98 protein-coding genes and 3 tRNA genes (2 of these 101 cut by a window edge) are annotated in these 115343 nt (G+C 34.4%); 43 read left to right on the top strand and 58 right to left on the bottom strand.

What is annotated here, in order from left to right; all coding sequences use genetic code 11:
* Window positions 1-1081: the 3' portion of a family 78 glycoside hydrolase catalytic domain gene (locus HMPREF9456_RS10885; RefSeq protein WP_006843581.1), read on the top strand. The gene continues 1583 nt to the left of window position 1, outside the view; 1081 of the gene's 2664 nt are visible here — the last part of the coding sequence; its start codon lies beyond the left edge, outside the window; it ends in the stop codon at window positions 1079-1081.
* Window positions 1082-1222: 141 nt separating this feature from the next.
* Here the strand turns inward: HMPREF9456_RS10885 and HMPREF9456_RS10880 are convergent, their stop codons facing one another.
* Both HMPREF9456_RS10880 and HMPREF9456_RS10875 read right to left on the bottom strand, forming a co-directional pair.
* A complete protein-coding gene (locus HMPREF9456_RS10880; protein WP_006843580.1) occupies window positions 1223-1711 on the bottom strand; it encodes a DUF4625 domain-containing protein in 489 nt (162 codons plus the stop codon).
* A complete protein-coding gene (locus HMPREF9456_RS10875) occupies window positions 1708-3867 on the bottom strand; it encodes a TonB-dependent receptor (RefSeq protein WP_006843579.1) in 2160 nt (719 codons plus the stop codon). The genes HMPREF9456_RS10880 and HMPREF9456_RS10875 overlap by 4 nt, the downstream gene beginning before the upstream one ends.
* 542 nt (window positions 3868-4409) lie before the next feature.
* Here HMPREF9456_RS10875 and HMPREF9456_RS10870 point away from each other — a divergent pair.
* Window positions 4410-4820: a Fur family transcriptional regulator gene (locus HMPREF9456_RS10870; RefSeq protein WP_006843578.1), complete on the top strand. Its 411-nt coding sequence runs from the start codon at window positions 4410-4412 to the stop codon at window positions 4818-4820.
* 34 nt (window positions 4821-4854) lie between these two features.
* Here HMPREF9456_RS10870 and HMPREF9456_RS10865 read toward each other — a convergent pair whose 3' ends face one another.
* From HMPREF9456_RS10865 to HMPREF9456_RS10800, 14 genes are all read right to left on the bottom strand, one after another.
* Window positions 4855-6051, bottom strand: coding sequence for a glycosyltransferase family 2 protein (locus HMPREF9456_RS10865; RefSeq protein ID WP_006843577.1), 1197 nt, complete (start codon window positions 6049-6051; stop codon window positions 4855-4857).
* Window positions 6052-6072: 21 nt separating this feature from the next.
* On the bottom strand, window positions 6073-7191 hold the full coding sequence (locus HMPREF9456_RS10860) for a glycosyltransferase (RefSeq protein ID WP_006843576.1): 1119 nt from the start codon (window positions 7189-7191) through the stop codon (window positions 6073-6075).
* Window positions 7188-8633, bottom strand: a complete 1446-nt coding sequence (locus HMPREF9456_RS10855; RefSeq protein WP_185091204.1) for a lipopolysaccharide biosynthesis protein — start codon at window positions 8631-8633, stop codon at window positions 7188-7190. The genes HMPREF9456_RS10860 and HMPREF9456_RS10855 overlap by 4 nt, the downstream gene beginning before the upstream one ends.
* A gap of 6 nt (window positions 8634-8639) precedes the next feature.
* Window positions 8640-9596, bottom strand: a complete 957-nt coding sequence (locus HMPREF9456_RS10850) for a glycosyltransferase (protein ID WP_006843574.1) — start codon at window positions 9594-9596, stop codon at window positions 8640-8642.
* Window positions 9581-10207 (bottom strand): acyltransferase, encoded by a 627-nt coding sequence (locus tag HMPREF9456_RS10845; protein ID WP_006843573.1) that lies wholly within the window; start codon window positions 10205-10207, stop codon window positions 9581-9583. The genes HMPREF9456_RS10850 and HMPREF9456_RS10845 overlap by 16 nt, the downstream gene beginning before the upstream one ends.
* Before the next feature lie 2 nt (window positions 10208-10209).
* Window positions 10210-11319, bottom strand: coding sequence for a glycosyltransferase family 4 protein (locus HMPREF9456_RS10840; RefSeq protein ID WP_006843572.1), 1110 nt, complete (start codon window positions 11317-11319; stop codon window positions 10210-10212).
* 15 nt (window positions 11320-11334) lie between these two features.
* Complete coding sequence (locus tag HMPREF9456_RS10835; RefSeq protein ID WP_006843571.1) at window positions 11335-12486, bottom strand: glycosyltransferase family 2 protein; 1152 nt, start codon at window positions 12484-12486, stop codon at window positions 11335-11337.
* A complete protein-coding gene (locus HMPREF9456_RS10830) occupies window positions 12483-13373 on the bottom strand; it encodes a glycosyltransferase family 2 protein (RefSeq protein ID WP_006843570.1) in 891 nt (296 codons plus the stop codon). Before HMPREF9456_RS10830 ends, HMPREF9456_RS10835 begins: the two co-directional genes overlap by 4 nt.
* A gap of 20 nt (window positions 13374-13393) precedes the next feature.
* Window positions 13394-14686 carry an O-antigen ligase family protein gene (locus tag HMPREF9456_RS10825; protein WP_157181996.1) on the bottom strand — a complete coding sequence of 431 codons (1293 nt, stop codon included), beginning with the start codon at window positions 14684-14686 and terminating at the stop codon, window positions 13394-13396.
* A gap of 206 nt (window positions 14687-14892) precedes the next feature.
* On the bottom strand, window positions 14893-17016 hold the full coding sequence (locus tag HMPREF9456_RS10820; protein WP_006843568.1) for a GumC family protein: 2124 nt from the start codon (window positions 17014-17016) through the stop codon (window positions 14893-14895).
* Between the two features lie 6 nt (window positions 17017-17022).
* Window positions 17023-17754, bottom strand: a complete 732-nt coding sequence (locus HMPREF9456_RS10815) for a TolC family protein (RefSeq protein ID WP_006843567.1) — start codon at window positions 17752-17754, stop codon at window positions 17023-17025.
* 32 nt (window positions 17755-17786) lie between these two features.
* Window positions 17787-18938 carry a sugar transferase gene (locus tag HMPREF9456_RS10810; RefSeq protein WP_006843566.1) on the bottom strand — a complete coding sequence of 384 codons (1152 nt, stop codon included), beginning with the start codon at window positions 18936-18938 and terminating at the stop codon, window positions 17787-17789.
* On the bottom strand, window positions 18935-19300 hold the full coding sequence (locus HMPREF9456_RS10805; RefSeq protein ID WP_026177100.1) for a response regulator: 366 nt from the start codon (window positions 19298-19300) through the stop codon (window positions 18935-18937). Before HMPREF9456_RS10805 ends, HMPREF9456_RS10810 begins: the two co-directional genes overlap by 4 nt.
* Window positions 19301-19418: 118 nt before the next feature.
* Window positions 19419-21758 carry an LruC domain-containing protein gene (locus HMPREF9456_RS10800; protein ID WP_006843564.1) on the bottom strand — a complete coding sequence of 780 codons (2340 nt, stop codon included), beginning with the start codon at window positions 21756-21758 and terminating at the stop codon, window positions 19419-19421.
* Between the two features lie 371 nt (window positions 21759-22129).
* On the opposite strand from HMPREF9456_RS10800, the gene HMPREF9456_RS10795 reads away from it, so the two are divergent.
* Complete coding sequence (locus HMPREF9456_RS10795; protein WP_006843562.1) at window positions 22130-23263, top strand: hybrid sensor histidine kinase/response regulator; 1134 nt, start codon at window positions 22130-22132, stop codon at window positions 23261-23263.
* Here the strand turns inward: HMPREF9456_RS10795 and HMPREF9456_RS10790 are convergent.
* The 5 genes from HMPREF9456_RS10790 to pepT form a co-directional block, all read right to left on the bottom strand.
* Window positions 23257-24312, bottom strand: coding sequence for an endonuclease/exonuclease/phosphatase family protein (locus HMPREF9456_RS10790; protein ID WP_006843561.1), 1056 nt, complete (start codon window positions 24310-24312; stop codon window positions 23257-23259). The two genes, HMPREF9456_RS10795 and HMPREF9456_RS10790, sit on opposite strands and share 7 nt — an antisense overlap.
* 16 nt (window positions 24313-24328) lie before the next feature.
* On the bottom strand, window positions 24329-27073 hold the full coding sequence (locus tag HMPREF9456_RS10785) for a PAS domain-containing hybrid sensor histidine kinase/response regulator (protein ID WP_245531017.1): 2745 nt from the start codon (window positions 27071-27073) through the stop codon (window positions 24329-24331).
* Window positions 27074-27430: 357 nt separating this feature from the next.
* The gene (locus HMPREF9456_RS10780; RefSeq protein ID WP_006843559.1) at window positions 27431-28108 is read right to left on the bottom strand and encodes a neutral zinc metallopeptidase; all 678 of its coding nucleotides are present in this window, start codon (window positions 28106-28108) and stop codon (window positions 27431-27433) included.
* A gap of 132 nt (window positions 28109-28240) precedes the next feature.
* The gene (gcvT, locus tag HMPREF9456_RS10775; RefSeq protein ID WP_006843558.1) at window positions 28241-29338 is read right to left on the bottom strand and encodes a glycine cleavage system aminomethyltransferase GcvT; all 1098 of its coding nucleotides are present in this window, start codon (window positions 29336-29338) and stop codon (window positions 28241-28243) included.
* Window positions 29339-29510: 172 nt separating this feature from the next.
* Entirely contained in the window at window positions 29511-30731 is a 1221-nt protein-coding gene (gene pepT / locus HMPREF9456_RS10770) for a peptidase T (RefSeq protein WP_006843557.1), read from the bottom strand.
* A 273-nt stretch (window positions 30732-31004) separates the two neighbouring features.
* Between pepT and HMPREF9456_RS10765 the strand changes: the two genes are divergently transcribed.
* A tRNA-Thr gene (locus HMPREF9456_RS10765) sits at window positions 31005-31078 on the top strand.
* Between the two features lie 150 nt (window positions 31079-31228).
* On the opposite strand, the gene metQ is transcribed toward HMPREF9456_RS10765, so the two are convergent.
* The gene (gene metQ, locus HMPREF9456_RS10760; protein ID WP_006843556.1) at window positions 31229-32032 is read right to left on the bottom strand and encodes a methionine ABC transporter substrate-binding lipoprotein MetQ; all 804 of its coding nucleotides are present in this window, start codon (window positions 32030-32032) and stop codon (window positions 31229-31231) included.
* Window positions 32033-32361: 329 nt separating this feature from the next.
* Here metQ and metN point away from each other — a divergent pair, with 329 nt between their 5' ends.
* The 5 genes from metN to HMPREF9456_RS10735 all read left to right on the top strand — a co-directional run bounded on the left by metN (window position 32362) and on the right by HMPREF9456_RS10735 (window position 34729).
* The gene (gene metN / locus HMPREF9456_RS10755) at window positions 32362-33393 is read left to right on the top strand and encodes a methionine ABC transporter ATP-binding protein MetN (RefSeq protein ID WP_006843555.1); all 1032 of its coding nucleotides are present in this window, start codon (window positions 32362-32364) and stop codon (window positions 33391-33393) included.
* Complete coding sequence (metI, locus tag HMPREF9456_RS10750; protein ID WP_006843554.1) at window positions 33386-34039, top strand: methionine ABC transporter permease MetI; 654 nt, start codon at window positions 33386-33388, stop codon at window positions 34037-34039. The genes metN and metI overlap by 8 nt, the downstream gene beginning before the upstream one ends.
* A 52-nt stretch (window positions 34040-34091) precedes the next feature.
* Window positions 34092-34460 (top strand): rhodanese-like domain-containing protein, encoded by a 369-nt coding sequence (locus HMPREF9456_RS10745; RefSeq protein ID WP_006843553.1) that lies wholly within the window; start codon window positions 34092-34094, stop codon window positions 34458-34460.
* A 104-nt stretch (window positions 34461-34564) separates the two neighbouring features.
* Window positions 34565-34637, top strand: a tRNA-Gly gene (locus HMPREF9456_RS10740).
* A 10-nt stretch (window positions 34638-34647) separates the two neighbouring features.
* Window positions 34648-34729: transfer RNA gene (locus HMPREF9456_RS10735), tRNA-Leu, on the top strand.
* A 62-nt stretch (window positions 34730-34791) separates the two neighbouring features.
* Here the strand turns inward: HMPREF9456_RS10735 and HMPREF9456_RS10730 are convergent.
* A complete protein-coding gene (locus tag HMPREF9456_RS10730) occupies window positions 34792-35856 on the bottom strand; it encodes a type I restriction endonuclease (protein WP_006843552.1) in 1065 nt (354 codons plus the stop codon).
* Between the two features lie 733 nt (window positions 35857-36589).
* Here HMPREF9456_RS10730 and HMPREF9456_RS10725 point away from each other — a divergent pair.
* Window positions 36590-37411 carry a hypothetical protein gene (locus HMPREF9456_RS10725; RefSeq protein WP_006843550.1) on the top strand — a complete coding sequence of 274 codons (822 nt, stop codon included), beginning with the start codon at window positions 36590-36592 and terminating at the stop codon, window positions 37409-37411.
* 100 nt (window positions 37412-37511) lie between these two features.
* Here HMPREF9456_RS10725 and HMPREF9456_RS10720 read toward each other — a convergent pair whose 3' ends face one another.
* The 6 genes from HMPREF9456_RS10720 to HMPREF9456_RS10695 form a co-directional block, all read right to left on the bottom strand.
* Window positions 37512-37820: a hypothetical protein gene (locus HMPREF9456_RS10720; protein WP_006843549.1), complete on the bottom strand. Its 309-nt coding sequence runs from the start codon at window positions 37818-37820 to the stop codon at window positions 37512-37514.
* A 180-nt stretch (window positions 37821-38000) separates the two neighbouring features.
* A complete protein-coding gene (locus HMPREF9456_RS10715) occupies window positions 38001-39035 on the bottom strand; it encodes a 2-oxoacid:ferredoxin oxidoreductase subunit beta (protein WP_006843548.1) in 1035 nt (344 codons plus the stop codon).
* A gap of 4 nt (window positions 39036-39039) precedes the next feature.
* Window positions 39040-40887, bottom strand: coding sequence for a 2-oxoacid:acceptor oxidoreductase subunit alpha (locus HMPREF9456_RS10710; RefSeq protein ID WP_006843547.1), 1848 nt, complete (start codon window positions 40885-40887; stop codon window positions 39040-39042).
* A gap of 227 nt (window positions 40888-41114) precedes the next feature.
* Window positions 41115-41783, bottom strand: coding sequence for a hypothetical protein (locus tag HMPREF9456_RS10705; protein WP_006843546.1), 669 nt, complete (start codon window positions 41781-41783; stop codon window positions 41115-41117).
* Window positions 41784-41900: 117 nt separating this feature from the next.
* Window positions 41901-42203 (bottom strand): thiosulfate sulfurtransferase GlpE, encoded by a 303-nt coding sequence (gene glpE, locus HMPREF9456_RS10700; RefSeq protein ID WP_006843545.1) that lies wholly within the window; start codon window positions 42201-42203, stop codon window positions 41901-41903.
* 44 nt (window positions 42204-42247) lie between these two features.
* A complete protein-coding gene (locus HMPREF9456_RS10695) occupies window positions 42248-43702 on the bottom strand; it encodes a sodium:solute symporter (protein ID WP_006843544.1) in 1455 nt (484 codons plus the stop codon).
* Between the two features lie 564 nt (window positions 43703-44266).
* On the opposite strand from HMPREF9456_RS10695, the gene HMPREF9456_RS10690 reads away from it, so the two are divergent.
* On the top strand, window positions 44267-45778 hold the full coding sequence (locus HMPREF9456_RS10690) for a Do family serine endopeptidase (protein ID WP_006843543.1): 1512 nt from the start codon (window positions 44267-44269) through the stop codon (window positions 45776-45778).
* 226 nt (window positions 45779-46004) lie between these two features.
* Window positions 46005-46865, top strand: coding sequence for a sigma-70 family RNA polymerase sigma factor (locus HMPREF9456_RS10685; RefSeq protein ID WP_006843542.1), 861 nt, complete (start codon window positions 46005-46007; stop codon window positions 46863-46865).
* A 91-nt stretch (window positions 46866-46956) separates the two neighbouring features.
* Here HMPREF9456_RS10685 and rbr read toward each other — a convergent pair whose 3' ends face one another.
* Complete coding sequence (gene rbr / locus HMPREF9456_RS10680; protein ID WP_006843541.1) at window positions 46957-47535, bottom strand: rubrerythrin; 579 nt, start codon at window positions 47533-47535, stop codon at window positions 46957-46959.
* A 239-nt stretch (window positions 47536-47774) separates the two neighbouring features.
* Between rbr and HMPREF9456_RS10675 the strand changes: the two genes are divergently transcribed.
* Together HMPREF9456_RS10675 and HMPREF9456_RS10670 are read left to right on the top strand one after the other, a co-directional pair.
* On the top strand, window positions 47775-49475 hold the full coding sequence (locus HMPREF9456_RS10675) for a SulP family inorganic anion transporter (RefSeq protein ID WP_006843540.1): 1701 nt from the start codon (window positions 47775-47777) through the stop codon (window positions 49473-49475).
* Between the two features lie 106 nt (window positions 49476-49581).
* Entirely contained in the window at window positions 49582-51267 is a 1686-nt protein-coding gene (locus HMPREF9456_RS10670; protein WP_006843539.1) for a B12-binding domain-containing radical SAM protein, read from the top strand.
* Between the two features lie 152 nt (window positions 51268-51419).
* On the opposite strand, the gene HMPREF9456_RS10665 is transcribed toward HMPREF9456_RS10670, so the two are convergent.
* Together HMPREF9456_RS10665 and HMPREF9456_RS10660 are read right to left on the bottom strand one after the other, a co-directional pair.
* Complete coding sequence (locus HMPREF9456_RS10665) at window positions 51420-52124, bottom strand: SAM-dependent methyltransferase (protein WP_006843538.1); 705 nt, start codon at window positions 52122-52124, stop codon at window positions 51420-51422.
* Between the two features lie 6 nt (window positions 52125-52130).
* Window positions 52131-53639, bottom strand: a complete 1509-nt coding sequence (locus HMPREF9456_RS10660) for a glycosyltransferase family 39 protein (RefSeq protein WP_006843537.1) — start codon at window positions 53637-53639, stop codon at window positions 52131-52133.
* 131 nt (window positions 53640-53770) lie between these two features.
* Here HMPREF9456_RS10660 and HMPREF9456_RS10655 point away from each other — a divergent pair, with 131 nt between their 5' ends.
* Window positions 53771-55138, top strand: coding sequence for a methyltransferase RsmF C-terminal domain-like protein (locus HMPREF9456_RS10655; protein WP_006843536.1), 1368 nt, complete (start codon window positions 53771-53773; stop codon window positions 55136-55138).
* Here the strand turns inward: HMPREF9456_RS10655 and HMPREF9456_RS10650 are convergent.
* The 19 genes from HMPREF9456_RS10650 to HMPREF9456_RS10560 all read right to left on the bottom strand — a co-directional run bounded on the left by HMPREF9456_RS10650 (window position 55135) and on the right by HMPREF9456_RS10560 (window position 72644).
* Window positions 55135-55956 (bottom strand): glycosyltransferase family 2 protein, encoded by an 822-nt coding sequence (locus tag HMPREF9456_RS10650; protein WP_006843535.1) that lies wholly within the window; start codon window positions 55954-55956, stop codon window positions 55135-55137. The two genes, HMPREF9456_RS10655 and HMPREF9456_RS10650, sit on opposite strands and share 4 nt — an antisense overlap.
* Window positions 55957-55959: 3 nt before the next feature.
* Window positions 55960-56841 (bottom strand): glycosyltransferase, encoded by an 882-nt coding sequence (locus HMPREF9456_RS10645; RefSeq protein ID WP_018074989.1) that lies wholly within the window; start codon window positions 56839-56841, stop codon window positions 55960-55962.
* A 79-nt stretch (window positions 56842-56920) separates the two neighbouring features.
* Complete coding sequence (locus HMPREF9456_RS10640) at window positions 56921-57874, bottom strand: aspartate aminotransferase family protein (protein ID WP_006843533.1); 954 nt, start codon at window positions 57872-57874, stop codon at window positions 56921-56923.
* Between the two features lie 63 nt (window positions 57875-57937).
* On the bottom strand, window positions 57938-58633 hold the full coding sequence (locus tag HMPREF9456_RS10635; protein ID WP_006843532.1) for a WbqC family protein: 696 nt from the start codon (window positions 58631-58633) through the stop codon (window positions 57938-57940).
* Window positions 58630-59751 (bottom strand): DegT/DnrJ/EryC1/StrS family aminotransferase, encoded by a 1122-nt coding sequence (locus HMPREF9456_RS10630; RefSeq protein ID WP_006843531.1) that lies wholly within the window; start codon window positions 59749-59751, stop codon window positions 58630-58632. The genes HMPREF9456_RS10635 and HMPREF9456_RS10630 overlap by 4 nt, the downstream gene beginning before the upstream one ends.
* Before the next feature lie 6 nt (window positions 59752-59757).
* Window positions 59758-60612, bottom strand: a complete 855-nt coding sequence (locus tag HMPREF9456_RS10625; RefSeq protein WP_006843530.1) for a glycosyltransferase — start codon at window positions 60610-60612, stop codon at window positions 59758-59760.
* 65 nt (window positions 60613-60677) lie between these two features.
* The gene (locus tag HMPREF9456_RS10620; protein WP_006843529.1) at window positions 60678-61523 is read right to left on the bottom strand and encodes a glycosyltransferase family 2 protein; all 846 of its coding nucleotides are present in this window, start codon (window positions 61521-61523) and stop codon (window positions 60678-60680) included.
* A 10-nt stretch (window positions 61524-61533) separates the two neighbouring features.
* Window positions 61534-62322 carry a glycosyltransferase family 2 protein gene (locus tag HMPREF9456_RS10615; RefSeq protein WP_006843528.1) on the bottom strand — a complete coding sequence of 263 codons (789 nt, stop codon included), beginning with the start codon at window positions 62320-62322 and terminating at the stop codon, window positions 61534-61536.
* Window positions 62319-63224: a glycosyltransferase family 2 protein gene (locus HMPREF9456_RS10610; RefSeq protein WP_006843527.1), complete on the bottom strand. Its 906-nt coding sequence runs from the start codon at window positions 63222-63224 to the stop codon at window positions 62319-62321. The genes HMPREF9456_RS10615 and HMPREF9456_RS10610 overlap by 4 nt, the downstream gene beginning before the upstream one ends.
* 2 nt (window positions 63225-63226) lie before the next feature.
* On the bottom strand, window positions 63227-64084 hold the full coding sequence (locus tag HMPREF9456_RS10605) for a glycosyltransferase family A protein (protein WP_006843526.1): 858 nt from the start codon (window positions 64082-64084) through the stop codon (window positions 63227-63229).
* Window positions 64081-65028, bottom strand: a complete 948-nt coding sequence (locus HMPREF9456_RS10600) for a glycosyltransferase family 2 protein (RefSeq protein ID WP_006843525.1) — start codon at window positions 65026-65028, stop codon at window positions 64081-64083. Before HMPREF9456_RS10600 ends, HMPREF9456_RS10605 begins: the two co-directional genes overlap by 4 nt.
* A gap of 1 nt (window position 65029) precedes the next feature.
* Window positions 65030-65908: an alpha-1,2-fucosyltransferase gene (locus HMPREF9456_RS10595; protein ID WP_006843524.1), complete on the bottom strand. Its 879-nt coding sequence runs from the start codon at window positions 65906-65908 to the stop codon at window positions 65030-65032.
* Window positions 65905-66648: a DUF268 domain-containing protein gene (locus HMPREF9456_RS10590; RefSeq protein WP_245531016.1), complete on the bottom strand. Its 744-nt coding sequence runs from the start codon at window positions 66646-66648 to the stop codon at window positions 65905-65907. The genes HMPREF9456_RS10595 and HMPREF9456_RS10590 overlap by 4 nt, the downstream gene beginning before the upstream one ends.
* 4 nt (window positions 66649-66652) lie before the next feature.
* A complete protein-coding gene (locus HMPREF9456_RS10585; RefSeq protein ID WP_006843522.1) occupies window positions 66653-67918 on the bottom strand; it encodes an ABC transporter ATP-binding protein in 1266 nt (421 codons plus the stop codon).
* A gap of 12 nt (window positions 67919-67930) precedes the next feature.
* Window positions 67931-68725 (bottom strand): glycosyltransferase, encoded by a 795-nt coding sequence (locus tag HMPREF9456_RS10580; protein ID WP_006843521.1) that lies wholly within the window; start codon window positions 68723-68725, stop codon window positions 67931-67933.
* 10 nt (window positions 68726-68735) lie between these two features.
* Window positions 68736-69542, bottom strand: coding sequence for a hypothetical protein (locus HMPREF9456_RS10575; RefSeq protein WP_006843520.1), 807 nt, complete (start codon window positions 69540-69542; stop codon window positions 68736-68738).
* A 13-nt stretch (window positions 69543-69555) separates the two neighbouring features.
* A complete protein-coding gene (locus tag HMPREF9456_RS10570) occupies window positions 69556-70416 on the bottom strand; it encodes an ABC transporter permease (RefSeq protein WP_006843519.1) in 861 nt (286 codons plus the stop codon).
* Between the two features lie 161 nt (window positions 70417-70577).
* Window positions 70578-70799 (bottom strand): hypothetical protein, encoded by a 222-nt coding sequence (locus HMPREF9456_RS10565; protein ID WP_006843518.1) that lies wholly within the window; start codon window positions 70797-70799, stop codon window positions 70578-70580.
* A gap of 177 nt (window positions 70800-70976) precedes the next feature.
* The gene (locus HMPREF9456_RS10560; protein WP_006843517.1) at window positions 70977-72644 is read right to left on the bottom strand and encodes an AMP-binding protein; all 1668 of its coding nucleotides are present in this window, start codon (window positions 72642-72644) and stop codon (window positions 70977-70979) included.
* 190 nt (window positions 72645-72834) lie between these two features.
* Here HMPREF9456_RS10560 and mtaB point away from each other — a divergent pair, with 190 nt between their 5' ends.
* The 4 genes from mtaB to HMPREF9456_RS10540 all read left to right on the top strand — a co-directional run bounded on the left by mtaB (window position 72835) and on the right by HMPREF9456_RS10540 (window position 76799).
* The gene (gene mtaB / locus HMPREF9456_RS10555) at window positions 72835-74145 is read left to right on the top strand and encodes a tRNA (N(6)-L-threonylcarbamoyladenosine(37)-C(2))-methylthiotransferase MtaB (protein WP_006843516.1); all 1311 of its coding nucleotides are present in this window, start codon (window positions 72835-72837) and stop codon (window positions 74143-74145) included.
* A 2-nt stretch (window positions 74146-74147) separates the two neighbouring features.
* Window positions 74148-75062, top strand: a complete 915-nt coding sequence (locus HMPREF9456_RS10550) for a lysophospholipid acyltransferase family protein (protein WP_006843515.1) — start codon at window positions 74148-74150, stop codon at window positions 75060-75062.
* The gene (locus HMPREF9456_RS10545) at window positions 75059-76087 is read left to right on the top strand and encodes a glycosyltransferase family 2 protein (RefSeq protein WP_026177098.1); all 1029 of its coding nucleotides are present in this window, start codon (window positions 75059-75061) and stop codon (window positions 76085-76087) included. Before HMPREF9456_RS10550 ends, HMPREF9456_RS10545 begins: the two co-directional genes overlap by 4 nt.
* 88 nt (window positions 76088-76175) lie before the next feature.
* Window positions 76176-76799, top strand: coding sequence for a DUF4294 domain-containing protein (locus HMPREF9456_RS10540; RefSeq protein ID WP_006843513.1), 624 nt, complete (start codon window positions 76176-76178; stop codon window positions 76797-76799).
* A gap of 79 nt (window positions 76800-76878) precedes the next feature.
* On the opposite strand, the gene HMPREF9456_RS10535 is transcribed toward HMPREF9456_RS10540, so the two are convergent.
* A complete protein-coding gene (locus HMPREF9456_RS10535; protein ID WP_018074983.1) occupies window positions 76879-78528 on the bottom strand; it encodes an alkaline phosphatase in 1650 nt (549 codons plus the stop codon).
* Between the two features lie 519 nt (window positions 78529-79047).
* Here HMPREF9456_RS10535 and surE point away from each other — a divergent pair.
* Together surE and lpxB are read left to right on the top strand one after the other, a co-directional pair.
* Window positions 79048-79821 (top strand): 5'/3'-nucleotidase SurE, encoded by a 774-nt coding sequence (gene surE / locus HMPREF9456_RS10530; protein WP_006843511.1) that lies wholly within the window; start codon window positions 79048-79050, stop codon window positions 79819-79821.
* Between the two features lie 25 nt (window positions 79822-79846).
* Entirely contained in the window at window positions 79847-80989 is a 1143-nt protein-coding gene (gene lpxB / locus HMPREF9456_RS10525) for a lipid-A-disaccharide synthase (RefSeq protein WP_006843510.1), read from the top strand.
* Between the two features lie 17 nt (window positions 80990-81006).
* Here the strand turns inward: lpxB and HMPREF9456_RS10520 are convergent, their stop codons facing one another.
* Genes HMPREF9456_RS10520 through HMPREF9456_RS10510 form a run of 3 tightly spaced genes read right to left on the bottom strand, consistent with a single transcriptional unit; the run spans window position 81007 to window position 82855 of the window.
* Window positions 81007-81969 (bottom strand): alpha/beta hydrolase, encoded by a 963-nt coding sequence (locus tag HMPREF9456_RS10520; protein ID WP_006843509.1) that lies wholly within the window; start codon window positions 81967-81969, stop codon window positions 81007-81009.
* Between the two features lie 12 nt (window positions 81970-81981).
* Window positions 81982-82602 (bottom strand): hypothetical protein, encoded by a 621-nt coding sequence (locus tag HMPREF9456_RS10515; protein ID WP_006843508.1) that lies wholly within the window; start codon window positions 82600-82602, stop codon window positions 81982-81984.
* The gene (locus HMPREF9456_RS10510) at window positions 82592-82855 is read right to left on the bottom strand and encodes a DUF2089 family protein (protein WP_006843507.1); all 264 of its coding nucleotides are present in this window, start codon (window positions 82853-82855) and stop codon (window positions 82592-82594) included. The genes HMPREF9456_RS10515 and HMPREF9456_RS10510 overlap by 11 nt, the downstream gene beginning before the upstream one ends.
* A gap of 181 nt (window positions 82856-83036) precedes the next feature.
* Between HMPREF9456_RS10510 and HMPREF9456_RS10505 the strand changes: the two genes are divergently transcribed.
* The 19 genes from HMPREF9456_RS10505 to HMPREF9456_RS10415 all read left to right on the top strand — a co-directional run bounded on the left by HMPREF9456_RS10505 (window position 83037) and on the right by HMPREF9456_RS10415 (window position 105948).
* Window positions 83037-84110, top strand: a complete 1074-nt coding sequence (locus HMPREF9456_RS10505; protein ID WP_006843506.1) for a glycosyltransferase family 4 protein — start codon at window positions 83037-83039, stop codon at window positions 84108-84110.
* 391 nt (window positions 84111-84501) lie between these two features.
* On the top strand, window positions 84502-85332 hold the full coding sequence (locus HMPREF9456_RS10500; protein ID WP_006843505.1) for a polysaccharide biosynthesis/export family protein: 831 nt from the start codon (window positions 84502-84504) through the stop codon (window positions 85330-85332).
* Between the two features lie 5 nt (window positions 85333-85337).
* Entirely contained in the window at window positions 85338-87680 is a 2343-nt protein-coding gene (locus HMPREF9456_RS10495) for a GumC family protein (protein WP_006843504.1), read from the top strand.
* Entirely contained in the window at window positions 87637-88647 is a 1011-nt protein-coding gene (locus HMPREF9456_RS10490; RefSeq protein ID WP_018074982.1) for an SDR family oxidoreductase, read from the top strand. The genes HMPREF9456_RS10495 and HMPREF9456_RS10490 overlap by 44 nt, the downstream gene beginning before the upstream one ends.
* 5 nt (window positions 88648-88652) lie before the next feature.
* Window positions 88653-89918, top strand: a complete 1266-nt coding sequence (locus HMPREF9456_RS10485) for a nucleotide sugar dehydrogenase (RefSeq protein ID WP_006843502.1) — start codon at window positions 88653-88655, stop codon at window positions 89916-89918.
* Window positions 89915-90967, top strand: coding sequence for an ATP-grasp domain-containing protein (locus HMPREF9456_RS10480; RefSeq protein WP_006843501.1), 1053 nt, complete (start codon window positions 89915-89917; stop codon window positions 90965-90967). The genes HMPREF9456_RS10485 and HMPREF9456_RS10480 overlap by 4 nt, the downstream gene beginning before the upstream one ends.
* 1 nt (window position 90968) lies before the next feature.
* The gene (locus HMPREF9456_RS10475; protein WP_018074981.1) at window positions 90969-92045 is read left to right on the top strand and encodes a CapA family protein; all 1077 of its coding nucleotides are present in this window, start codon (window positions 90969-90971) and stop codon (window positions 92043-92045) included.
* 5 nt (window positions 92046-92050) lie between these two features.
* On the top strand, window positions 92051-93274 hold the full coding sequence (locus HMPREF9456_RS10470; protein WP_245531015.1) for a glycosyltransferase family 4 protein: 1224 nt from the start codon (window positions 92051-92053) through the stop codon (window positions 93272-93274).
* 24 nt (window positions 93275-93298) lie between these two features.
* Window positions 93299-94651, top strand: a complete 1353-nt coding sequence (locus HMPREF9456_RS10465) for a lipopolysaccharide biosynthesis protein (RefSeq protein ID WP_006843498.1) — start codon at window positions 93299-93301, stop codon at window positions 94649-94651.
* Between the two features lie 32 nt (window positions 94652-94683).
* Entirely contained in the window at window positions 94684-95856 is a 1173-nt protein-coding gene (locus HMPREF9456_RS10460; protein ID WP_006843497.1) for an O-antigen ligase family protein, read from the top strand.
* A 17-nt stretch (window positions 95857-95873) separates the two neighbouring features.
* Window positions 95874-97070 carry a glycosyltransferase gene (locus HMPREF9456_RS10455; RefSeq protein WP_006843496.1) on the top strand — a complete coding sequence of 399 codons (1197 nt, stop codon included), beginning with the start codon at window positions 95874-95876 and terminating at the stop codon, window positions 97068-97070.
* A 6-nt stretch (window positions 97071-97076) separates the two neighbouring features.
* On the top strand, window positions 97077-98093 hold the full coding sequence (locus HMPREF9456_RS10450; RefSeq protein ID WP_006843495.1) for a nucleoside-diphosphate sugar epimerase/dehydratase: 1017 nt from the start codon (window positions 97077-97079) through the stop codon (window positions 98091-98093).
* Entirely contained in the window at window positions 98090-99208 is a 1119-nt protein-coding gene (locus tag HMPREF9456_RS10445; RefSeq protein ID WP_006843494.1) for a capsular polysaccharide biosynthesis protein CapF, read from the top strand. Before HMPREF9456_RS10450 ends, HMPREF9456_RS10445 begins: the two co-directional genes overlap by 4 nt.
* A 29-nt stretch (window positions 99209-99237) precedes the next feature.
* The gene (gene wecB, locus HMPREF9456_RS10440) at window positions 99238-100371 is read left to right on the top strand and encodes a non-hydrolyzing UDP-N-acetylglucosamine 2-epimerase (RefSeq protein WP_006843493.1); all 1134 of its coding nucleotides are present in this window, start codon (window positions 99238-99240) and stop codon (window positions 100369-100371) included.
* 164 nt (window positions 100372-100535) lie between these two features.
* Window positions 100536-101660: a glycosyltransferase family 4 protein gene (locus HMPREF9456_RS10435; RefSeq protein ID WP_006843492.1), complete on the top strand. Its 1125-nt coding sequence runs from the start codon at window positions 100536-100538 to the stop codon at window positions 101658-101660.
* Entirely contained in the window at window positions 101657-102607 is a 951-nt protein-coding gene (locus HMPREF9456_RS10430; RefSeq protein ID WP_006843491.1) for an NAD-dependent epimerase/dehydratase family protein, read from the top strand. The genes HMPREF9456_RS10435 and HMPREF9456_RS10430 overlap by 4 nt, the downstream gene beginning before the upstream one ends.
* A 3-nt stretch (window positions 102608-102610) precedes the next feature.
* Complete coding sequence (locus HMPREF9456_RS10425; RefSeq protein ID WP_006843490.1) at window positions 102611-103570, top strand: MraY family glycosyltransferase; 960 nt, start codon at window positions 102611-102613, stop codon at window positions 103568-103570.
* Window positions 103555-103977 (top strand): cupin domain-containing protein, encoded by a 423-nt coding sequence (locus HMPREF9456_RS10420; protein WP_006843489.1) that lies wholly within the window; start codon window positions 103555-103557, stop codon window positions 103975-103977. Before HMPREF9456_RS10425 ends, HMPREF9456_RS10420 begins: the two co-directional genes overlap by 16 nt.
* A gap of 15 nt (window positions 103978-103992) precedes the next feature.
* Complete coding sequence (locus tag HMPREF9456_RS10415; RefSeq protein WP_006843488.1) at window positions 103993-105948, top strand: polysaccharide biosynthesis protein; 1956 nt, start codon at window positions 103993-103995, stop codon at window positions 105946-105948.
* A gap of 60 nt (window positions 105949-106008) precedes the next feature.
* Here the strand turns inward: HMPREF9456_RS10415 and HMPREF9456_RS10410 are convergent, their stop codons facing one another.
* The 3 genes from HMPREF9456_RS10410 to HMPREF9456_RS10400 all read right to left on the bottom strand — a co-directional run bounded on the left by HMPREF9456_RS10410 (window position 106009) and on the right by HMPREF9456_RS10400 (window position 111643).
* Window positions 106009-107328: a TolC family protein gene (locus HMPREF9456_RS10410; protein ID WP_026177096.1), complete on the bottom strand. Its 1320-nt coding sequence runs from the start codon at window positions 107326-107328 to the stop codon at window positions 106009-106011.
* A 114-nt stretch (window positions 107329-107442) separates the two neighbouring features.
* A complete protein-coding gene (locus HMPREF9456_RS10405; protein WP_006843486.1) occupies window positions 107443-110478 on the bottom strand; it encodes an efflux RND transporter permease subunit in 3036 nt (1011 codons plus the stop codon).
* A gap of 67 nt (window positions 110479-110545) precedes the next feature.
* The gene (locus HMPREF9456_RS10400) at window positions 110546-111643 is read right to left on the bottom strand and encodes an efflux RND transporter periplasmic adaptor subunit (RefSeq protein WP_006843485.1); all 1098 of its coding nucleotides are present in this window, start codon (window positions 111641-111643) and stop codon (window positions 110546-110548) included.
* Between the two features lie 384 nt (window positions 111644-112027).
* Between HMPREF9456_RS10400 and HMPREF9456_RS10395 the strand changes: the two genes are divergently transcribed.
* The 3 genes from HMPREF9456_RS10395 to nadB form a co-directional block, all read left to right on the top strand.
* Window positions 112028-113236, top strand: a complete 1209-nt coding sequence (locus HMPREF9456_RS10395; protein ID WP_006843484.1) for a hexokinase family protein — start codon at window positions 112028-112030, stop codon at window positions 113234-113236.
* Between the two features lie 141 nt (window positions 113237-113377).
* Window positions 113378-114382, top strand: a complete 1005-nt coding sequence (nadA, locus tag HMPREF9456_RS10390) for a quinolinate synthase NadA (protein WP_006843483.1) — start codon at window positions 113378-113380, stop codon at window positions 114380-114382.
* An 85-nt stretch (window positions 114383-114467) separates the two neighbouring features.
* Window positions 114468-115343: the 5' portion of an L-aspartate oxidase gene (gene nadB, locus HMPREF9456_RS10385; protein WP_006843482.1), read on the top strand. Its footprint extends 708 nt past the window's final position; only the first 876 of its 1584 coding nucleotides appear in the window; the start codon lies at window positions 114468-114470; its stop codon lies off the right edge, out of view.

Raw genomic sequence — 115343 nt, 5'->3', positions numbered from 1 at the left:
TCTGCCCCATGTTGCCCCTAATCCCGGAGCGGGTGGAGGTGGCCCGTATTGGTGTGGATTTTTTATCGTTGCGCCGTGGAGAATTTACGTCAACTATAATGATTCCAGACTGATAGAGCAATATTACCCTGCGATGAAGGAATGGTTGAAATATGTAGAAAAATATACAGTAGATGGTCTATTGAAGCGTTGGCCGGATACACCTTACCGCGATTGGTTTTTAGGCGATTGGCTAGCTCCGATAGGTGTCGATTCGGGGTCGGAATTATCTATAAATCTCGTGAACAACTGTTTTGTAAGTGATTGCTTCGGTATAATGGAAAAAATAGCCACAGTGCTGAATAAACCTGATGAAGCAAAAGATTTTGCTCAGCGAAAAGTCATTTTGGATCAGCTACTGCATAAAACGTTTTTTGATGCTGATAAGAACATGTACTCTACAGGTTCACAGCTTGATATGTCGTATCCAATGCTTGTAGGAGTAACGCCTTCGGACGTTTATGATAAAGTGAAAGATCAACTGTTCAGAGAAACAAAAGAGAAATACAATGATCATATAGCAGTAGGATTGGTGGGCGTTTCTATTCTGACCAGATGGGCTATAGAAAACAAATCGGCAGACTTTATATATTCCATGCTGAAAAAACGTGACTACCCAGGCTATCTGCATATGATAGATAATGGAGCTTCTACCACATGGGAATACTGGAGCGGTGAGAGAAGCCGTATTCATAATTGTTATAACGCTATAGGTTCTTGGTTCTATCAGGCATTGGGCGGTATTCGTACTGATGAGAAAAATCCCGGCTACAAGCATGTATATATTGAACCTCAGATTCCAGAAGGTGTTACGTGGGCAAAAACATCGGTAGACTCACCGTATGGAAAAGTATCGGTTGATTGGTCGCTCGAAGATACTGTGATGAAAATGAATGTTACACTTCCTGTGGGATGCAGCGCAACGGTTATCGTACCAGCTAATGCTCACAAGAGTAAAGTGAATGGGCTTGATTTGGATAAAACAAAATCTTCTATTGAGATTGGAAATGGCGTGTCTGAACTAACCTTTTCTTTGATTTAGAATCTGAATTACAAATAAAATACTTGTTAAGTTATTGTATAAGAGTTTATTTTGCTGTAAATAAAATTGTTGAGTTCAGAAGAAAACCTCAGTATACTTTATTGAGCTATACTGAGGTTTTACTTATAAAGGGGCTTTTATCTAGTGATCATGATCATGGTCATCATCTTCTCCGTCGTGACTTAATACAATATTACGTGCAACATACGATTCGTTCCCGGCGGCGTCTGTACAATATACCATCAAGTGATAATTACCAGGGGTTGCATTTTCCGGTATGATTATTTCATGATGATGTATTTTTGCTGTTTTTTGTCCGGCTACACTCCATGTTTTCTGAAAAGCAAATGCGGTAGTACCATCTTCGGCTTTTAACGATTTTGTATGGTTATGACCATCGAAGTTGTTATGTATCTCTACTTTATAGGAAGATAACATTTCATTGTCGGATAATTCCATGTCGAAATGAATATCTGATCCAATCTTTAATACAGCACCTTCTGCCGGAGCAGTTAGATTGATCGCAGGTGGAGTTGTATCTCCATCGTTATCATTACTACAAGAAGTAAATGATATAGATGTTATTATACTAATAATTGATAGGAATAGGATTTTAATAATTGTTCTCATTTTAATTTATTTTTAAAAGGTATTTTAATTGATAATTGAAAGTTGCGACCCGGTTCTGGAATCTCGACTTTTCTGTAAAAACTTAAGTGGTTATAATATTTAGTATTCAATAGATTTCGCAGTGATAAACTGATATCTATCATTGTGTTATATATCGGTATGTTTATATTTCCTCCGAGATTAATTAAATTGGTCCCTGATGTTGTACTTTCGTTCTTTGACACTCTATTTTGACTGGCAATGCTATACAATTCAGCATGTATTTGGAATTGATTCTTTTTCCATGTAATTGTATTTCGCATAGATGCCGGCGGCGAGAAACTTAAAGGAGTATTCTCATCAAGGTTGTAAGTATATACATACTCACCTGTGAAGGAATATTTCAGATGTGGGAACAAGTCTATACTGAAAGACATCTCAGTTCCTGCAAAAATAGCTTCAGCACCCGTATATCGATATATCTGTCCCGCATGAGGGAGTACAGACCATTCGCCTGTTGGTTTCAGAAAAATGTAATTACTAAACCAGCTAAAGAATGGAGTGATGGAAAAAGAAATGCTCTTGTTTTCATACAAGTAAGATGCATCTAGCTGCCATCCTCTTTCCGAATTAAGAGATGGGTCTCCTTGTTCGTGCCTGAACGTACCATGATGTACTCCATTTGCTGCTAACTCATTCGCCCCGGGAAGCCGAAAACTGTGTCCTATATTCGCCTTTATAAGATGATAGATATTCGGATTCCATATAATACCGAGCGATCCCGAAAAGTCTCCAAAGTTGCGATTTACTGCATAGCTACGCCACTTATATTGCTTTATCAGTTCGTTGTCATATCCCATTTCTTGCAGATATGTTTCTAGGTAAGGATCACTATATGCTGATATGTCTATATTTCCATGATCGTAGCGAATACCTCCACTAAAGCTAAGCTGCTCTGATGGCCTCCATGTAGCAATACCAAATACTCCACCTGTAAATCTATTGTATCTGGGTAAGAGAAATGAATATCCAGATATACGATTTTGTTGATATTGAATATCAAGCCCGGCATTATATTCCCATGTGGCTGAGGCTATTGTTTTCAGCTTAATAGAAGAACTATATGTGTCGAGAGTGAAAGCCAACTCTTTATCCGAATCTTTGTCGGGAGGTGCTTGTGTTCCATAATGAGTATGGAACTTACTCCACTCTTCTCTGTGATTCTTCTGATATCCAACGTCCCAATATCCAATGAGTTTATCCCATATATATTGCTGGCGTGATGTTATTTTCAAATGATTCACTTTGCTATATGGCAATTCAATATTACGGTCATCTCCATCGTCCTGTACACGAGATATGTCAGGTATGCCATGTGCTCCGGGAAAAAATCCTGTTTTTTGATAAGCATTACTTATTGAATAATTTGAATAATACTTTCCGCTACGGTATTCGGTGTATGAACTTATATTACGCTCAATACCGGCTGTATTCTTCAACTTCCGATTATATATTGGAATTTTCTGTGTAAGATAGACAATGGTATCTGTAGGTATGCGATAATCTCCAAAACGCTGTTCGGAATATCGAAACTTTGTATACCATGCACTTTTTTTCAGACCTAATAATACAGAACCGCCGAATGTTTCATTTACACTTTTGCCTAGTACCATAGCTTCACCAAAAATCTGATTGTCGAAGGGTGGGGGAGCTTGAGTTATTTCCACTACGCCACCCATCGCATCGCTTCCATAGAGGAGTGAGGATGGCCCTTTGCGGACAGTGACTCGTTCGATGTTAAATGCGTCAATCTCTAATCCGTGATCGCTACCCCATTGTTGGCCTTCCTGTTTGATTCCGTTTTCGTTTACAGAAATACGATTGAATCCCATTCCCCGTATCATGGGCTTGGAAAATCCGGAGCCGATATCCATAGAACGCACTCCCGGTATATGCTCAAGTGCTTGTATAAGATTGCCTGTAAAGTGATTTCTTAAAAAATCCTTGTCTGCTACTTCTATCGACAGAGCTGAGTTAAGTTTACTCGATGTCTTATAAGATGTTGCAGTTATAGTAATACTTTCTAACTCTATCTGTTTGATAGAGTCAGTTTGTTGACTATACAAGGGCAATACAAATAGAAGTAAGAGCATAATCCGAATTATTCGGATATACATATAAATATTTGTTTTTATTAAAAATAATTTACGAATAAAGTTGGGATAGAATTATCCCGGAGGAAAATGTGTTTTTAATAGAGGGAGGTGCTCGTAGATAATTGAGTTGAGGTATAGAATTATATCCATTTTCCAGATATAAGTAGTATATCCGGTTAGTATATACTACTTGTATTGTATCTGAAATACAAAAGCTAGCTTCAGTAAATAAAGATAAAGTCTGCTTACAAACCTGACATGTATTGTTATTATGTTGCGGTTTATGTTTATCGTTAGCGTGTGAACAATGCTTTTCATAGCACTCATCTTTATAAATATGAATACCCTTAACTATAAGCGGAGTTATGAATATAGCCGCTAATAGCCATGCCAAGATAATTTTGTTTGCTTTATATTGTCTCACACCGAATCTGAATTTTGACTAGGAGATTGCAAATATATAAATTTTATTTAAATGCAACATTGTTTCAATATTTATATTTTATCAATTTGTGTGATCTTTGTTTTTGTGGTATTTTTGTTTAGCCATAAAGATTGATATTATGAATGCAATAGATTTACTCAGGAATAAGGGGTTAAAGAAAACAGCTCAGCGAGTTATGCTGATTAATATTTTGCAAAAGAAAAGTATTTCTTTAACCGAGGGTGATATAAAGCTGGAGATGGGAGATCTTTACGACCGTATAACTTTTTATCGCACAGTCCAAACATTATTGGAAACTGAAATCATACATAAAATTACAGTTGATAACATAACAAAATATGTACTGAATGATGTTCATCTTTCAGTCAATAAAAAAGATCATGCTCATTTCTATTGTAAAAGGTGTCTTTCAATAACTTGTCTCGATAATATATCTTTAAAAAAGTATAACTTACCGGAAGGATTTAAATCTGATGAATGTGAGATATTAATAAAAGGGAGTTGTAATAAATGTAGTGAGCCTCTATAATTAGGTTCTTTCTTGGTATCTTGATTTCTCCAATTTAACTATTTTGAGTAGATTTTCTTTTAACCTTCTCCCATATTCCGCTATTACTTCTTTTCTTTAAATAAGAATATGCCTTTATGACATTTAAGTTCATAAAAATAAAATAATATGGAATAAACAGCACCTTATTTTTTATCTCCTTTTTAGCAAGTGTATATCCGATAAAACCTAATGAGTAGAAAATAACTTGTAATATTAATAATATAGCAGGCAATGTACAAGTCGGGTAGGTTTGTATGCAAAGTAATACATTAAGAGGTAATAGAGCAAAAAGAGCCAAAGGTGTTATGGTCCATCTCAACACGCGATGGGATATGTACTGAAAACTTAAAACTCCATACTTGAATATATTAAGTAGAGTACGTAATCTCCATACAGCTTGTAGTCCTCCTGCTGCAATTCTTACTTTTCTTTTTTCTTCTTCTATCATCGAATCGGAGCTATATTCTATTGCATATGCTTCGGAACAATACGCTATGCGATAACCTTTTTCTGCTGTTTTTAGAGACAAGACGAAATCATCAAGAATTGTATCATTTGGAATATATTCAAACAAATCACGTCTTATCGCAAATAACTCGCCTGCAGCACCAACTACAGAGTATAAACGAGAGTCTAAACTTTTTAATACAGATTCGTAACGCCAATAAAATCCTTCGCCACTAGACGAAGCGTTATCTTTTGATTCTATGTTTACTCTTTTTTCTCCTGTTACACAACCTACTTTACTGTCTGCAAATAAGGATACTATCCCTTTTATACTTTGAGTGTTTAGTATAGCATTTGCATCTGTAAATATAACAATAGGAGTATCTATGTAAGACATGCTTCTGTTTATGGCAGCAGTTTTTCCTTCACGTTCAGGTTTATGCAAGATTTTTATATTAGGATACGACTTTAGCATTTCTACTGTACTGTCTGTGCTACCATCAGTAACCCAGACAACGTGGAGCTTTTCCTTTGGATAATCCAATGACTCTATATTGACCATTTTTTCGACCACAACATTTTCTTCGTTATAAGCTGCAATCAGCAAGGTTATATCGAGTAACTCTACATCTTGCAATTTATTCTTGCTTTGTGGTTTTAAAACTTCTTTGATTTTAACCAGAAACCAAATTAAGATGCCATACCCTAAGTAAGTATAGAAAATAATGAATGCAAATAGGCAGAATACAATAATTAAAATCATAAAAACAATAATTCAAATCGTTTATTTACAAGCTGAAATAACCTTTTCCATCTGATTCCTCCATGAAAGATTACTGATAGAATTACGGATTTCTATAGCAGGTATTGTATTTACCTTTTCATAAAATGCAATCACATCAAGAATATTTATTGGCGATTCGTCAGCACTTACTTTCATAATATAAGGTTTTTCTTCAAAATCATCATCTATCTCGGAGTAGATAAACGGAATGCCTCTTGCTGCGTATTCTCGGTTTTTTAAAGTCTTTATATTGCTGATCCCACTTCGATGACGTCCCAGACTGGCAATACCCAATGATGCCTCATTAAACAAGTTATCTAAGCTTTCTCCATATTGTGGCCCGTGAAAGGTGACATAGTTTTCCAATTTATTCTGGATTATATAATTTTTTAGCTTCGCAATTTCACGTTCATCTCCGTACCCTACAATTTCATACCGAACTTCTATATCTTGTTTTACTTTATAATATTCGGCTAATCCTTTTAGTAAACGGTCGAATCCATGCCAAATATGAATTTCAGCCACACTTATCAGAGTTATTTTATTCGGATTATTTGTCGGCTCTTTTATTTTTATAGCATCGAAGTCTATGCCATTCGATATATTAATTGTTTTTGCTCCAAAGATGTTTTTTTCGTTTGAGAATGTAATAATTCTGAATATATTGCGGGCTAGTTTGCGACGATATAACTTATCTATTTGCAACTTTATGCGAGCTGACAAAGAACTGTTGATGTATTCGTTGTCGTATGGATAGGTTGGAATTTCGAGCAATGTTTTAACCCCTATTTTAGCCGCTTGCTTCACAAAAGAAATTAAAAAAGGATTTGCATTGTGGAATGATCTAATATAAATCAAGCTGATATCATTTTTTTCTAGATAATTTAATATTGTAGAGTAGTCTACTCTTTTTTTTATTTTGGCTTTAATTCCATGTCCAATGTTTTCTAGTACCTGATCATCTATCATTCGTCTCTGATAACCATCATTGTCAATATGAATATAGCATAGACGTGTCTCCACATCACACTTTTTCAAAGCACTAACCTGATAGTGTATTTTTTTACTGATGCCGTTATATGCCTCAAACCCATGAAAAATCAGGTATAATAGTTTCATCTTATTTTATTTTTTAATTTACCACAAATATCAATTTCTTTTGTTAGCTGTATATAAAGGCTGTATATAAGCATAAATATTAAACTTTTAAACAAAGCACTTATAAATATGTTTGATATTGTTATTAACTGAGATATAAATAGTAGAATTGAAAATAGAATGATACTAAGAATTATTGGAGATATGAATTGTTTGACAAAATTAATAATACTTGTCTTTAAAGTGTATCGGTACATGATATAGTAACATTGAATAAAATTCATAGTAAATGTAATTGTAATGCACCATGCAACTGCAATAAGCGAATTAAATATAAATATTCCGATTAATATTCCTGAAACATTTAATATAGAAGATAACAGTCCACTTATGAATAGTAATTTTGTTGCATTAGCTGCTTGAAAAATAGCACCGGATGTAGATAATATAATTTGTATTCCGACAGATAAGGATAGAATCTGAAATACAGGTATAGAGTTTATCCATTGATCGCCAAATACTATTAATACAGCCTCTCTTGCTGTGAACCAAAGTAGTATAGACAAAGGAAACCCAATGAAAGCTAAAAGACGGACAACTTTGAGATAAGAGGATGATAATTTTTTAAGGTCATTCTGAAAGTCTGAAAAAATAGGATGCATAACAGGTGTTATGGCATAGGTTATATTTTGTAATGGTAACATCATTAGACGATATGATTTTTCATAATATCCGAGCAAAGACATTCCCATATATTTCCCGATAAGTAATTTGTCAAGATTCCTACTAAAGTAATTTATTAGATTGAACAGAAACTGATAAGAGGAGTAAGAAAGTATAATCTTCAATGAGGAAATGTTAAATATAATCTTCATCTTTTGAGGATAACGCAATATGTTAACAATAAATAGAGTTGCACTTGAAAAGATCGGATTAATAAGCAAAGCATATAATCCAGCTCCATTTAAGGCCGCAATTATAGATATAAATCCACCTAGAAATTGAACTACAAATGTTCGAAAGGCAATGAATTTAAATTCCTTATTTCTGTACAGTAATGCGCTTGGAACAATATTAACTGTAACAAAGAATAAATTTACAGACAATATCTGACATATGTTGATAAGATCGTTTTTTTCATAATAAGACGCTATAGCCCACGATGAAAAAAAGAACCCAAGAGAAATAATTATCCCCAACCAAACAGTAAAGGAGAAGATATCGGATAAATTTTCTTTAGTTAAACTTTTATTCTGGATTATTGCAGGCGCTAATCCTAAATCGCTAAAAACACTAAAAAAAGTAATGATAACCATAGCTATCGCTATAAGACCAAAATCTTGAGGGGTAATAAGTCTAGCTAATACAGCAGAAACAATTAATGATACAACAATACCACTGTATTTAGATATTGCACTATATGTGACACCTGTAAATAAATCTTTTTTTAACGACACTTGGATTAATTATTATTTTATATATGATTTTAGTTTTATTAGCCAAGGAAAAAGAAGGACGAGCCATGACTTAACTGATATATATTTACGATAGCGAAGAAAGCAAGTCTTGGCAATACTAAAGCGTTCGTACCATCTAAATATATTGGCCATATATATAGCAGGATCAAAAAAGAACCGAATAGTTTTATTTATTGTTTTTTTTATAATTTCATTTTGCCCGGATGCAAATTTTATAAGTTCATCTACGACTATAAAATAGTTTTTAACATTAAAGATCGTATATTGTTTAGTCATAATTGAATCGGGGCGAAATCGTCTGTGAAAGAATGCTTCAGGGATATACGCTACTCTTTGTGCCTGAGTGTACAACTTTGCTGTAAATAGTTGATCCTCATGTATTATTCCTTGTAGAAAATTTAAGGATAAAGAAGTTATATAATTATGTTTTATAAATAGAAGACAAACCGAAGATCTATAGCCTGAAGTCTCGAGCAATGTGTTTAAACTTTGTAATCCGGTTTTAATTTCACTTGTAATCTTCTCTTTTCTATTATAAGATATTGGTGCTTGTATATTGCTATCTGTAAATGTTATTGCATCAAAAAAAACGAAATCAAGTTCTTCTGATACACATCTTTCATAACAGACTTTTAATGCGTTTGTATCCAGTATATCATCACTATCCATAAAATAGATATATTCTCCATTGGCATAATTTAGTCCTTGATTTCGAGCAGATGACAGCCCTTGATTCTCTTGAGAATGAATAAATATACGCTTGTCAATGTCTTGTAATAGAGTTATTACTTGCAAACTGTTATCCGTAGATCCATCATTAATAATTATAATTTCTAATTCAGGTAGCGTTTGATTTATAATTGAACGAACCGATTCTTCTACATATTTTCCTGTATTATAAACAGGTATGATAACACTTACTTTTGGCTTAATTACATCCTTACCCATTCTTTTTTTTGAAAATCAAATTTTTTTATAACTCGTGCGGGATTTCCTACGGCTACACAGTATGACGGTATATCTTTTGTTACAACGCTTCCTGCCCCGATTTGTACACGTATACCAATATGAACTCCAGCTAATATTACAGAATTTGAACCGATATGAGATTCGTCTTCGATAATTACTGTACTCTTAACTAAATCTTGTTCATTAGAGTCTATAGAGGCATCGGCATATCCATGATTAAATCCGGCAATAAAAACATGTTGTCCCAATCCGACTTTATTTCCAAGAGTTACAGGTCCAATGATTACAGAACCAATTCCTATACGCGAGTTATTACCTATTATTACATCTCCAGCTCCATTATTAATGGTTGTGAAGTCTTCGATTAACACATTGTCGCCTACATTGAATTTATTCCAAGGGAATACATCTATTCTAGACCTCCTTTGTCTTATTTTACACCCCTTACCTTTTTTGTGAACCCATGGGTTTACTAATAAACGAACCCATAATCGAGGTCTGGGATTCAATGATGGAGATATTAATTTTATAATAAAACTCTTGATCGTTCTATTTTTTTTAAATTTTTCTTTTAAAAGAGATATATTCATTCTTATGATTTATATTCATTTAATAATTCTCTTGCTGTATTTTCCCACGAAAACGAATTAACTCTCACTCTTCCGTATTCAACTAATTTTTGATACATTTCTTTATCATTCTCGATAAGTAGCAGCTTATTAGCAATATCTTGTTCGTTATATGGATCTGTGTATAAAGCTCCCTCACCTGCTACTTCGGGGATAGCCGAGGTATTGGATACAATAACAGGGGTTCCGCAGCCCATCGACTCCAGTATTGGTAGTCCAAAACTTTCTCTCAATGATGGGTAAATGAAAACAAATGCTCCATTGTATATATATGGTAGATCTGAATTATTTATATACCCTGGACAGTGTACAAAAGGTTTTATGTGCTCTATATTTTCCTTCTTGAGAATTTCTTCAATAATAGATTTATTAATATCTAAAATCAATAAAGGTCTTTTATAATCGGATTTCTCGAGATATAGAGCATAAGCTTTTATTGTTCGCAAAGTATTTTTTTTAGGATCTGTATTCCCAAAGAATAAAATATAGTTGTCATCTTCTATATATTTGTTTGTAACATTATGATAGTTTGGTATATAATGAAATCGCTTATTATATCCATTGTGAATAGTGACTACCTTAGATGATGGCGTATTTGTCTTTTTACAAATATTTTCGCGTTCAAAATCTGATACGGTGATGATTTTCTTGCTTTTAGATAATATTCGAGGTACAATAAGTTTTCTATATATGCGCCCTAAATTTTGGTATAGAGACTTATTCGAGCTTTGTTTCTTTTCTAAAAATATTATATCATGTAATGTTACTATCAACGGTACATTTACAAACAGAGGTGCAGTATTACTTGTACAGTGCAGCACATCGGGTTTTATTTTAGATATAGAACGAGGCAGTCCTATTTGCTCCCATAATATATAGGACGGACATTTTACTTCTATTATATGAAAATTTGCGGTTTTTTCTAAACACTTGTCAGGCCCCGGTGCTACGAATATATAATACTCATTAGACGTATCTTGTCTTTGTATTTCCTTCAAAGCTTCTAGAATGACAATATCCATTCCATGTTTCTTCTTTCGAAATATACGTTGTGCTTCAATTGCAATCTTCATTTACTATTCTTAATGTCAATGTTCTGTGTGTATAAATTTCTTTTTCGCGCCTTTCATTCTGAATAGATTAATAACCATTAAAATAAAAAGCTTAGGTAATTTTCTGAGTATTTTAATCAAACGCTCATTAACCATTTCATCCGGGATAGCAATGGCTAGAGATAAGCACATAAACATTAGCAATATCCACCATTTTATAGACCAAAATATATTAATAAACAAAAATAGAACCGCAAGAACGAATATTAATCCCAATAAAATCAATCGAGGGAGCATAGCCCATTGTATAAGTTTATTAAATAAATCGATATTTCCTGTTCTCAATGCTTCTGAAATATATTTTATTCCTTTTGCCAAATTTTCGTATTGAGAAGCCATCCATCGTCGTCGTTGATTATAAAAGACTTGTTGATTCTGTACTTTCTGATCATATACAAATACATCTTCCAGATAATCAATATATATACCCTGTCGTAATAATTGTAGCTCCAATTCTTTGTCTTCTCCTACAGAAGATATGTTTTTAATATTCTTTTTAAACCATTTGTATTCGAATGCCATCCCTGATCCACTAAGAGCAGAAGATAAGCCTAACCGTATATGCCCGCTTCTGAAAAAAGAATTGTTTATCTCTTCGCTCGCGGCATCTAAGATGGCCATGTCTGTCTCCGGATTTTTTGCTATGCGGTGAACCTGTAGGGCTCTTATACCAAAGAAAAATGCTTTATTTATTTCATTCAAAAAATTAGTACTTACCGTATTGTCCGCATCTATTATTGCTACAACATCATAATCATCTTTACTTAAATTGTCAAGAGCAAAAATTAAAGCTTTTGCTTTTGTACTGTCTTCGTAATTTGCAATAAGCAGGTTAATAGGCAATTGTGAAAGTTCTTCGTTTGTTTCATCTTTTAGCTGATCCGAGATAACAACAACATCGAAATAACTTTTAGGATAATCTTGCGCAAGGAAGGATTTTACGGATGATATTATAACCTTATCTTCTTTGTATGCCGGAAAAAGAATAACATATTTGAGTTTATTGTCTGTTTCAGGGTAATGTATCTTTTTCTTATTTAGCGAAGCTATTGCAAAAATAAGAAGATACAAAACAGAAAATAACATCAATACAAATAATATTGAATCAACTATATTAACGAGGATCATAAAGTTTTTTTCATATTAGTAAAATTAATCATTCCCCTTATAGAAGCTCTAACTAGATCGAGACGTCCATTCAATGTGTAGGTAAATATACCTTTAGGATTGGCGATAAGAAATTGATATAGTATAGCCACTAATCGAATTATTCCTCTTCTGTTCCTCCATGCATAGAGTAATCTGTTGCGTGTCATATAATAACATCGCAAAGGACTATTTTGTCCTACGCTCCGACTTTCTTTATGAAATACTACAGCCTGAGGATTATACCACAATTCAAATCCATTTTTTTTTATTTGTTCGCACCAGTCTAACTCTTCGTAATATAAAAAATATATTTCCGGCATTAGACCTACTTTTTTTATAATATCTCGCCTAAGCATCATCGCAGCTCCATGAAGGAATGGAGATTTGGCTGGTGTATCATATTGCCCAAGATCAGGCTCACCAAAACCTATAAGGCTATTTCTCAATGTGACTTGAGATAAATCTGTATAGCCTGCAAACTGAATAGTGTTGGAGTCTGCAAATTTTATTTTAGGAGAAACTGCTCCTACTGTTGCGTTTGAATCTAAAAATTCTGCGAGACTTAATAATGAATTATCTTTAATATATGTATCATTATTCAATAATAAGACATATTTTCCTTTAGCCTCGATTATACCCAAATTATTGCCTCCTGCAAAACCTAAGTTTGAATTACTTCTTATACAATGTATGTTTCTATATTTTGCTTGTATCTCAGTAATTTCATCTTTTAAAGAAGCATTATCCACTATAATGATTTCATACGATACTTCAGATAGATATTGCATTAAGCTATCTATCATATGGCATGTATCATTCATCCCATTGTAGTTAACGCTTACTATAGATATATATACATCATTCATATCCTTGTGCTAAACCTTAATTAGATAGAGGTATATTCATTCTTAGAGGACAACTTGTTATTTTCGGCTTCTTTGTTTTCGATCTCTTTATCAAAATACCGTCCCATCATGATGAATGCCATACACATATATAAAATCGGTCCGGTAGGAAACTGTTGTAGAACCTCATTTCCATAAGATGCAATTAAAATCCCTGATAGACCTGCTATTAGAGCACTCATTATGCCTTTAAGTTCTTTATTCTTGATACGAAACAATATATCATATATTCCTCTTGCTAGTACAAATAGAAAAATAGAAATAAAAAGAATGAGGCCAACAATACCTGTTTCTATCCATACATAAATAAGGGAAGAATCTGTAGCTAATCCATACATGTGATCGTTTGAATCCGTGTGTTTCGCTTTTCCTATACCAACTCCAAAAGGATGGTTAGGCATGAACTCTCGCATCTTTTTCTGATTTTCAATCCTTACATTGAAAGACGCATCTTCGGCGCCATGAAAAGCAGTTCTCATACGACGTATATCTGCGTTACTTTGCCCAATGTTGGTGAAATTTAGGAAAATAAATAAAGATAATATAAGAAATGTGCCTCCAATAATAACTTTTCCGAGCTTTGATATTAGAATAAAGGTTGCATATCCCACAAATAATATCGCTAAAACTGTTCTAGTTCCCGATATAAGCATACCATAACCAGCCAAAATAGCTACAATAAAGAAAAACACTTTAAGCTTTTTATTTTTGATATATAATGCACTTATCGAGAATACAACCATGGATAAAGCCATGCTACAACCAAAGTTAGCAGCATCAGTGAAAAATGAAAAATATCGAATACCCGAATAAATAATATGTGTTCTAGCTCCGTCTTCAACATACAGCCAATGGTTTTCAGCCGAATCAAATCCTATAAATTTTTGAATGATAGCTTTTAATACAGCAAAAATTGTAAGTATTCCCCATAGAAGGAGCACCTTTTTCAGATCTTTATAGCGTTTGAATAAAGCCGTGGTAACAACTATAAATAAGAATAAATAAAATCCCAGTCCCCTGACAGAAGTCATCCAGAGCTCAATCGTTGTATATGGGTTTAGAATTTCCATAATACAATAAATAAGCCAAAAAAGAGAGAGATATGTCAATGGATTATTAAATCTTTTCCAATAATCGACAGAAAAGAATACCGTACGGAATAATAGAATAAATAATATGAATGCCAATAAGGCATCTATCACCATTCCTCCGGGAATACTTGGTACGTATCGGCTGATACCCATAATTATGTAATTAACTATGAATAGAATCATCAGAAGCGATTGAGGAAATTTGAAAAAACAGAATAAGACAAGGCATGTTGCTGGTATACAGGCGAATAATATCCCGCTAATAAAGTTCCGTGTATATATAGTTGTTCCTAATATAATCAGTAGTCCAAGAAAGAGCCCTAGATAAAAACATTTATCATAAAATTTGGAATATATGTCTGAGGGTTTGCTCATTTCTGGCTAATGTATTAATTATTGGCTTCGATATCCTTTTTTAGCGGTTTTATTCCTGTTATATTTTCTACTACAGCATGGCTTACATTTGTTAATAGAATCATAATCGGAACATCTTTTGAAAGTCTTGTTATCTCATCAAAAATTAACTGATCGCTACCTTTCCATTGTTTTTTTGCGTCGAGTAATATCAAATTAAAAGAAGCGGTTTGTAATAAGTTTTTAGGTATTGGATTCTCTTTTATTGAAGGATATTCAACAATCACAACGTCATTGTTAATTATATCTATATTGATATCTGATAATTTGTTGATCAACAGATAGCTTTTTGAAGAGTTCGAGAAATCTTTCGTCCAATCAATATTTTTTACAGATAAACCTATGCGTTTCCAATAATCCGATAAAGCATTTGCTATATATGTTTTTTGAACTCCATTTGAAATACTGAAGACGTTTATTATACTAGGTTTTTCAGATGCAAAGTAATTTAATAAGTTATTACCTAATAGTAGTATACAGGTTTCTTCATAAGATTTTCTAAAAATTCTTTTACCCAATTTACCTTCTTCTGGAAATACTCCTAAAACTTTACCTAAAGTAATGTGTTCAGTTCGCATTTTATCTAATAACCTTCTATCAAATAATTCTTTTAATAAGAATAAACCGATTATAAATATAACACTAGCTACATAAGAACCTAAAACTATAGCTTTTCTTTTTGTAGGTTTTGATAATAGTGGAAATGTAGGCTCATTGAGTACTTTCAATGAAGCGGAGTTCATTTCTAAGCTTTTTAATCTTAATCGGGCCGTATTAAGGCTTGATAAAATTGATAAATAAGAACGTTCAAGAAAATCAATACTTCTTTCTTTCCGTTTTATTGTAGAACCTATTGGCGAGAAGTGAAGGTATTCCTGATCCAATTCGGCTCGTCTTCTATCTAAAACAGCAAGTTCTGCAGAAGCTTTTTCATTTTTTAATACTTCATCAAGCCATTGGGATACGAAATTGGATGTCGGGTAACCATCCTTGGTATATTTTTGATTACTCAATGTATTCATAATTACATGAAGATCACCCTCTGCAGTCTTAAGATCGGCTTTATACTTATTAATTTGTCTTTGATTTGCGGGACTAACTAGAGAGTCTTTGTAGAATGGTTCTATCTCGGCAATTTTACTGCGTAATTGAGATATAGTATTGAGTTTGGAAATAAACTCAGAGTTGTTTTTTATTGATGCTAAGTTTTCCGATATCTTACTTTCTAGATGAGTAATTAATGCCTTAGAACTACTATGTCTAAGCAATGCATCCTGATATATCAATTGGACATCCTTATCGTATGCTGCTACCTGTTTTGTTTGTTCGTCGTAGTTGATGACGCGATTTTCAATATTATAGTTTGTTAAAGAATCTTCTCCATTTCTAAGTTCTGAACTCACTTTAGCTAGCTCTTTTTCAAGGTGATGAATGACATTATTGGTTGTTCCGAACTGGATATCTTGATACTTTTTTTCATATGATTGATTGAGTATTACCAAAGTATTGTATGCTATGCCCGGATCATTAGCTGTATATGTTATTTCTAGCATATCACTGTTGCCTAGTTTTTTTACAGAGATTTTGCTTAAGGCCTCATAGCTATAGTGTGGATGATGCCAATTTAATAATCCATATATAAAATTCTTAGGATCGGACTTTTCATAAGCCAGAATATTCTCGAGTGTTTTCTCCTCTGATTTCTTATCTATAAGAGCCTGAACTTCTTTTGGCGTTATATTTAAGAGTTTCCTGTAATTGGATGCTTTGATGTAAATATTATCTTTTTCCGAATCACCATATATCATATCTTGCACATACAGCCGGAGTGCAACATCTTTCAATGTCTCTTTAGAGGTTACAATATTTATAATATTTTCTAAAGTGTTATTTAATATATTCCAGTTTTGGGTCGTCGGCTGTTCGGAATCTAATCCATAGCTGGAGACAACACCAGTGAAAACTGTAGTTTCTACAGTATATTCGAGGTTAAGATGTCTTGTAGATAAGATAACTAAACCTGATATTAGCAACGGTACAATCAATAACCACCATTTTATTTTATTGATAAACGTATATATACACCTTATTTGTTGCATATTATTTTATTTAGATATGATTTGAGTTTTTGCCAATATCTCAAGCTGAAGTAGAGAGGAGTTTAAACTTGCTTTGGTTTCTTCATAGTCGGATACAGCTGTTGTATATACAGATTTTTGTTTCCCGAGTTCTTGGATAGTGATATTACCATTAATAAAGTCTGTTTCGCTTAGATTTAATTGAGCCTCTGCAAAGAGTAAGGCTTCTGATTTAATTTTTATTAATGCTAAGTCTTTCATTGCGAGACTATACATTGCTGCTATACGGATTTTTTGTTCATCATACCATTTCTCTTGTTCAAACTCAGTCGCCTCCATATCCAACCTTTGTTTTCTTACCCTATTCTTTCTATCAAAAATGTCATCTAATGGTATAGATACTGAAGCTCCAAAGTTGTACCAACTCTGTTTATTTCCTGAATATTGATAGAATATTGGGGTGTTTGTATCTGAAAAAGTTGTATTGTTACCTACTACCCCATATTGATAATTAGTGACTAATTTGATGAAACTCAACCATCTTTTTTTCTCGGAATCTATCAAACTTTTATGTCCCTGCTTTTTTTTCTCATAATAGCTGAGAATAGGGCTAGCTTTAGCGTTTTCGTATAGAACAGATATCGGAGGTAACTGAAAGTCTAGATAATCTTTAGGTTTTAACTCTGTTATATCTTGAGCTAACAGATAAATATTACAAGAGGATAGGAAAAACGTAATGATGATTAGTTTTAGTTTCATAAATGTAAAAACTTACAGATGCTTAATACTTGTTAAGCATCTTCTTTTTGTATAAATGAGAAAAATGTTTTAAAAATAATTTTGCAATCAAGCCATATGGAATAATTGTGAGCATAATATATGTCAAGCTGTTTTCTTTCTTCTGCTGACATTTTACCTTCTCCTCCACGTCTTTCAACTTGCCATAGCCCGGTCAATCCTGCCGGAGCTATAAACCGTTCAATATATTCATCTCCAGTCAATAGCTCTGCTTCATAAAGAGGCAAGGGCCTATTACCCACTATTGACATGTCTCCTTTTAATATATTTATTAATTGGGGGATTTCGTCGATACTATATTTTCTCATAAATCTACCCATTTTTGTGACTCTGGGGTCGTGTGCTATTTTAAAAAAAGTTGTATCTTTTTTCTCTTTTTTCTTATTTAGATATTCATGTTCTGATATTTCATAATCGTCTGAAACCAGCACAATGTCATCATTTATAATATCAGCCTTTGCTGTGTTTACTTCTAACGTTTTTTCTTTTGACTCTTTTGTGTATTGATTCATTGATCGATAGCTCGATAGTCGCTCCTCTGCATCTATATACATAGATCGGAATTTCCAGAAATTAAAGATATAAAAGTTGCTCCCAACTCTTTTCGACTTATATAAAATAGGTCCTCTACTTTCAAGCTTAATTAAGACCATTATTAAAATCAAAAACGGAGATAGAGCTATAAGAGCTGAAAGTGAAATAATTATATCAAATATCCGTTTGCCTTTAGGTATTGTAAATACTTCATCAATTTTATTCTGTTCTTTTTTTTCCTTTTTACTTAGAATTTCATTTTTAGATATAAAATTAGTGATTGCTTTAAATACATCAGAATCGGCATCCGGAGAAATAGTATTATTAGCACCAGCTTCTATATATATACTTGTTTCTTCTTTTCCTATTTTTTTGGTAACAAGAATTATATATAGGTTTTTGAATTTCTTTTTCAGGTATGCAATATTAACTTTATCTACATCAGGGTTAATTTTTTCATATAAAAGAGGCTGGATTTTATTTGAGGGTAATTCTTTCAATATAATACCAGCCTCTTCTTTATTTTTGACTATAACTATATTTTCTTGTAATAATTCTTGAAAATGATTGATATATTCTTTATTACTACCTATATATATAATAAAAGTCATTTAAGAATTTTTTTTAGTCTAACTTTTAACTCCATCGGGTTAAAGGGTTTCAAAATAAAATCTTCAGCTCCATTTTCTAATAATCGAATTCGATTTATACTGTTATCCTCACTAGAAAGGATAACTACAGGGATAGACTTAAAAAGTTCATTTTTTTTGATATAAGCTAGGAACTCTTCTCCAGTCATGAAAGGCATTCTTAAATCTAGAATAATCAAATCCGGCATCGAATTTTGCTCCAACCATTGAATTGCTTTTAATGGATTCTCAAAATAAATACATTCATAGTCTTCTCTAAAATAGTTAGCTATAACTTTGGCTATAGCTTCTTTATCATCAATAATTAATATTCTTTGCATTATTTCCTTTTTTTATCTGGGATTCTTAGGATAAACAAATAAATATGAAATAGAAATAGTTTTTTCTAATTTCACGAATATCTCAATTTAATAAAATAATTTGAGATATTCGTAATATTTTCTATTGTTCTAATAAATATACTTTATTTGTTTCGTAAGCTTGATACCAATTAGGATAATTTAGTCCATTTGAGGATACCCATGATTTAAATTGAGGATATGCATCAATTATTCGAACCCACTCTAACGGATATTTAAACGATAGAGGAACTCTTATTCCATATACTAAGTCGGATGTACTATAGTTTCTTCCAGAAGATACATCTGTCGATTTTTTTGTTGCTGCATAATTCCTTAAATGAACTTCTTTTCTATTAGATGTATTATAGCCTCCGTTCACAATGAATACGTTTAGCATATCAATTAAAGAAACAGTAGAAATGTCTATAGGATCGTTGAATAATATGCTGATAGTGATAGCTTTAGCCGGAAGATGGTTTTCTCCTGCTTTCGTATTTATTATTTGAGAAGTGGTAGCCCCAAATAGTGCATGAGCATTATCTGTAAGTGGAATAACTGCATAATCTTGGTCGTTTTCCAAACCATTACTCATAGAGAAAACGTCGCCACTGAAGCTCGTGTTTGAGTTTGTTATACTTTTAATATTACCTTTCAATACGCCGTCTAGCTGAATAGCAGCAGCAAGTCTTTTTGTAGCACCAACAGCTCTTACTTTACTTTGAATGTCTATTTTTGAAACTTTATTAGCTGCAGACAATGTAAATCCTAGATCTATATCCAGTACAAAATCATTCATATCATAGTCCCCTATACTTGGGTAATTATCTTCAAATGCATAAGTATAAGTTGTTCCTAATGTTGCACTTATTGGATATGTTATAATGCCAGGACCACCTCTTTGAACAACATTTCCTCCTTCGTTGCAGCTTGTTGCTTCAATATCAACAGTAGACTCTCCTTTTCTTACAAAGTTAACATATTTTGTATCAGAAGGAACGTCATATCCTGTAGAACCTGAGTTAGCAGGATAGTTCGATGATTCTATTTCTAAATAACCTGTAAATGCAGGGTGTCTCCATTCTGTGATTGAGAATTTTTCTAATTTTACCAACGCTTTATTGCCTGATGCTGGACCATTGATACTGGTTCCTGTATTGCTAAACTTTAGTTCATTTGTAACATTCATTATAGCATGAGACCCAAGGTTTATTTTATTATTACTCTGAAGATCTAAAATGTTACTTATTAACAATGTTTCAGCAGCTGTATTTAATGTCGTGCCCTGGAAAGTTCCTTTATCTGCAATGATAAATTTACATCCATTTTCAATTGTAGCATCATTAACAGTTATATTTTGAGTTGTAAACGCTGCATTATTATTGATTATTGAGTTCTGTAAAAATGTATTACCATTAACCGTAAATTGGTCTTTATTGATAAGATTTGCATTATTGTTTATAGACAAGTTTTGAACTGTCAAAGAACTCTCGTTTACAACCTGTACATTACTTGTATTTGCAGATAATGTACCTGATGAAGACATTGTACCATAATTAAACAAACTTCTTATATTCGAAATATTATTGATGTTGAATACAGTACTGTTGTTTACTATTTGTCCATTTTCATTATTCATATCCACATTAACCTCTTTTTTATCTGGATTGAATTGCCCTGTTGTAGCTACAACTATTTTGGCCGAACCATTCGCTTTTATGTTTGATGAAGTTTGTGTTGGAATATATTTTCCTCCATCTTGAATAATTATTTTTAAATTATTCAGCTCTGTATTAGTTGAAGTATTTTTCCATGTTCCTTCCACATATACGTATGCATCGTACCATGAGCCATTGTTTATTTGACCTTCAAATGTTTGCCCTGCGGGTATCACATATTGATTACTTGAATAGCTGATGTTGTATGATGCCCCCGATATAACGGTTGCATTAGATGGTGTTGTATATGTTCTTGTTGGCGCAGTATAGTTTATATCTAAACTTTTAGTTGAGCCTGATTTTAGTGTTGCTACACTTGCCGATTTTAAAGCATTTGAGGTATAAAGTGCTCTTACTGACATTTTTCCGGTTGGGTCTGTTTCTTGGATATACAAGATGCTATCCGACTTAGCATATGTAACCTTAGCTTTAAACGGTTCGTTTTTTTTCGCTAGGCCTTTTGCCAAAAGGGATGCATTTGGTGAAATGATAGGGTTTTGATTAAAAACTTCTAATTGGTAATAATATAAACCATCGTATTGATCGTTCACATCCAAATTGAGACTAATATTGGAACTTGTAGTCCAGTCAAAACCTGATGGAACGGTTAAGTCTGACAATTCATCCGGTATTACCTGAGAATTAGGGTCATAATAATCTTGTTCGCTGCAACTAGTTAGTAAAGCTATGAACAGCAATGCTGTATACGCAAATTTGATTTTCATAATTAAATAAAAAAGGGGTTTTCTGATTGTCCTCAATATAAACTATATATAGTATAAATGGTTTTCTAAAAAACTGAGTAAAAGTATATATATTTTCTTTATTATTAGTTATTTATTTCCAAAAATATTATTGAAATGTCTTGAAACCATAGCTATAACAAAAATAAATACTCTCAAGTTCATTAATAGAAAAAATTAACACATTATGACTCTTTTAGATAATTTAGCATTTGATGCCTTCCCTCTCTATACTGTGTATATATGTACTTTTTCTTTTAAAAATGCGCTGTTTCGTGAACTTCATAGGCACTTGTTTGTTTTACCTAATATCCAATAATTTTTTTATTAAAACTAACTCCTAATTATTTAAAATGAAAATAAATCATTCCGATTATACAATATTAGTGGTAGATGATGTAATGACAAATGTATTACTTCTTCAAGTGTTATTGGATAAGGAAGGATTCAACGTTGTTACAGCAAATGACGGGCAAGCTGCTATTGAAATAATTAGGAAGGATGTGCCCGATCTTATTCTTTTGGATATCAATATGCCTAATATGGATGGTTTTGAAGTGATAAGAGAGGTTAAAAAATATTCATTATATAGAGAGATTCCTGTCATATTTTTAACGGCGATGAATGATGTTGACAGTATTGTCAAAGGGTTTAGATTAGGAGGAAGTGATTATATAACAAAGCCTTTTAATAAGGAGGAATTAATGGCTCGTATAGTTCATCAACTCTCATTACTTGCTGCTAAACGTATTATTGTAAAACGAACCCATGTGCTTAAGAAGACAATTTTAGATAGGGACAAAATGTATTCGGTAATAGCACATGATCTACGTTCGCCAATGGCATCGATGATGATGATAATGAATTCAATAATGCATGATGTTGACAAAGATAAAGTAGACCCGTCTATATATGAGCTATTGAAACTTGCTAATAAAACAACAGAAGATATATTTTCCTTGCTCGATAATTTACTGAAATGGACCAAGCTGCAGATTGGTAAGCAATTAGCTATTCCTCAAAGCGTAGATCTTGTGCCTATTGTAAAAGGGACTACAGATGTTTTTATGAATGTTGCCAGTATTAAGAATATCAAAGTAGAATTTCATACAGATATTGAATCCGCTAATGTTTTTTCAGATATAGATATGTTGAAAAGTTGTATGCGCAACTTAATCAGCAATGCCATTAAGTTTAGTTATGAAGGAGGATTGATTAAAGTAGAAATAAAAGAGTCTGATGAAGAGTATATTGTCTCTGTCTCTGATAACGGATGTGGTATAAGTGAGGTGAATCAGCAAAAACTATTAAATGTCGGCACTCATTATACAAGTTATGGAACAGCTCAGGAAGAAGGCTCAGGTTTGGGGCTGTTGTTGACAATGGAATTTGTCCAAAAAAACAATGGAAGATTATGGTTTGAATCTAAAGAGGGAGTGGGGTCTATATTTTTCTTTTCTCTTCCCAAAGAAATAACTAATCAATAGTTTAATACTAAATCCATGATAACTGGATTATGGTCACTATATACCTTTTTAGGTGATTCATACTTTATTCCTGAAATTTCTTTTGAATATAAGATATAATCAATTCGTAGGACACTGAATAATCCTTTGTAAGTATGCCCAATACCATTACCACATTCTTCAAATCCATCCTGTAGATCTTTTTTTATAGTTTTGTACGTATAAGAGGTTGGTGTATCATTCATATCTCCACAAAATATAACTGGTGTTGTACTCAAACGAATTTCCTCCCGTATAAGATCAGCCTGAGATGCCCGTATTCTTTGATTTACATTCATTTTGCTAATCGTCTTATAAAGTGAGCTTGGAGTGTTCCATATCGAGCCTATTCTTTTTTGATTGAAGTTTGTTGTTTGCAAATGAGCACAAATAAGCCGTATGGTTTTGTTTTCAATTAACAGGTCTGTTGTAATAGCGCTATTGTAGCTGTTTTTGAACAGCATTTGCTTTATGTTTTGTATTGGGTAACGAGAGAATATTGCCACTTTTAAATAACCTTTTACATTTTCGGGAAAAGTATAATATGGTAGGAAGCTGAGGCATTTTCTCAATGAGTCTCCAACCTCATTGTTGTCCGGGTATTCTTGAATACAAAAAATATCTACATTTTCTGTTTTTGCAAACTCGACTATTGCTTGCAAATCATCATAGTTATTATTGCCAGCATTGTTTTGACTTATATTAAAGGTCATTACCCGTATGTTTTTTCCTACAGAATCTATTGTTTTGGACGATTTGGGCAGTTTGTAGCCCGCTCCTAGAAAGCCTATACAAAATGTAATGGCAATAATAGATGCAACAATAAATCTTTTAGTAACAAGTAAATATATACAACTTACGATGTTGAGAATTAAAATTATCGGTAATATTAGTCCTATAAAAGGAATAATACTATAATCTCTAGGGTCAAAGAATGGAGAGAGGACACCTATAATTGTAGTACCTGCAATTAGTAGACTAAAAATGACAATATAAAAGTTTACTAATTTTATTGCAGCAACTTTTCCCATTAAGTTCAGATTTTTTTTAAATGATATATTTATGAATAGTTTCTATTAATTTATCTTTACAGATTGGTTTGGCTAGGAATTCATTGCAACCAGAATCAATTGCTTTCTTTATGTCTTTTTCATAAGCCTTAGCACTGATCGCAATAATGATAACGTCCGGAGATACTTGACGGATGATTTTCGTTGCTTCAAATCCATCAAGCGTAGGCATATTTAAGTCCATTAATATTATATCAGGATTATACTCTTCAAACATTCTTACAGCCTCCATTCCATTTAGCCCCTGTATCAAAGCATACTCTTCTCCTATCATTGCGTCTATCAGTTGATAACTATTGTCATCATCATCGGCGACTAAAATCGTACAATTCTGCTCGAAAGAATAAGGCTTGATCGAATTTTCGGAGTTGCCTTCCTCTGCTTCCCAATTTCTTATCGGTTCGTATGGCAATGTAAATGTAAAGCAAGATCCTTTTTGCAATTCAGATGTAACGGATATTTCTCCACCAAGACGTTCTACGATGGAACGACAAATAGCTAAACCCAAACCGGTTCCAATAGCATTGCTGTCAACTTGCATAAATCGTTCGAATATTTTATCTAATTGATCCTCGACTATTCCTATTCCGCTATCATTTACATAAACTTTGACGTTATTGTCTATAACCTCAAATCCATATTTTATATATCCTTTTTTTGTAAATTTCTGAGCATTAATAATCAGGTTTGATAGAACTTGATGTATTCTGTTTCTGTCGGATCGTATCCATAGCTCTGCTCCTATATTATTATAGATAAGTTCTGTTTCGGGATGGCATTGGGATGCATATGTTTCATATATTTCCAAGCATAACATCCCAAAATCAAAGTCTTCTGGTTCAAACTCCACAATGCCGGATTCTATTTTCGAAAAGTCAAGAATTTCATTTACTAAACCCAGTAACCGTCCACTGTTGGACTCGACGAAATTAAAATAATAGTTTCGTTTTTCCTGATCATCAGTTTCTGCTATAATGCGAGAAAATCCCAATATTGCATTCAGAGGTGTACGTATTTCATGACTCATATTAGAGAGAAATGCAGATTTTAATTTGTCTAACTGCTCTGCCTTCAACTTTGCTGTTGTAAGCTCTTTTTCTATTTGTTTAAGTTCTGTAATATCCCAGCCTAAACCTATTACTAGAGATGAATTATCAGTTTCACTATTTAATCGTATTTTAAGAATATCTACATATCGGATATTTCCTTCATCATCTACAAATTCTTGAAATACTCTTTGGGGAACACCAGTCTCAAATACTGCTATATCTTCAGCTCGATATCTTTCTGCCACTTCTTTTGGGAAAATGTCAAAGTCCGTTTTATCGGAAAAGTCATCGTTTTGAACAAGATAGAATTGCGTCGATATTTTATTCCAATATATATATTTATAGTCGTTCAATGGGTTTTTAATGAATACAGAAATAGGCATATTATCTAAAACCATATTCATGAGATTGCGAGTATTTTTGCTCTCAATCTCTGCATACTTCTGCTTTGTGGTATTCGACCAGTAACTCCATATAAATTTTGTACCGAAAGTATCTCTTGTTAAATACGAGATGCAATCAAAGTAGGACGTTTTTTCAGTTTCACTATCTGTATAAATTATGTTATACTTATAGCTTTCATTCGATTCTAGTTTTTTTAGAATCAGGTCCCATTGTTCTAAACTAAGCTGCTTCAGTTCTGTTATTTTGTAGTCTGAAATATCCTTGTCTTTCGATATATTGTTGTGAAGTAGAAATTGTTGATTGGCAAAAATTAATTGACCATCTTCCATAAAGACTCCAAAAATATGATCGCTTGTCACATTATTCATGAAGTTTACTGTTTCATATTCCCAACGGTTTTTTATAACATCGTCTATGTTTTGTACATAACCTTCTATGATTGTTTCCCCTTTATATTCGTATACACTGGTGATTTGTGTTCTTATATAAGAAACAATAGAGTAATTGTCTTTCGTGTAAACTCGTCTATAGTCCAGATATTTGCCGTTGTAAATCCTGCCATTCAAATAATCTATAAATGCTTCTTTGTCGGCCGGGTGTATTTTAGAGGAATATTCATCAATAGATATAATTGCTTCTTCTTCCACTATAGAGAATATATTCCCAAATCCGGAATAATACAACATACCTACTAGAGGATTATATTTCCAATGTCCTATTTTTGCTATTTTTTGTGTTTCTTTTAACTTTCGGTTAGCGTTATCTAACCTCTTTTTCATCTGGCTGCGCTGAGTTATATCGCGATATTGACAAAGGACAAACTCCTTGTCGTAAAGTTGTATAATACACTTGAAGTATATAGTATTTCTTTTTAAAGGAAGGTCGTAGTTCTGACTTGAAGTCCCCCCATTTGCAACAACATCATCAAAATGAGCTTTAAAATTTAATGCCGTTTCTTTGGGGAGTATGTCAAAAATATTCTGCCCTACAATTTGTTCAGATTTTAGAAACCAGTGATTTGATTTTATGATACAATCTACGCAAGTACCATCGTAGCGGAATAAAAAAAGCGAATCGCAGGTTTTTAGTAAAATCTCAAAGGCTCTTTCTCTATCATGTAACAGATTAACATTGGTCTCCTCTGTATTACTATACGATACATTTCCTACATATTTGTTTATTAATTCTTTTTGTAATGCAAAATTGTCATATTCCAGATCTTTTATGCGCTGTATCAGTTCATCCTTGGAATATTGTCTATACTTCATATCCATTGTATACAATGTATTAAAAAGAGGAAACTATGTTTATAAATACTATCAAAAAAGATGCTTAAAAGAACACCCATAAGGGTATAATAGTTTAGTGGCATCAAATGTTTTTCCACTATATATTTCCCGAAACAGGCTTTGTAAAATAAAAACATTTATCAAATAACGTGGAATATAGTATGATCGAAACTTTATTTAGCTTTTCTCATATGCTACTGACCTGTATTTGTTTTTTGTAAAAGTATAACAATGAAGTATAAAACTGTCTGTCTCTTTAGGGCAAATCCTAGACTTACTTCATGTTTATAATTATAAAAAAGAAACTAATTACTACGCTTAATCCTCGTCTCTATATTATAACTGTTTATAGGGGAGATCAAAAGTGTTTCGATCTTGTATATCCCCTATTGGGAGTCCTTTCTTCAACCAGCGTATGCGTTGAGCAGACGTTCCGTGATTAAATGTCTCGGGGACCGTGCATAGTTGCAATTGTATTTGCAGATGGTCATCTCCAGTTTTTGAGGCTGCGTTCAGTCCTTTTTCTATATCACCTTCTTCAAACGAATTGAACTTTTCATTATCGTGACAGACCCATACTTCGGCATAAAATTCAGCTTGTAGTTCAAACCTAACGTTAAGCTCGTTACTTTCTTTTTCGGTCAACTGTTGCTTTTGTTGTCCTTTTTGCAACATCCCCGGCAAGTATTGTATGTGATAACCTACTTCGGGAACTATATATTTCAGTCCGTTCTGAGGAAATCTGTCAGCCCATACATCTTCTTTGCCGACAAATATCGTTTTTGCAAAATTAGCAGCAGATTCCTCTTGGGCGGAAGGAATATAAGTTTTCTCTAGAGATATTATATCGGTTGCTTGCTGAGTCATAAATTCCATAGGATTATTACCTCCTACAAGCCAAATAATGAGGCCAATTAAGATTGTTCCGCCAATACTTAAAGAGATCTTACCCGAAGTTTTTTCCCCTCGACGGTCATCTACGTTGTCACTGGTTTTTCTGTCATCCAATCTCATATTTTGTATTCTTAGATGTAACTCGATCTATTGTAAATACAAACATATAAAACAACGAGATTGTTTAAATCATCCTTCACCTCCGTCTTTGCCTTTTGGTCCTGCATCTTTTGAAGAAAAGGTGTAATTGGATTAATCCAATTTCCTGAATGGTGGTTTTACCACCTCTGCTTTCAAATTCTTTTCTCGTACTTTAATAAAAATAGAGGTTCCCAGCTTTGCATACTCTGGTTTTATATAACCTAATCCTATGCCTATCTTGGCTGTAGGTGACATTGTCCCTGATGTGACTGTCCCTATTTTTTCATTATTTTCGTTTACTATATCGTAACCGTGACGTGGAATTCCTTTTTCTTGCATTTTGAATCCGCACAGTTTACGATTGACACCTTCCTGCTTTTGTTTTTCAAGTATTTCGCGAGCAGTAAAATTTTTTCCTTCCGTAAATTTGGTAATCCAACCTAACCCGGCTTCGATAGGAGTCGTTGTATGATCCAAGTCGTTGCCATACAGACAAAATCCCATCTCGAGGCGAAGTGTATCGCGAGCACCCAGTCCTATCGGTTTAATACCAAATTCTTCTCCAGCCTCAAAGATAGCGTTCCATATATCTTCTCCGTATTCAGGGTAAAAGTATAGCTCAAAACCTCCAGCTCCGGTATATCCAGTATTGGATATAATTACGCTATCCAGCCCCGATCCCTTAAGGCTGCCAATAACAAATGAATAATAAGGAATCATTGTTAGATCTATCTTCGTTAGCTTTTGAAGCGTCGCCAAGGCTTTAGGCCCCTGTATCGCTAATTGAGCTATCGTGTCGGACGAGTTTTCAAGATCAGCCAATTCTTCATTATGATCTGTCAGCCATTTCCAGTCTTTCTCTATGTTCGATGCATTTACTACCAACATATATTTATAGGGCTCGTAGTGATATATGATTATATCATCTACTATTCCACCCTGATCGTTAATGATGGCAGTATACTGGGCTTTACCTATTTCGAGAGTGGCAACGTCATTGCTTAACATTCTCTGTAGAAAAGGAAGAGCTCTGGGACCTTTTACCCATATCTCGCCCATATGAGATACATCAAATACTCCCACGCCTTTGCAGACGGTCATGTGTTCATCTATAATACCTGAATATTCGATCGGCATATTATAGCCCGCAAATTCATGCATCTTAGCGCCAAGAGCAATGTGGATGTCTGTAAATGGAGTTTTTTTCATTACTTATTATATATTTCGTTATTAGTGTTCAATATTACTAAAAAGTAACAAAAGTAACACATAATATATAGGTTTTACTTGTCACTTTTTATTATTTATAGTGTATTTCCATATAATATAGATAATTTTATTCACATAAAAAAATGAATACTCCTATCTATACGAATAGGATTTATTTACTCGTTACCAATTCGGCAATCTTAACGATCACCTGTACAGCTTTTTCCATAGACTGGATAGGTACAAATTCGTAACGTCCATGGAAGTTATGTCCACCTGCAAAGATATTCGGACAAGGTAATCCCATAAAAGATAGACGGGCTCCATCTGTTCCTCCTCTGATAGGTTTTACAATAGGGGTAACGCCTACAGCGGTCATTGCATCGAAAGCTAGATCAACCACATGCTTTACAGGTTCAACCTTTTCGCGCATATTGTAATATTGGTCTTTTATTTCTACAGTAGTACTATCCGGGTATAGTTTATTGATGAAAGCGATAGTGTCTAACATTACTTTTTTGCGCTTTTCGAATATTTCACGATCGTGGTCACGTATTATATAACCTACGGTTGCAGCATCTACTGTTCCCGATATATTTGTCAAATGGTAGAATCCTTCATATCCGGTAGTATGTTCGGGACGTTCATTTGAGGGTAGGAGAGAGACTAATTTGTTGGCTACTACCAATGCATTAACCATCTTGTCTTTTGCATATCCGGGATGAACGCTTCGCCCTTGAATATTAATTTTTACGCCGGCAGCATTAAAGTTTTCGTATTCCAGTTCGCCAATAGGTCCACCATCCATCGTATAAGCCCATTCACAGCCAAATTTTTCAACATCAAAATAGTCGGCACCTGCGCCGATTTCTTCGTCAGGGGTAAATCCTATTCGGATTTTTCCATGTTTGATTTCCGGATGATCTTTCAAGTATTTGATAGCAGTCAATATCTCTGCTATCCCTGCTTTATCATCTGCACCTAATAGTGTTTTACCATCAGTTACTATCAAATCCTGACCTACATAGTCTTGCATCTCAGGAAAATCGTTAGGGGATAAAACTATATTAAGCTCTTTATTTAATATGATATCTTTTCCGTCATAATTTTTTACAATCTGTGGATTTACATCTTTACCCGTTAAATCGGGGCTGGTATCCATGTGCGCAACGAACCCTATGGTTGGCACTTTTTTATCTGTATTAGCCGGAAGAGTTGCCATAATATATCCTTTCTCATCCAAAGATATATCTTCCAAACCCATTTCATGCAACTCTTTTTCGAGTTCACGGGCTAGAACCATTTGTCCGGGAGTACTTGGTGTTGTACCTGTTTCTGTGCTTGATTCTGTGTCAAATTTTACGTACTTCAAGAAACGATCTACTACTGTCATATTCTCTATTTATTTTTTATAATATTTTTATTGAAAAATCAGATTTGTTAACGCTTTGATCTCTAGTATTTTCTTTCTACAAAAGAGTTTCATACAAATGTAGTAAAAGGAAATCAAAGGAAAAAATTGAAATCATATTTTGTGAATATGAAAAATTTATCTACTTTTGTCGCGGGTAAGTCCTATACGGTCAGCTCCCGATTAATCCCCCAGGGTTTGATCGCAGCAAGGGCCGTCGGTTGTAGCGACGCGATATAGTAAGCTTACCCACCTGCCTCTTTAGCTCAGTTGGCCAGAGCACGTGATTTGTAATCTCGGGGTCGTTGGTTCGAATCCGACAAGAGGCTCAAAAAAGACTATCCAATTTGGATAGTCTTTTTTTATTTAGAGTCATTTCTTTAGCATCTGTATAATAATAAACGAACAGGGTTAGAATTTCTAACCCTGTTCGTTTATTATTGAAAGTATGTATAATTTCTGCTTTTTGATATACTGAATTACCAACCTTTTACGGCCCCATCCTTAAATACATCAGCTGCAACTTTCTCTACCTCTTCTGATTGATACGATTCTACAAACTTTTTGATTTTGTCACTATCTTTATTTTCTTCTCGAGTCACAATCAGATTGACATAAGGAGACTCCTTATCTTCTGCAAAAACAGCGTCTTTAAGTAAGAGCCCTGCTTGTCCAGCAAAATTATTGTTGATGATAGATAGAGACACTTTTGCGTCATCTAATACTCTAGGTAGTTGTGGTGCTTCTAGTTCTAATATCTCCAAGTTTTTAGGGTTTTCTATTATATCAACTAATCGTGGAGATGTTGCTCCTTCTTTAAGTTTTATCAATCCCACCTTTTGTAATAATAGCAATGCTCTGCTATTGTTTGATGCATCATTCGGGATCACTACTACACTTCCATCTTTCAACTCATCCAAACTTTTTATTTTTTTTGAATATGCTGCCATTGGATATACAAACGTATTACCTACGATGGCAAATTTATACCCACGGTTCGTAGTTTGTTCTTCTAAAAAAGGCTTTGTTTGGAATACATTGGCTTCTATATCTCCTTGATCTAATGCTGTGTTTGGCATTACATAATCACTGAATTGTACTAATTCTACTTCTAGTCCGTATTTTTCTTTCGCTACTTTTTTAGCCGCTTCGGCTATTACGTATTCAGGACCTGAAGATACCCCCACTTTAATATGGTTCGGGTCGTTATTTTTTTTGTTTCCGCAAGATGTAAGTAGCAAAAGAGATATACATATAGTAATCAATCCATTTATTTTTTTCATACTGATGTTATATTTTCTAAATTATTAAATAATGACTTGGCTAATTGTATTTGTCTTCAATAATAAAATAATAGCCTGCAATTTTCATCTAACACAAAAGTAAAGAATCTAATTATAATAAAAAACTTATGATCTTTATCGTCTCTGCAAAAGTATAAGGCTTTCCTTTAATCATAAATACCATAAATAAGGTATTTATTGTATAAGCTATACAGTTAATTTTATGGATTATAAATAAGGAGAGGAAATATTGAAAATATAATTTTATAGAATAGCTTGGAATGTGTACTTTTGGCAAAATAATTAAAAGAAACAATCTATATATTTAGATGATTGAAATAAAGAATGTAACAAAGGTTTTTCAGGGAAAAGATACGTCTTCTACGGCTCTTTCGAATATATCTCTTACTATTCCGAAAGGAAAAATATTTGGTATAATAGGAGAGTCGGGTGCCGGTAAAAGTACGCTGATTCGCTGTGTAAATTTATTGGAACGTCCCACTTCAGGCGAAATATATATTGATGGGCAAAATATGATGACTTTGTCTCCTTCGGAGCTCACAGCTACCCGAAGGAAGATAGGTATGATATTCCAACACTTCAACTTGCTATCCTCAGCTACGGTATTTGAAAATATAGCATTCCCCTTAAAACTAAATAAAACACCTAAGGAATTAATTAAACAACGGGTTCTGGAGTTGTTGGCTCTTGTGGGCTTAGAAAGCAAGGCTGATGATTATCCTGCAAAACTTTCGGGTGGACAGAAACAGCGTGTCGCTATTGCGCGCGCATTGGCTAATAATCCTCAAATCCTTTTGTGTGACGAAGCAACTAGTGCATTAGATCCGGCAACCACTTATTCAATTCTTTCGTTGCTGAAAGATATTAATAAGAAGATGGATATTACAATATTGTTGATCACACATGAAATGGAAGTTGTAAAAACGATTTGTGATGAAGTCGCTGTCCTGAACAAAGGAGAGTTGATAGAGCAAGGTTTAATCGCAGAGATATTTTCACATCCTAAAAATGAGTTAACCAAATACTTTATAGACTCTTCTATAAGGCTGCATATTCCTTCAAATTATTCAGATCGGTTGACAGAGCAATTTGTGGATAATAAACATATGCTCATTCGATTGGAAATATCGGGACAGTCTGAAGCAAATGCCGTGCTCTCGGATATTGCGAAGCTGTATGAGGTAAACAGTAATATTGTATGTGCTCAAATAGACCATATAAAGGGTGTTAAGTTTGGAGTTATGCTGATAGAATTGCACGGCTTGCCCGAAAATGAAATATTAGCTGTTGAGTATTTAAAAAGTAAAAATATAAACGTAAGTGTTTTAGGATATGTCTAGTGAAATGATCGACTTATTGTTAAAAGGTACAGGTGAAACAATCGTCATGACCCTTGTTTCCGGTTTTTTTAGTTTTTTGCTGGGATTACCACTTGGGGTTTGGCTGTATATAACACGCAAAGGACAGATAAAAGAAAATTTGCTATTGCATAATATCCTATCAACAGTTGTAAATATCTTCAGGGCTATACCTTTTATTATTCTTATTGTATGGATGATTCCTTTCACTCGTGCGTTGGTAGGAACATCAATAGGGGTTTTAGCCGCACTTGTTCCATTGAGTATCGGTGCTGCTCCTTTTGTTGCCCGAATGATAGAGAATAGCCTTATTGATGTGCCTGGCGGTTTGATAGAAGCATCGCGGTCTATGGGGGCAACGCCATTTCAGATCGTGAAAAGGGTTTTATTGCCAGAAGCATTACCGTCCATTGTTAACTGTGTATCTATCACGTTAATTATGCTTGTCGGTTATTCTGCGATGGGAGGTGCCGTGGGGGCCGGAGGATTGGGGCAAATTGGTTACCAATATGGCTATGTTGGCTATAATCTGGAAATAATGAATATCGTTTTAGCTTTACTCGTAATATTAGTCTTTATAATACAATATACAGGCAATTATATTTCTAAGAAGTTTGACCATAGATGATCACTTTGCTCTTTTTTTTTATATAAATAAAATTTACAATTTCAGTTAGAGAATGAAACTATCTTATTTTTTATTTACAATTATCCTTAGTCTGGTATCTCTTTCTATTCATGCGCAGATAGCGGGTGCAGATACATTAAGGTCATTGACTACACGTAAAGGTACTGTTATTGTTGATGTGCGTACAGTAGAGGAGTACAATGAAGGGCATATCGAATCGTCTATAAATATTCCTTTACAGACAATGGGGGATTCTATTGAGAGTTTAAAACATTATGAGAAAGTAATTGTGATATGCCGTAGTGGCAAACGAAGTGCTAAAGCCAAAGCTGAGTTGGAAGAGGCTGGATTTACGAATGTATATAATGGTGGAGGTTGGGAGCATCTAAAGGCTATTTTAGAAGCACGTGAAGAAGAGTAGCACGTTGAGTTTTCTCCTTTATAAAAAATAAGAATAGTAACATAAAATAGTATTCTTATTTTTGGTCAGAGTTCAGAAAATATACTAATTTTACAACACCGATTGCGAAAGTAGCTCAGTTGGTAGAGCACAACCTTCCCAAGGTTGGGGTCGCGGGTTCGAGCCCCGTTTTTCGCTCGAAAAAAATGCGCATGTGGCGTAATGGTAGCCGCGCTGTCTTCAGGTGGCAGTGACCTACGGTCGTGGGGGTTCGAGTCCCTTCATGCGCACGGATTAATTTTAGAAACCCTTTGATTTTCAGTAGATAATCAAAGGGTTTTTTGTCTTTTTTTTATATATAGTTCTTAATTACTTCCTTTATTTCATCGGCATATTGGTATATATCATCCAAAGAAGATATATTGTGCCTTGTTTCCTTTTTTTCTTTATCAAAAGTTACGATGTATTTATTTGTAGGTGAATTAAAATACAATCGGACTATAGGTTTTCGATTATTATTATCAAATATTATTGCAAAGTAGGTTTGAGCATCCCTATATGTTATTCTCGATACATTTACAACTTCTCGAAGTATAGCCTTAACTAACATAAAGCCTTCCAGTTCTTCTTCCGTTGTTATTATGCCATTATTCTTGTCTTCAATAACTTGTGGATCTATTTGTTCGGGTTGCTCTTCTTGAGCAACTTCTGTCTTTAAGGCTGTTTTGAGACGATCTGAAATAGTATCGCTAATCAAACCTGAAATAGACTTCTTCACTAGAGAAGTAAACTGTTCTAATAGCTTAGGGGTGATAACTCCATCATAAACCTGTTTTGCAAATAATTTAACAAACTCAGGACTCGGATTTGAGAATTCGTTGTTAATAATCATTTTCAACTGACTTGTGTATTTTAATTCACTTGCAGAACTCAATATATTATCAACATCAAAATATGTTTTATGGAATTTTTTTAATTCCTCTACTGTGTTGCTTTTGAGATCAAATAAATTGATTTCAAGAAATGGTTTTTCATCCATCTTATTAGGAGTTTCAAGATCTGTATAGAACCTGTAAACTATTCCATTGGTTAATAACCCAAATTTAGCATTTGATACATGGAAATAACGCAACAGCTGATTGTCATGTAATGTCAGATCTTGCTTCCAGTGCTTGCACTCTACTAAAACGACAGGCTGATTATCTCTAAATATAGCATAATCGATCTTTTCTCCTTTTTTTGTTCCTATATCACAAGTAAACTCCGGCATTACTTCTAATGGATTGAACACATCATAACCCATTGCTTGAAGAAAAGGCATAATTAAAGCATTTTTAGTTGCTTCTTCTGTTTGCAGGCTGTCTTTTAGCTTTTCGGCTCTGTCTGAAAGCTGTTTAATTTGATCTTTGAAGTCCATAGTATCATTTGTTTAAAATTAATCTTCAAAATGAGTTTCTTGATGTTTCGTTCTATATTAAAATAGTTTTCTCATTTTGTTTAAGTTTATAATGAAATCAGTATATTCTGAAAATAGATTTAAGGAATGACAAGCTATTTGACCAGAGTCTAAGCTTTGATTAATTATCAAGGATTAACAATGTCTTCATGTTCGGATTTCGATACTATAACCTTTTTATATAAAGGTGTTTAGTGCTTTTCAAAAGTAGATAAAAGGAAAATGTAAATCAAATAAATTTAATAAAAATTTATTTAAAATAAACATTTTAATACTGATACTCGAAGCTAAAAAATATTCAGAGAAGATCTACAGATATTTCTTTACAAAATCTGAAGTGAAAAGAAAAGACATAATTCAACTGAGAAGTAAATAGAATAGATTTTAATAAAAAAATCAATGCTTTTTCCCTTTAAATAAATTATTTAAGATGCAATAGACTAGAAAGGCAAGGTAGGATACCACCACTACACTCAGCATAACCAAATTAACAGCATTAATATCCATAGCATAAATTGTTTTTGTTTACTCAAATGTATTATATGATTATTTCATTTCGATTAAAATTTTATTAAGTATTTGCTAAATAATAATTTATGTAAGAGTTGCTAATATTACTTTCGCATGCAACTTTTTTTAGATAACAATCATCTATATATTATAAATAGGAGTAGTAACCCTTATATATATTATAATGAAAAACATAAGTTCGTATTTCAAATTATGCCTTGTGCTGGCGTGTTTATCATTTTTAGCATGCTCTGATGATAACAGCATACAGAATTTTCCCGGTGGAACTTCTGCAAAATTATTGCCGGTAAAAATATCCGGAGAAAAGAATGGTGGTCAGACAGTGTTCGTATACGATGATTATAATCGTCTTATAAGTTGTAGTTATTTTTCTAAATCAGATAAGAAGCTATCTAAGACCAGCGAACTTAAAATACAATACGATGCACTGGAGCGTGTAGAGAAAGCTACATATGAATCCTCAGAAGGCGAAAGTTATACTTATACAATAACTTATGAGGGATCACATATAGTAGTGCAAGATAAATATTATACGCGACATATTGACATTGATGCACAAGGCAATGTGTTGAAAATGAAGCAATATTATGCGAATGATCAAAATGCATCGATAGAATATAATTATCAATACGATCAAAAGGGCAATTTGATAAAGAAAGACTTTAACAACAATTATTATTCTTATACCTATGATGATTATAATGGTGTATATAGCTCAGTGAATACGCCTCAGTGGTTTCTGGTAACTATGCTGGACGCTACTTACATTTATAATAATTGTAACCAAATACAAGTGTCTTTTTTAGATGAGAATGGAAAAGAGCAAACACCTACCACCTTTAAGATAACCCACACTTACAATGAAAATGGATATCCGGTTAAATATCATGTTCCTAATATGACGTTTTGTGGAACGCCACCCTTACCGGAAAGTGATTTTAGAGTGGAATACCAAGAAGCCAAGGTTCTCGAGGTATATTATTGATTGTAATTTACTTTTTAATTATACAAGGACAACATTTGTTGTCCTTTTTTATTAACTAATAGAATACAAATTATCTAACCTTGCAAAATCTAAAATGGAATTATTCCGGGTCAGTATTAAACTTCCATTCTTTGTTTACAAAATCAAACACAATTGATAATTCCGATACAGAGGGGAGTTTTAGAAACTTATATTGAGTAATTATAGCGATTCTTGCTCCTTGTAGTTTTGATACATTCTCATTCCATTCCGAAATTTTATTGAAGTAGGTATTTACACTTTCAATATCGGAAGAAGATATCGCTTTGTTAATATCATTTACTAAACCTGCGATATTAAGATTATTATAAGACTCGTTGAGTTTCTTATAATTTTCCATATAACGATCTTGAATTTCTTTTACGTCCATAGCATTGAGAGTTTTGTATATTAAACATGTTATATGATATAAAGTTAAGTAAAAATAAAGACAAATAGCTAAGATAGAAGGTGGATATTTTTATTTGTTTTTTATGAACTCTATACAATTGAAAAACCTCTGAAACTTTATAAGAGATCAGAGGCTTTTTAGTTTAATATCTAAGTTGTATTATTTCACTTCCCATACATCCTGTTTCATCAGGTAATCTGTAAGCTTACGTACAGGATTTTTAGCTTGTACTTCTTTTACTTGATCTTCTATACCTTGGTCGTATGTTGGCTCTTCTACATCACGAATAACACCTAATGCTAGAGGTAAGCCATTTTGAGGAGACATCAATCCTAGTTTTAGGTGTAATGTGTCATCCTTAGTAGTAGCGTCATGCACCAAAATATCATCGATTGTATAACCATTCTGACCGATTATTACATCTTTGATTTGCCAGCCATCAATTACCAATCCTTTATCTTTGTTTGCACCGAACAGCATTTTTTCTCCATGTTTAAGCAAGATGGTACGTTCGGCTCTCCATGCTCTGTCTACAACATTATCATGGATTGCATCGTTGAATATTACACAATTTTGCAATATCTCTACAACAGATGTTCCTTTATGCTTTGCAGATAAAGTCAGAACTTCAGTCGTGTTAGCTAAATCGACATCTATACAACGAGCAAAAAAGGTTCCACGTGCTCCCAGTGCTAATTCTACGGGGTGGAATGGATCTTCTACTGTCCCAAAAGGAGAAGACTTGGAAACAAATCCTCTGTCAGATGTTGGTGAAAATTGCCCTTTTGTTAAGCCGTAAATCTTATTATTTAGTAGCAATATGTTAATATCTACATTGCGGCGCACAGCATGTATGAAGTGGTTACCTCCAATCGCCAAGCAGTCGCCATCACCGGTAGCAAGCCAAACCGATAGTTCCGGCTTTGCCGTTTTAACACCTGTAGCAATAGCAGCTCCACGTCCGTGAATGGTATGAAACCCATATGTATTCATATAGTAAGGCAGGCGAGAAGAGCATCCGATACCTGATATAACAGCTGTTTTATGAGGTTCTATGCCTAACTCAGCCATTGCTTTATGCAAACAATTGAGAAGAGCATGGTCTCCGCATCCCGGACACCAACGTACATACTGATCGCTTTTATAATCTTTAGCCTGATGAGAAGAGGCCATTTTTAAATTTACATCTATCATAATTTTACTCTCCTAACTTCTTAGTGAATGCTTCAATCAATTCGGAAACAGCGAATGGCTGTCCTTCCACTTTGTTGTAACGTGATACTTGCAATCCGGGGATTTTGTCCACCAAATAGCCTGCGAATTGACCGTTGTTTAACTCTGCAACAATAATATTTTTAAATTTACGGAGTATCGACTCTGTATTTTTAGGTAATGGACTAATAAACCGGAAATGAGCTAAAGCCACTTTATGCCCGAGGGTATTCATTTTTTCAACAGCTTCTCGCAAATGTCCGTATGTTCCACCCCATCCAATAACCAACAACTCTGCATCTTCTCCGCCAATTAGCTCCAGTTGTGGGATTATATCCGCCACTTTATCTACTTTTTGCTGTCTGACATCAGTCATTTTTTGATGGTTGGCTGCGTCGGTAGAGATAGCTCCGGTCTTAAAGTCTTTTTCGAGCCCACCAATGCGGTGTGTATAACCCTCTAAGCCTGCTTCAGCCCAATAGCGAACCATTGTTTCGTCATTACGTAAAGCACTATTCCATTCGTTGCCTGTGTATTGTGATATGTCATGCGGAGTTATTGCCGGATATTGGTCTAAGTCTGGAATACGCCATGCCGAAGAACCGTTTGCTATATAACCATCTGTTAACAGGATCACAGGCATAACACGCTCTAATGCGATCTTAGATGCCCAATAGGCCATATCAAAGCAATCTGTAGGACTCGCTGCTGCCAGTACTACAATAGGACTTTCGCCATTGCGGCCATATAGTGCTTGTCTGAGATCGGTTTGTTCTGTTTTAGTTGGTAGGCCTGTAGATGGGCCTCCTCGTTGAACATCGATAACAATAAGTGGCAATTCGGCCATTACAGCCAACCCTATAGCTTCACCTTTGAGGGCTAAACCTGGTCCGGATGTGGATGTAACTGCTAAGTTACCCGCAAAACTGGCACCTATAGCCGTACATACACCGGCTATTTCATCTTCTACCTGAATTGCTTTAACTCCTAATTGTTTAAATTTAACGAGTTCTTGCAAAATGTCTGTTGCCGGAGTAATTGGGTATGAGCCCAAGAACAGCGGTTTCCCTGAATTCTCGGAAGCAGCAATCAATCCATATGCTGTTGCTGTATTTCCATTAATATCTATATAATATCCTTTGTCGATATTTACTGTTTCTACCCTATATGAAGAGATAGACATATTGGTATTATGTCCGTAATTAAATCCATCAGCTAATACTTTAAGATTTGCTTCTACCAAAATCGGTTTCTTTGCAAATTTGTTAGAAAGTATATGGTTAGCCACATCCAATGGACGATTAAATAACCAACATACAAGTCCTAATGCAAACATATTTTTACTTCTGACACGAGATTTCATATCCATTTCCATGCCTTCGAGACTACTCTTTGTTAGAGTTGTTATCGGCACGGAGATTATCTGCTGTGTTGTCAGTCCTAATTCTGTAAATGGATCTTCTGTAGCAAATAGAGCTTTTTCCAAATCACGTTTTCCGAAAGAGTCTGTGTCGATAATTATAACAGAATCTTTTTTCAACGATTTGGCGTTTACTTTCAAAGCAGCAGGATTCATTGCAACCAACACATCAGACATATCACCTGAGTTGTATATTTGGTTACCTAAATGTACTTGAAAGCCTGAAACTCCATACAGAGTACCTTGAGGTGCTCTAATTTCTGCAGGAAAATCGGGGAATGTAGCTATCTGATTTCCAAAGATAGCAGAGAGGTTTGAGAAAATGGTTCCGGTTAACTGCATACCATCTCCCGAATCGCCAGAAAAACGTACGACTATGTCTTTTACGTCCTTAATTTTTACTGTGTTTTGCATTACTTACTTTAATAACAGATAGTATTTATTTAATCTTAAACAAAGGAAAAAAGTATTCATGAATAAACAAACTTATTTATATGAAAAATATCAAAATAATACTACTTTGTTAATAAAACTTTTCTATGTTCGGATAGGCTAAACTAATAGAATTCTTATATTTAAAAATAAATTACGTTTTTCTATATTTTTTAGAGAAAAAGCATAATTGGAATTCCGTTTTTATATCATTCAACAAATTGAGAACAATATTCAACCGCCTTTTTTACATCTTCAATATTTTTGAAGTCAAGATTTGATTCCTTTAGTTGCCCTTTTATCTCAAGCTCGTGCTTTTTAAATATTTTTGCTAAAGAGTCAAAAGAGTTGAATTTGTGGAACTTCCCTTTTATTTTTAAAAGATATGAATTTTTAGGTTGCTTTACAACGTCTTTACCTAACACCAAATCAGGGGTGTGACCATTGAAGTCCTGATTTATATTTTTCATTTCAGTAGAGGAGTTGTTGACAGACCTCATGCCATAAGCTCCTGTTTTACCTTTAGCTATAAAACTAGAATGCCATCTTATATATAAGGGTAAGGTTTCTGAATTAAGTTTTACTTTTTCATAAAACTCATCGTTTTTTATATGCTCAAAGACTCGGTCATTGATATTAATAAAGGATATAAGAGATGGGTTTGCTAGCTCCATAATGAGGTTATTATCTCCCATAAATACCATTTTCCCTGTAAGTATATCATAATTGAAGGAGGCTGTAGTTGTGCTTCCCTTCTTGTATATTACTTTTCCTTTCTCAAATTTTTCAAATAAAAATTTAGAACCCGAGTCATCTTGTGCATATGACAATATCGGCAGAAGTATCAGGTATAGAATTGTAAAATGTTTATTTTTCATGGATTGGGTTGTTTTAAATTAATAATATGAATACCACACATTCAATATACATAAGCAGCTTAGAATGTGTGCGAAGATCTTGGCTTGAAAAGCTGTAAACTTAGCTTTTTTTATTTCTTATTCTTTCCATTCTTTCCATTCTTCATATCCTCCATCAATACTATATACATCTGAGAATCCGTGTTGCGATAAAAAATCTGCTGCAAGTTGGCTACTGTTACCATGGTAACAAATTACCAATACCGGAGTATCTTTTTCGGTCTCGGATAGAAATTTAGGTAAGGATGATTGAGAAAGATTTATTGCTCGATCATCATGAGAAAGGCTGAAGCTTAGCTCATCTCTAATGTCTACAAGTACTGCGTGATTCTCATCCAATAATGCTTTAGCTTGAGAGGGATTGATATGTTTAAATGCCATAATAGTCTACATCTTTTAATTTTATATATATTACTATAACAAAACTATACAGATGTTGTTTGTTTATCGTGCTTCAGGCACAATAAACCAATAGCGGTTAACAGTCCGTTAAGTAATAATATTTCATATCCTACCGTGTAAGAAAATAACCTTAGGGAAAGAAATTCAATGAGATAGCTTAGTGCGGGTGCGAGTATGCATATATATGGCACATACCTATCTCGTATGCTAACTTTTGAGAAAAGACCGAAGAAGAATAAGCCAAGCAATGGGCCATAAGTATATGATGCTACTTTGTAAATTGTGTCCAATACGTTTTCTTGATGAATAGAATTTATGATAAGGATCACCAGTAAAAATGCCAAACTAACGAGTTGATGTACTCTTTTTCTTGTCTTCTTTGCTTGCTCGTCATTATCTCGTTTGATATTAAGGATATCTATACATACGGATGTTGTTAATGCGGCTAATGCCGAATCAGCACTGGAGAAGGCAGCTGCAATTATACCGATAGTGAAAAATATAAGTACGGGAAATCCTAAATATTCGGTTGCCATTACGGGCAATATTTGATCGGAGTGTTCGGGTAGGGTGATATTAAATTGGCTCGCAAACAATAGCAGCAAGACTCCTAATGATAAAAATAGAAGATTGATAGGGATAAATGCAAATCCGTATGTGATCATGTTTTTTTGTGCATCTTTCAGGTTCTTGCATGTTAAGTTCTTCTGCATCATATCCTGATCGAGTCCTGTCATTACAATTGTAATGAATATTCCGCTAAGGAATTGTTTGAAAAAGTTTTGACGGGAAGCCCAATCGTCAAAAACAAATATGCGGGAGTGTTCGTTATTGCTGATCACATTCACTGCTTGTGATATATCTAAGTTCATCTTTGATGCAATCTGCCATATAATGAGTATAACACCCAGTATCAGAGATGAGGTTTGTAGTGTGTCTGTCCATATAATGGTCTTGATACCACTGCGAAATGTATATGCCCAGATAAGTAGAATGATACCGGTAACAGTTGCGAAAAATGGAATATTCCATTGATCGAAAACAAGAGTTTGCAATATAATAGCTACTAGATATAGGCGTGCGGCAGCCCCGATGATTTTAGATAAGATAAAAAAGAATGCCCCCGTTTTATAAGAATAAAAGCCAAAACGCTTTTCCAAATAACCATATATAGTCGTCAGATTTAGCTTGTAATATAGGGGAAGTAATATAAAGGCTATTATGAAATATCCAACAGTAAACCCAAACACCATTTGCATGTATGTCATATCAAATTTACCTACCATTCCCGGAACAGACACAAAGCTTACTCCCGAGATGGATGTGCCAATCATAGCTATGGCAACTACAAACCAAGGAGATTGCCTGTTTCCTAAAAAGAATGCTTCATTATCGCTACTTTTTTTACTTACAAAATGAGAAATAACTAACAGCGTTGTAAAATAGACTGCAATAATAACAAGTATGTAGATTCCCATAAGATGATTTGCTATATATTCATTATATATTCCTGTAAAACGATTCTATGTAAACAGTATTGCTTATATATTCAACGTCAGTCATCTTTATATTTGCCAATGTAGAGAAACATACTGAGAAGTGACAATTTGACATAGGTTTATATCTGAATCAATTTTTAAGTTTTACTTAAAATAATTATGCAGGGCTAAAGGTAAGAAATAAAGAACTTGAAAATAATTCGGTGGATATGTTTTTTCTAAAAATGACTATTAATAAACAAGTATATGAATGAAAGCCTATGTTATTATATTGCAGAGAACCTCCTGATTTTGTGTCTGGTTGTTCTTATCCCTTAAACTGATTGATAAACTAGGCGATTTGTGATAAAAAAGGACATTATAACTTTATAAATCAGACAAAAAGTCTGCCCCAATTGTTAAAATAATAATAAAGGATTTTTACTCGGTTAAAAGTGTTAAAAAATAGTCTTATCTTGTATCAAGTGTACAGTTTTTGTATTTAAATTTGAAAATAAATTGAATGATAATAATCAGTTATTAAATAATTAAAGATACTTGCATATGAAAAAGATTTGGAAAAATATTTCAACCTATGCGTTGGTTGCATTAGTGAGTATAGGTGCTACTTACGGTATGTATACTTTTATGGATCATCGTAGAGGATATAGCTCATCCGATTTTTATAATTATGGGGGAGAGTTCAATCAAAAAGGTGTTCATTTGGCGAGCTTGACAGCGGAAGGATACCCTGATTTTACTAAAGCGGCTGAAAACTCGGTACATGCAGTGGTGCATATAAAATCAACAGTAAAATCTCAGGCTCCTGTACAAGGACGTCAAAGAGCAATTGATCCATTCGAATATTTCTTCGGATTTGGGGATAGAGGACAGGATTTTGGTACTCCCCAGCCTAGTGTAGGCTTTGGCTCGGGTGTTATTATCTCAAAAGATGGTTATATTGTTACTAACAATCACGTGATTGACAAGGCAAATGAGATAGAGGTTACATTGAACGACAATAGGAAGTTTACAGCTAAGCTAATAGGTACAGACCCGCAGACAGATATTGCCTTGCTGAAAATAGAAGGGAATGATTTTCCATATATACCATTTGGTAATTCAGATAACTTGAAAGTAGGAGAATGGGTGTTGGCAGTAGGGAATCCTTTCAACCTGACATCTACAGTAACCGCCGGAATTGTAAGCGCTAAAGGTCGTGGAGGTATCGGTGCAAATAGTGGAGATATCCAATCGTTTATACAGACAGATGCTGCTATTAATAGAGGAAACAGTGGTGGTGCGCTTGTAAATACAAACGGAGAACTAGTCGGTATCAACACTGCCATCTATTCACAAACTGGTGACTTTGCCGGATATGGTTTTGCAGTTCCTATCTCTATCGCAGGAAAAGTTGTAGCAGATATAAAAGAATACGGGACTGTGCAACGCGCAGTGCTGGGTGTTATGATTCAGGATATTTCTGTAGCGAAGGAAGCTAATCCGGACAAAACTAAAGGCCTTAAAGCAAATGAAGGTGCTTATGTTGGTGGTTTTGCAGAAATGAGTCCGGCCAAACAAGCAGGATTAGAGGAAGGTGATGTGATTACAGCTATCAATGGCGTGAAGGTTAAGGGAGTGAGTGAACTTCAAGATCAGGTAAACAGGTTCCGTCCGGGAGATAAGGTAAAAGTAGATATAATCCGAGGAAGCTCTACTAAGACTTATGATGTTACACTTAAAAATAGTTCGGGCAATACATCTGTAGTCAAAAAAGGCGACGGTATAGCTGCTGTAGGTGCTGCCTTCAAAGAGCTATCGGCTGACAAGAAGAAAGACTTAGGCGTAAGCTATGGTGTTGAAGTAGCAGGTGTAGACAATGGTGGTAAATTCTACAAAGAAGGAATAAGCAAAGGTTTTATTATTCAGAAGATAAATAATCAACCTGTATCATCTCCAAGTCAGGTAGAAAACATTATCACATCAACAGCAGGCAGTCAGGATAAAGTATTGTTTATATCCGGAATAACCCCATCCGGTGCAAGGAAATATTATGCGGTAGATCTTAGCGAATAAGTATCATATTCGTATTAAAATATAAATAACGCTTAAGTTCAAAACAATAATGTTACTTAAGCGTTATTTATATGTATAAACTTTATGAAGTACAAAATAATATTCTTTTTAATAAGTACTATTTAAGCCATTCAACAATAAAACCAGACTGTTGATGGTGACTATCTAGTATTTTTTTACTATATTTGCAAACATTTTTGGGGTATTTTATTATACATATCTGTATATGAGGCAGTTAAAGATTACAAAGTCAATTACTAATCGCGAGAGCGCGTCATTAGACAAGTATTTACAAGAAATTGGTCGTGAAGATCTAATTACGGTCGAGGAAGAAGTAGAGTTAGCGCAGGCTATTAAAAAAGGTGACCGAGCAGCACTCGAAAAACTTACAAGAGCCAATCTTAGATTTGTGGTATCTGTTGCAAAACAATATCAGAATCAGGGATTAAGCTTGCCCGACTTAATTAATGAGGGAAATTTGGGACTAATCAAAGCTGCGGAAAAATTCGACGAAACCAGAGGGTTTAAATTTATCAGTTATGCGGTATGGTGGATTCGCCAATCTATATTGCAAGCTTTAGCGGAACAATCGCGTATCGTACGCCTTCCGCTCAACCAGGTAGGCTCGCTGAATAAGATCAGCAAGGCATTTTCTAAGTTTGAGCAGGAAAACGAACGCAAGCCATCGGCAGAAGAGCTAGCAGAGCAATTAGATATACCGGTTGATAAAATCGCCGATTCGCTAAAAGTTTCAGGACGACACATTTCTATGGATGCTCCTTTCGTTGAAGGAGAAGACAACAGTCTGTTAGACGTACTTGTAAATGATGACGCCCCAATTGCAGACCGTAAGTTGATAAACGAATCGCTCCAGCAGGAGATCGAACGTGCATTATCAACATTGACAGAAAGGGAAAGTGAGATTATCAAAATGTTCTTCGGTATTGGGTATCAAGAAATGACCCTTGAAGAAATTGGTGATAAGTTTCAATTGACACGTGAGCGTGTACGTCAAATTAAGGAGAAAGCAATTAAGCGTTTAAGACAAAATTCAAGAAGTAAATTATTGAAGAGTTACTTAGGCTAAAAATAAATAGTCGAGTATTTAAAATTATAAAGGGAACTAGTAAAACTAATTCCCTTTTTTCTTTTTTGCGAAATCTAATTAAAATTTCTGTTTAGAAATTCCATTTAAGTGGTTCGAAATAAGCTTGTGGGTGAAGGCAAGCAGGACAGGTCTTTGGTGCTACCTTGCTTTTGATCACAAAACCACAGTTGCGGCATTGCCAGTCGATAGCTTCTTCGCGAGAGAAAACACCATTACTCTGTACACGAGCCAATAGAGCTTTGTAGCGATCTTCGTGCATGTTTTCTACTTTTGCTATCATTCGGTACATTACTGCAATTTCTTTGAATCCTTCTTTCTCTGCTATTTCAGCAAATGCAGGGTAATCAATAGCCCATTCTTCATGTTCTCCGGCTGCCGCTTCAATTAGATTTTCTTCGGTAGTACCAACTTTTCCGGCAGGATACATAGCTGTTATTTCAACCATACCGCCTTCTAGAAATTTAAACATACGTTTTGCATGCTCTTTTTCCTGATCTGCTGTTTCAAGGAATATGGCTGCTATTTGCTCATATCCTTCTTTCTTAGCAGTGCTTGCAAACATTGTATAACGCATTCTTGCCTGAGATTCTCCGGCAAAAGATTTCAGTAGGCATTTTTCTGTTTCTGTGCCTTTAATACTTTTTTCCATAACTTTGATGATAGTTTTAAAAAAATGATTTTTACAAATTTAATATTTAAAATCCTTTTCTAAGAAAGAATTCAAATGATTTTATACCTTTGTGCCCTGAAAATTGAACATCAGGACTTGTTATTGTATCGTTGGAAGAGATTATATAAGTACTTCTAAATGTTATAATTTCAGAATGTTATATTTTTTATGTATTTTATAGCAAATAATAAATCACATTAATCCATTCCTCGTTTGTTATGAAAAAAGATTTCCTAAAAGACTTTACTCCTCAGCTATTTATTTCCTTAAGAACATACAATAAAGAAAAATTCATAAACGACCTGATGTCTGGCCTTATAGTCGGCATTGTTGCCCTGCCTCTTGCTTTGGCTTTTGGTATAGCATCGGGTGTTACTCCCGAAAAGGGTATTATAACCGCCATTATTGCCGGATTTATTATATCGTTCATGGGTGGAAGTCGGGTACAGATTGGGGGACCAACAGGAGCTTTTATCGTTATTGTATATGGAGTTGTTCAAACCCATGGCATCAAGGGACTTATTATTGCAACTATTATCTCGGGTGTTATACTCGTCCTTTTAGGTGTGTTTAAGCTAGGGAAGATTATAAAATTTATACCATATCCTATTATTGTAGGTTTTACAAGCGGTATCGCCGTTACTATATTTACAACCCAGATAGCAGATGTTTTCGGATTGAACTTTGGCGGTGAAAAACTACCCGGAGATTTTATTGGAAAATGGATAATGTATTTTAAATATTTTGGAACGATCAACTGGTGGAATACACTTATCAGTATAGCCAGTATATTTATAATTGTAATGACTCCCCGCATTGTGAAAAAGGTTCCGGGGTCGCTCGTCGCAATTTTAATAATAACAGTAGTTGTATATCTATTAAAAACGTATGTCGGCATAGAAGTGATAGATACTATTGGGGATCGCTTCAGAATAAAGGCCGAAATTCCCGATGCAGAAATTCCGGTCATTAATATGGCTGCAATTATAGATTTGTTACCTGTTGCTATCACTATAGCGATGCTTGGTGCTATAGAATCTCTTTTGTCGGCGACGGTTGCAGATGGTGTGATCGGAGGGGAGAAGCATAATTCAAACACTGAGCTTATAGCGCAGGGAGTGGCGAATATTGTGACACCTTTGTTTGGTGGTATACCTGCAACAGGAGCTATTGCTCGTACGATGACCAATATTAACAACGGAGGACGAACTCCTATCGCCGGAATCATACATGCAGTGGTATTGTTGCTTATTTTACTTCTGTTTATGCCCTTGGCTCAATACATCCCCATGGCTTGTCTTGCCGGAATACTTGTTATTGTATCATACAATATGAGTGAGTGGCGTACATTCAAATCTCTTTTGAGAAATCAGAAGTCGGATATTGCCGTATTGTTGATTACATTCTTCCTGACGGTAATATTTGACCTTACGGTAGCTATAGAGGTTGGACTACTATTAGCTGTTGTATTATTCTTGAAGCGAATAAATGAGGTTTCACAAGTGTCTGTTATAAAAGATCAACTAGACTTGACAGACGAAAGTGAATTTACGCAAAATGAAGAGATACTATCATTGCCCGAAGGCGTTGAAGTATATGAAATAGATGGGCCGTTTTTCTTTGGTATAGCTAACAAGTTTGATGAAAGTATGCGTGAGATTGGCGAAAGCTCCAAGATAAGAATTATTCGGATGCGTTTGGTTCCATTTATAGATTCTACCGGATTGCACAACTTGACTGGTTTATGCCGTAAATCGATGAAGGACGGAATACAAGTTGTACTGTCTGGAGTAAGGCCCGAGGTGCATGCTATGATAGAGAAGTCGGAAATTCCCAATATGATAGGAGAAATAAATATTTGTGATAACATAAACATTGCTATTGAAAGAGCAAAACAGATTCTCGAAAATGAAGATTAGAGCTTGCAAGACTCAATCGATCATCAGAGGGTAAGGTATATTGTTTAATTGACGATGTTACGCACGATGTATAAATGTATTATGAGTTAATCATAGTATCTACATAATGAAAGTATTACTAACCACGCTCAATGCTAAATATATACATACTTCGCTTGCTCTGCGATGGCTGTATGTAGCCAACAAAGATAAATTCGATATCTCGTTTAAGGAATATGTAATAAAAGAAGACGTAAATACAATTGTAGACGATCTTTTATTACAAAAGCCAGATGTTGTTGGTATCAGTGTATATATATGGAACGTGGAAAAGGTGAAACTTTTGATTGATTTAATCAAAGAAAAAAGTCCACAAACCATTATAATTATAGGAGGCCCCGAGGTTACTTATGAGCCTGATTATTTTATTGAAAATTGGGATGTCGATTACCTGATTAGCGGAGAAGGTGAATTTGTACTAGGTGAATTGCTTACGGCTATAAGCACTAATCGTGAACCCGTTATAGATGGCATATCGAAGAAAGGTTCGGTAAGTAGGATTGTCGCTAAAGCTGATTTAGAGAAACTGGCTTCTTTGCCCTCTCCATACCAACTGGAAGAAGATAAGGAAAATATGAAAAACAGATTGCTGTATTTCGAAACATCTCGAGGCTGTCCTTATCAGTGTCAATACTGCTTGTCTTCGCTCGAAAAGGGAGTCCGTTATTTCCCTCGGCATCATATTGTTGAAAATCTTTCTTATTTTATCGGGAGTAATGCCAAACAAATTAAATTTCTTGATCGGACCTTTAATCTCAATAAAGAACATACTCAATTTGTTTTTGATTTTTTGATTGATAATTATCGTCCCGGTTTAAGTTGTCAGTTTGAAATATATGCTGACCTCCTCACTGACGAATCAATAAATTACCTCAATAAAAACTTACCGGAAAACTATTTCAGATTCGAAATAGGTATCCAATCTACCTACGAACCTACTAATATTGCTGTAAAGCGTAAGCAGAATTTTGAATTGCTGGCAGGTAATGTACAAAAGCTGATGGATGGAGGTAAAATAGACCTGCACTTAGACCTTATCGCCGGATTGCCTTACGAGACTTATGAGCGGTTTGTAAAGTCGTTTAATGATGTGTTTCGCCTGAAGGCAAAAGAACTTCAACTTGGCTTTCTAAAGATGCTTAGGGGTACATTCCTTAGACGTAACGCCGATAAGTATGGATACAAATACAGCCTTTTAGCACCTTACGAGATAGATTCGAATGATGATATTACCCACGAAGAACTGGAACGTATCCATGATGCCGAGCATGCTCTCGAGAAATATTGGAATAGCGGAAAGTTTAGCCGTACCATGCAGGTGTTGACTGACACGTATTATAAAGATCGTTACTTCGAGCTATTTGATGAAATAGGGCAGTATTATAATTTACATAACCTTCCGCATCATGGTTATCGGTTAGAAGATATATTTTTGTTTTTGCACAACTTCTTATTATCACGAGGTATTGATTTGTTTACAGAACTAAGAACAGACTATTATTGTAACTTTAAGATACGCCCACATGGATTTTGGGACGATAAAATAGAAAAAAGAGAAAGAAAGCAACTGTTGTATCAAATTGGAAATGACAAACCATTTTTACAAAAATACGGATTGAATAGAAAAATCATAGAAAAGCAAACCGCTATTGATATTGTAGAAAATCGTGATAAAGAATATTTATTGACAGTTTTTCTTCAAAAAAATAATAGTGTAGAGCACTTGTTTCTTTCCTATATTTTTAAAGAATAATATTATCTTATTAATAGATATTGTTCTTTGACATAATTATCTTTTCAGTAAGAAAAGTGACATTAAAAAAACTATGAAAAAGTGTCACTTTTGTCACCTTTTGTCTGCAATCTACTGTTTGTCAGCTTTATGAAAAAGTGACAGGTGTTACCTTATTTATATAAAAGGAAGATACATAGTTGTTTTGCCATATCGGGTAATTGCTTTGCCCATTGTTTTACTGAGAGAGTTCTGATATACTCATTTTCACAAGTGATATTCATCGCAATGCACAGCTTTGTGGAAGGCGTACAATGCTTGATAATATCCTCAGCCAGCTTTTGATTACGATAGGGGGTTTCTATAAATATCTGTGTCTGATGTTCATGATGTATCAGGTTTTCAAGTTGTTTGATTTTCTTGATACGTTCCGACCCATCAATAGGCAAATAACCGTGAAAAGCAAATCCTTGTCCGTTAAACCCCGATGCCATAAGCGAAAGAAGAATGGAAGAAGGCCCTACCAAAGGTACTACTTTATAATTCTTTTTCTGGGCAATAGCTACTATGTCGCTTCCCGGGTCGGCTATCGCCGGACAGCCCGCTTCGGATATAATACCCACATGAAATCCATTTACCATAGGGTTGAGGTAATTTTCGATGTCTTCAGGCTTGGTATGCTTATTCAGCTCGTAGAAGGTAAGCTCATCTATATTGATGCTGCTCTCTACCTTTTTCAAGAAACGGCGGGCAGAGCGGATATTCTCCACAATAAAGTATTTTATTTGTAAGATGATCTCTTTGTTGTATGTGGGTAATACCTGTTCGACTGAAGTTTCTCCTAGTGTGACGGGTATGAGATATAACGATGCTTGCATAGCATTTTAGTCTTTTAATTTATATAAATAATAGGTTTTGAATTTATCTTCAATATATGTGTCTACTATCTTATAATTCTCATTCAAAGCCGGTAAATTAAAGAAATAGTCGAAGTTGAGAGAGAATTCGGATAATATGATGAATTGTACTTCTTTATTTTCTATGTACTTCGTCTGCTCATCCCTCATCTCGGGATAGATAGAATGAGGTAGATTTGGTGAAATAAAGTATTTGACATTCGGTACAATATTCGCTTTTGTAAATACGCCATTACCTAGGTCTAAACCAAGGTTGAGCAGTGTAGGGTTGCTTTCTTTCATTACAATGTTACTAAAAAGAAAGGCAGGATTGTTTGGCTCTTCTTTTCTTAATAGTTCAGCTGTGGAGAGTGAGAAAAAGTTCTTTTCTTTTATTCCTATTGCTAAAGCAAAGAAAGAAAATAATACGTATAAGTACCATCTAGCCTGTACCTTTATCATTCGGCTGAGTATGTCTATTATCGCGATACTTCCTAGTAAGCTGAATATATAGTAAGGCATAGAATAGTAGAACACGTAATTAGGTGATATAAATATGGCGATATGCAGACTTATGAAGGACAAAATAATGGCTAATCTGCCTGTATCATTCTGAATGTATTGTATCGGAAAATAGAATGCTCCAATCAGAATGACTAGGTATTCGAATGTGTCGAACCGTAAACGTTGATAAAACTTAATAGCAAGGTTTTCTATAGTTTCTACAAAGCCATCTAATTGTGCGTATTTTCCGTTCAATACTATATATGTATTCCATGCTTCAGATAACGCATTATTGTATACGAAATAGATAAAAATAGGAAGGAATAGGATTAGCATGCCTCCAATGTATGCTGCAATATTGGCAATTAGATTTTTATAGTCTTTATTTTTTAGTATAGCGATTAATATAGCCAGTAAAGGGAAAAGCCAGAATACAACCAAATTGATTTTTATAAGTATGGTTGCCGCACTCATAACGCCGTGAATAAACATGTATCTAGGGGCGTGTTTAGAGTTATTATTATTGAAGTAGTTCAAAAATAATAATAAGCTGACGACTTCAAATACAAGAATGAACTCTTCGGCCGAACCTCCTTCCGAAGAATGAGACAGTACGAATAGAGGAAATATAAGAGCTACTGCAAAAGCATATATTTTATCTAGAGATAGTCGGGCAGTCAAGTACCCACAACAGATCATCGCTGTCCAAAAGAAAGCTTCTATCAGGTACATGCCAATGAATGAGGTATTGGAGATTGCATACCCTATGCCATAAATAAAAAAGATGAGAGGCCCTTTATGGTCAAATGCTTCAGTATATAATATTCTTCCGTTAAAAATAGCTTTGCCTATATTGTAGTAAAGATTGACGTCAGACCACTCGTTTATAGGATATAAAGGAGACATCTTGGAACAAAAGAATAATAATAGAAAAGAATATAGAGATAATAGAATAAGGATATTCTTATCTTTTACTATAGCTTGTTTTATCATTACTTATTATTCTGATTAAACAACAAAAGTAGAAAAAATATTACTGATAACGAATACTTTGCTTTATTCGTCGACAGATATGTAAAAATCATGTATAATTTCCCCTAACTTTGTAGTAAATATATTAAAGGATGAATTTACCCGTTGATTTTATTACTCGGACAAAATCTCTTTTAGGAGATGATTGGGTTGCTTTTGTAGAAGCTTTGAATAGTGAATCTCCGACGAGTATAAGAATAAATAATCATAAGGCAGAGAAACTCTTTCTCGATAAAGTTCTTTGGACTGAATCAGGATATTACTTGCCTCAAAGACCTTCGTTTACTTTCGATCCGTTGTTTCATGCCGGATGTTACTATGTACAAGAGGCCTCTTCGATGTTTATAGAACAAGCTTTCAGGCAATATGTTGTCGGAGGTAATGTGCGTATTCTTGATCTTTGTGCTGCTCCCGGAGGAAAGTCGACGCTGATAGCTGATGTAATGGGGGAGAGTAGTCTTTTAGTTTCTAATGAGGTAATTCGTACTAGAGCGAATATATTGGCTGAGAATATAACAAAGTGGGGTAATCCTAATACGGTGGTGACTAACAACGATCCGCAACAGATAGGAAAACTGCAAGGCTTCTTTGATTTCATATTAGTAGATGCCCCGTGCTCAGGAGAGGGCATGTTCCGAAAAGATGAGGGTGCAACATCGGAGTGGTCGATAGACAATGTCAAGCTCTGCAAAGAACGGCAGCAACGTATTTTAGCAGATATATGGTCTGCACTCAAAACGGAAGGCTTGTTACTATATAGTACATGTACATACAATGTAGATGAAAATGAGGAGAATGTACAATGGATTTGTGAAGAGCTGGGAGCTGAGGTTTTACCAATCGACGTTAAAGAAGGGTGGGGGGTAAGCCCTTCTTTAAGAGACAGTTTTCCTGCTTACCGATTCTTCCCTCATAAGACTAAAGGAGAAGGTTTTTTCTGTGCTTTACTTAGAAAGACTTCTGATGAAGGTTCTTTAAAGAGAAGGAAGGATAAAGAGAAAACATCAAAAAGTATTATTCCATTTGATTGTAAAGATTATGTAAAGGATAATGAATCGTTTATATTTTATTCGCAAAAAGATAGATGGTTTGCTTTTCCTTCACTTCTGTATAATGACTTAACTTTGATAAAGTCGCACCTGAATGTTATTTCAGAAGGAATCTGCTTGGGAGAGGTTAAAGGAAAGGATTTTATCCCGGATCAGTCTCTAGCATTAAGTACGTATATCAATGCGGAGAATTTCACGACTTATGATGTGGACTGGAAAGCCGCTATAGCCTATCTACGTAAAGAGACACTATTATTGCAAGATCAGCCAAAAGGCTATATCTTAATTACCTACAGGAACAAGCCACTGGGATTTGTAAAGAATATAGGCAATCGTGCAAATAACCTTTATCCACAAGAATGGCGAATCCGTTCAGCTAATATTCCTGAAACTGAGGTGAATATTATCTAGTCTACTTTTATAAAGCCTAAGATACGACCAATTTTTGCAAATATGCGGAATCCGTTGTATATCCATGTTTTAGATTTCATTATGTCAGTTACAAATCCATTCTGATCGAGATAATATAATCTTTTAAGCTTTTCTGTCAGTGATGGGCTAAGAAGCTCATTGCATACTTGTAGCTTCTCTTTATATATAGTTTCTCCGCCAACTTGGGTACTGAATCCTTCCATATTGTAAACTACAATGAATGTGTCTACATATTTTACAGGAAGATGGTCAAGTGCAATCCCTTGAAAGAATAATTTCCAGTCGGAGATAACTTTAAGGTCTTCGCTGTATAGTCCGTATTTCTCGAAATTTGATCTATGTATGAAGAAGGCCTGATGACATAAAAAACCGGCAAATAAATCATAAATGGCAAAACGCCAATCACGACCTTTGTACGCTGTATCTGCTTCCAGCTTCCCTCCAACTTCCATATAAAAATTTCCGCAGATAAAAGGTGCGTGGGGATCATCATTGAATATATGATGGAGGACATTCTCATTGTGTAATGCATCGCCCGAATTAAGAAAATATAGATATTCGCCTTTAGCCTGTCGGATACCTTTATTCATAGCATTGTAAATACCACTATCTTTTTCACTTACCCAATAGCTGATCTTGCTTTTATATTGGTTTATTATATCGATGCTGCCATCTGTAGACTCGCCGTCAATAATGATAAACTCAAAGTCGGAGAAAGACTGTGAAATAACACTTTTGATGGTCTTTTCAAGTCCTGTTTTGTCGTTTAAATTGACAGTTATAATTGATAGTTTCATAATTTACTTCCGCCTCGATTTTATTAAGAAAGGATTTAAGAATACCAACTTCTGATAAAGTGATAAGACTGTCGCCGCTTTACGTAGGCTATAACCTTTTGCGTAATATATTTGTATTTTGTACATCCTTTTTATCCGTTCAATGATTGTTTTCTTATAGCTTTCGTTTGTATATGTATTAAACTCGTGCAATAGGTAAACCATCCAGGCTGTCTGATTTAGGGGTTTTAATGTAGAAGACACTCCTCCCAAATGCTGTCTATATACCGCCATATAATCAGGGAGAAATTTGATTTTACCCGATAGAGACACAATCAGTTGAAGAGCGTAATCTCCATTCTTTACCGTATAATACCAGTCCGGTGTTTTATGTGCGTCTTTACGAAAAAGAATAGAGGCAGTAAGTAACCCCCAATCTTTTTGAATAATGTCTGTTGTAGTCAATACATCCCGTTCCATCTCTATATTTTCATCCAAATGTCCGCACATCAAAGTGTGTACCTTATGGGAGCACATCGCAAAGTCGGGATTAGCCTCCATAAAGTCAATTTGCTTTTGCAGTTTATAAGGGTCAGTCCAATAGTCATCTCCATCACAGAGTGCGATATATTTCCCACGGCCACTATTTATATTGTTTATCCAGTTGAGCATCATTCCCTGATTGGTTTCAGGCAGTCTTAATCGTATAATGTCGGGGTATTTTTTTTGATACTCTATGCAGATAGCACGGGTGTTGTCAGTACTGCAATCTTCACCGATTACCAATTCGAAAGGGAAGTCAGTTTTTTGCATTACAACTCCTTCTATAGCTTCCGCTATAAATTTCTCATGATTGTAAGTAATCATGGAGACGGATACGACTATGTTTTGTTCTTTGTCAATCATAGAATAAAGGTGTTCAGACTTTTAAAAAGGTGACAAAAGTAACAGGTCTTATGTTGTTAATTTTTATTTGTATCACAAATCAGCTATTTATCACATTTATTATCCTCTCCATATCCTCTTCATCATATCGATGATCGCAAGGCAAAGGAAGCAAGTAATTGACTATCTTATATTCGGCAGAGTCTTTTTCTACAAGTCCTAGTGTTTCCTTCCAATATGTAGATACATATATTTTGTTATCAATCAGTTTCTTTCTTAAATCACGATCTTCTGAATAGAACATATAACTCAGCGGGCAGGTATCTGAGGAAAAGTTATCATATTCAAACTTATTATCTTTCCCTAAGACAGAATGCAAATAGTTGAAGTTCCTTATTTGTCTTTCTTTCAGATTTTCGTAGTCTATGTTAGACAATAATGCCGAAGCAAGATTCGACATACGCTTTATTGGTTGACCAACAAGGCTTGCGCAGTAGTCAAGATAATCCTGATAGGCTGCACTGGCATTACCATATTCTATCCGTTTCATCAAATGTGTCATGTGTGGAATAGAGAAGTCTTGCTCAAGCTCCTCATTCAAAAAAGTATCTGTATAGAGATAAGCACCGTCGGGAAGACCAAAAAATTTACGAGGAGAATATATCGTGTCGATACCTTCGTAAGGTTTCGAAAAGAAAGCATGCGTATTATCAACTATCAATTGTTTTCCATACTTTTCTACAAGTTGTGAAACAGTACAACACTTTATGCCATAAGTATCGGAATAGAAAAATACTTCATCTTCTTTTAATTCTTTATCGAAAATAGGATTAAGCCGGAAATCTACAGAATAGAATTCAGATTCGATCCCTAGTTTTTTTATAGGTTCCCAGATAACTTCAGAGTTTAAGTAAGGAATATATATCTTTTTATATTTTTTTGCTCTTAGTATATATTCAAGACAGTTGCGAGCAGTATTTAGCTGTAATGCTCCTTTATGATAATGTTCCCCTTTACGAAGTTGAAGTTCGAAGTATCCTCCTATCTCTTTCATGTCTTTAATATTTTCTATGAAGTATTACCTGTGATTAAAAAGCCTTTTGCTTCTTCAATAACGTTAGATTAATTTGTACTCATTTAGCATATCTTGTATTTCTGCCAAACTGTTGAACATCATAACGTCTATAATCGATAGCCAAGGGATGAAATCATTGTTGAATTGTTTATAAGCAACAAGATTGGACGATAAGAAACGGAGGTTTATACCCTCTTTCTCGAAGTCCTTTGGATGATATAGTTCTTGTCCGCCAATTGCATTATAATAATCTTCTGCTCCTAGAGTTTTGCATATAGCAATCACCCTATCTTGTCCCGCAAGAGTCTGATCAACATCGATGGTAGATGAAATAATGATTTCAGTATGAATATTCAGAAATTTACAAACTTCTTTTATTGAATTATAAATATATAAGAAAAGATTTTTCTCTTCGTAGTTGATAATATCCTCCACAATTGGCATCACCTGCTCAAAATAAGGAGCCTTGCGATATGATTCTCTTATTTGATTTATTAATTTCCTTTTATCGAAAGAATCAGCTACAGAGCGATTTTTTATATCCAGATAATCGGAGTCTTTTTCTACCGATATTGAAATAAGTGTATCTTTATTGTTTTGTAGGATGCGATTACGGTTTATCCATCCTTTTTTTGTATATTTTGCATTATCGTATATTACATACTTATCTACGGCATTCAATAGCTGAAAATAGCCAATGTATGGCATAAAATAAGGCTGCATTATTCCTAAAATCATTTTTCCCAGGGTTTACTTTTAATTAACTCACATATTTTTCTCACTTCTTCAAACTCCAAGTCTGCATACATCGGTAAGCATACAATTTCTTTGGAAACTTGTGCTGCAACAGGCAGATTGCTAACATTGGCAGAAGGCAGTCCTCTATATGTCGGAAAATCACTGATAAGAGGATAGAAATAGCGACGTCCGAATATATCATACTCCTGTAACTTGAAGTACAGGTCGTCACGATTCATGCCATAATCGGCAGTATTTACTCGTATTGGGTAATAAGGGTAAGTGTGCTCTACTCCTTCACCAACAGTCATATAAGTGATACCTTTTACTTCTTTCAGTAGGCTGTCGTACAGTTTAGCCAGTTCCAGACGTTTAGCGATATAATTGTCTACATGTTTCAATTGCAATGAGCCGTAAGCTGCTTGCAATTCGTTCATCTTGGCATTGATACCGGGTTCGATAACCGTAGTTTCGTTCCTAAACCCAAAGTTCTTTAATAAATCGATACGCTGTTTCGTCTTTTCATCCTGACAAACAATTGCACCTCCTTCTATTGTATTGTACACCTTTGTTGCATGGAAACTGAGAATAGATAAATCCCCCCAATTCATAACCGACTGTCCATCTTTTTTAACGGCAAAAGCATGTGCTGCATCATATATCACACGTAGACCGTACGTGTCTGCTATGCGTTGTATTTCTTCTACATTACACGGATTACCATAAACATGCACCGGCATGATGGCTGTTGTCTTTGGCGTAATGGCCGCTTCTATCTTTTCGGGATCTATATTATAGTTCTTACTATCTATATCTACAAATACAGGTTTGATGTTGTTCCACCACAATGAATGTGTTGTTGCAACAAAGCTAAATGGAGTGGTGATAACCTCACCTGTAATGCGTAAGGCTTGCAATGCGGTTATTAATGCCAGTGTCCCGTTGGCGAAAACAGAGATATGCTTAACACCAAGATAGTCTGCCAATTCTTTTTCGAACTGTTCATGAAACGGACCGTTGTTTGTCAACCATTTATTATCCCATATTTTTTGAAGATAAGGAATAAATTCATCCAAAGGTGGAATCGCCGGTTGGGTAACCATTATTTTTTTGTTCATAATCTTTTACCTAATAAGTTTATTGTATAAGTTTCTAATCCATAAAGGAGTAAAGCTCTTTAGTCTGCCTCTGAAAGATTTATCTCCGTAAAGCAAAATTTCGAGTCTCCGTTTATGTTTTGTGAAGGTTTCTGTATAGTTATAGTTCAAATACTTATCGTATTCATTAATCAGCTCGATAACCTTAGCGAACTGGTCTTTTTCGTCCATTCGCGACCATTGTCCGTTATCATGTATCCTATATGCCGAAGTTACTTCTTTGAGATATACCAAGGGAGCAAATTGTCCCATATACATCCCTAGCATCCAATCGGCTATTTCCATATCAAACAGTTTTGGGTCTAATTGCTGTATATATTTTCCTCTGAATACGCAACAAGACAGGTTTCCTATGCGGTTGCCCAATGCCAACTGATCGGTAGTGATCAGCTCATAGTCTGTATCAAGAGTCCAGTCAAATATCTCTTCTCTGTCTTGATCTTCAAACAGGCGTATGTGCCTGTTGTAACTCATCGAGGTGTTTGGTACCCTTTCCAGATGATTGATATGATTTTCCAGATGAGATGCCTTCACCCAATAATCATCACCTTCCATAATGGCAACGTATTCTCCTGTACATGCCGCAAAAGCTTGTTGGTAATTGCGTATATATCCTACATTTTGTCCTTTATGTAAATAATGGAAAATAAATTTTGTTTTCGATTCATACTCCTTTATAATCTCTACAGTATTGTCGGTAGAGCAATCGTCGGCAACAATAATCTCAACATTGTGAGATGTTTCCTGCATCAAAATACTCTCCAATGCCGGACGTATATAATTGCTGTGATTGTATGTAATGAGTATGATATTTATCTTCATATTTTGTAAAACTCTGTTCTTACATTCGAATATTGTCCAATGGTCTTTTCTCTGTAAAAATACAGTTATGAAAAGAGCTTTCTTAATACTTTTTGTACAAAACGGAATGGTTTGTATATCATTCTACCCAATTTGTATTCTGGGGTATGATAATGCCAGTAAAGTTCTTTATTGTATGTTTCTGCTTTAATCCGATCTCTAACAGGATTCAAATACTCAAGAAACAAAGGTATATGATTCTTAAACATTTGTAAAAGCATTGCATCATTTTTATCTGTTTCACGGAATATACGCATCGATCGTGAAACTTCTTTTATCCTATAATAATAGTGAAAGTCATTAAGTTTTATAACCTTATCATTCGGTTTGATCAACGAAAGGTAGAAATCCCAATCCTCTATACCGTCAAACATATTCATATTGTAGCCTCCGGCTTCAAGAAAGTCAGATTTTCGGAATATGGCTGAATTGTAGATTTGATTCTGCGTTAGCATTTTTTCAAATACAAAATCAGGATTTATCTTTTTTTCATTTACATCGCCAAATAATACAGTATCACTATATATAAGCTTTATTGCAGGATCTTTTGTAAATGCTTTTATTGCTTCACTAAAATAATGTGCTCCCAACTTATCGTCTCCATCTAAAGGAACGATATATTCTCCAATAGCCCGATCAACTCCATAGTTTCTGGTATCACAAACCCCGCTGTTTTCTTTCCAAAAATATTTGAACCGCTTGTCTTTTTCTATCCATTGCTTTGCAACATCTTCCGTATTGTCAGGAGAACCATCATTAACCATAATACACTCCCAATGAGGATAATCCTGGTCGAGAAGTGATTGTAGTGCTTCAGGCATATATTTAGCCTGATTATAGCACGGCATGATAACGGATATGATAGGGTTCATAATATAAAGTTTATAGTTTAAGCCATTTTAGTAAACCTAGCTTCTTTAAGTATTTTACACTCATAGATGTCTTCAATTTATATAGTTCCTGTTTTTTCTCTATCCAGTCTCTATACAAAGTATTGTAGAGAGGATAAGAGTGAGCTATATGTTCGTTGCGCTCATCTATAAGCAATTGCTTGTTTGAAGCATTCGAACTGATTCCATCAATATAGAAAGTCGAAAAACAACCATTAATATGTCTGTATGTACAACTTAACTGGCATATAGCATCCATAAAGAAAGCCCAGTCTGACGTTATCTTTTTTTCTTCCGAATAATATCCATATTTTACCAAAAGTTCTTTTTTTATAAAAGAAGCTGTGTGTGGTAGCGTGTCTTCTGCAAAATATTTGAAATCAGGATGATTGGGATATTGCTTTATATAGCTTGTATTTGATAAACTATCAGCAATCTCCATATCAAAATATACAATGTCTTCTCCTGTAACTTGGGATATAATCGATTGTAAGTCACAGTTCTCTTTTATTACATCTCCGCTATTTACGAATAATATATATTGCCCCGTTGCTTGCCTGATCCCTTTATTCATAGCATTATATATGCCAGAGTCAGATTTGCTGATCCAAAAATTTATTTTGCTTTCGTATTTTTTTATGACATCAACACTTCCGTCGGTAGAGTTCCCATCAATAACAATATATTCAATATCATACAGATCATTAGAGATAACGCTGTTAATCGTTTTCTCTAACCCTGCGACATTGTTATAGTTAATTGTTATAATAGATACTTTCATCTTTTTATAAGTCTCGATATTAATCTTTTGAGTTCGTAATAAGCAACTATTGGCCGTTCCTTTATAAACATTGATAAAATAGCTTTGTTTACAGAATTCGAGTATGAAAACTTTAACTTATATGATTGCCATTTGTAATACCAGTTCTTACTATATTCTTTCCCTAACTTCAAATGTAGTCTTTTTGCTACAATTTCGGAAACTTTATAGCCCTCTAATATTCCCAGTCCACTGTCTTCAGATTTGTTTGATACATTTACCGAATGTGTTCTAAAATAATTTAGATACTCTTTTACTTCAGACACAGTTATATTTCCCTCACCGCTAAAGCTACCCCATAATAACCAGTCACCACAGTATTTGAAATTTACAATCCTATTCCACAGGTTTTCGGCAATTGCACCTTTCTTGAAAACCACCATGCTAGCATTACAAATAGGATTACTATATAACAAATAGTTTTCTGTGAACTGATTGATATTCATCGAATAATCGGGTAGGATAGAGGGTTGCTTCATTACTGTATTATTCTCTTTGTCAACGATTGTTGTAAGAGAAAAGCAGAGTGCCGAGTTATATTTAGAAATAGAATCCATTATTTTCTCAAGAAAAGTAGGATCTGCATAATCGTCACTTTCAGCAATCCAGATATATTCTCCCTTAGCTAATTCGATACCTCTCTTCCATTGTTTGAATGTAGAGCCGGAATTAATCTTATTGTATATGATATGGGATATATGAGATACATTTCGGTATTCTTCAATTACATCTTTGCTATTGTCAGGTGAACAATCATCCAAGATTATCAGCTCAAAATCCTGATATGTCTGATTTAGTATTGAGTCAATACGTTGTCTCAGATATGGAGCATGATTATATGTAGGAAGGATAACGGAAATCATAATTAATTTTTAGAGAGAATCTTTTTGAAGAAAAAATATATCTTTTTCTGAAATTTAATCATAAGATTATTTTCATATCTACCTGTCTTTTCTTTTAGGATATGTTCACTATATCTTAGATCATCAATCGTGTCTAGTAAATATTGGTAAGTACCAAAATTATTCAGATACAAATCAATATGCTTCTTAAATACGTATTTAATTGTATTTAGCAAGACTTCGTCATTTCTAACAAAGGTATATATCATAGAGTTGTTTTTTATTCTATAATAAAAGCCTGTATATTCTAACTTATATACCTTTTTGTTAGATGTTCCAAGTAGGTGAATCCAAAATTCCCAGTCTTCCCATCCGTTTTTCATATTTGTATCATAACCTCCAATGCGTATCCAATCTTCTTTTTTATAAAAAGCAGAGCAATAAATCATATTTGCTCTTAAAAGAGTTTTTAAATTATATTCGGGAAGAGCCCAAACTTCTTCTCTATCACCAAAGTAGTTGGCATTCGCATAAATAAGACCGACTTCAGACTTCGATACCATTATATCATGTGCAAATTTCAGATAATCTTTACCTATCTTATCATCTGCATCAAGCGGTAATATCCATTTACCTTCAGCATTACTGATTCCTGCATTGCGTGCAGAGCATAAACCTCCATTCTCTTTTTTAAGATATTTTATGCGATTATCTTTAGCTGCCCATTCTAGTGCGACCGCTTCTGTATTGTCGGGAGAACCGTCATTGACGATGATACATTCCCAGTGGGAGTATGTTTGCTCAACAACTGACTGTAAACAGTCTGGAAGATACTGAGCCTGATTGTAGCAAGGTACTATAATAGATATTGTCGTCATCATTGTTGATAATTCCTTAAAAATATGCCTAACAGTCTTTTTGAAAGATTGAAAGGTAGCAGATTTTGTATATAATACCAAAAATAAATACGATAAGAGCTTATATTTAGACTACTCAAAACCTCTTTGTTAAATGCTTGAGAGAGTTCATTTTTACTCGTCGCCTGTTTTAATATTTTAGAAAGCCAGTGTACTATTTGATTTTTATATTTATTCTTTAAATTAGGATATTGGGCAAAAAAGCGTGAAAACATTTTTATTACGTTAATATCCATATTATTTGTAGCTGTTGTAGAGTTGCTATGTATTCTGTATAAAGAAAGCTTTAAATCAGTTCCTCTAATTATATGTTTATTTGCCAGAAGATTTAGCCATAATTCATAATCTTCGGCTATGCCATTGCTTTGCTCGTTAAAGCAATTTACATTCAATATGCTCTCTTTTGTTCCTATTACGGTTAGGATTGGAACTTTGTTCTCGTATAAAAAGGCATTAAGACCTTCATCTCCGCAATATGTTTTAGCCACGATGTTTATATTTGGCAAATTCTCGTAGTCAGATAGCTGACTGGAGTTATTAAAAATATAAGAATCAGTAAACAATACATCTTGTTGTCCATTGTAGAACTCCTTTAATGAAAGTTCTAACTTTAGAGGAAGCCAGAGATCATCGGCATCTAGAAATGCAATAATATCCCCTTTGCTATTTTTTATACCTTTATTTCGAGCTTTGGCTTGTCGAGCATTTTCCTGAAAAAAATAGTGTATCCTAGAGTCTTGATTTATATAACGATGAACAACGTTTCTAGTATTATCTGTTGAACCATCATCAACGATGATTAACTCCCAATTGGTATATGTTTGTCCAATAACAGATTCTATCGATTCTGAAATAAAGTTCTCGGCGTTATATGCCGGCATTATAATAGAAACTAATGTATTGATCATTTTATATTATAACCCAATCTGAGGGTATTATATTATTTATATTATACTGGGATTCATTATTGAACCACTTTACCGGAGCATATGTTATTCCGTTTCTTTCAGATAGCCATGCTCCCCACCAACTAAAACTGCTATTGGCTATAATATGGTGCTTACAGGCTAGCATCAATGCCATATCTTTCCAGCTATTTTTGCCTAGATTCCAATCTACAATTTGCATATTGGGCAAGAAAGACAAACTCTTACTTGCATATTCAGGATCATCCGAAAATATAAAGAATGATAATTGTTCTTTTGTTTCTTCTCCTATTCTTTTTATACAGTTTAGATAATACTCTAAACTTAAAACACCATGATATGTGTTTGCATTTTTCAAATGAACATAGTCTCCTCGCCGTATATGAATACTTACCGAATTATTATTTACTATCGTCTTTTTGAGAGCTTCATTTCTTGTGTCTAATTCAGGAAATTCAAAATCTTTAATTAAATCGAATCGAATATGTTTAAAATAACTTTCGGATTGAAAAAAACCATCGAGATATACATTTTTTATCCCGAATGGAATTCCTACTATTTCATTCTCAAGTTGGTTTATCTTGTGAAAGTTTATGTTTGCTATTTTTCTAATAAATTTATATCTCACTCTATCTGAAAGCAAAAATTTTTCCTGCAAACTGTTTAGTTTCTTTGCTCTCAAATGGGGAAAGATTGATAATTCAAAGTCACGAGCTGTAAAACAATCTGTGGAAACATTATTCATCCTTAAAAAAGAAAGATCAAGAAAAATATCTTTCTTTTTATTTGTTTCTAGTGTGCGAGCTATCGCATACTGAAACATTTGATTCCCTAATCCTCCTTGTAATTTTACAATTTTCATATTTTTTTGAACCAAAAACAACCACAAGCATAAGACTGGTTTCGAACCATTTCTAATGGAGGGTTTTGTATGAAATCGGAATTATCTAAAACTACTGAAAAATCTTTTAGCTCAAATCCTTCAAAATGATCGAATATGGCTCCACAATCATATATCCGATGAGCGTTAAACATTATTTTTGGACTACCTACAGGTACTACAAAAAGTAAATTGCCTCCACTAGCACATACCCTTTTTAATTCTTTAATAGCTTTTATATCTCCCATCGGGTCAAGCGGATCGCCATATCTTCCTAAGCCAATATGCTCTACTGTATGCATACATGAAATAGATTCAATGGAGTTGTCCTCAAAAGGTAAGTTCATTAAATCTGCTTTTAAAGAATTTAAGTTATCTAAATCCAGTATTGCAGGTCTATAGTCATAAAACTTTACGGGAATAAATGCTGATAATATACTACAGAAATGTAATGTAGACGAAATATCAATATGGATACTAGGCGAGATTTGTTTTACGATGCGAGCAGCCCATGCCGGATGATAAATATAATGAGCATCAAATCCTGTGTATTCGGTATTATCGTTCAAACATGGGAATAAATCCTCGTTTTTCACCTGTATTCCATAATCTATACCTAGTTTATTAAATAAAACAAGGTCTTTTTGGAATTTATCTTCTTTCTGTCTTTTTGTTTTCGACTGATTATTTAAAGATCTGATATATGATAAAATATTCTTCATGATACTATCTTTTCTGGATATTAACATTAAATTGATTTATTAATAATCCGGTAGTTCCATCTACTTTTATCAAATTTTCATTAATAACCTTCGGTATAAATACAACATCGAATTGTAAGGAGGAATCATTGTAAAATAAACTTTCATTCCCCCTTGATATGCCGATTACAATTTTGTATGTGCCTCTTTGTAAGAAAAGTTCATCACACAAAAACTCTATTTCATATTCACCTTTGCTTTGGCTCTGAGGAGCAGACCAAGTGGTATTAATGGGTATATCTAAAGCTGTGCAAAGCCCACAAGCAAAAACGACGTTTCTAATTCCTCCATCTTTTACTTTATACTTTATACGAACTTTCCATTTTTCTCCAGTTAATATTTTATTGGCTACTTCATTCTTCTCATTCGTAATATACGCCGACTCTACAATCAGGTTTTCCTCAATTTGTTTATTGAAGTTTACCTCACTTACATTCTTACCCTCAGTTATATATGCATCTAAAATAGTGTTAACATTCCCCGATTTATACAGTGTTCCATCTTTCAGTAAGATTGCCTTTGTACATAGTTTTTTTACCGTATCCAGGTTATGACTCACAAACAGCACTGTGCGACCATCTCCTTTCGACACATCTTGCATTTTGCCAATCGCTTTTTTCTGAAATTCGGCATCTCCTACAGCCAATACTTCATCCACAACGAGTATTTCGGGTTCCAAATGTGCTGCAATTGCAAAGCCAAGCCGAACTGTCATACCCGAAGAGTAACGTTTAACGGGAGTATCTATATATTTTTCTACGCCTGCAAAATCTACAATTTCGTCCAGTTTTCTCTTTATTTCGGCTTTGGTCATTCCCATAATTGAGCCGTTCATGAAGATGTTTTCACGACCGGTCATTTCCGGATGGAATCCTGTACCTACTTCTAACAGTGAGGCTATTCGTCCTTTTGCTCTAATACTACCTGTAGACGGAGATGTTACTCTCGATAATATCTTGAGTAAGGTTGATTTACCCGCACCATTTTTGCCAATTATTCCTAGCACTTCTCCTTGTTTTACATCAAAAGTTATATCTTTTAATGCCCAAATATATTTACTGCTGGCTTTTGCCGAACGATCGTTTACTTCTCCTATTTTCAGATATGGATCGTCCTTGCCTCTTACAACATGCCACCAGCGGTTTAGATCATGTGCTATAGTTCCTGTGCCTACTAATCCTAAACGATATTGCTTAGATATATTTTCAAATTTTATTGCAATGTCTGACATATTCAGATTTGTTTATTTCTGTTGTTTTTGATATTTATATAATCTTATCTCGGCACATGTATCGTACCATGCCCAGAAAAAAGATAATAATAATCCATAAAGTCCGTCTTTATACCCCTTCATTTTGAAATAACAAGAGTAGAAAGCTCTAAATGGACGTTTTAAGATGCCTTTTCTTGAAGCAACAAATCCCATGAGATTTCTTGATTCAGCTTCCATTTTCAAGTATCTTAAATGTTTTTCCCGTAATTGAGAAAAGCTGATCATCCAATAATGATGATCTATATTTTTTCCATTGTATGCAATCCAAAATGGTTCATAAGGTGGAAGTACTGTTCTGCCCGCATGTACTACTCCTGTCATTTTACATTTGTCTTTGTGAAACAATAGCATACGGGAATGAATACCTCCCCAGCGAGTTCCTTTCAATGGATGCTTTTTGTAATAATATATACAAGGAACGAGTATAGCTCCGATATTATCAGGAATTCCTTTTTCAAAAAGTTCTATTATATCTTTATATAACTCAAAACTAATTCGTTCATCGGGATCTATAATGAGTATCCAATCATGTTTTTCCGATTTGTAATATTCGGCAACAATAGCTTCACCTAGCGGCACCCTATCGTGCTCTATTACTTCATTACTATATTGCTTGGCTATTGCTATCGAATTGTCATTAGAGCCTTGATCTACATATTTAATATTCTCGCAAAAAGAAATTGATTTCAGGCAATCTTCCAGAATGTATCCTTCATTGTATCCTGTAACAATAGCACTGACTGATATTTTTCTTCTATTTTGCATCTTATTAGCCTTATTCTCTATATAATAGTTTCCACAATCTCCGATATATACCACCTAATTCTCTTTTGTGTTTCAAATGAATCTTACTCTGATATACTATATCTCGTTTTGCCTGTAGTGGAAACTTAGTCATCGTATCCCAATCTATGGAATATGTTTCGTCTGTAGATAACGTAGTTATATTATACTTTTTCCCTAAAATGGAGAATAAACTTTGGTCATGTCTATTGTCTACAAAGTTGTCGAAATTTTTACTTCTCGAAGGCTCATCTGTAACTAAACTAAAATCGATATTATATGCCTCTTGCCACTTTTTGACAAAAGAAAGCGATATATCGTTTTTTTTTATAAAGATATGACCACCTTCTATTTGGGTAGTATCTGTGTAAGATTTATCACTAGCAACACCAAAGTAGTTGAAAATATCCATTTTCGTTAATTTGCTTTCCAAATGTTCGGGACTTCTAAAAGCCAATATACCGGTCGGAGCTTTATCTACTATATCAACATACTCTAACAAACGTTCTTTTCCTCTTACATTTAAGTGAGAACCTGCATCCATATAGAGTAATATGTCTCCTGCATCCATTTTTTCTAATGTTTGGGAAATAATTTGCGGTTTCCAACACCAAAAACCGAATCCTCTTGAATATGGAATTAACTGTTTCTTAAATTGCTTCTTGAAATCTTTACTTAAGTCCGATTCTGTATAGAAGTATATCTCATCAAACATATTCATTCCCTCAGCTTGTTTTCGCAACCTAAGAAAACTCTTGGATATTGCTTTATTTGCGAAAGAACATAGGTATATTCTCATAGGTTATAATATATCACACTACATCAATAAAGCTGCGTTCTACTTTGTTAAATACCCATGAACCGAGAATGATAACTATTATTGTAACAATAAAACTATAGCCGAGCCAAAACCAATCAACTGTACCTGCTCCCATAAAACCGTACCTTAATGCTTCTACGATAGATGTTAATGGGTTCAGCTGTATGATCCACATATATTCTTCATATTTTTCTTTCATTACCGAGAGTGGATATATTATCGGTGTAGCATACATCCATAGCCCGGTTACAAAACCAAACAGAATAGCCATGTCTCTGTATTTTGTTGTAACAGAAGATATTAATATGCCAAAACCTAGCCCTAATCCGGCCAGCATTAAAACTAATAACGGAAAGAATAGAATATATATATTAGGCTTGATATCTGTGCCATTATATACAAAATAAAAGTATACGGCAAGGAATAGCCCTAGTTGGATTATTAATCGTACTAAATTGGAAATAACACCTGATATCGGAACTACTAATCGAGGAAAGTATACTTTACTGAACACTCCCGCGTTACCGAGGAAGGTTCCTGAGGCTTTTCCCATACAGTCGGAAAAATATCCCCAACATAATATTCCCGATAGATAGAACAATGGCTGAGGTAGTCCATCCGTTGGTATTTGGGCTATATTTCCAAATACAAACATATACATTATTGTAGTAAATAGTGGTTGAATGATGAACCATAGAGGTCCGAGTACAGTTTGTTTGTATATAGTTACAACATCGCGGCGAACATACATTTGTAATAAGTCACGATATTGCCAGACTTCTTTTATATTAAGGGAAAAATTGCTTCCGCGCGGTTTGATCTCTATATCCCAATGTTCTTTTTCAGTTTCCATTTAGATATTATATTGTTTCTATATTTGTTTGTGCGATTTTGAGTGTGCAAAGATAGCTATTTTTAATATTAAAGATCGTTAAATAAAAAATAACTATAATAAAAAAACCCGTATGAGTGTATTACCTCATACAGGTTTCATAAATCTTAACTGTCGCTGAATTATTTTTTTACAGCAGTAGCTACAGAGTCAGCAGCAGCTTGAGCAGCAGCAGCGATTGAGTCAGCTTGAGCTTTAGCAGCAGCTTCAGCAGCTACTTGAGCTTCAACAGCAGCTAAAGAGTCAGCTTTAGCTTTAGCAGCAGCTTCTTCAGCAGCTTTGTTATTACATGATGCGAAAGAGATTGCGATAGCAGCAACAGCAAATAAAACTAATTTTTTCATTTTCTTTTCTATTAAAACTTAAACGGTAAATGTATTTGAGTTATAATTTCTGATAACACGATGCAAATATATACATATTTCTTTACATGTTGTACAGCACAATTATATTTTTTTTAGTGTTTTTTTTATTTTTTTCTGAGGGGGGTGCTTTTTTATTCTTATTTGGTTCGTAATTATCTATTTATCATATAGATACCTTTTTATGCTTTTTTTAGGAGTTTTTTCGAATTCGCTTGGATAAATTTGTATCGCCGATATATTTTCGTAGGCTGCAAGCATTTTATTCAGATTTTGCCTGTTTTGTTCCATTATTGCCGGCAACATTTCGTGATCTACATGAGCAGCATCCATAGTTTCATAATCAGGATGAGCTAATGCTACTAATTTTCCGTTTCGCTCTACTACCAGGCTTTCCAATACGAATGGCATATTGTTGAGCTTAGATTCTATTTCTTCCGGAAATATATTTTGCCCGTTAGGGCCTAACAACATTGTTTTGCTGCGTCCTCTTATGAAAATTGTGTTGTTTTTATCTATAGTTCCCAAATCTCCTGTTTTCAACCAGCCATCTTCCGTAAAGGCGGCTTTTGTAGCTTCTTCATTTTTGTAATACCCTTTCATCACATTTTCTCCCCTTACCTGTATTTCTCCTACAATATTATATGGGTCTTGCGAGTCTATGCGGACTTCCATAATATTGTCTAATATTCTACCGCAAGATGTAGGTATAAAATCGCAATGATGTTCGTATGAAATTAAAGGGGCACATTCAGTCATACCATAACCAACTGTAAACGGAAATTTGATTTTGTGGAGAAAGGCTTCCACTTCTCCATTTAGAGCTGCACCACCAATGATCACTTCATGAAAATTGCCTCCTAAAGCATCTATCAAGCCTTTTCTTATTTTTGCATAGATTTGATCCTTTACAATAGGAATCTTCAAGGCCATTTTTATCGCTGGCTTCTCTATTTTGGGTAATATTGCTTTTTTGTATATCTTCTCAATAACGAGTGGGACTGTTATAATAAGGTGTGGTTTTATTTCGGCAAAAGCCTCTGTCAATATTTTGGGCGAAGGAGCTCTTCCCAGTAGAGTTGTATGTGAGCCTTCGGTCAGAGAATATAGGAATTCGAAGGCACAGCCGTAAGCATGAGCCAGGGGAAGAAAAGAAACGATATCTTGTCCTCTGAATAGTAATTTCAAATATTGAGCATGAGTTATATTTCCGGCAAGGTTATTGGCTGTAAGCATAACCCCTTTGCTAAAGCCTGTTGTTCCCGAAGTATAATTAATGAGTACTACTTCCGAGTTGTCTACTTTGGCATAATTGATATCATCACGAGTGTAACCATTGGGGTACTTCTCCTTCATTTTTTTGTCTAACTCTTCTACTACCAGAGAAAGTTTTTCTCCTTTTCTCTCGTGCAAGCAAGTAAGTTTGAAATCATTAATAGAGAATACTCCTCTTACTCCCGGAATATGATCTTCGTCCAAAGAATCCCATATATTATTGGCTGTGAATAATAATTTAGATTCTGAATGATTGATTATATGTTGTATATTGTCTGCATGGAAATCCTGTAGAATAGGTACAATGGTAACACCATAAGTGATAACGGCAAGATAGGTAACACACCAAGGAATATTATTTTTGCCAATAAGAGCAACCTTATCACCTTTCAGTATTTGAGCATTATCCAGTAATATGTGTATTCTAGCTACTTCTCGAGCTAGATCCTTATAATATAATGTTTTTTTTTCGGAATAATCAGACAAGCCCTTCAAGTCCCAATTGTTTCTAAAACTGTCTTCATATAAGGTTATTAGATTCTTGTCGATCATAATTTGTTGCTCATTTTTATAAATTTTGTGCAAAAATAGAGACTATCATCATAATCTACAACTATTTTATATGTAAAGTTTCACGTAATTGTGTAATTTTGTACTCTTTTTGTATGACAATAGTCAATAAATTGCTTGTAGAACAAAGCTATTTATTTCAATATTATTAAATTAGGTTCTGTAATATACAATGATAGATAATTCAATTTTTGAGAATAAAAAAGCAGCCTATCTTACATTGGGCTGTAAATTAAACTTTGCAGAGACATCAGCTATCGGGCGACAACTATCCCAAGTTGGTGTTCGTCGATCCAGAGATGGGGAAGTTGCCGATATATGTGTTATAAATACGTGCTCGGTAACTGAATTTGCGGATAAGAAGTGTCGTCAGGCGGTACGTAAGATGATAAAAGAAAACCCAGGTGCTTATGTTATAGTAACAGGATGTTACGCTCAGCTTAAACCCGAAGATATTGCGGGTATAAAAGGTGTGGATATTGTACTGGGATCGGAGCAGAAGCTCGATGTAGTAGCTTATCTGGACGAACTAAAGAAAAAAGATAAAGGAGTAGTACATACTTCTAAAACGAATAAAATAAAGTCATTTGTTCCATCGTGTTCGCAAGATGATCGTACTCGCTATTTTCTGAAAGTGCAGGATGGCTGTGATTATTTTTGTTCTTTTTGTACAATACCTTTTGCCAGAGGACGCAGCCGCAATGGTTCGATAGAAAGCATGGTACAACAGGCAAAAGAGGTTGCTGAAAAAGGAGGCAAGGAGATTGTACTTACAGGCGTGAATATAGGAGACTTTGGTAGAACCACCGGCGAAACCTTTTTTGACTTGGTTAAAGCTTTAGATGAAGTGGAAGGTATTGAGCGTTATCGGATTTCATCCATAGAGCCAAACTTGCTTACCGATGAGATTATACAATTTGTGGCTCAGTCAAAACGTTTTGCACCTCATTTTCATATACCCTTACAGTCTGGTTCGGATGCTGTGCTTAAATTGATGCGTCGCCGCTACGATACCGCATTGTTCAGGCATAAGGTAGAGAAGATTAAATCCGTAATGCCTGATGCATTTATCGGAGTAGATGTTATTGTAGGTACAAGAGGTGAGACTGATGAATATTTTGACGAAGCAAAAGCATTTTTAGAAAGTCTTGATTTTTCACAATTGCATGTTTTTACATATTCCGAACGTCCGAATACGCAGGCTTTGAAAATAGATCACGAAGTAGATCCTAAGACTAAGCATGCACGTTGTAAGGCACTACTAGATTTATCAGACGAAAAATTGCAGGCATTTTATCGTTCGCAACAAGGCACCAAGCGAAAAGTGTTATTTGAGCATACTCAGCATGATAGCGTAATGTATGGTTTTACTGAAAATTATATAAAGGTAGAAACTCAGTATCATGCACATAAAGCGAATGAAATAAAAATGATAACTTTGGGTGATTTTAATTCCGTAAAAACAGCTCTTACCGAGATCTGAAGATGAATAAGATACTATATTATATATTGTATATCTGGATGTATTTGCATGCGCTGTTACCATTCAGAGCATTATATATTTTATCTGATTTCCTCTATTTTTTAGTATATAAGGTTATTCGTTATAGGTTGAAAGTCGTACGCATGAATCTTAAAAATAGCTTTCCCGAAAAAACGGATAAAGAGTTGCACGCTATTGAGAAAGAGTTTTACCATCATTTCTGCGATTACTTTGTAGAAACACTAAAACTATTGCATATCTCAGACGAAGAGATGCAAAAGCGAATGGTTTTTGAAAATGTGGATATAGTGAAAGATTTGATGAAAGATGGAAATTCTGCGTTAATGTTCTTAGGGCATTATGGCAATTGGGAATGGGTTCCGTCAATCACGATGTCGTTTCGCAATAAAGAGGATCAAAATAAGCTTTTAGGACAAATCTATAGGCCTTTGAAAAATAAAGCTGTCGATGATTTGTTTCTCAAGATACGTAGCCGATTTGGTTCGTTCGGAATAGCTAAGAATGAAACCTTGCGTGTTATTGTAAAGCTACGTAAGGCAAAGCAGCAAATATTAATAGGCTTCATGGCCGATCAAACGCCGTCTTTTCATAACATACATTATTGGTCAACTTTTATGAATCAAGAATCTGCTGTTTTTACAGGAGTTGAACGTATTGCAAAGCAAACCGGGTTTGCGGTTGTTTATCTTGATCTGGAAAAGGTGAAAAGAGGGCATTATAAAGCAACAGTAAAATTGATTTCGGATAAGCCTCAGACCGAACCGGAATTCTATATAACAGAAACTTACATACGAGAGATGGAAAAAACCATTCTACGTAATCCTGCTTATTGGCTATGGACTCACAAGCGATGGAAAATGACTCGGAAGGAAGTGGAACTAGCACAACACAAATGAAAAAAATAGCAATTGTTATTCTTAACTGGAACGGGAAAAAGTTACTAGAAGAGTTTCTTCCTACAGTTGTACGGCATTCATCTTTTCCTGATGTCGAAATTGTTGTGGCTGATAATGGTTCTACAGATGATTCTTTATCTTTCTTAGAGACAGCATATCCTCAAATATCATTAATAAGATTGCCTGAAAATTATGGTTTTGCAGGAGGATATAATATTGCATTGAAAGAAGTAAATGCCGAATATTTTGTTATTCTTAACTCTGATGTTGAAGTAACCGAAAACTGGTTAAAGACGACTATATCTTTTCTGGATGAAAATGCAGACATCGCTGCCGTTCAGCCGAAGATATTGGCTCAAAGAAACAACGCTAGTTTTGAATATGCAGGGGCTGCGGGGGGATTCTTAGACAAATATGGTTATCCATTTTGCAGGGGGCGTATTTTTCAGAAAATAGAAGAGGATCATCATCAGTATGATACACCGATAGATATCTTATGGGCTACGGGAGCTTGTCTTATTATACGTTCTACAGACTTCTTTGAAGTAGGAGGGTTCGACTCATCCTTTTTTGCACACATGGAAGAGATTGATCTTTGTTGGAGATTGAACTCAAGAGGCAGGCGTATTGTTTGTTTGCCATCTTCGGTTGTGTATCATGTAGGAGCCGCTACATTGAAAAAGGAAAATCCCAGAAAAACATTCCTCAATTTCAGGAATAACCTTATAATGCTTTATAAAAATCTGCCTCAGGAGCACTTAAAGAGAGTAATGACTATTCGTCTGATATTGGATTATATAGCAGCGTTCCAATTTGCTCTCACAGGAAAGTATGCTAATGCAAAAGAGGTTGTTAGAGCTCATAAGGACTTTTATAACAATAGGAAGATGTATCGGACTGCAAGACACGAAAACCTCGAAAAAATGATTGTTGAATACCCTGCAACTATCTACCAAAAAAGTATTCTTGCTGCTTATTATCTGAGAGGAGTAAAGTTATTCTCAAGTTTGAAGTTTGGACGTTAAGCTCTTCAACTGCAATTAAGTTTGATTTTTCTTATCTGAATTTTCTTTTTTCTTGTATATTTGGACTGTATTTATACTGCGTAACCAAATGAAAAAGATTGTATTTTCTTTTGTCTTGTTATTATTAGTTTCTGTGGCTCTTAAGGCACAGGAGAAGCAAGATACGTATATAGATATGGCAGTTATTTATCATGGGGATACGATTGCGATTATGAACCTCAAGCCGGTTTATATATATGCTCCGTTGAAATTTAAGAACAATAAGCAAAGGCAGGAATACTCAAAACTGGTGAGAGATGTCCGCATTGCATACCCTTACGCAAAAATGATTACAGCTGCTATTGTTGAGACTTATGAATATATGCAATCCTTGCCTAATGATAAAGCGAGAGATAAGTATATGAACGATGTGCAGAAATATATGATGGAGGAATACAAACCCAAGATGAAGAAAATGACCAAGAATCAGGGTAAGGTGCTAGTGAAGCTTATCGATCGTCAATGTAATACCTCGTCATATAATATTGTAAAAGCCTTGGTTGGTAGCTTCAAAGCCGGTGTATATAACGCATTTGCAGGATTGTTTGGCAATAGCCTGAAAACAGAATATGATCCTGAGGGTAGAGATGCCGAAATAGAAGCCATCGTTACTCAGTTGGAGCAAGGTACATTAGACTATTATTATTCCATTAATTATCATGGATATAGATAAGTAAATGCATTAGATTATAACAAAACAGCGACAAACCTTTTTGGACTTGTCGCTGTTTTGTTATATAGAAAATATCTTCTTATAGCTTATTTATTAAGCTTTTAGGTACATAGAATGTGTCGTTCTTGTCTATGTATACAGTCACTGTACTCAACGAGATTGGCTGATTATTGAGATAAACTACCGACTTGAACGCAGGTATAGTCAACATCATATTTCCTTTCTTCACTTTTAATACAGGGAAATCAGTAGACTTATCGATGCTATACTCTAATCCTTTGAAGACTTCTGTGTGTTTAGCAAACACTTCTTCTGTCATATCTTTCAAAGATGTTTTGAGCCCTATAGCGTCAGATAGATATTGGTTTATTTCTACATTCGTATTCATACCTATAGGCAGATCACCATCAGGATGATAAGCTGCGAGAAATACTTCTTCGCCGGTATGTCCTCCGGTTGTGAACCCGAAATATGTATGTTGATTCATTATATTGATAATACTCGAACCCATATTCACGCTGTTGCTTACTTTCATATAGTCAGCTTCTTGGTAGTTCTTAGAGCTGAGAAGTAAGTTTAATTCATCGTCGTTCAGGTCTATATTCGTATATTCTTTAAATATACTTTTGAAGTCTTCCGGCTTCGACTTCAATAAGATACGCTCCAAACCTTCTCCTGTTTTTTTGTATTGCGATACATTTTTGAATAGTTGATCGATGGTTGCCTTATCATAGCTTTTCAGGTCTCTGCGACCAATTGTAAAACCGCTATTACCATGATCGGGAAGAACGATTACTGTTGTTTCTCCATTCTTACGGGCAAAATCCATAACTGTGGCAACAGCTTTGTCGAATGCTAAATATTCTGTGATACATCCTACAGCGTCATTCCCGTGAGCAGACCAGTCTACTTTACTGCCTTCTACCATCAGGAAGAAGCCGTTTTCGTTCTGAGAAAGTCTGTCAAGCGCTTTTTTAGTCATTTCATTCAGTGATGGAACTAGAGTAGAATCTCTGTCTAGGTCGTAAGGAAGCTCTCTTTCTCCGAATAATGCCCAAACTTTATCTTTTCCGTTAAAGCTACGGAAAGCTTTTAAATCATCCTGAATAAGTCTGGTTCCCGTGTTCTTGAAATGTTGTTTAATGTCGTCAGTAAGTATAGAATTACCACCACCAAACATCACATCTAAGTTTTGATATGCCATTTGTGATGCAATGTATTCATATTTACCTCTGGCATAGTAGTGTGCAGAGCAGTCTGCAGGTGTTGCATGCGGGAATTCCACCGTAACAACCAATCCTGTAGCCTTGTTTTGTTGGTGCTTAGCAGCCTCCAGTATTGTAGCTAATGGTTGGTAGGCTTTTGCCGGATCTACAGGTACTAGGTCATTTTCAGGATCGGCAACAGGATAGATAGATACATTACCCGTTTGTTGGGGCATACCGGTCATGTAACAAGATGTTGTAGGGGCTGAGTCTCCAATAGGTGCATTTGAGGAAAATGTTTTTACGGTGCCGCATAGATAAGGGTCAATAGCTAAATTGTTTCCTCCAAGCTTGTTGTAAATCTGATACCAACGTGCGGCGGAAACTACACCAATCGATGTTCCGTCAGGTATCATCACAATCACATTTTTGGTAGGTCTGATATGCCTGCGGTACTGCTGTTGGGCATATATCGCGGTCGAAAAAATCAGCAGAAGCAACAAGACCATACTTGTTTTTCTCATGTTGGGAATATTTTGAATGATTAATAAATTGAAAAAGTATACCAAAGTTACAAAATATGTTTGCACCGCAAAGGCGCTGGATAATAATTTAAAGCCATTTCAACCCTTTTGTAGATAACAAGAAGAAGAGTCTGTTTTTTTATGGCTATAATTCATTTAAGTCACGCTTTTTACTGTAACTGAGTGTTACCTTTTTATGATTTGGTATATTGTTGTACATCATTTGTTTACATATTTAATATTGTTAAAAAGTAACAAAGGTAACAGTTGTTATGCTCTTTTTAAATGTCACTTTTACTTCTTTCAGATCACTATAATGTCTTATATAAGATAAATCTGCAATATAAGATTACAAACAGTTATTTGTTGATAAATGTGACTGCTCGGAGCCGTTCCCTTCGTCGATTTCTTTTTACAAAGGAAATAAATACGCTCTAAAAATATTGATGTATCTTTGCTTCTTAACTGAAATTTAATTTTTAGTTCTTAGTTTTGTTTTTTTAAGATAAATAAAAATAGATGGAGAATAAGAAGCCTCTGATACTCATTACGAATGACGATGGTTATCAGGCTAAAGGGATAGAAGCATTAATAGATAGCGTAAAAGATTTAGGAGAAATCATAGTTGTAGCACCCGATGGACCTCGTTCGGGAATGTCGAGTGCAATAACATCATTACAGCCATTACGGGTATATTTGATAAGTGAAAGCCAGAATATCAAAGTCTATGCGACAACAGGAACTCCTGTGGACTGTGTAAAGTTGGGCATAAGTGAATTGGCCGGCCGCAGACCTGATATTGTTCTTTCGGGTGTAAATCATGGCTCGAATGCAGCGGTAGCTGTCCTTTATTCGGGAACAATGGGAGCAGCAATAGAAGGAGCGGTGTTTAAAATACCATCTATTGGTTTTTCGTTACTCGATCATAGTCACAATGCAGATTTTACATATTCAAAAAAATATATTCACACGATTACCAAGCAAGTATTAGAAGAAGGGTTACCGAGTGGAACATGTTTGAATGTGAATATTCCGAAAGGAGATGATATAAAAGGAATCCGTGTTTGCCGTCAGACATCTGGGCAGTGGGTGAATGAATTTATGCAGTCGAAAGATGGAGCGGATAAAGATATATATTGGTTGACAGGAAACTTCGAGAATGATGAACCGAGTGATGAAATGACAGATGAATGGGCTTTGGCTAACAGGTATGTATCGGTTGTGCCGGTGAAGGTGGATATGACAAATCATGACCTTATCGCCTCAATAAAGTCGTGGGAAGGCATTCTTTAATTCTCTATCGATAAAATTCAACACTATGAAATATTTTTTGGTGGCAGGAGAGGCTTCGGGAGATTTGCATGGGTCTAACTTGATGGCAGCTCTCAAGGCTCAGGATGTAGAAGCTGAATTTTGCTTTCTAGGGGGCGATCTCATGTTGGCTCAGGGAGGGCGACTCGTAAAGCATTATCGCGAAATGGCTTTTATGGGATTTATTCCTGTACTTCTCAATCTGAGGACAATTCTTCGTAATATGAAGATGTGCCAAAAGGAGATTATGGAGTTTAAGCCCGATGTGTTGATATTGATCGATTATCCCGGATTTAATCTGAAAGTTGCCAAATATATTAAAACGCATACCAACATTCCTGTATATTATTATATATCGCCAAAAGTATGGGCTTGGAAAGAATATAGAGTGAAATCATTTAAGAAATATGTTGACGAAATGCTTTCTATTCTTCCTTTTGAAGTCGATTTCTATAAGAAGCATAACTATCGTATCAATTACGTCGGCAATCCTGTGGTAGATGCTGTAGCCAATTTTAGAGAAGAGAATAAGAATGACGTTAAAGATAAACTTATAGCGGAAAACAACTTAGATAATAAACCGATTATAGCTTTACTTGCAGGTAGTCGCCAACAAGAGATAAAAGATAATCTGCCCGCTATGCTCGAAGCCATCAAAGGCTTTAAGGGTTATCAGGCTGTGATAGCCGGAGCACCCGGTATAGATCCTGGTTATTACAAGGAATATACAGGTAGTAATTCTTGTAAAATTGTATTTGGTCAAACTTACAGACTTTTGCAGTATGCTGATGTGGCATTGGTGACATCCGGTACGGCGACATTAGAAACAGCTTTATTCAAAGTTCCGCAGGTTGTCTGTTACAAAACGCCTATTCCTCATGTGGTTTATTGGGCATTCAAGAATATACTTCATACAAAATATATTTCGTTGGTAAATCTGATCGCCGATAGGGTAGTGGTACAAGAGCTTTTTGCCAAATTTTTCTCTGTAGATACAATTAGGGAGGAAGTTAATAGGCTTTTGAATGACAAAACATATCGTGAAACGATGTTAGCCGACTATGATGAAGTCATAAGAATATTGGGAGATTCAGGTGCGTCGCATAGAGCTGCTGATATTATTATAAAAAAACTGAATAGAGGAAAATAATTCCTCTATTTCGCTTTCTAATTTTTGATAAAGTTTATTATAACTTTTCCAACTTCTTTGTTTAGCAGAATGCTTTTGTTGCTGTATGTTGGCATTTGTTCTGCCATGTCGCTACTTTTACAGTCTTTCAGTACATGGTTCATATTCTCTATAATAACCTTTTGTGCTTTAGGATTGGCTACTGACAAGAGATTTGCATGTTCTATAGGTACCTGTATATCTGTTGTTCCCTGTATAATTAAGGTTGGAATGGTAAGTTTTGCGATCTCTTCCTGAGGATTGTATTTCATTACCGATATCATATATGGCTGTACGCTTGGGCGAAACAGTGCATTGAGGGTCGGAGGAATATTCGAGATAGTTTCACCTTGTTGCAATTTGTCCAAATAAGAAAATATCAGATCTTTTGTAGCTTGGGGCTGTCCCGCCAATTGCTTTTCTAATTGCTCTTTTAGTATCACATCAAAAGGTACCCCCATCCCTGCTATAGAAATGTATTTTGTGACTTTTGGGTTGTTTTCTGCGGCAATCATTCCAATCAACGAACCTTCGCTATGCCCTATAATTATTATGTTAGAAAACCGCTTATCGTTCGACAATAAATTTATCCAGCCTTTTACATCTTCAATATAATTCTCAAATCGGATATCCGATTCCTCTTTCATTGATGATTTGCTGGCAGCGATACCTCTTTTGTCAAAACAAAGTGTAGCTATTCCACTGTAGAATAATTCGTCAGACAACATTTTGTATGCATCGTTTTGAGTAAGTTGACTATTCCCATTACGATCTGTTGGCCCTGATCCTGCTATAATAATTGCGATTGGTACAGGCGTTTTACTATTCGGAGCTTTTAAAGACCCGAATATATCGCCTGTTTTTGTTTTCAATACAATCGGCTCTTCACTAACGATTAATTGTGCGGATATATTTAGAGATAAGAGTAACAGTAAAAAGAGTGATAGTTTTTTACAATTCATAGTGGTCTGTTTTTAGTGTAAATAAGGTATGGTGATAAAAATAAGTACTTTAATTAATGTTTCGGATATGATAAGAGCTGCTGTAAAAGAGATTCCTCCAATAACTCCTTTTATATTACCCGAAACGGAATAAGCATTGTATTTAAGAACAATGGACCAAGCTAATATTACAATAGATATTAGAGAGACTGTAACTAATATTCCAATATTATCTTTCAGTATAGAAACTATTTCATTTGTATTTGCTGCATTTATGTTTCCAAAATCTAAATGAACAGCAGGTATTAAGCCTACTAGCGCAAACAAGATATGGGGTGCTTGAGATAAAGACATTGTGCCTGCAATATCAATAATACGGACAGAAGATTTCGACACAATGCGAGCCGCAATATAGAAAATCACAGTCATAGAAATGAAGGTGATAATCTGATAAGCTATGTGCACTGCATAATATTGAGGCTGATTTGGTGGCGCATATTGCATACCAATCACTCCATTGAAATGAGTATTTCCCAAATACCCCAAAACAGATAGCAATAGCATTACAATCAGTCCTAGTATAAGAGCTTTTGTGCCGGCAATGTATTGAAAGGGCTTAAATAACCAACTTGCCACAGAAGATTTACTTTTCATATTCTTTTAGTTTATCAATTATATCGTCTAATAAATTTCTCACGGTAGGGTAGCTCAATTTTAAATCTTTAGCCATCTCTTTTAAACTTCCACTATTTTTTACAAATTTGAGAATAAAGTCTTGTTCTTCTACAGACAGACGGGCTAGTATGGGGAGTGCATAGAGACCGTGTACTTCTGTGGCACAATTTTCACAAACAAGGCTTTTCACTTTTAATTGTGTTTTACAACTTGGACAATTACATGGTAACATATTAGTGTATTTTTTTTACAAACATAATATTTAATTTAATAATATTAAATAAATACTTGATAAAATTTATTTAAAGTTTAATTATATGTCGGTTGTCTTGTTTTTCGAGTTTCTAAATAAGAGTTTTATAATGATAAAAGAATTGGTAAACTCATTATATTTGTAAAGAAAAAATGAAGAAATGAGGAACAATATAAAGATCAATTTTATACTACCATTCAAGCCTCGTCGTCCGGCTGGTGGGTTTCGGGTTATGTACGAATATGCAAATCGGTTGGCTTATATGGGCTATCAAGTTCATCTAACATTTCCTATTAAAACAAAGTATATGAAGTACCGCTTACCATGCTTCGTACGCAATCTTTTATCTAAAATAGAACGTTTTGATAGAAATAAATGGTTCGAATTTGATTCGGATATTACGATGTCTTATGTAAAAGAAGTAAAGGATAAGTATGTCGTTGATGCTGATATTGTTATTGCTACTTGGTGGTCTACTGTGTTAGATATGGGAACATTATCTCCTCAAAAAGGCAAAAAAATCAATCTTATACAAGGTTATGAAAATTGGGAAGGGCATGAAGATTTACTCTACTCTTCGTACAATTTGAAAGATACAGTTAATATCGTTGTTGCTTCTTATTTAAGAAAAATAGTAGCTAAGCATACCGACAACAGAATAGAATTGATTGAAAATGGAGTTGACAACAATGTCTATTACATTAAGGAAAGAATAGAGAATAGAGAGATTGCAACAGTTGCTATGATGTATTCCGTTCAAGAAATAAAAGGTTCGAAGTACGGATTGGAGGCATTACATATTGCAAAAGAGCAAATTCCGGAGCTAAAGGTTGATTTATTCGGCATTTATCCCTCACCTGAAGATTTGCCCGACTGGATTCATTATCATAGAGATCCGGATGATTTGTGTGCAATATATAATCGTAACTCTATATTTATATCCAATAGTTTTACTGAGGGGTTTGGCTTGGTCTCTGTAGAGTCTATGTTTTGTGGATGTGCTCTTATATGCACCAATATAGAAGGGCATAAAGAATATGCGGTTGAAGGAGAAACGGCATTGCTGGTAGAAACGGGTGATGCGAAAAGTATGGCTGATAAAATTTGCTATTTAATAAAGGATAATGAGTATCGTATAGGCTTGGCTAAAAGAGGACATGAATATGTGCTCCGTTTTAGTTGGGATAACGCTATCGAAAAAATGGAAACCATTATTAGAGGTTTGCTAGACTAAGGGGTTAAGAGTGAGTGATTAAAGTGAATAAATGTTGTTTTTCTCATGGTTTGACTCTAAAACTTTTCATTATACATAGGAATGCTTGCATTGTTAAAATTACGTAAATAAAGGTTAATTTGATAAGATGTGTAAACGAATTATTTTCTTTATTGGGAAATTTTACAGCACTTCTTTGTTAATCCGCGAACTCTTAAATCCTAGATAGCATAAGACTTACAAGATTTTTTTCATTCAGATACCTGCTTTTTTTAGTTTCCGCTCCCTTTCGTATATTTAATATTGATACTATATCTTAAAAACTTATTTTTTTTCTTTAGTCAAAAAAGATAAAAAATAAATTATCTTTGGCAGGAAATATCTTTTATAAAACATTATTTATTTTAACACAATGAAACAAAAAAAGAGTTTGCTCAAAATTCTTCGCTCATTAATAGTTTCTTTCTGTATTGTTTTTTTAGGTTCATGTACGGGCTATAAACAGTTGCCCTATTTAAAGAACGCAGAAACAATTTCACCTGAAGTTTTATCAAGTGCAGCTGCTATTCATGAAGCCCAAATTATGCCCCATGATATAATTACCATTACTGTCAATTCTAATATACCTGGTGCTGCAACAGATTTCAACCTACCGATAGTACCTGCTAATTTGAGTTCTGTAATACAAACAACAGCAACATATTCTAGTGCTGCAGGCAGTTTACAAAACTATTTGGTAGATAAAGATGGAAAAATAAACTTTCCAATATTAGGACAATTAAGTATTGGAGGAATGACGTCTAAAGAGGCCCAAGATTATATTGTATCTTTAATTTATCCACGCTATATTGCTGAAAAACCGATTGTAAATGTTCGATTTATAAATTTTGGAGTATCTGTTCTCGGCGAAGTAGCCAGACCTGGGGTATATACTACACCCAATGGTCAAATGACAATTTTAGATGCTTTAGCCGCAGCCGGAGATATGACAATATATGGGCGTAGAGATAATGTGTTGTTGCTAAGAATACAAGAAAATGGAGAGATTGCAATGCATAGAATTGATATGCAAGATAAGAACTTAGTGCTTAATAAAGATCTCTTTTATTTACAACAAAATGACAAGTTATATGTTGAAACTAATAAAGCAAAAGGAAATAATTCTCGATTTGGAACCTTTGAATCGATTAGTTTATCCGCATTATCAATCGTAATTTCAGTAATTGCTATCATAACCCGCTAAATTAAATGGAAACCAATAAAAACTGGAAAGATACAAGTGCTTCTACTTCTGTAACCGATATTATATTTGATTATTTACGCTATTGGAAATGGTTTATTCTATCCATAACTGTATTTCTAATTATTGGCGTTACAATTATTCTTGTTACCCAAAAACAGTATAAATCTTCACTTTCTATATTATTGAACGAGGATAAAGGAACAGGTAAAGGAAATGCAGCCGCAGAGTTTGATTTAGAAGCTCTAGGTTTACTTTCTACAACAAACAATATAGAAAATGAAGTTGCAATTTTATCTTCTCCGGATTTGATGCGCTCTGTTGTAGATACATTGAATTTGCAAACTGTATATTATATTAATCAGAGACTTAGAAAGGTTGAGCTATACAATCAAACACCCTTCCATGTCACTTTAGAGCCTGCCGATAAAAAAGGAATAGGAAATATTCAATTCTATATACAGAAAAATGGAACCGGATATGAAATAAGCGGGATATATGAAGACCTCTTTGCATCAGAAGAGAAAAAGATAAATGAGAAATCTGAATCTCTTCCGAATGAAATAAAGTTAGAAGATGCTGCTATAAAGATTGAATTGACAGGTAAAAAAATAGTTGAACATGAAAAGTACTATGTTCAGATAAATGATATATATTCTACTGTTTCTGCTCTAAATAGCTCATTGTCTGTTTCGCCAACGAGTAAAACATCTTCTGTCCTTAATATCGGATTGATTGGCAATAATACAGCCAAGGGTGCAGCTGTTCTTAGAGAACTTGTTAAGCAGTATAATGAGATGAATGTAAACATAAAGAATGAAATTGCGTACAATACTGCAATCTTTATCAATGATCGATTGAAAGAAATATCTGTAGAACTAGGAGATGCTGAAGAGAATGTTGTTGATTTTAAACAAAAGAATCAAATAACAGATCTGAGTACAGAAGCACAGCTATTTGTACAACAAACGGGGCAAAATGAACAAAAATTACTGGAGGTAGAAACCCAACTCAATGTAATATCTTTGATAGAGCGTTTTGTACAAAATCCTGCAAATAAATTTTCTGTGATACCTAACATTGGAATTGCTGATCTAGGTTTAGCCCAGATAATAAATGAGTATAACAATAAGCTACTTGTTTCAGAAGTTCAGTTAAAAGGACTAGGTGAAGAGAATCCTACACGTATAAGACTAACTGATGATATAAATAATATGCGTAGTAGCATATCCAACTCTCTAAAAAATGTCAAGCAGACATATAATATATCGAAACAAGATTTATTGAAGCAATCATCATCTACAAAATCCAGAGTATTGTCAGTCCCTCAACAGGAAAGAGGACTCATAGAAAAAGTAAGGGAGCAACGGATTAAAGAGAATTTGTTTTTATTTCTGATGCAAAAGCGTGAAGAGACTAATTTGTCTATTGCTTCAACGGCGAATAAGGCACGTATAATAGTTTCTCCGCAAGAAGATATTCTTCCGATAGCCCCTAAGTCTAATATTATTCTCCTTTCGGTACTAATACTCGGATTTTTATGTCCGATTGTAATCATATATCTAATCAACCTATTCAAAGTTCAGATCAGAAGTAGGAGCGAACTTGAAGGGTTATCGGAAGTTCCTATTATCGGACAAATAGGGAGGAATGATATTAAAGATCAGGTAGTAATCAGGTCAAATCAAAGCTCAGGCATAGCTGAAATGTTCCGCTCATTAAGAAATAACTTAAACTTTATATTAAAGCATAAGGTAAATCAAACAATATTAGTGACTTCTACAGCTTCCGGTGAAGGAAAAACTTTTATAAGTGTCAACTTGTCTATGAGCTTTGCATTATCGGGTAAAAAAGTTTTAATAGTTGGAGGGGATATACGAAATCCGAAACTCAGAAATTATATTCAAATACCAAGAAATAAAGGTTTGAGTGATTACCTCGTCAGCGATGATTCTTGGCGAAACTATGTTAATGATTCAGGACTAAATGATAACTTGAAGGTGATGGTGGCCGGAACTATCCCGCCTAATCCGAATGAATTGTTGATGGAACCACGCTTAAAAGAGTTTATGCTCCAAGCAAGAGAAGAGTTTGATTTTGTAATATTTGATACTGCTCCGGTAGGATTAGTCTCGGATACATATCTAATTGATGAGTATGTTGATGTTACGTTGTACATTGTTAGAGAAAATGTAACACCTAGAGCTGCTGTAGACTTCATGAATATGCAAAAAGGTGAAGGTAAATTAATAAATATGTATTTGGTGCTCAATGATTCATATTTAGATAGTAGTTACAGATACGGATATGGAAAAGAATATGGATATGACTCAAAATCAAAAACTAGATAATTCAAGAATTCTTATTACCGGAGGAGCCGGCTTTATAGGTTCTAACCTTTGCGAAGAGTTATTAAAGTACAACTGTGAGGTTATCTGTTTTGATAATTTTTCTACAGGGAAAATGGAAAATATACTTCCATTCTTTGATAAAAAAAACTTCCGGTTAATAGTAGGGGATATTCGCAATTATGATGATTGTTTAAATGCAATACAAGGCGTTGATTACATTCTTCATGAAGCGGCTTTAGGCTCTGTTCCCCGTTCTATAAAAGACCCGATTACTAGTAACGAAGTGAATGTTTCGGGCTTCTTGAATATGCTGTTCGCAGCGAAAGAGGTTGGCGTTAAACGGTTCGTTTACGCTGCGAGCTCTTCCACATACGGAGATTCTGCCTCATTGCCCAAAGTAGAAGATGTTATCGGGAAACCGTTATCTCCATACGCAATAACTAAGTATGTTAATGAGCTTTATGCTGATGTGTTTTCTCGTACATACGGAATAGAATGTATTGGTCTCAGATATTTTAACGTGTTTGGAAAGCGTCAGGATCCCAATGGGGCATATGCTGCCGTTATACCCTTATTCGTTAAGAAGTTAATCAATCACGAATCGCTCGTAATCAATGGTGACGGTGAGTATTCAAGGGATTTCACTTATGTAAAGAATGTAATACAGATGAACTTACTGGCTTTGACGACATCTAATTCCGCAGCATTAAATACAGTATATAATACAGCTTTTGGAGAACGAACAACTCTAAATCAATTGGTAGAATATCTAAAAGAATATCTGAGTGAGTATGATTCTCTGATTGCAAATGTGGATATTATACATGGCCCAAATAGAGTTGGTGACATACCTCACTCATTAGCAAGCATAGATAAAGCAAAAGCTTTGTTAGATTACAATCCGAAATATAGTATGAAAGAAGGATTGAAAGAGGCTGTAAAATGGTATTGGAGTAATTTAAAATAACACAAATGAACAAAATAAAAATAGCAATTATTGGCCTAGGGTATGTAGGCTTACCTTTAGCTAGGCTTTTTGCCACAAAATATCCGGTAGTCGGTTTTGATATTAATCAGGCACGCATTAAGGAATTAATGTCTGGTGTTGATCATACCTTAGAAGTAGAAGCGGATATTTTACAGTCTGTTTTGAAAAACGAGAATAGTGACAATATTGGGTTATTTTGTTCTTGCAATTTAGAGGACATTGGCGACTGTAATTATTACATAATAACTGTTCCGACACCTGTAGATAAAAACAATAGACCCGATTTGACCCCTTTATATAAAGCCAGTGAAACAGTCGGCAAGGTTATCGATAAAGGAGATATCGTTATATATGAGTCAACAGTTTACCCCGGAGCTACAGAGGAGGATTGCATCCCTGTTGTAGAAAAGATTTCAGGGCTGAAATATAATGTTGATTTTTTTGCCGGTTATTCCCCTGAGAGAATAAATCCGGGAGATAAAGAGCATACTGTCGAGAAAATTAAGAAAGTAACATCCGGCTCTACACCTGAAGTTGGAGAAAAAGTGAATGCCCTTTATTCCTCAGTTATTAAAGCAGGAACGCATTTAGCTCCATCAATAAAAGTGGCAGAAGCGGCAAAAGTTATTGAAAACTCGCAACGGGATATAAATATTGCATTTGTAAATGAGTTAAAGAAAATATTCGATAGAATGAATATTGATACTAATGCAGTATTACAAGCTGCCGGAACGAAATGGAATTTCCTTCCATTTAAACCCGGGCTGGTTGGAGGTCACTGCATCGGTGTAGACCCATATTATTTGGCTCAAAAAGCGCAGGAATACGGCTATCATCCCGAGATAATACTTGCTGGTCGTCGCCTGAATGATAGTATGGGCGAGTATGTTGCTAGTGAGGTTGTTAAGAAAATGATCAAACAAGGTATACAAATAAAGGGTTCTAATATACTAGTCCTAGGAATTACATTTAAGGAAAATTGTCCCGACGTTCGTAATACAAAGGTTGTAGATGTTATTCGTGAACTAAAAGAATATAATACGAATGTAACAATCTATGATCCTTGGGCTAATCCGGAAGAAGTAGAGCATGAATATGGATTAGATATAGAAACCAAACTACCTAACGGCAAATTCGATGCTGTAGTGTTGGCGGTGAGTCATAAAGAATTTGATACAGTTAATATTAGATCTTTATTAAACAACAATGGAATAATATCAGGATTAAATAGTGGTATAAACTATATATGAAAAATAGAAAAGTTCGTGTTGCAATTCATTATAATGAATCAATTTTTAAGCATAGTACCTCATGGCATTTTGCTTGGATAAATTATTGCGAAGCAAATAATATTGATTATAGCATTGTAGACTGTTATAAGTATGATATTCTTGAAACACTTAAAAATTACGATTGTCTGGTATGGCATTTTAGTCATTATTCATTGCAAGATATGCTTTTTGCTAGAAGTATCTTAATGAGTGCAGAGAATATGGGTTTAAAAGTGTTTCCGGATGTTCCTACTGCTTGGCATTTTGATGATAAAATAGCAGAGACATATTTGTTGGATTCGATTCAAGCTCCTATACCTAAAGCTTATATGTTTTATACATTAAAAGACTTTGTAACATGGCTTGATAATGATTCTAAATTTCCAATAGTAGCAAAGTTAAGATGTGGTTCCGGCTCTAATAATGTCAAGCTCTTGAAAAACAGAACCGATGCATATGATTATGGCAAAAAAATATTTGGAAAAGGACTAGTCTCAACACCTAGTATCTTATACAAGGGAAGCTCACAACTTAAATCAGCAAAAAGTTGGGCAACTATCAAAGCTAGAATAAAAAGGATACCCGACTTCATCGAATCTTTCTCAAAGGCGAGGCGATTGCCACGGCAACAAGGGTATGTATATTTACAAGAATTTATTCCCAATGCAGGCTTTGATTTAAAAATTGTTGTTATCGGCGATAAATTAAGTTTTATAGCTAGAAATATTAGAGAAGGAGAATTTCGTGCATCAGGCAGCGGCTCGTTTTATTTTGATAGATCTTTAGTAACAAAAGACATAATTGATTCTGCATTTAGTGTTTCTGATAGATTGAAATTTCAATGTATGGGATATGATTATGTTATTGACGACAGAGATAATATAGGGAAGATTATAGAAATGAGTTATGGCTTTTCACATACAACATTATTACAGGCTGGGGGCTATTGGGATAGAAGTGGAGAATGGCATGATGAACCACTGAATGCCCCCGAAGAAATATTGAAGCATCTAATTGAAGTTGAATAATATGAAAATGGCTTTCTTAGGGGATATCGCTTTTGTCGGAAGATTTGATTTGCAACAAAACTCACATGTATATGAAAATTTGAAAGAGATTGCTGGATTTTTAAATACATTTGATTACGTAGTTGCAAACCTAGAGTCTCCTATTACTGATATTTCTGCCGCAGACTCTTATAAGGCGATTCATCTTAAGACATCTTCCTTAAGCGTAGACTTATTAAACTATCTGAATATAAAAATTGTAAACCTTTCGAATAATCATATTTTTGATTATGGTGTTGCGGGCTTCGAAGATACAATCAACTTGCTAGATAAAAATAATATAGAATATTTTGGTGTAGACGATAAAGAGCTTATCCTTGAATTTGAAAACAATAAAATAGCTTTTAACGGTTACTGCTGCTATTCGGCAAATGGAACTCGTTATAAAGAAGAAAGTAAATCGCCATATATAACTCCAATAAATATTGAGAGTGTTGAAAACAGATTAAAAGCGAATGAAAAAAACGGATATTTAAGTGTTTTAAGTTTCCATTGGGGAATTGAAAATGTCAATTATCCTGCATATGAACATATTCAATTCGCAAGGAGCTTAGCAGAAAAGCATAAATTCATATTATATGGACACCATCCGCATGTAGCTCAAGGTGTAGAAAAGATTAATGATTCAATAATTTCATATAGTTTAGGAAATTTTGTTTTTGATGAAGTCTTGTCTACAAGCATAAAAGGCTTAAAAAATAAAATGGATGATAATAATCGAACTTCGTTTATACTATCTCTAGAGATAAATGATAATAAAATAGAAGATCTTAGCCTTATCCATATTTTTGAGGAGGACGGAAGAATATCCATAAAGGGTAACCCTCTATTTGAAACATATTGCGAGACTCTTTATCTATCCAAAGACGAGTATCAAAACTTAAGAAAAGAAAAGCTTGGAGAATACCTGCTAAATAATAATATAAAACACGATTTTAGTTGGTTTATCAAACGATTAAACAGAAATTTTATAGAGGCATATTTGAGAGGGAGGCGTAATGCATCTATTTATAATAAGATGTTTAATAAATATAAATGAATCAGATGGATAAAAAAGGAGAAATAGTATATATAGGTAATTTTTTATATCCGGATGGTAATGCAGCAGCACATCGTGTTGTATCTAATGGGCGCTTATTTAGGTTACTTGGTTATAAGACTACTTTTATTGGATTAGATAAAAATACAAAGAATACCGACAGCCTAAAAAAGACGCGAATCATTTATGATGACTTTGAAGGTTATAGCATTCCCTATCCCAATGGAATAAAAGGATGGTTATCTTATAAAACACAATTTAGGAAAGTTAAATGTTTTTTGGAGCAAGTTGACAATCTTAAAATTGTTGTGATGTATGGTGCTCCCACCATCTCTCTTTTTTGTGCATTGTTAAGACGATGGTGTAAAGAAAATAATATAATATTACTTACCGATGCTGTTGATTGGTTGTCGGCATCAGTGGGTAGTATCCCTTACAGAATTATAAAATATATAGATACTGTATATCAGAAGGCATATATAAATTCTCATGTAGACGGAGTTATATGCGTAAGCAAATATCTGAATAACTATTATTCTCAGAAAGGATGTAAAACAGTGATCATTCCACCTCTGACAGATTGTAACAGATTCGAAAGGTATGATAATACTCAACCCAAGGCTTCATTAGTATATGTTGGTATGCCATTCGCTTTGAATGGGAAGAAAGTATCGCCTAAAGATTTTAAAGACAGGCTCGATAAAGTAATAGAATGTCTATACGAACTATCAGAAGTAGGTTCTGATTTTGAGTTTAATATATATGGATTGACTAGAGAACAATATTTATCAGTAATGAGTAGCCACCGTCAACTGCTTGATAAACTAGAAGGTAAAATAGCATTTAATGGCTCTGTTTCTCACGATCTGGCTATGAAGAAAATAGCAGAAGCTGATTTCAGTATTTTTTTTAGAGATATAAATAAAGGAACTACAGCTGGTTTCCCAACTAAATTTTCGGAAAGTATTAGCTGTGGAACTCCCGTTATTACAACCAACACAAGTGATATAAAGGATTATCTATTAGAAGGAGAAAATGGCTATTTTGTCGACATAGATGATACGCAAAAGATGATACAGAAGATGAGTTATATTTTAACTCTATCAAAAGAGCATATTAATAACATGAAAGATAATGCTTTTAACTCCAAGGCGTTTGATTATAGAAATCATGAAGAATCTATTAACTATTTTATTGATGGAATATTTTCAAAAAGCAAAAAAATATAAGATATAGCATTTTATATAAAAGAAATGTATCTACTAAAGAGATTATTCAACGGAGATAAACGTACCGTACTTTATAGAAAGAATACTGTAATAGTATTGGTTTGTCAGGCTATAAATATAATAGTTAACTTCTTATTGGTTTCGGTTGTCCTTAACTATTTAGGAGTTGAAGAATACGGAATATGGATTATCTTAACGACAATTGTTTCATGGTTTACTTTTTTTGATATAGGATTAGGTCATGGATTAAGAAATAGGTATGCAGAAGAAAAGGTAAAAGGGAATGAGGAGAATATTAAAATGTACGTTAGTTCTACATTTTACATGCTTTTAGTTATTAGTGGAATAATTTTTTTTCTTTCATTAATTCTAATACTGAATATTAACTGTTCGAGCGCAATAGGTGCCCCATCAGATTTAGAGAGTAAACTAAAAGTAATTCTTTTGTTTATGGTCGGATGTTTTTGTATCCGGTTTGTTGCAAATATAGCACTAATTCTTCAAATATCAGAGCAAAGACCAGGTACCAGTTATATTGCGATAGCCATCGGTAATCTATTATCTTTAATCTCTGTTTTTATTATAACCAAGATAACATTACCTTCAATTTTATACATTGGGATCGGATTATCTATATCTCCTATTATTCCGGTATTATTTATTTTTATTTATCTTTTCTCTACTTCGTACAAAAAAATAAGGCCTTCAATTAAGTATGTTTCATTCAAAAATGCTTATGATATAATAAATTTAGGGTTGAAATTTTTTGTAATACAATTAACAGGTTTAGTACTTTATCAATCTAATAATATTATAATCTCTCATATATGTGGTTTAAATGAGGTAACAGAATATAATATTAGTTACAAGTTATTATGGGTTCTAGTTATTATCTACAATGCTATATTAACTCCATTTTGGTCGGCATCAACAGAAGCTTATATTAAAAAAGATATCGTTTGGATAAGGAATACAATTCGCATGCTAAATAAGATATTGATTGCTTTGATTGTAGTTGGTGTCATTATAGTTATATCTTCACCAATAATATACAAAATCTGGTTAAATGACAAAATTCAACCGAATTACTTATTATTAATATGTACTTTAATATATTTCTCATTTTATATGAGGCATTCGACATATCGAATGTTTATAAATGGAGTTGGGAAGATTAGATTGCAGTTTTATGTGACTCTTATTCAGAGTCTTATGCATGTTCCGTTGGCTGTATTCTTGGGGAAGTTAGTGGGAGTAATTGGAGTTGTTATAGTTATGGCAATATGGACCATAATTAATTCGATATGGGAGCCTATTCAATTTAAGAAAATCATTACAACTGAGAGGCTTAGTTCTAGCAATATTTGGTTAAAATGACGATTGTTTTCTAATAAGTTTATAAGTGTAGAATGAAAGACTTTTGGTATAATAATATTATTTTTTCGTTACTGTCTATATTTATAGCTGTTTTATCTTATATTACGATAGATAATCTCTTTGGATTGTTAAGTTTAAAAGAAATCTATAGTTATGATTACGGAATATATTTGTCTGCACTATTTGGGATCTCCATTATGGGAGCAGTAACGCGGAATATAAATGAACGAATTTATCCATTCATATATTTGTGCATTTATGTAATATTGATTATTCCAATTATTGTATTCTTTGCGTCTTCGTTACAAGATATTGTTAAGCAAATTATTTATTGCTCTACTTTTATATTTATGTTTCGTTATGGATTTTGTTTAGGATATTATGATTATGAAATTAAAAAGAAAATAAAGATTCTATTAATAGTTGTTTTACCTCTATTATTATATATGTATATAAAAACATATTTTTATAACAAAAGTGAAATCTTTTTTATATCGAATGATGGTATTTTCTCTTTAATTGTCCTCCTTCCATTTACTCTCTTATTGGGAAATAAAAAACTTATATATTTTCTATTTAGTCTCATTTGTCTATGTGCTCTATTATCTCTTAAAAGGTCAGCTATCCTATCTATGTTATTCTCTTCTGTCATATATGTATATATATATATATCACGTAAGAACATATTTTACGTACTAATATTGTTAGCTGCTTTTTGTGGTATTTGTTTTATCTATATAAATGCTGCTGATGTTGATATATTAAAGTTAGTCTCAGCTCGATTTAGTGATGCCGGAAGCAGTGGACGCAACGATATATATAACTTTGTATACAATAAATTTATCGATGAAAATAATTTTTCATTTCTTTATGGGCATGGTTTTAATGCTTTTAGCGCAGATTTTGGTATGCCTGCTCATAATGATATTATTGAATTATACTATGATTTTGGAATTTTAGGAGTTATTCCTTATTTTATTACTCTTATTTTATTAGGTAAAAACTGTTTTAAATGGTATAAATATCGTTCTCTTTTTCTTGAAAACTATGCTTCTTATGTTATTGCTTACATATCCCTAATTGTTCTCTTATTATTTAATTGTATTATATATTCTTACTATAACTGTATTCTTTATTTGGCTCTAGGGCTTAATTATGGATATATTATTAGACATCTAAAATTAAATATAAGAGTTCATAATTGAATAGAACAGAAATATTTATGAAAGAGCAAACTTTATTTCTAGGCGGGATGTTTCCCGATAAATTATTAGATGATATCATTCTTAATAGTAAGGGTAATATCCAAAATGCGGCAGATGCATTGCAAAAATCTTTTATTAAAGGGTTAAGCGTATTTTATCCAGATATGTATATCATAAATATGCCGTTTGTAGGTGCATATCCCATTCGATACAAAAAAATGTTTGTGAAATCCAGTTCTTTAGATCAAGGGAAAAGTGTAGGTTATTGCAATATATTATATTTCAAACATTTTTTCATCAAAAAAGCAGTTAGGAAAGCTGTTTTAGAATGGGTGAAATTAGCGACAGGTAAAAAAATAGTGTTTATTTATTCATTGAATGATCCATTCTTGGAAGTTCTTTCAGAAATAAAACCGCAATATCCAGATCTTCATATATGTCAAATCGTTCCAGATCTTATTGACGGCATGATTGTGCCTAAGGGATTTTTATATAAAATTCATCATGATAGAACTATTCGAAAATTTGAGTCAATTTATAAATATATAGATTCTTATGTTTTGTTGAGCGAACATATGAAAGATAGGTTACCTATAGGCACTTTGCCATATACAGTTGTTGAGGGTATATTTAATGCATATGACGATGATTTTGAGGTTCATGAGAAGCTAAATGATAAAATCGTTTTATATACAGGATCGTTAGCAAAAAGATATGGCATAATGAACTTAATAGAAGCTTTCAAACTATTGAAAGAAGAGAATATATATTTATATATCTGTGGGCGAGGAGATAGTGAAGCAGACATTATTGAGGCAAGTGCAGACAATCCTCGTATAGTGTATAAAGGTGTACTTAAAAGAAAAGAAGTTTTAGAGTTACAGAAAAAAGTCACCTTATTAGTGAATCCCCGTAATGCCGAAGGTGAATATACAAAATATTCATTTCCATCTAAAACGATGGAGTATATGGCTTCGGGTGTTCCTACTTTGTTATATAAGTTACCGGGTATTCCTGATGAGTATTACAACTATTGTTACTCATTAGAAGATGATTCAGTAGCAACACTTTCGGAAGCAATTAAAACGATTTGCTATACGGATAAACATGTGTTGGAAGAGAAAGGGAGAACAGCTCGGGATTTTATTATAAGGCAAAAAAGTCCTGAAAAACAGTGCTCTAAAATTGTAAATATGCTAAAATTAATAAAATAAAATATTATGTCATTGTTTAGAGATAAAACACTCCTTATAACAGGAGGTACTGGATCCTTTGGAAATGCTGTATTAAAAAGATTTCTAGATTCAGATATAAAAGAGATTCGCATTTTCTCTCGTGATGAAAAGAAACAGGACGATATGCGTCATGCGTTACGTAATTCGAAAGTTAAATTTTATATAGGTAGTGTTCGAGACAAACGTAGTGTAGATAACGCTATGCGTGGGGTGGATTATATATTTCATGCAGCTGCATTAAAACAGGTTCCTTCATGCGAATTTTTTCCAATTGAAGCTGTAAATACAAATGTACTAGGTACACAAAATGTACTGGATTCGGCAGTTGAGTTTGGCGTAAAAAATGTAGTGGTTTTATCTACTGATAAAGCAGCCTATCCGATCAATGCTATGGGAATAAGTAAAGCAATGATGGAAAAAGTTGCTATAGCAAAAGCGCGTACACTGGAAGGAACAAATACTATAATTTCGTGCACCCGTTATGGAAACGTAATGGCTAGTAGAGGGTCTGTTATTCCTTTGTTTATTGAGCAGATTAAGGAGGGTAATGATTTAACGTTGACTGACCCTAATATGACCCGTTTTATGATGACTTTAGATGATGCTGTAGACCTGGTTCTTTATGCATTCGAGCATGGTCAAAACGGAGATTTGTTTGTTCAAAAAGCTCCTGCTGCCACAATTGGTATATTAGCCCAAGCTATTATTGAATTAGCCGGATCGAACTCTAAAATAAAAGTTATAGGAACGCGTCATGGCGAGAAGCTTTATGAGACGTTGGTTACGCGAGAAGAGATGGCCAAATCTGAAGATATGGGAAATTATTTTAGAATTCCTGCCGATAACAGAGATTTGAATTATGATAAGTATTTTGTGGAAGGACAACAGAAAATATCATCTATCGAAGATTATCATTCCCACAATACGGATAGACTAGACATCGAAGGAATGAAAAAGCTTTTACAGAAGTTGGATATAATTAATGAAATTACAAAAAAATGAAGATATTAGTTACCGGATCGAGAGGTTTTGTTGGTAAGAACCTTGTATCCGAACTTCGCAACAGAAACTACACAGAAATATTTGAATTCGATATTGATACAGATCAAAGTCTTTTGGATAAATATGCAAGAGAGACCGAGTTTGTGTTTCATCTGGCAGGAGTGAATAGACCTGAAAATTCTGAAGAATTTATGGCTGGAAATTTCGGCTTTACATCACTATTGCTCGATTCTTTGAAAAAGAATAATAACAAAGCTCCTATTCTGATTACATCTTCTATACAGGCACTATTAGACAATCCTTATGGAAAGAGTAAAAAAGCCGGTGAAGATTTGATTTTTAATTACAGTTTGCAAAATCAAGTCCCTGTTTATGTATATCGTCTACCCAATGTTTTCGGTAAGTGGTGCAGACCAAATTATAATAGTGCTGTAGCTACCTTTTGCAATAACATTGCCAATGACTTGCCGGTTCAAGTAAATGACCCAAATGTAGAAATGTCTTTGGTTTATATTGATGATGTTATTAAATCATTTATAGATAAATTGAGTGATAGTGACAAGAAGAAAAATATAGTTGAAAAAATAGAACAAGTAGATATTGTTCATTCTATAAAATTAGGCGAAATTGTAGATTTACTTTATCAATTTAAGGAGAGTCGTCAGACTTTACACGTTCCTAATCTAAATAATCCGTTTGAGAAAAAGTTGTATTCTACATATTTAAGCTATCTCCCAAAAGACAAATTTAGCTACCCATTGAAAATGAATATTGATGATAGAGGGTCTTTTACTGAGTTCTTGAAATCGAATGACAGAGGACAAGTCTCTATAAATATATCCAAGCCGGGTATTGTAAAAGGAAATCATTGGCATCATACTAAAAATGAAAAGTTTTTGGTTGTAAGTGGGAGGGGAGTTATACGTTTTCGTAAGATAGACTCTGATGAAGTGATAGAATATTTTGTGTCAGGTGACAAATTAGAGGTATTGGATATTCCGGTCGGATATACACATAATATTGAAAATTTGGGAGAATCGGACATGGTTACAGTGATGTGGGTGAATGAAATTTTTGATAGCGAACATCCGGATACTTTTTTCTTGAGAGTTTAGTTTAATTTTTAATTTAAATGAATGTGATTATGAAAAAATTAAGAGTGATGACTGTCGTAGGAACTCGACCTGAAATTATTCGCCTTGCTTGTGTCTTGAAAAAACTAGATCAGTCAAATGCAATCGATCATATATTAGTGCATACAGGTCAGAATTACGACTATGAGCTAAATGAAGTCTTTTTTGAAGATTTAGAACTTCGTAAACCAGATTATTTTCTCAATGCGGCAGGTAAAAATGCTACGGAAACAGCTGGTTTGATACTTATAAATATTGATTCTGTATTAGAAGAAGTAAAGCCAGATGCATTTCTTGTGCTAGGTGATACAAACTCTTGCCTATGCGCGATTGCTGCAAAAAAACGACGTATACCGATCTTTCATATGGAAGCCGGTAATCGTTGTTTTGATCAACGTGTTCCGGAAGAAACAAACCGAAAAATTGTTGATCATACAGCTGATATTAATTTGACATATAGTGATATTGCAAGGGAGTATTTACTTGCTGAGGGGTTACGTCCTGACCGGATAATTAAGACCGGTAGTCCGATGTTTGAAGTATTGAATGACTATATGCCCAAGGTTGAAAAGTCTCAGATATTAGAAAAGTTAGATCTAAAAAAGAATAATTATTTTGTTGTATCAGCTCATAGGGAAGAGAATATTGCATCTGAAGAGAAGTTCTTCAATTTGGTGGAAATCCTTAACTCTATAGCCGAAAAATACAATATGCCTATTGTTGTTTCAACTCATCCCCGTACACGTAAGATGATAGAAAAGCATGGAATAGAATTTCATCAAAATGTAAAATTGATGAAACCTATGGGCTTGAGTGATTATTTAGCTTTACAAATTAATTCGTATGCCGTTCTTTCCGATAGTGGTACTATCAGTGAGGAATCTTCAATACTAAATTTTAAAGCTCTGAATATTCGGGAAGCTCATGAGCGGCCAGAAGCAATGGAGGAAGCATCGGTAATGATGGTTGGATTGAATCCGGAACGTGTATATCAGGGGTTGATTCAGTTGGAGTCCCAGAATGTTGGTGAAATACGCAATTTCCGTCCTGTATCTGATTACAGTATGCCTAACGTTAGTGACAAAGTGGTTCGTATAATTTTGTCGTATACCGATTATATTAAACGTGTTGTTTGGAGTGAGTAAATTCTTTTGTTTAACGAAATAAATAATTAAGCTACAATCCAATTAATTATTTCTGATTTATACTGTAAAATAATATCAATAAAGTTGTTTTGTGTAGAATGAAAATTTATTAGATTATAAAGTTTCTAATTGAAGTTTGAACAATTTATTTAATAGCTTAGTTTATGAATAAAGCTCTTTTTATAGTCGTAAACGTTGATTGGTTCTTCTTGTCTCATCGACTACCCATAGCCTTAGCTGCAAAAGAAAAAGACTATAGAGTAACTATTGTTTCTAAAGATACAGGAAAGAGAGAAGAGATAGAGGCCCTAGGACTAAGGTTTATAAATGTTGAGTTTGAGCGCTCCGGAGCAAATCCTTTACATGAATTTAGATGTATAAAGATCTTATATAAAATATACAAGTCAGAAAAGCCTGATATTATTCATCACGTTACTCTTAAAGCTAGTTTGTTGGGATGTTTGGCTGCAAAGTTATCTGGAATAAAAAGAGTAGTAAATGCAATAAGTGGGTTCGGTTATAATTTTACGGATGAGAGAACGGGTATCAAACAGAGAATTATTAGAACGATGATGAATATGGCTTTTAAAAGCAAAAAATTTCATTTTATATTTCAAAATCCCGATGATACAAATCAGTTTATGAAATTTAATTTTGTATCAGAAAATCAAATTCACTTAATAAAAGGCTCTGGTGTTGATTTAAATAAATTTACTTATGAAAAACCCATAGTGAAAGAAAAAGTACAAGTAATTCTTCCGGCAAGAATGTTATATGATAAAGGAATTATCGAATTCATTCAAGCTGCCAAAAAGATTAAGGATAAGGTTGTGGATAAAGCCGAATTTGTGTTAGTTGGAGACTGTGATACTATAAACTTATCGGGTATTAAGGAAGAAGATATTAAAAGAGAAATTGATATTCCATTTTTGAAATGGATTGGATTTAAAAAAGATATATTTTCAGTTATAAAAAATTCAGACATTGTAGTACTACCGTCTTATAGAGAAGGCCTACCTAAGTCTTTAATCGAAGCTTGCGCTGTTGGGCGACCAATTGTAACAACAAATGTAGAAGGTTGTCGAGAATGTGTTATTGAAGGATATAATGGATACTTAGTTCCGGCAAAAAATATTGATACTCTATCTGAAAAAATGGAAGATCTCATTAATGATCCTGAAAAGAGAATAAGGATGGGTCTCAATGGGAGAATTTTAGCAGAGAAAAACTTTTCTATAGATTTTGTTATTCGTGAACATCTCCGGATTTATAAAGATTTAGAATCATGAAAAAAATATTAATAACAGGCGCATATGGGTTTGTCGGGACCAATCTAGCTTTATCTCTAAAAGATAAGTATGAACTATGGGCTTTAGATGTTGCCGAAGTGCAAGAAGGCTTGTATAGTAGATTTTATACTTGGAGTCAATTGGACAAAATTCCATTTAATGATATTGATACAATAATTCATCTTGCAGGAAAAGCTCATGATACAAAAAATAAAGCAGAAACCCAATCCTACTTTTCAGTGAATACAGGGTTGACACAAAAAATATTTGATAAATTTATAGTATCGGATTCTAGATCATTTATTTTTTTTAGTTCTGTTAAAGCTGCAGCAGATTTTGTTGAGGGTGAAAAACTTACAGAGGATGTTGTGCCTAAACCAGTAGGACCATACGGAGAAAGCAAGATAAAAGCAGAGGAATATATTCAATCAAAAGAGTGGGGAGATAAAAGAGTATATATATTTCGTCCTTGTATGATACATGGGCCTGGGAATAAAGGTAATTTAAATTTGTTGTATAATGTCATAAATAAGGGATTTCCTTATCCTCTGGGCAAGTTTGACAATAAACGATCTTTTACTTCAATAGGTAATCTGTGTTATATCATAGATAAAATTATATTCATGTTACCAACAGTCCCATCTGGCATTTATAATATTTCAGATGACAATCCTATATCGACCAATGAATTAATATTACTTATTTGTGAAGCATTAGATAAAAAAGCTAAGATATGGAATATACCTCTAGGACTGATAAAATTCTGTGTGAAAGTCGGAGATGTTTTACATTTACCTCTAAACAGTTTTAGATTAAATAAATTAACGGAAACTTATATTGTAGACAATTCTAAACTAAAAGAATCTTTAGATATAAAACAATTACCGATATCCACATCAGCGGGGATTCTAAAAACAATTAAGTCTTTTAATCTGCATTCAAACTGAACCATGATATATCTTGCTTGTTATATATTATCTACTATATTTATCCTGATTTACTTTAAAGTGGCCGATAAATATAATATTGTAGATAGACCTAATGAAAGAAGTTCTCATAAGGAGCTTACAATGAGAGGTGGTGGAATTATAGTATGGTTTGTAGCATTATTCTATTTTCTGCTAAATATAGATTCATCTCTTAATTTTTTTATAGGTATCACTCTTATTGGTTTTGTGAGTTTTATTGATGATATTAGAACTTTACCTAGTAGAGTTAGAGCATTTGTTCAATTATTCTCGGTTGGTGTTATTTTTTATGATTTAAATATTTTTTCTATTTATCCTTGGTGGATTATTTTAATTGCATTCATTATTTCTATAGGCATTATAAATGCATATAATTTTATGGATGGGATAAATGGAATAACAGGACTATACTCATGTGTTGTTTTTGCTTCATTTTTATATACGAATAATTGTGTAATTACTTTTGTTAACAATGACTTACTTATTTTTCCTATTATAGCATGTTCTATTTTTCTCTTTTTTAATTATAGAAAAAAGGCAAAATGTTTTGCTGGAGATATAGGCAGTATTACTCTTGCTTTTTGGATTGTATATATATTAATTATTCTGATTTGCAGAACGAGTAGTATAGTATGGGTTATGTTTTTATCTGTGTATGGGGTTGACTCTATTTGTACTATCTTACATAGGTTATATCTAAAACAGAATATCTTTAAACCTCATCGTATACATTATTATCAGATATTGAGTAATGAGCAAAAATTAGACCATCGTTTAGTATCTATGGCATATGCAATTGTTCAGACTTTTACATCCTTAGTTATAATATATACATACGTGTATGCGAATCAATATATAAATATTGTATCTATAATTATAATTATTACTTTAATTTCAATTTATTCAACTAAATTTATTTTAATAAAATGCCACCATTCATAATACAAGGGAGTAATCATAAAGATAATAGAGGAATTATATCTTTTGTTAATGACTTTTCTTTTGATAATATTGTTCGCTTCTATATTATTGAAAATTCAGAGGAAAACGAATTAAGAGCATGGCAGGGGCATAAACTAGATACAAAGTATTTCTATTGTATTAAAGGTGCATTTCAGGTATCATATGTAAAAATAGATAATTGGGAAAAACCTTCTTCTTCTTTAATCGTGGAAAGTATGATTTTAGATGAAACTGACAGTAAAATACTATGTATCCCTTTAGGATATGCAAATGCTATAAAATCATTAACCGTAGGATCAAAGCTTCTATCCTTCTCAACACTTCCTTTAAGTATGGTTAAAGATGACGATTTTAGATACGACAAAAACTTTTGGATAATCAAGTAATATGTAAAATAACTCATGATAAACAACACTACACGAAAAATATATAAGAGATTCTTAGAGAATCGTCTGCTAAGCAGGTGGTTCGTCTTGTTCATAGATTTGGCAATAGTCACTTTTGCGACTATCATATCATATATCCTAACACTTCAGATATACAAAAATATTCATATAGTATATCATCCTGTATTCTTTGAATATCTGGCTATAACCCTATTGTTTAATGCATTATGTTTTAGAATATTCAAAACATATAAAGGAATTGTTCGTTATTCTACAATTCATGAATTTCAAAAGATACTTACATCCTTGTTATTTGCTGATATACTTATATTTCTTACATTATATAAAGTTATAGGTCCATCCGGAAGCGTTGCTGTTGCATATTGTAGTACTCTCTTTTTAGTTTCATTGGTTGGTTTGTACGGGTTTCGCATAATTGTCGTTTATACTTATCAGACATTAACTCGACGGTTTGGTAACAACCCTTCTATACCTGTATTTGTGTGGGGATTAAATGAAGATAACATTGTCCTTGCACAGCTGTTGAGTACCGGAAACAATAGGTTCAGGATTATCGGTTTTCTTACAACTGATCCTGACTCAAAATTAAAGAAACTGACAGACGTACCAGTTCTTACTATTCAGAAGCCTGAAGATTTTTTAAAATACAAGATAAAAGATGTATTGTTTACCAAAGAAGATGAACTAAAGACTGAAGCTAATTATGTTGAAAAAATATTAAGCTTAAATATTCGTATCTATATAAGTAAACAAATGAATATAGACAGTTTATCTCAACTGTCAGATATTAGTCGGAGTATTCGTCCCGTTCAGATTGAAGATTTGCTTGGTCGTCCCGAAATAAATATCAGCTTGAATGTAATAGCTGAAAATGTTCAAGGGAAAAATATTTTGGTGACAGGTGCTGCAGGTTCAATCGGAAGTGAAATAGTCAAGCAATTAGCTCAATTTTCTCCAGCTTCTATTATTTGTCTCGATCAGGCTGAAACGCCATTGAATGATTTGGATATTGAATTAAAGAAACTGTATCCCTGCTTGAACTTTACTACCATTATCGGAGATGTCCGTAACCATACAATTATCAACTTTGTGTTCGATAAATATAAACCTAATATCGTTTACCATGCGGCTGCTTATAAGCATGTACCAATGATGGAAAGATATCCCTGTGAAGCTATAATTACAAACGTATTAGGTACAAAGATATTAGTTGATTTGGCTATTAAATATGATGTTGAGATGTTTATTATGGTCTCAACAGATAAGGCTGTAAATCCTACCAATATTATGGGGGCTACTAAACGTATTGCAGAGATATATGTTCAGTCTTGTGCAACCGATATGAAGAAAAATAAATCTCACACTAAGTTTGTAACTACTCGCTTTGGTAACGTATTAGGTAGTAATGGTTCTGTTATTCCGTTATTTAGGAAGCAAATAGAAAAAGGAGGGCCGATAACGGTAACTGACCCTGAAATAACCCGTTATTTTATGACAATTCCAGAGGCATGTCGTCTCGTTTTGGAAGCTTCTGTCATAGGTAAGTCCGGCTATATTTATGTCTTTGATATGGGACAACCGGTGAGAATATATGACCTGGCAAAGAAAATGATAGAATTGGCAGGTCTAGTTCCTGAAAGAGATATTGAAATTCAATTTTCAGGATTAAGGCCCGGAGAGAAACTGTATGAGGAGTTATTGAATGACTCTGAAATAACAGAACAGACTTCGCACAAAAAGATTATGATGGCCAAAGTAAGAGAATACCATTTTCAGGATATCTTACCTCAAATAGAGCAGTTAATTTTAGTCGCCCAGACAAATGATAAATACAAACTCGTACGACAGATGAAAGTCCTTGTACCGGAATTTATTAGCAATAATTCAGAATTTGAACAGTTTGATCAGAATAATATAGATACCACTAGCAATTCTCAAATTTGGGTATAAAAGAAATACCTATATTTATTTTACAAAACTGACAACAGAATGCGACAATGCTCATTATATTTATTCCGAATATGAAATTACTTGCCCACTAATTTGCATAAGCGATATCTCACATAATTTTGTATTATATTCAGCCTGAACAAGTCTTTCTTCGGCCTCTAATAGACTGTTTTGTGCTTCTCGTAGTTCTATACCTGATAGATCTCCCAGTTTGTAGCGTTCGATAGCTATTTCATGGTTTTCTTTTGCTGTCTCTACATTTTCTTTTTCAAGATTCGTCAGATCTATGTTATTTCTATAAGCCATCCACATATTCGAAAAATCGGCTTTTAGAGAGAGTATAGTTTGCTCGTACTGGAGTTCTTTGTTTTCAACTTCTATAAGGGCATTCTTTTGTTTTCTTTTTCTATTGAAGCCATCAAATAGGTTGAACCCTAGAGTTAATCCATAGGTTAAGCCCAAATTGTTTTGATTATCTATAGTCCCCGTATTGTAAATGTTTTTTGTATAACCATAGCCTGCATTAAGTTTCAAATACGGATAGTTCTCACTCTGAGCTGTTTTTAAATCAAGCAAACTAAGATTCTTATTTTTATTTGATAACAAAAGGAAAGTATTCGAAGATAGCGTTTTTTGCCAAATATCATCTTTATTTATAAACTGATTGAATTCAATAATAGAGTCGGTAGTAACAATGAGCTGCTCGATATTGTCAGCAGCCATCATTTGGTTAAGTGATATGCGAGATGTGTATAGTACTTCATATTGTTTAATCAACCGAGAGCTGTCACTGTTGAAGTCTACTTTTGCTTGCTGAAGATCGAGCCGAGAGCCTGCTCCGATTTCGTATCTGGCCTCAACAATTCGTAATCTTTCCTTGGATAACTTAACGGCTGATTTTAAGTTTTTTAATCGGATATTCTGCTGGATGTAATTATAATATTCCGAGGTTAATCCTGATACGAAGTTCTCTATCGTTAGACGGGTATTCAGTTCTCCCATCCTTTGTAACTCCTTTAGGCGTTGGTGGTTTGTTTGGATATTGAAACCATCAAAAACTGTCCAATTCAGGTTGACGCCTGCATTCAATAATTGATTGTGGATGTCGCTATTCTTATTTTTCTCTCCATTTGCCAAATTCTGTGTTGTATTGTTTACCGAACCCGAATAGCCCGTTGTGAGATCTACAGACGGAAGGTATCCTGCATTTCCTACAGTGAGATTGTTGTCAGAGATTTCCTGATTATTGCGCATAATGCGAATATCATAATTCTTTTGCAATCCGACTTCGATACATCTTTTCAGATCGAATACAACCTGACAGTCAGATACGCCCGGTACAGCTACTGCCAAAGCAATAATTAATATATATTTTTTCATCATCAAAATTCTTCTTAGTCAAAAGGTGACAAAAGTAACAGCTTTCATCTCTTTTTTATTTGTTACCTTTTGTGCTGGTATATAGTTGTTATATTGTAGATAAATTCATAATTATTAAATCCGATCTATCTTCTTACTTCTGTCGGTAGATATATATAAATACATAGCCGGTACAATAAATATAGTCAATAGAGTAGAAATCATCATTCCTCCAATTACAGCCACACCCATAGCCATACGTCCGTTGGCTCCTTCGGCACTTGCAAATATTAAGGGTAACAATCCCAGTACCGTAGAGAAACTCGTCATCAGGATAGGGCGCAGTCGTTGTACTGCGGCTCCTTGTATCGCTTCAAGTTTACTCATCCCGGCTTCTTGACGCTGATTTGCAAACTCCACAATAAGGATACCATTTTTAGCAACCAGCCCGATGAGCATAATAATTCCTATCTGGCTGAATATATTCATCGTTATATCTTTTATATACATAAACAATAGAGCTCCGGCAATTGCAAGTGGCACTGTAAGCATAATAACAAACGGATCTTTGAAACTTTCAAATTGTGCGGCAAGGATCAAAAAGATAAGTAATATAGCAAGTATAAATGCAAACATCAAACTGGAAGAGCTTTCGCTAAAATCCTTCGAATCTCCCGCCAATGCAGTTCGGAATGTATCATCAAGCGTTTCTTTCGCAATACGATCCATTTCTTCCAATCCGGCACCGATTGTTACTCCCGGAGATAATCCTGCGGACACTGTTGCCGACTTAAATCTGTTGTATCTATATAGCTGAGGGGGAGCAACGCTTTCTTCTAAGCGCACAAGATTATCCATCTGGATCATATTCCCGCCTAAGTTCTTAAGATAAATAGATTTCAGATCGAGAGGTGTATTCCTTTGTTGGCGATTAATTTCTCCTAATATTTGATATTGTTTCCCATTCATATAGAAATAGCCCATACGTTGCCCACTCAGTGCATACTGTAAAGTTTGTCCTATATCTCTGGTACTCACTCTTAGTATTGCGGCTTTATCTCGGTCTATGATAATACGGGTTTCGGGTTTCGTGAATTTAAGATTTACATCAGCCATCTGAAACATTGGGCTCTCCTGTACTTTTCTCATAAATTGAGGGATAAATTCCTCTAATTTTTCAAGGTTGGTAGCTTGCAATACATATTGTATAGGCATACTCGATCGCCTTCCACCGAAGGTAGACTGTTGTTGCACAAAAGCCCGTGCTTCCGTTTCTTTCCTTACGGCCTTTGTCAGTTCGCTGGCAATTTCCATTTGGCTTCTTCCTCTGTCTTTAATGTTTGGCAACGTAAGATTTATCATTCCGCCTCCCGTCCACGCACGCATTGTGCTAATGAGACGTTCAGGAGCAACGGAATCAGCTATTACACCAATCTTTTCTGTATAGTTTCGATTAAATTCATAAGTAGAGCCTTCAGGTCCGCTGGTTCTTATCGTTATCTGTGACCGGTCTTCCAATGGTGCCATTTCGGAAGGGATAGCACTGACCAAATAACCGATCCCTACAAGTGTAAGGATTATAATTGGCCATATTATTATCTTATGTTTAAGGAAGTGTTGCAAACCGTTGTCGTAAGTTTGCGTTAGCCATTGAAAGAAGGGATCTGTTTTACGGTAAAACCATCCCGCCTGATCTTTTTTCTTCAATAACTTGGTAGCAAGCATCGGTGTAAACGTAAGAGCTACAAATGCTGAAATAAGGACAGCCCCGGCAATTACAATACTAAATTCACGGAACAAACGCCCTGTCATCCCTTCGAGAAAGACAATAGGGAAAAATACCGCAACCACAGACACCGTTGTTGAGATAACCGCGAAGAATATTTCTTTAGAACCCTCTATTCCTGCTTGCTTGGGAGTCATACCTCCTTCAATTTTCAGATAGATGTTCTCGGTGACCACAATAGCATCATCGACTACCAATCCCACAGCCAGAACTACGGCCAACATGGATAAGACATTGATCGAGAATCCTGCAACATACATCACAAAGAAAGCCCCCACCAGTGATACGGGAATAACGACGCAAGGAACCAACGTCACACGCCAGTCGCGAAGGAAAAGGAATATTATTATAACTACCAACGCAAATGCTATATACACGGTTTCTTCCACTTCAGCTATCGAAGCCCTTATAAATTTAGTATTATCGAAGGCAACATCTATTTTGACATCCTCCGGTAAGTCTTTCTTTAGCTGTTCGAGACGAACCATCGCTTCATCAGAAATCTCAATCTGATTAGCTCCCGGTTGTGGAATAATAACGGTACTTACAGCAGGAACACCATTTCGGCGCATAATACTCTTATAGTTTTCTGTACCCAGCTCCGCTGTACCTACGTCTCTAAACCTTACAACATTATAATTGTCTTCTTTGATAATCATATTGTTGAATTCTTCGGGAGTTTGCATCAATCCTAATGTTCGTATAGAAAGTTCAAGATTGTCACCTTCTATGCTGCCCGAAGGCAATTCTACGTTTTCTTTGTCTACGGCGCTTTTTACATCCATAGGGGTAATGCCATATGATGCCATTTTTACCGGATCGAGCCATAGTCGCATCGAATAGCGGTTTTGTCCCCAGATTTCCACTGCACTTACATTGGGTATGGTTTGTAACCGCTCTTTTACTGTCAACTCCGCTATTTCACTTAGTTCGAGCAAAGAACGCTTTTCGCTTTGTATACTTATTTGTATAATCGGGTTGGCATCGGCATCAGCCTTAGATACAGTAGGAGGGTCGCAGTCGCGAGGCAGATAACGTTGTGCCCGTGAGACTTTATCCCGCACATCATTTGCTGCTGTTTCGAGGTCTACAGATAATTCAAATTCCACTGTTATACGGCATGAACCCTGACTACTACTACTTGTCAAAGACCTGATGCCGGGTATCCCATTTATATTTTGTTCTAGTGGTTCTGTGATCTGATTCTCTATGATTTCGGCATTAGCTCCGGGATAACTTACATCTACCGAAATAATGGGGTTATCTATGTTGGGATATTCGCGTACACCTAGATATGTATATCCGATCAGTCCTAAAAGGAATATAATCAATACAAATACAGTGGCTAATACCGGTCGCTTTATACTTAATTCAGATATAGTCATCTTTTAGTGGTTTTGGATGTTTAGAAATCTATGATCTTAAATATCCGAAGCTATTATATAAATTATTTTACTGATTGCTTTCTATAAGATTATCGATAATAACAGGCAAACCGTCACGCAATTGCATGACACCCGTTACCAAAAGAGTATCGCCAACATTTAGTCCGTTTAATACCTGAACGGATGAGGCTGTACGCATACCTTTCTTTAGTACTATTTGATGGGCTAAGCCATTCTTATATACGTATGCAATATCACGTCCCATTTCGGCTACTGTAGATAAACTAGGGATGACTAAAGTATTCTTTATCTCCTGCAATTTTATCTCAACATTCGTGGAGAGACCCGGCTTTAATCTTCCTCCCGGATTGGCATACAAAGCTCTGGCTTTTAGAGTGAGCGTTTGCCTATCGAGGTTAGACTCTACAGCATAAACCGTCGCTTGGTATTTGTTTAAATCATTATCGAATGTAAAAGTGAGAGGTGTTCCGGGTTTTACATTATTTACTTCCGATTCATTTACCGAAAACTCTATTTTTAATGGAGTTATTTTGGTAAGCCGAGATATTATTATGGAAGGAGAAGCATATGTTCCTTCACTTACTTGTCTCAAACCTATAATACCATCGAATGGTGCACGCAGTTCAGTCTGCGCAATCCTTGTTTTCACTAACTCAATATCAGCCTTCAATTTTTCTAACTCTGTATTGACAGATTCATAAGCTTCCTGACTTACGGCGTCTTTTGCCAATAATGCCTTTTGACGGTAAACCCTGTCTTCGGCTAAAGGTATTTGTGTTTGTAATTTCTTCAACTCAGCTTGTAGTGGTTTATCGTTCACTTTGGCTAAAAGCTGGCCTTTTTTCACACTCGAACCCTCTTTGAAGTGTATTTCTGTTATCATTCCCGTGGTCTCGAATGATAGATCTACTTCTTCATCAGGAATCAATACCCCTTTCACTCTGATGGTATTATCAAGATTACCGTATTTTAAGATCTGGGCATTAACATTCAGTACTGTACGACCTGTCCCTTTATTCCCCGGAGGAGTTGGTGAAGGGTCGGCATTCGTCGTTAAAAGACCTTTGATCTTTGGATAAAAAGCCATTCCGGCAATAAATAAAATAATAACAATCAGAAGTCCTATTTTTGTTTTTTTGTTCATAGTAAATATTCTGTTTTGGGCTTATAATAGAGGTTTCCAAGAATACGATTTGAAATAAAAGGAAAGGTTTAATTTATTGGATGTATTTTAATTTTTGTTTGCATTACTAAACAAAAATTAAATAAGATGTTTTCTTCCGGTCATTTTCTTTCTCCTTATTGTTTATTCTCAATGTTTTTTAAGTTTTGTGTGAAACAGTTTTACAAATACAATATTTAAAATAGAAGTGTGATAGGATTATAAAATGTCTTTAAAAAGTGATGTTCTGGAATGTCCTAAAAATAGTTATTTATTCAGATTCATTGCCTGTGTAATGACTCAATATTCAAATGAGATAGTTATATTTGTAGAGTTTAAAAAATAACCTATACATAAAGATACCTTATGAAGAAAGATATTTTTCATCTTAAATCGAAACAACTAAAAGAAATAGCCCAGTCGCTCCAACACAAGGTAGAGGTTGGTCTGAGTAAAGAGAATGCCGAAATACAGTGTATTCCTACTTACATTATACCTAAAACAACCAGTGTGAACGGTAAGGCTACTGTTTTAGATTTAGGGGGAACGAACTATCGGGTTGCTGTAGTTGACTTCGTTGATGGTAAACCAACAATTCATCCTGAAAATGGATGGAAGAAGGATTTATCTGTTATGAAAACTCCGGGCTTTACCGAAGAAGATTTGTTTAAAGAACAAGCCGATCCAATAGGTGAAATCAAGCGTGATCAAGAAACTCCTATCGGATATTGTTTTTCTTATCCGGCTGAATCTCTGCAAAACGGAGATGCCAAGCTTCTTAGATGGACAAAAGGTGTTGACATCAAAGAAATGGTAGGTCAACCGGTAGGACAACCATTGGTAGATTATCTAAATCAACGTAATGATGTAAAATTCAATGGTGTAAAGGTAATCAATGATACAGTAGCTAGCTTATTTGCCGGACTTACTGATTCCAGTTATGACGCTTATATTGGGCTGATTGTTGGAACAGGAACAAATATGGCTACTTTTATCAATGCTGATAAGATAAAGAAACTAAATCCTGATTACAAACTAAGCGGATTGATTCCTGTAAACCTAGAGTCGGGTAACTTTAACCCTCCTCATCTAACAGCTATCGATGATAAGGTAGATGCTTGCTCTGATGCAAAGGGTGCTCAACGTTTCGAAAAAGCTGTATCGGGTATGTATTTGGGAGAAATCCTTAAATCAGTTTTCCCATGCGATGAGTTTGAACAACGATTTGATGCTCAGAAGCTGACTAATATCATGAATTATCCTGATATTCATAAGAAAAGATATGTGGAGATTGCTCGTTCAATATACGAAAGATCGGCGAAATTAGTTGCTGCATCTATCGCCGGATTGGTTTTGGTACTTGTATCACATGATCCTTCTATCAAGAAAATAAGATTGGTTGCCGAAGGTAGCTTATTCTGGAGTGAATACAGAAAAGGTAAGAACTATAAAGATATGGTAATGTCTGAGTTACAAAAACTTCTTGCAGAGTTTAATCATGCAGATGTTCATGTACATGTAGCTCAAATGGACAATGCAAATCTTATAGGTTCCGCTATAGCTGCTTTGTCGTAAACTAAAGATATAATAGCAAGTAGGGGTTTGGATGTTTCCAAATCCCTTTTTTCTTATAATCAATATCGGTTAAGTCACTTTTTATAAGTATTTTTGCCTTGCAAATAACTATTTGTCGTTTTATTTTATCTGGACTATTATATGACTATGTTAGAAAAAGCAGTTGCCGCACTCCCTATAAAAGGATATCTGAATATGGAAATTCCGAAAGGTATCAATCTGGTAGAAGAGATTAATAAAATGCGAAAAGAAAAGAATGCTATCATTCTTGCGCATTATTATCAGACAGGTGATATTCAGGATATAGCCGATTTTTTGGGTGACAGTTTGCAACTGGCACGTGCCGCCGAAAAAACGAATGCAGACCTGATCGTATTCTGCGGAGTGCACTTTATGGCCGAAACGGCTAAAATTTTGAATCCGACCAAAAAGGTAGTTCTCCCTGATTTATTAGCCGGTTGTTCTTTGGCAGACTCGGCATCAGGAGAGGGGATTCGTGAAATGAAGAAGAAATATCCGAATGCCATCGTTGTTAGTTATATTAATTGTGACTCTACAGTTAAAGCTGAGAGTGATATAATTGTTACATCATCCAATGCCGAGCACATCATAAACTCTTTGCCGGAAAATCAAGAAATTATATTTGCCCCTGATAAAAATCTGGGTAGATATATAAATCAAGTGACGGGGAGAAATATGATACTTTGGGATGGAGCTTGTATTGTGCATGAAGCATTCTCTCTGGAACGGATTGCACAGCAGATGTTGGAACATCCGAAGGCTAAACTTATAGCTCACCCTGAAGCTCAAAAGCCTGTTTTACAGGTAGCTCATTATATTGGCTCTACAGCCAACCTTCTCAACTATGTGGTGAATGATAGCAGTCAGGAATTTATTGTGGCTACAGAGGAAGGTATATTGCATGAAATGAGAAAACGTGCACCGCACAAAACACTAATTCCTGCTCTGACGATTGATGATAAATGCAATTGTAGCGAGTGTCATTTTATGAAATTAAATACAATGGAGAAATTGTATTTGTGTATGAAGTATGAGCAGCCGGAGATATTAATGGAAGAAGAAATCCGACTAAAGGCTTTGAAGCCTATAAATAGAATGTTGGAGATGTCTAAGGCTATTAAATAAAAAATAACAAAAAGTGATGATTTATGAATTGTGAGCACGTAATGTTGTGTGTTTGTAATCCGTAATTTATAATTCATAACAAAGAATGATATATACTGATGTTTTGGTGATAGGTTCAGGAATATCCGGCCTGTCGTATGCTTTAAAAATAGCGCAACAAAGGCCCGATACTAGGATAACAATTATCACAAAATCAGACGATGAAGAATCGAGTACCAAGTATGCCCAAGGTGGGGTTGCTGTTGTAACCAATTTCGAAAAAGATAGCTTTGATAAGCATATTGAGGATACATTACGAGCGGGAGACGGCTTATGTAAACGTGAAGTGGTAGAGATCGTGGTGAAAGAAGGCCCGGAGCGTATCCGCGAAATGGTGGAGTGGGGTGCTAATTTTGATAAAGACGAGTTTCAAAGTTATGATCTGGGGCGTGAAGGAGGACATACCGAAAATAGGGTAGTGCATCATAAGGATATAACCGGAGCAGAAATAGAAAGAGCTTTGTTGCAAGCTGTAGAGCGACTCGAGAATGTTACTTTGCTCAACCATCACTATGTTATCGATTTGCTTACCGAGCATCAAGTACCTCGATCTGAATTTGATAAATATAATCTCCATTGTTATGGAGCATACGTGTTGGATATGAAAGCCAGCCGGATTATTAAGATGACGGCAAAAATTACACTAATGGCTACCGGAGGATGTGGTCATGTCTACAAAAATACGACAAACCCGACTATAGCTACAGGTGACGGTATTGGCTTGGCTCATCGTGCAAAAGCCAGAATCAGCAATATGCAATTTATTCAGTTTCACCCGACTGCATTCTATAGTAATACGACAGGTCAACTTCCTTTAATATCGGAGGCTGTAAGAGGCTTTGGTGCTAAATTGCGCACTGCATCAGGAGAGCCATTTATGCATAAATACGATGATAGGGAAGAGCTGGCATCACGGGATATT

Source organism: Dysgonomonas mossii DSM 22836 (assembly GCF_000213575.1).
GTDB lineage: Bacteria > Bacteroidota > Bacteroidia > Bacteroidales > Dysgonomonadaceae > Dysgonomonas > Dysgonomonas mossii.
This window is presented reverse-complemented; position numbering and strand designations above follow the sequence as displayed.

Coding starts and splice junctions, on each gene's coding strand:
- HMPREF9456_RS10880 (WP_006843580.1), bottom strand. CDS start 1,711: ATGAGAACAATTATTAAAATCCTATTCCTATCAATTATTAGTATAATA.
- HMPREF9456_RS10875 (WP_006843579.1), bottom strand. CDS start 3,867: ATGTATATCCGAATAATTCGGATTATGCTCTTACTTCTATTTGTATTG.
- HMPREF9456_RS10870 (WP_006843578.1), top strand. CDS start 4,410: ATGAATGCAATAGATTTACTCAGGAATAAGGGGTTAAAGAAAACAGCT.
- HMPREF9456_RS10865 (WP_006843577.1), bottom strand. CDS start 6,051: ATGATTTTAATTATTGTATTCTGCCTATTTGCATTCATTATTTTCTAT.
- HMPREF9456_RS10860 (WP_006843576.1), bottom strand. CDS start 7,191: ATGAAACTATTATACCTGATTTTTCATGGGTTTGAGGCATATAACGGC.
- HMPREF9456_RS10850 (WP_006843574.1), bottom strand. CDS start 9,596: ATGGGTAAGGATGTAATTAAGCCAAAAGTAAGTGTTATCATACCTGTT.
- HMPREF9456_RS10845 (WP_006843573.1), bottom strand. CDS start 10,207: ATGAATATATCTCTTTTAAAAGAAAAATTTAAAAAAAATAGAACGATC.
- HMPREF9456_RS10840 (WP_006843572.1), bottom strand. CDS start 11,319: ATGAAGATTGCAATTGAAGCACAACGTATATTTCGAAAGAAGAAACAT.
- HMPREF9456_RS10835 (WP_006843571.1), bottom strand. CDS start 12,486: ATGATCCTCGTTAATATAGTTGATTCAATATTATTTGTATTGATGTTA.
- HMPREF9456_RS10830 (WP_006843570.1), bottom strand. CDS start 13,373: ATGAATGATGTATATATATCTATAGTAAGCGTTAACTACAATGGGATG.
- HMPREF9456_RS10825 (WP_157181996.1), bottom strand. CDS start 14,686: ATGATTCTATTCATAGTTAATTACATAATTATGGGTATCAGCCGATAC.
- HMPREF9456_RS10820 (WP_006843568.1), bottom strand. CDS start 17,016: ATGCAACAAATAAGGTGTATATATACGTTTATCAATAAAATAAAATGG.
- HMPREF9456_RS10815 (WP_006843567.1), bottom strand. CDS start 17,754: ATGAAACTAAAACTAATCATCATTACGTTTTTCCTATCCTCTTGTAAT.
- HMPREF9456_RS10810 (WP_006843566.1), bottom strand. CDS start 18,938: ATGACTTTTATTATATATATAGGTAGTAATAAAGAATATATCAATCAT.
- HMPREF9456_RS10800 (WP_006843564.1), bottom strand. CDS start 21,758: ATGAAAATCAAATTTGCGTATACAGCATTGCTGTTCATAGCTTTACTA.
- HMPREF9456_RS10795 (WP_006843562.1), top strand. CDS start 22,130: ATGAAAATAAATCATTCCGATTATACAATATTAGTGGTAGATGATGTA.
- HMPREF9456_RS10790 (WP_006843561.1), bottom strand. CDS start 24,312: ATGGGAAAAGTTGCTGCAATAAAATTAGTAAACTTTTATATTGTCATT.
- HMPREF9456_RS10785 (WP_245531017.1), bottom strand. CDS start 27,073: ATGAAGTATAGACAATATTCCAAGGATGAACTGATACAGCGCATAAAA.
- HMPREF9456_RS10780 (WP_006843559.1), bottom strand. CDS start 28,108: ATGAGATTGGATGACAGAAAAACCAGTGACAACGTAGATGACCGTCGA.
- gcvT (WP_006843558.1), bottom strand. CDS start 29,338: ATGAAAAAAACTCCATTTACAGACATCCACATTGCTCTTGGCGCTAAG.
- pepT (WP_006843557.1), bottom strand. CDS start 30,731: ATGACAGTAGTAGATCGTTTCTTGAAGTACGTAAAATTTGACACAGAA.
- metQ (WP_006843556.1), bottom strand. CDS start 32,032: ATGAAAAAAATAAATGGATTGATTACTATATGTATATCTCTTTTGCTA.
- metN (WP_006843555.1), top strand. CDS start 32,362: ATGATTGAAATAAAGAATGTAACAAAGGTTTTTCAGGGAAAAGATACG.
- metI (WP_006843554.1), top strand. CDS start 33,386: ATGTCTAGTGAAATGATCGACTTATTGTTAAAAGGTACAGGTGAAACA.
- HMPREF9456_RS10745 (WP_006843553.1), top strand. CDS start 34,092: ATGAAACTATCTTATTTTTTATTTACAATTATCCTTAGTCTGGTATCT.
- HMPREF9456_RS10730 (WP_006843552.1), bottom strand. CDS start 35,856: ATGGACTTCAAAGATCAAATTAAACAGCTTTCAGACAGAGCCGAAAAG.
- HMPREF9456_RS10725 (WP_006843550.1), top strand. CDS start 36,590: ATGAAAAACATAAGTTCGTATTTCAAATTATGCCTTGTGCTGGCGTGT.
- HMPREF9456_RS10720 (WP_006843549.1), bottom strand. CDS start 37,820: ATGGACGTAAAAGAAATTCAAGATCGTTATATGGAAAATTATAAGAAA.
- HMPREF9456_RS10715 (WP_006843548.1), bottom strand. CDS start 39,035: ATGATAGATGTAAATTTAAAAATGGCCTCTTCTCATCAGGCTAAAGAT.
- HMPREF9456_RS10710 (WP_006843547.1), bottom strand. CDS start 40,887: ATGCAAAACACAGTAAAAATTAAGGACGTAAAAGACATAGTCGTACGT.
- HMPREF9456_RS10705 (WP_006843546.1), bottom strand. CDS start 41,783: ATGAAAAATAAACATTTTACAATTCTATACCTGATACTTCTGCCGATA.
- glpE (WP_006843545.1), bottom strand. CDS start 42,203: ATGGCATTTAAACATATCAATCCCTCTCAAGCTAAAGCATTATTGGAT.
- HMPREF9456_RS10695 (WP_006843544.1), bottom strand. CDS start 43,702: ATGGGAATCTACATACTTGTTATTATTGCAGTCTATTTTACAACGCTG.
- HMPREF9456_RS10690 (WP_006843543.1), top strand. CDS start 44,267: ATGAAAAAGATTTGGAAAAATATTTCAACCTATGCGTTGGTTGCATTA.
- HMPREF9456_RS10685 (WP_006843542.1), top strand. CDS start 46,005: ATGAGGCAGTTAAAGATTACAAAGTCAATTACTAATCGCGAGAGCGCG.
- rbr (WP_006843541.1), bottom strand. CDS start 47,535: ATGGAAAAAAGTATTAAAGGCACAGAAACAGAAAAATGCCTACTGAAA.
- HMPREF9456_RS10675 (WP_006843540.1), top strand. CDS start 47,775: ATGAAAAAAGATTTCCTAAAAGACTTTACTCCTCAGCTATTTATTTCC.
- HMPREF9456_RS10670 (WP_006843539.1), top strand. CDS start 49,582: ATGAAAGTATTACTAACCACGCTCAATGCTAAATATATACATACTTCG.
- HMPREF9456_RS10665 (WP_006843538.1), bottom strand. CDS start 52,124: ATGCAAGCATCGTTATATCTCATACCCGTCACACTAGGAGAAACTTCA.
- HMPREF9456_RS10660 (WP_006843537.1), bottom strand. CDS start 53,639: ATGATAAAACAAGCTATAGTAAAAGATAAGAATATCCTTATTCTATTA.
- HMPREF9456_RS10655 (WP_006843536.1), top strand. CDS start 53,771: ATGAATTTACCCGTTGATTTTATTACTCGGACAAAATCTCTTTTAGGA.
- HMPREF9456_RS10650 (WP_006843535.1), bottom strand. CDS start 55,956: ATGAAACTATCAATTATAACTGTCAATTTAAACGACAAAACAGGACTT.
- HMPREF9456_RS10645 (WP_018074989.1), bottom strand. CDS start 56,841: ATGATTGACAAAGAACAAAACATAGTCGTATCCGTCTCCATGATTACT.
- HMPREF9456_RS10640 (WP_006843533.1), bottom strand. CDS start 57,874: ATGAAAGAGATAGGAGGATACTTCGAACTTCAACTTCGTAAAGGGGAA.
- HMPREF9456_RS10635 (WP_006843532.1), bottom strand. CDS start 58,633: ATGATTTTAGGAATAATGCAGCCTTATTTTATGCCATACATTGGCTAT.
- HMPREF9456_RS10630 (WP_006843531.1), bottom strand. CDS start 59,751: ATGAACAAAAAAATAATGGTTACCCAACCGGCGATTCCACCTTTGGAT.
- HMPREF9456_RS10625 (WP_006843530.1), bottom strand. CDS start 60,612: ATGAAGATAAATATCATACTCATTACATACAATCACAGCAATTATATA.
- HMPREF9456_RS10620 (WP_006843529.1), bottom strand. CDS start 61,523: ATGAACCCTATCATATCCGTTATCATGCCGTGCTATAATCAGGCTAAA.
- HMPREF9456_RS10615 (WP_006843528.1), bottom strand. CDS start 62,322: ATGAAAGTATCTATTATAACAATTAACTATAACAATGTCGCAGGGTTA.
- HMPREF9456_RS10610 (WP_006843527.1), bottom strand. CDS start 63,224: ATGATTTCCGTTATCCTTCCTACATATAATCATGCTCCATATCTGAGA.
- HMPREF9456_RS10605 (WP_006843526.1), bottom strand. CDS start 64,084: ATGATGACGACAATATCTATTATAGTACCTTGCTACAATCAGGCTCAG.
- HMPREF9456_RS10600 (WP_006843525.1), bottom strand. CDS start 65,028: ATGATCAATACATTAGTTTCTATTATAATGCCGGCATATAACGCCGAG.
- HMPREF9456_RS10595 (WP_006843524.1), bottom strand. CDS start 65,908: ATGAAAATTGTAAAATTACAAGGAGGATTAGGGAATCAAATGTTTCAG.
- HMPREF9456_RS10590 (WP_245531016.1), bottom strand. CDS start 66,648: ATGAAGAATATTTTATCATATATCAGATCTTTAAATAATCAGTCGAAA.
- HMPREF9456_RS10585 (WP_006843522.1), bottom strand. CDS start 67,918: ATGTCAGACATTGCAATAAAATTTGAAAATATATCTAAGCAATATCGT.
- HMPREF9456_RS10580 (WP_006843521.1), bottom strand. CDS start 68,725: ATGCAAAATAGAAGAAAAATATCAGTCAGTGCTATTGTTACAGGATAC.
- HMPREF9456_RS10575 (WP_006843520.1), bottom strand. CDS start 69,542: ATGAGAATATACCTATGTTCTTTCGCAAATAAAGCAATATCCAAGAGT.
- HMPREF9456_RS10570 (WP_006843519.1), bottom strand. CDS start 70,416: ATGGAAACTGAAAAAGAACATTGGGATATAGAGATCAAACCGCGCGGA.
- HMPREF9456_RS10565 (WP_006843518.1), bottom strand. CDS start 70,799: ATGAAAAAATTAGTTTTATTTGCTGTTGCTGCTATCGCAATCTCTTTC.
- HMPREF9456_RS10560 (WP_006843517.1), bottom strand. CDS start 72,644: ATGATCGACAAGAATCTAATAACCTTATATGAAGACAGTTTTAGAAAC.
- mtaB (WP_006843516.1), top strand. CDS start 72,835: ATGATAGATAATTCAATTTTTGAGAATAAAAAAGCAGCCTATCTTACA.
- HMPREF9456_RS10550 (WP_006843515.1), top strand. CDS start 74,148: ATGAATAAGATACTATATTATATATTGTATATCTGGATGTATTTGCAT.
- HMPREF9456_RS10545 (WP_026177098.1), top strand. CDS start 75,059: ATGAAAAAAATAGCAATTGTTATTCTTAACTGGAACGGGAAAAAGTTA.
- HMPREF9456_RS10540 (WP_006843513.1), top strand. CDS start 76,176: ATGAAAAAGATTGTATTTTCTTTTGTCTTGTTATTATTAGTTTCTGTG.
- HMPREF9456_RS10535 (WP_018074983.1), bottom strand. CDS start 78,528: ATGAGAAAAACAAGTATGGTCTTGTTGCTTCTGCTGATTTTTTCGACC.
- surE (WP_006843511.1), top strand. CDS start 79,048: ATGGAGAATAAGAAGCCTCTGATACTCATTACGAATGACGATGGTTAT.
- lpxB (WP_006843510.1), top strand. CDS start 79,847: ATGAAATATTTTTTGGTGGCAGGAGAGGCTTCGGGAGATTTGCATGGG.
- HMPREF9456_RS10520 (WP_006843509.1), bottom strand. CDS start 81,969: ATGAATTGTAAAAAACTATCACTCTTTTTACTGTTACTCTTATCTCTA.
- HMPREF9456_RS10515 (WP_006843508.1), bottom strand. CDS start 82,602: ATGAAAAGTAAATCTTCTGTGGCAAGTTGGTTATTTAAGCCCTTTCAA.
- HMPREF9456_RS10510 (WP_006843507.1), bottom strand. CDS start 82,855: ATGTTACCATGTAATTGTCCAAGTTGTAAAACACAATTAAAAGTGAAA.
- HMPREF9456_RS10505 (WP_006843506.1), top strand. CDS start 83,037: ATGAGGAACAATATAAAGATCAATTTTATACTACCATTCAAGCCTCGT.
- HMPREF9456_RS10500 (WP_006843505.1), top strand. CDS start 84,502: ATGAAACAAAAAAAGAGTTTGCTCAAAATTCTTCGCTCATTAATAGTT.
- HMPREF9456_RS10495 (WP_006843504.1), top strand. CDS start 85,338: ATGGAAACCAATAAAAACTGGAAAGATACAAGTGCTTCTACTTCTGTA.
- HMPREF9456_RS10490 (WP_018074982.1), top strand. CDS start 87,637: ATGGAAAAGAATATGGATATGACTCAAAATCAAAAACTAGATAATTCA.
- HMPREF9456_RS10485 (WP_006843502.1), top strand. CDS start 88,653: ATGAACAAAATAAAAATAGCAATTATTGGCCTAGGGTATGTAGGCTTA.
- HMPREF9456_RS10480 (WP_006843501.1), top strand. CDS start 89,915: ATGAAAAATAGAAAAGTTCGTGTTGCAATTCATTATAATGAATCAATT.
- HMPREF9456_RS10475 (WP_018074981.1), top strand. CDS start 90,969: ATGAAAATGGCTTTCTTAGGGGATATCGCTTTTGTCGGAAGATTTGAT.
- HMPREF9456_RS10470 (WP_245531015.1), top strand. CDS start 92,051: ATGGATAAAAAAGGAGAAATAGTATATATAGGTAATTTTTTATATCCG.
- HMPREF9456_RS10465 (WP_006843498.1), top strand. CDS start 93,299: ATGTATCTACTAAAGAGATTATTCAACGGAGATAAACGTACCGTACTT.
- HMPREF9456_RS10460 (WP_006843497.1), top strand. CDS start 94,684: ATGAAAGACTTTTGGTATAATAATATTATTTTTTCGTTACTGTCTATA.
- HMPREF9456_RS10455 (WP_006843496.1), top strand. CDS start 95,874: ATGAAAGAGCAAACTTTATTTCTAGGCGGGATGTTTCCCGATAAATTA.
- HMPREF9456_RS10450 (WP_006843495.1), top strand. CDS start 97,077: ATGTCATTGTTTAGAGATAAAACACTCCTTATAACAGGAGGTACTGGA.
- HMPREF9456_RS10445 (WP_006843494.1), top strand. CDS start 98,090: ATGAAGATATTAGTTACCGGATCGAGAGGTTTTGTTGGTAAGAACCTT.
- wecB (WP_006843493.1), top strand. CDS start 99,238: ATGAAAAAATTAAGAGTGATGACTGTCGTAGGAACTCGACCTGAAATT.
- HMPREF9456_RS10435 (WP_006843492.1), top strand. CDS start 100,536: ATGAATAAAGCTCTTTTTATAGTCGTAAACGTTGATTGGTTCTTCTTG.
- HMPREF9456_RS10430 (WP_006843491.1), top strand. CDS start 101,657: ATGAAAAAAATATTAATAACAGGCGCATATGGGTTTGTCGGGACCAAT.
- HMPREF9456_RS10425 (WP_006843490.1), top strand. CDS start 102,611: ATGATATATCTTGCTTGTTATATATTATCTACTATATTTATCCTGATT.
- HMPREF9456_RS10420 (WP_006843489.1), top strand. CDS start 103,555: ATGCCACCATTCATAATACAAGGGAGTAATCATAAAGATAATAGAGGA.
- HMPREF9456_RS10415 (WP_006843488.1), top strand. CDS start 103,993: ATGATAAACAACACTACACGAAAAATATATAAGAGATTCTTAGAGAAT.
- HMPREF9456_RS10410 (WP_026177096.1), bottom strand. CDS start 107,328: ATGAAAAAATATATATTAATTATTGCTTTGGCAGTAGCTGTACCGGGC.
- HMPREF9456_RS10405 (WP_006843486.1), bottom strand. CDS start 110,478: ATGACTATATCTGAATTAAGTATAAAGCGACCGGTATTAGCCACTGTA.
- HMPREF9456_RS10400 (WP_006843485.1), bottom strand. CDS start 111,643: ATGAACAAAAAAACAAAAATAGGACTTCTGATTGTTATTATTTTATTT.
- HMPREF9456_RS10395 (WP_006843484.1), top strand. CDS start 112,028: ATGAAGAAAGATATTTTTCATCTTAAATCGAAACAACTAAAAGAAATA.
- nadA (WP_006843483.1), top strand. CDS start 113,378: ATGACTATGTTAGAAAAAGCAGTTGCCGCACTCCCTATAAAAGGATAT.